General features: G+C 40.7%; 108 protein-coding genes, 2 tRNA genes, 2 other RNA genes, 2 pseudogenes and 1 other annotated feature (2 of these 115 cut by a window edge). Of the genes and pseudogenes, 89 read left to right on the forward strand and 25 right to left on the reverse strand.

Annotated features, from left to right (window positions below):
- The 5 genes from N4627_RS01840 to N4627_RS01860 form a co-directional block, all read left to right on the forward strand.
- Positions 1-195, forward strand: partial view of an NAD(P)H-dependent glycerol-3-phosphate dehydrogenase gene (locus tag N4627_RS01840; protein WP_003717586.1) — the 3' portion only. Its footprint begins 822 nt before the window's first position; only the last 195 of its 1,017 coding nucleotides appear in the window; its start codon lies beyond the left edge, outside the window; its stop codon occupies positions 193-195.
- 65 nt (positions 196-260) lie between these two features.
- A complete protein-coding gene (gene galU / locus N4627_RS01845; RefSeq protein WP_003717587.1) occupies positions 261-1,163 on the forward strand; it encodes a UTP--glucose-1-phosphate uridylyltransferase GalU in 903 nt (300 codons plus the stop codon).
- Between the two features lie 227 nt (positions 1,164-1,390).
- Positions 1,391-2,329, forward strand: a complete 939-nt coding sequence (gene trxB / locus N4627_RS01850; protein WP_003717588.1) for a thioredoxin-disulfide reductase — start codon at positions 1,391-1,393, stop codon at positions 2,327-2,329.
- A 121-nt stretch (positions 2,330-2,450) separates the two neighbouring features.
- On the forward strand, positions 2,451-3,647 hold the full coding sequence (locus N4627_RS01855) for a glycosyltransferase (protein ID WP_158227468.1): 1,197 nt from the start codon (positions 2,451-2,453) through the stop codon (positions 3,645-3,647).
- Between the two features lie 100 nt (positions 3,648-3,747).
- The gene (locus N4627_RS01860) at positions 3,748-5,475 is read left to right on the forward strand and encodes a phospho-sugar mutase (protein WP_098045254.1); all 1,728 of its coding nucleotides are present in this window, start codon (positions 3,748-3,750) and stop codon (positions 5,473-5,475) included.
- Between the two features lie 62 nt (positions 5,476-5,537).
- On the opposite strand, the gene N4627_RS01865 is transcribed toward N4627_RS01860, so the two are convergent.
- Positions 5,538-8,462, reverse strand: a complete 2,925-nt coding sequence (locus N4627_RS01865; protein ID WP_260964880.1) for an alkaline phosphatase family protein — start codon at positions 8,460-8,462, stop codon at positions 5,538-5,540.
- A 263-nt stretch (positions 8,463-8,725) separates the two neighbouring features.
- On the opposite strand from N4627_RS01865, the gene uvrB reads away from it, so the two are divergent.
- The 5 genes from uvrB to whiA all read left to right on the forward strand — a co-directional run bounded on the left by uvrB (position 8,726) and on the right by whiA (position 16,681).
- Positions 8,726-10,774: an excinuclease ABC subunit UvrB gene (gene uvrB / locus N4627_RS01870; RefSeq protein WP_260964881.1), complete on the forward strand. Its 2,049-nt coding sequence runs from the start codon at positions 8,726-8,728 to the stop codon at positions 10,772-10,774.
- Between the two features lie 17 nt (positions 10,775-10,791).
- On the forward strand, positions 10,792-13,644 hold the full coding sequence (uvrA, locus tag N4627_RS01875; protein ID WP_260964882.1) for an excinuclease ABC subunit UvrA: 2,853 nt from the start codon (positions 10,792-10,794) through the stop codon (positions 13,642-13,644).
- A gap of 205 nt (positions 13,645-13,849) precedes the next feature.
- Positions 13,850-14,719, forward strand: coding sequence for an RNase adapter RapZ (rapZ, locus tag N4627_RS01880; RefSeq protein ID WP_098045250.1), 870 nt, complete (start codon positions 13,850-13,852; stop codon positions 14,717-14,719).
- Positions 14,720-14,739: 20 nt separating this feature from the next.
- Entirely contained in the window at positions 14,740-15,726 is a 987-nt protein-coding gene (locus N4627_RS01885) for a gluconeogenesis factor YvcK family protein (protein WP_260964883.1), read from the forward strand.
- 13 nt (positions 15,727-15,739) lie between these two features.
- Entirely contained in the window at positions 15,740-16,681 is a 942-nt protein-coding gene (gene whiA / locus N4627_RS01890; RefSeq protein WP_003717597.1) for a DNA-binding protein WhiA, read from the forward strand.
- A 61-nt stretch (positions 16,682-16,742) separates the two neighbouring features.
- Here whiA and clpP read toward each other — a convergent pair whose 3' ends face one another.
- Positions 16,743-17,336, reverse strand: coding sequence for an ATP-dependent Clp endopeptidase proteolytic subunit ClpP (clpP, locus tag N4627_RS01895; protein WP_003717598.1), 594 nt, complete (start codon positions 17,334-17,336; stop codon positions 16,743-16,745).
- 637 nt (positions 17,337-17,973) lie between these two features.
- Here clpP and N4627_RS01900 point away from each other — a divergent pair.
- The 11 genes from N4627_RS01900 to smpB all read left to right on the forward strand — a co-directional run bounded on the left by N4627_RS01900 (position 17,974) and on the right by smpB (position 30,576).
- Positions 17,974-18,105 carry a hypothetical protein gene (locus N4627_RS01900; protein WP_255372237.1) on the forward strand — a complete coding sequence of 44 codons (132 nt, stop codon included), beginning with the start codon at positions 17,974-17,976 and terminating at the stop codon, positions 18,103-18,105.
- A gap of 616 nt (positions 18,106-18,721) precedes the next feature.
- Positions 18,722-19,735 (forward strand): type I glyceraldehyde-3-phosphate dehydrogenase, encoded by a 1,014-nt coding sequence (gap, locus tag N4627_RS01905; protein ID WP_003717600.1) that lies wholly within the window; start codon positions 18,722-18,724, stop codon positions 19,733-19,735.
- A 92-nt stretch (positions 19,736-19,827) separates the two neighbouring features.
- Positions 19,828-21,039, forward strand: a complete 1,212-nt coding sequence (locus N4627_RS01910) for a phosphoglycerate kinase (protein ID WP_003717601.1) — start codon at positions 19,828-19,830, stop codon at positions 21,037-21,039.
- 67 nt (positions 21,040-21,106) lie between these two features.
- Positions 21,107-21,856: a triose-phosphate isomerase gene (gene tpiA / locus N4627_RS01915; protein WP_260964884.1), complete on the forward strand. Its 750-nt coding sequence runs from the start codon at positions 21,107-21,109 to the stop codon at positions 21,854-21,856.
- An 88-nt stretch (positions 21,857-21,944) separates the two neighbouring features.
- Positions 21,945-23,267, forward strand: coding sequence for a phosphopyruvate hydratase (gene eno, locus N4627_RS01920; protein WP_003717603.1), 1,323 nt, complete (start codon positions 21,945-21,947; stop codon positions 23,265-23,267).
- A gap of 248 nt (positions 23,268-23,515) precedes the next feature.
- Positions 23,516-24,901: an amino acid permease gene (locus N4627_RS01925; protein ID WP_040531598.1), complete on the forward strand. Its 1,386-nt coding sequence runs from the start codon at positions 23,516-23,518 to the stop codon at positions 24,899-24,901.
- A gap of 106 nt (positions 24,902-25,007) precedes the next feature.
- Positions 25,008-26,552 (forward strand): ClC family H(+)/Cl(-) exchange transporter, encoded by a 1,545-nt coding sequence (locus N4627_RS01930; RefSeq protein ID WP_098045248.1) that lies wholly within the window; start codon positions 25,008-25,010, stop codon positions 26,550-26,552.
- Positions 26,553-26,617: 65 nt separating this feature from the next.
- Positions 26,618-26,857: a preprotein translocase subunit SecG gene (gene secG, locus N4627_RS01935; protein WP_040531604.1), complete on the forward strand. Its 240-nt coding sequence runs from the start codon at positions 26,618-26,620 to the stop codon at positions 26,855-26,857.
- 63 nt (positions 26,858-26,920) lie between these two features.
- The gene (locus N4627_RS01940; RefSeq protein WP_003717607.1) at positions 26,921-27,676 is read left to right on the forward strand and encodes an alpha/beta hydrolase; all 756 of its coding nucleotides are present in this window, start codon (positions 26,921-26,923) and stop codon (positions 27,674-27,676) included.
- Position 27,677: 1 nt separating this feature from the next.
- Entirely contained in the window at positions 27,678-30,083 is a 2,406-nt protein-coding gene (gene rnr / locus N4627_RS01945; RefSeq protein ID WP_098045246.1) for a ribonuclease R, read from the forward strand.
- A 25-nt stretch (positions 30,084-30,108) separates the two neighbouring features.
- Positions 30,109-30,576: an SsrA-binding protein SmpB gene (gene smpB, locus N4627_RS01950; protein ID WP_003717609.1), complete on the forward strand. Its 468-nt coding sequence runs from the start codon at positions 30,109-30,111 to the stop codon at positions 30,574-30,576.
- Between the two features lie 372 nt (positions 30,577-30,948).
- On the opposite strand, the gene N4627_RS01955 is transcribed toward smpB, so the two are convergent.
- Positions 30,949-31,518 carry an LURP-one-related/scramblase family protein gene (locus N4627_RS01955; protein ID WP_040531607.1) on the reverse strand — a complete coding sequence of 190 codons (570 nt, stop codon included), beginning with the start codon at positions 31,516-31,518 and terminating at the stop codon, positions 30,949-30,951.
- Between the two features lie 142 nt (positions 31,519-31,660).
- Here N4627_RS01955 and N4627_RS01960 point away from each other — a divergent pair, with 142 nt between their 5' ends.
- From N4627_RS01960 to tnpA, 5 genes and pseudogenes are all read left to right on the forward strand, one after another.
- Positions 31,661-32,359: a uracil-DNA glycosylase gene (locus N4627_RS01960; protein ID WP_003717611.1), complete on the forward strand. Its 699-nt coding sequence runs from the start codon at positions 31,661-31,663 to the stop codon at positions 32,357-32,359.
- A gap of 24 nt (positions 32,360-32,383) precedes the next feature.
- Complete coding sequence (gene pta, locus N4627_RS01965) at positions 32,384-33,358, forward strand: phosphate acetyltransferase (protein ID WP_003717612.1); 975 nt, start codon at positions 32,384-32,386, stop codon at positions 33,356-33,358.
- Positions 33,359-33,499: 141 nt separating this feature from the next.
- A complete protein-coding gene (gene tsaE, locus N4627_RS01970; protein ID WP_003717613.1) occupies positions 33,500-33,952 on the forward strand; it encodes a tRNA (adenosine(37)-N6)-threonylcarbamoyltransferase complex ATPase subunit type 1 TsaE in 453 nt (150 codons plus the stop codon).
- A gap of 2 nt (positions 33,953-33,954) precedes the next feature.
- Positions 33,955-34,443, forward strand: coding sequence for a GNAT family N-acetyltransferase (locus N4627_RS01975; RefSeq protein ID WP_003717614.1), 489 nt, complete (start codon positions 33,955-33,957; stop codon positions 34,441-34,443).
- A gap of 214 nt (positions 34,444-34,657) precedes the next feature.
- A pseudogene (gene tnpA / locus N4627_RS01980) lies at positions 34,658-35,121 on the forward strand (IS200/IS605 family transposase).
- 140 nt (positions 35,122-35,261) lie between these two features.
- Here tnpA and N4627_RS01985 read toward each other — a convergent pair.
- Both N4627_RS01985 and N4627_RS01990 read right to left on the reverse strand, forming a co-directional pair.
- Positions 35,262-35,693 (reverse strand): PAS domain-containing protein, encoded by a 432-nt coding sequence (locus N4627_RS01985; protein WP_003717615.1) that lies wholly within the window; start codon positions 35,691-35,693, stop codon positions 35,262-35,264.
- Between the two features lie 15 nt (positions 35,694-35,708).
- A complete protein-coding gene (locus tag N4627_RS01990) occupies positions 35,709-36,245 on the reverse strand; it encodes a 3'-5' exonuclease (RefSeq protein WP_098045405.1) in 537 nt (178 codons plus the stop codon).
- A 134-nt stretch (positions 36,246-36,379) separates the two neighbouring features.
- Between N4627_RS01990 and murB the strand changes: the two genes are divergently transcribed.
- The gene (gene murB / locus N4627_RS01995) at positions 36,380-37,276 is read left to right on the forward strand and encodes a UDP-N-acetylmuramate dehydrogenase (RefSeq protein ID WP_260964885.1); all 897 of its coding nucleotides are present in this window, start codon (positions 36,380-36,382) and stop codon (positions 37,274-37,276) included.
- Positions 37,277-37,529: 253 nt separating this feature from the next.
- Here the strand turns inward: murB and N4627_RS02000 are convergent, their stop codons facing one another.
- Positions 37,530-38,189 carry a DUF1361 domain-containing protein gene (locus N4627_RS02000; protein WP_003717618.1) on the reverse strand — a complete coding sequence of 220 codons (660 nt, stop codon included), beginning with the start codon at positions 38,187-38,189 and terminating at the stop codon, positions 37,530-37,532.
- A 145-nt stretch (positions 38,190-38,334) separates the two neighbouring features.
- Here N4627_RS02000 and cdaA point away from each other — a divergent pair, with 145 nt between their 5' ends.
- The 13 genes from cdaA to N4627_RS02065 all read left to right on the forward strand — a co-directional run bounded on the left by cdaA (position 38,335) and on the right by N4627_RS02065 (position 52,256).
- On the forward strand, positions 38,335-39,180 hold the full coding sequence (cdaA, locus tag N4627_RS02005; protein WP_003717619.1) for a diadenylate cyclase CdaA: 846 nt from the start codon (positions 38,335-38,337) through the stop codon (positions 39,178-39,180).
- Positions 39,173-40,015 (forward strand): CdaR family protein, encoded by an 843-nt coding sequence (locus N4627_RS02010; protein ID WP_003717620.1) that lies wholly within the window; start codon positions 39,173-39,175, stop codon positions 40,013-40,015. Before cdaA ends, N4627_RS02010 begins: the two co-directional genes overlap by 8 nt.
- Before the next feature lie 24 nt (positions 40,016-40,039).
- Positions 40,040-41,395 carry a phosphoglucosamine mutase gene (gene glmM / locus N4627_RS02015; RefSeq protein WP_260964886.1) on the forward strand — a complete coding sequence of 452 codons (1,356 nt, stop codon included), beginning with the start codon at positions 40,040-40,042 and terminating at the stop codon, positions 41,393-41,395.
- 185 nt (positions 41,396-41,580) lie between these two features.
- Positions 41,581-43,401 (forward strand): glutamine--fructose-6-phosphate transaminase (isomerizing), encoded by a 1,821-nt coding sequence (gene glmS / locus N4627_RS02020; protein ID WP_260964887.1) that lies wholly within the window; start codon positions 41,581-41,583, stop codon positions 43,399-43,401.
- Between the two features lie 274 nt (positions 43,402-43,675).
- Complete coding sequence (locus N4627_RS02025) at positions 43,676-43,987, forward strand: hypothetical protein (protein WP_040531613.1); 312 nt, start codon at positions 43,676-43,678, stop codon at positions 43,985-43,987.
- Between the two features lie 105 nt (positions 43,988-44,092).
- Positions 44,093-45,946: an acyltransferase family protein gene (locus N4627_RS02030; RefSeq protein WP_260964888.1), complete on the forward strand. Its 1,854-nt coding sequence runs from the start codon at positions 44,093-44,095 to the stop codon at positions 45,944-45,946.
- A 3-nt stretch (positions 45,947-45,949) separates the two neighbouring features.
- Positions 45,950-46,408 (forward strand): MarR family winged helix-turn-helix transcriptional regulator, encoded by a 459-nt coding sequence (locus tag N4627_RS02035; RefSeq protein ID WP_003717625.1) that lies wholly within the window; start codon positions 45,950-45,952, stop codon positions 46,406-46,408.
- Complete coding sequence (locus tag N4627_RS02040; RefSeq protein ID WP_003717626.1) at positions 46,405-47,211, forward strand: Cof-type HAD-IIB family hydrolase; 807 nt, start codon at positions 46,405-46,407, stop codon at positions 47,209-47,211. Before N4627_RS02035 ends, N4627_RS02040 begins: the two co-directional genes overlap by 4 nt.
- 315 nt (positions 47,212-47,526) lie before the next feature.
- Positions 47,527-48,087 (forward strand): aggregation-promoting factor, encoded by a 561-nt coding sequence (gene apf, locus N4627_RS02045; protein WP_260964889.1) that lies wholly within the window; start codon positions 47,527-47,529, stop codon positions 48,085-48,087.
- Between the two features lie 453 nt (positions 48,088-48,540).
- Positions 48,541-48,914: a transfer-messenger RNA gene (gene ssrA, locus N4627_RS02050) on the forward strand.
- 135 nt (positions 48,915-49,049) lie between these two features.
- A complete protein-coding gene (locus N4627_RS02055) occupies positions 49,050-49,766 on the forward strand; it encodes a response regulator transcription factor (RefSeq protein ID WP_003717628.1) in 717 nt (238 codons plus the stop codon).
- Entirely contained in the window at positions 49,766-51,226 is a 1,461-nt protein-coding gene (locus N4627_RS02060) for a sensor histidine kinase (RefSeq protein ID WP_003717629.1), read from the forward strand. Before N4627_RS02055 ends, N4627_RS02060 begins: the two co-directional genes overlap by 1 nt.
- A gap of 169 nt (positions 51,227-51,395) precedes the next feature.
- A complete protein-coding gene (locus tag N4627_RS02065) occupies positions 51,396-52,256 on the forward strand; it encodes a GRP family sugar transporter (RefSeq protein ID WP_003717630.1) in 861 nt (286 codons plus the stop codon).
- 191 nt (positions 52,257-52,447) lie between these two features.
- Here N4627_RS02065 and N4627_RS02070 read toward each other — a convergent pair whose 3' ends face one another.
- A complete protein-coding gene (locus tag N4627_RS02070; protein WP_098045411.1) occupies positions 52,448-53,224 on the reverse strand; it encodes a LytR/AlgR family response regulator transcription factor in 777 nt (258 codons plus the stop codon).
- Between the two features lie 369 nt (positions 53,225-53,593).
- Here N4627_RS02070 and N4627_RS02075 point away from each other — a divergent pair, with 369 nt between their 5' ends.
- Complete coding sequence (locus N4627_RS02075) at positions 53,594-54,340, forward strand: hypothetical protein (protein WP_098045543.1); 747 nt, start codon at positions 53,594-53,596, stop codon at positions 54,338-54,340.
- Here N4627_RS02075 and N4627_RS02080 read toward each other — a convergent pair.
- On the reverse strand, positions 54,289-55,254 hold the full coding sequence (locus N4627_RS02080) for an Rpn family recombination-promoting nuclease/putative transposase (RefSeq protein ID WP_260964890.1): 966 nt from the start codon (positions 55,252-55,254) through the stop codon (positions 54,289-54,291). The two genes, N4627_RS02075 and N4627_RS02080, sit on opposite strands and share 52 nt — an antisense overlap.
- A gap of 167 nt (positions 55,255-55,421) precedes the next feature.
- Here N4627_RS02080 and N4627_RS02085 point away from each other — a divergent pair, with 167 nt between their 5' ends.
- Both N4627_RS02085 and N4627_RS02090 read left to right on the forward strand, forming a co-directional pair.
- Positions 55,422-56,780: a glucose-6-phosphate isomerase gene (locus N4627_RS02085; RefSeq protein ID WP_152378510.1), complete on the forward strand. Its 1,359-nt coding sequence runs from the start codon at positions 55,422-55,424 to the stop codon at positions 56,778-56,780.
- The gene (locus N4627_RS02090; protein ID WP_143469733.1) at positions 56,780-56,983 is read left to right on the forward strand and encodes a hypothetical protein; all 204 of its coding nucleotides are present in this window, start codon (positions 56,780-56,782) and stop codon (positions 56,981-56,983) included. Before N4627_RS02085 ends, N4627_RS02090 begins: the two co-directional genes overlap by 1 nt.
- Before the next feature lie 46 nt (positions 56,984-57,029).
- Here the strand turns inward: N4627_RS02090 and N4627_RS02095 are convergent, their stop codons facing one another.
- Entirely contained in the window at positions 57,030-57,872 is an 843-nt protein-coding gene (locus N4627_RS02095) for a DNA-binding domain-containing protein (protein WP_003717635.1), read from the reverse strand.
- 301 nt (positions 57,873-58,173) lie between these two features.
- Here N4627_RS02095 and argF point away from each other — a divergent pair, with 301 nt between their 5' ends.
- The gene (gene argF / locus N4627_RS02100; protein WP_260964891.1) at positions 58,174-59,181 is read left to right on the forward strand and encodes an ornithine carbamoyltransferase; all 1,008 of its coding nucleotides are present in this window, start codon (positions 58,174-58,176) and stop codon (positions 59,179-59,181) included.
- Between the two features lie 14 nt (positions 59,182-59,195).
- Positions 59,196-60,128, forward strand: a complete 933-nt coding sequence (gene arcC / locus N4627_RS02105) for a carbamate kinase (RefSeq protein ID WP_003717637.1) — start codon at positions 59,196-59,198, stop codon at positions 60,126-60,128.
- Positions 60,129-60,240: 112 nt separating this feature from the next.
- Here the strand turns inward: arcC and N4627_RS02110 are convergent, their stop codons facing one another.
- The 3 genes from N4627_RS02110 to N4627_RS02120 all read right to left on the reverse strand — a co-directional run bounded on the left by N4627_RS02110 (position 60,241) and on the right by N4627_RS02120 (position 62,344).
- A complete protein-coding gene (locus tag N4627_RS02110) occupies positions 60,241-60,594 on the reverse strand; it encodes a hypothetical protein (RefSeq protein ID WP_003717638.1) in 354 nt (117 codons plus the stop codon).
- 18 nt (positions 60,595-60,612) lie between these two features.
- Positions 60,613-61,527 carry an EamA family transporter gene (locus N4627_RS02115; RefSeq protein WP_040531618.1) on the reverse strand — a complete coding sequence of 305 codons (915 nt, stop codon included), beginning with the start codon at positions 61,525-61,527 and terminating at the stop codon, positions 60,613-60,615.
- A gap of 82 nt (positions 61,528-61,609) precedes the next feature.
- Positions 61,610-62,344: a matrixin family metalloprotease gene (locus N4627_RS02120; protein WP_224758359.1), complete on the reverse strand. Its 735-nt coding sequence runs from the start codon at positions 62,342-62,344 to the stop codon at positions 61,610-61,612.
- Positions 62,345-62,490: 146 nt separating this feature from the next.
- On the opposite strand from N4627_RS02120, the gene N4627_RS02125 reads away from it, so the two are divergent.
- From N4627_RS02125 to N4627_RS02185, 13 genes are all read left to right on the forward strand, one after another.
- On the forward strand, positions 62,491-62,946 hold the full coding sequence (locus N4627_RS02125) for a DUF7679 family protein (RefSeq protein WP_191337073.1): 456 nt from the start codon (positions 62,491-62,493) through the stop codon (positions 62,944-62,946).
- Between the two features lie 78 nt (positions 62,947-63,024).
- A tRNA-Gln gene (locus tag N4627_RS02130) sits at positions 63,025-63,097 on the forward strand.
- 100 nt (positions 63,098-63,197) lie between these two features.
- Positions 63,198-63,527, forward strand: a complete 330-nt coding sequence (locus N4627_RS02135; protein WP_124031549.1) for a hypothetical protein — start codon at positions 63,198-63,200, stop codon at positions 63,525-63,527.
- A gap of 89 nt (positions 63,528-63,616) precedes the next feature.
- Positions 63,617-63,689 (forward strand) — tRNA-Glu (locus N4627_RS02140).
- 215 nt (positions 63,690-63,904) lie between these two features.
- Positions 63,905-64,729 (forward strand): hypothetical protein, encoded by an 825-nt coding sequence (locus N4627_RS02145; RefSeq protein WP_240410672.1) that lies wholly within the window; start codon positions 63,905-63,907, stop codon positions 64,727-64,729.
- Positions 64,730-64,897: 168 nt separating this feature from the next.
- A complete protein-coding gene (locus N4627_RS02150) occupies positions 64,898-65,380 on the forward strand; it encodes a MarR family winged helix-turn-helix transcriptional regulator (protein WP_313957847.1) in 483 nt (160 codons plus the stop codon).
- Positions 65,364-67,106: an ABC transporter ATP-binding protein gene (locus N4627_RS02155; RefSeq protein WP_040531723.1), complete on the forward strand. Its 1,743-nt coding sequence runs from the start codon at positions 65,364-65,366 to the stop codon at positions 67,104-67,106. The genes N4627_RS02150 and N4627_RS02155 overlap by 17 nt, the downstream gene beginning before the upstream one ends.
- On the forward strand, positions 67,099-68,928 hold the full coding sequence (locus tag N4627_RS02160) for an ABC transporter ATP-binding protein (RefSeq protein ID WP_260964892.1): 1,830 nt from the start codon (positions 67,099-67,101) through the stop codon (positions 68,926-68,928). The genes N4627_RS02155 and N4627_RS02160 overlap by 8 nt, the downstream gene beginning before the upstream one ends.
- Positions 68,929-69,029: 101 nt before the next feature.
- Positions 69,030-70,052: a serine hydrolase domain-containing protein gene (locus N4627_RS02165; protein ID WP_260964893.1), complete on the forward strand. Its 1,023-nt coding sequence runs from the start codon at positions 69,030-69,032 to the stop codon at positions 70,050-70,052.
- Between the two features lie 231 nt (positions 70,053-70,283).
- Positions 70,284-71,513 (forward strand): arginine deiminase, encoded by a 1,230-nt coding sequence (gene arcA, locus N4627_RS02170; RefSeq protein WP_260964894.1) that lies wholly within the window; start codon positions 70,284-70,286, stop codon positions 71,511-71,513.
- A gap of 134 nt (positions 71,514-71,647) precedes the next feature.
- Positions 71,648-72,118: an arginine repressor gene (locus N4627_RS02175; protein ID WP_003717649.1), complete on the forward strand. Its 471-nt coding sequence runs from the start codon at positions 71,648-71,650 to the stop codon at positions 72,116-72,118.
- 13 nt (positions 72,119-72,131) lie between these two features.
- Positions 72,132-73,553, forward strand: a complete 1,422-nt coding sequence (locus N4627_RS02180; protein WP_260964895.1) for a basic amino acid/polyamine antiporter — start codon at positions 72,132-72,134, stop codon at positions 73,551-73,553.
- Between the two features lie 42 nt (positions 73,554-73,595).
- Positions 73,596-74,990 carry an amino acid permease gene (locus N4627_RS02185; RefSeq protein WP_225415968.1) on the forward strand — a complete coding sequence of 465 codons (1,395 nt, stop codon included), beginning with the start codon at positions 73,596-73,598 and terminating at the stop codon, positions 74,988-74,990.
- 54 nt (positions 74,991-75,044) lie between these two features.
- On the opposite strand, the gene N4627_RS02190 is transcribed toward N4627_RS02185, so the two are convergent.
- Positions 75,045-75,752, reverse strand: coding sequence for a type 1 glutamine amidotransferase (locus N4627_RS02190; protein ID WP_003717652.1), 708 nt, complete (start codon positions 75,750-75,752; stop codon positions 75,045-75,047).
- Positions 75,752-77,089 (reverse strand): Mur ligase family protein, encoded by a 1,338-nt coding sequence (locus N4627_RS02195; protein ID WP_003717653.1) that lies wholly within the window; start codon positions 77,087-77,089, stop codon positions 75,752-75,754. The genes N4627_RS02190 and N4627_RS02195 overlap by 1 nt, the downstream gene beginning before the upstream one ends.
- A gap of 175 nt (positions 77,090-77,264) precedes the next feature.
- Between N4627_RS02195 and N4627_RS02200 the strand changes: the two genes are divergently transcribed.
- From N4627_RS02200 to N4627_RS02330, 27 genes are all read left to right on the forward strand, one after another.
- On the forward strand, positions 77,265-77,852 hold the full coding sequence (locus tag N4627_RS02200; protein WP_040531627.1) for a thymidine kinase: 588 nt from the start codon (positions 77,265-77,267) through the stop codon (positions 77,850-77,852).
- A 9-nt stretch (positions 77,853-77,861) separates the two neighbouring features.
- Complete coding sequence (gene prfA / locus N4627_RS02205) at positions 77,862-78,944, forward strand: peptide chain release factor 1 (RefSeq protein WP_178696161.1); 1,083 nt, start codon at positions 77,862-77,864, stop codon at positions 78,942-78,944.
- Positions 78,937-79,797 (forward strand): peptide chain release factor N(5)-glutamine methyltransferase, encoded by an 861-nt coding sequence (gene prmC / locus N4627_RS02210; protein WP_260964896.1) that lies wholly within the window; start codon positions 78,937-78,939, stop codon positions 79,795-79,797. The genes prfA and prmC overlap by 8 nt, the downstream gene beginning before the upstream one ends.
- A 5-nt stretch (positions 79,798-79,802) precedes the next feature.
- Positions 79,803-80,822 (forward strand): L-threonylcarbamoyladenylate synthase, encoded by a 1,020-nt coding sequence (locus N4627_RS02215; RefSeq protein ID WP_040531629.1) that lies wholly within the window; start codon positions 79,803-79,805, stop codon positions 80,820-80,822.
- Between the two features lie 78 nt (positions 80,823-80,900).
- Positions 80,901-81,536, forward strand: coding sequence for a uracil phosphoribosyltransferase (gene upp / locus N4627_RS02220; RefSeq protein WP_003717658.1), 636 nt, complete (start codon positions 80,901-80,903; stop codon positions 81,534-81,536).
- A gap of 191 nt (positions 81,537-81,727) precedes the next feature.
- The gene (gene ptsP, locus N4627_RS02225; protein WP_003717659.1) at positions 81,728-83,455 is read left to right on the forward strand and encodes a phosphoenolpyruvate--protein phosphotransferase; all 1,728 of its coding nucleotides are present in this window, start codon (positions 81,728-81,730) and stop codon (positions 83,453-83,455) included.
- 108 nt (positions 83,456-83,563) lie between these two features.
- Positions 83,564-84,676, forward strand: coding sequence for a YibE/F family protein (locus N4627_RS02230; RefSeq protein ID WP_040531726.1), 1,113 nt, complete (start codon positions 83,564-83,566; stop codon positions 84,674-84,676).
- On the forward strand, positions 84,676-85,449 hold the full coding sequence (locus tag N4627_RS02235) for a YibE/F family protein (RefSeq protein WP_098044681.1): 774 nt from the start codon (positions 84,676-84,678) through the stop codon (positions 85,447-85,449). The genes N4627_RS02230 and N4627_RS02235 overlap by 1 nt, the downstream gene beginning before the upstream one ends.
- A gap of 148 nt (positions 85,450-85,597) precedes the next feature.
- Entirely contained in the window at positions 85,598-86,899 is a 1,302-nt protein-coding gene (locus N4627_RS02240) for a solute carrier family 23 protein (RefSeq protein WP_040531632.1), read from the forward strand.
- A 287-nt stretch (positions 86,900-87,186) separates the two neighbouring features.
- Entirely contained in the window at positions 87,187-87,894 is a 708-nt protein-coding gene (atpB, locus tag N4627_RS02245) for a F0F1 ATP synthase subunit A (RefSeq protein ID WP_003717663.1), read from the forward strand.
- 29 nt (positions 87,895-87,923) lie between these two features.
- Positions 87,924-88,142 carry a F0F1 ATP synthase subunit C gene (gene atpE / locus N4627_RS02250; RefSeq protein ID WP_003666561.1) on the forward strand — a complete coding sequence of 73 codons (219 nt, stop codon included), beginning with the start codon at positions 87,924-87,926 and terminating at the stop codon, positions 88,140-88,142.
- A 49-nt stretch (positions 88,143-88,191) separates the two neighbouring features.
- Positions 88,192-88,710, forward strand: a complete 519-nt coding sequence (gene atpF / locus N4627_RS02255; protein ID WP_003717664.1) for a F0F1 ATP synthase subunit B — start codon at positions 88,192-88,194, stop codon at positions 88,708-88,710.
- On the forward strand, positions 88,700-89,242 hold the full coding sequence (gene atpH / locus N4627_RS02260; protein WP_260964897.1) for an ATP synthase F1 subunit delta: 543 nt from the start codon (positions 88,700-88,702) through the stop codon (positions 89,240-89,242). Before atpF ends, atpH begins: the two co-directional genes overlap by 11 nt.
- Before the next feature lie 30 nt (positions 89,243-89,272).
- Complete coding sequence (atpA, locus tag N4627_RS02265; protein ID WP_124031556.1) at positions 89,273-90,808, forward strand: F0F1 ATP synthase subunit alpha; 1,536 nt, start codon at positions 89,273-89,275, stop codon at positions 90,806-90,808.
- Between the two features lie 31 nt (positions 90,809-90,839).
- A complete protein-coding gene (locus N4627_RS02270) occupies positions 90,840-91,766 on the forward strand; it encodes a F0F1 ATP synthase subunit gamma (RefSeq protein WP_098044682.1) in 927 nt (308 codons plus the stop codon).
- Between the two features lie 23 nt (positions 91,767-91,789).
- On the forward strand, positions 91,790-93,214 hold the full coding sequence (gene atpD / locus N4627_RS02275; RefSeq protein WP_003717668.1) for a F0F1 ATP synthase subunit beta: 1,425 nt from the start codon (positions 91,790-91,792) through the stop codon (positions 93,212-93,214).
- An 11-nt stretch (positions 93,215-93,225) separates the two neighbouring features.
- The gene (locus N4627_RS02280; protein ID WP_003717669.1) at positions 93,226-93,654 is read left to right on the forward strand and encodes a F0F1 ATP synthase subunit epsilon; all 429 of its coding nucleotides are present in this window, start codon (positions 93,226-93,228) and stop codon (positions 93,652-93,654) included.
- A 200-nt stretch (positions 93,655-93,854) separates the two neighbouring features.
- Entirely contained in the window at positions 93,855-94,034 is a 180-nt protein-coding gene (locus N4627_RS02285; RefSeq protein ID WP_191337215.1) for a DUF1146 domain-containing protein, read from the forward strand.
- An 18-nt stretch (positions 94,035-94,052) separates the two neighbouring features.
- A complete protein-coding gene (gene murA / locus N4627_RS02290; protein WP_003717671.1) occupies positions 94,053-95,369 on the forward strand; it encodes a UDP-N-acetylglucosamine 1-carboxyvinyltransferase in 1,317 nt (438 codons plus the stop codon).
- Positions 95,370-95,438: 69 nt separating this feature from the next.
- Positions 95,439-96,443 carry a rod shape-determining protein gene (gene mreB / locus N4627_RS02295; protein ID WP_003717672.1) on the forward strand — a complete coding sequence of 335 codons (1,005 nt, stop codon included), beginning with the start codon at positions 95,439-95,441 and terminating at the stop codon, positions 96,441-96,443.
- Complete coding sequence (yidD, locus tag N4627_RS02300) at positions 96,443-96,682, forward strand: membrane protein insertion efficiency factor YidD (protein WP_081446195.1); 240 nt, start codon at positions 96,443-96,445, stop codon at positions 96,680-96,682. Before mreB ends, yidD begins: the two co-directional genes overlap by 1 nt.
- A 13-nt stretch (positions 96,683-96,695) precedes the next feature.
- Positions 96,696-96,920, forward strand: a complete 225-nt coding sequence (locus tag N4627_RS02305) for a DUF2969 domain-containing protein (RefSeq protein ID WP_003717674.1) — start codon at positions 96,696-96,698, stop codon at positions 96,918-96,920.
- Positions 96,921-96,966: 46 nt separating this feature from the next.
- Positions 96,967-98,163: an FtsW/RodA/SpoVE family cell cycle protein gene (locus N4627_RS02310; protein WP_003717675.1), complete on the forward strand. Its 1,197-nt coding sequence runs from the start codon at positions 96,967-96,969 to the stop codon at positions 98,161-98,163.
- A 17-nt stretch (positions 98,164-98,180) separates the two neighbouring features.
- Positions 98,181-98,480: a glycine cleavage system protein H gene (locus N4627_RS02315; RefSeq protein ID WP_003717676.1), complete on the forward strand. Its 300-nt coding sequence runs from the start codon at positions 98,181-98,183 to the stop codon at positions 98,478-98,480.
- Between the two features lie 121 nt (positions 98,481-98,601).
- Positions 98,602-98,845: a binding site (T-box leader), on the forward strand.
- A gap of 56 nt (positions 98,846-98,901) precedes the next feature.
- The gene (locus N4627_RS02320) at positions 98,902-99,954 is read left to right on the forward strand and encodes a methionine ABC transporter ATP-binding protein (RefSeq protein ID WP_003717677.1); all 1,053 of its coding nucleotides are present in this window, start codon (positions 98,902-98,904) and stop codon (positions 99,952-99,954) included.
- Positions 99,955-100,000: 46 nt separating this feature from the next.
- On the forward strand, positions 100,001-100,630 hold the full coding sequence (locus N4627_RS02325; RefSeq protein WP_152378560.1) for a methionine ABC transporter permease: 630 nt from the start codon (positions 100,001-100,003) through the stop codon (positions 100,628-100,630).
- 22 nt (positions 100,631-100,652) lie between these two features.
- A complete protein-coding gene (locus tag N4627_RS02330) occupies positions 100,653-101,474 on the forward strand; it encodes a MetQ/NlpA family ABC transporter substrate-binding protein (RefSeq protein WP_003717679.1) in 822 nt (273 codons plus the stop codon).
- A gap of 80 nt (positions 101,475-101,554) precedes the next feature.
- On the opposite strand, the gene N4627_RS02335 is transcribed toward N4627_RS02330, so the two are convergent.
- Positions 101,555-102,760, reverse strand: coding sequence for an MFS transporter (locus tag N4627_RS02335; protein ID WP_260964898.1), 1,206 nt, complete (start codon positions 102,758-102,760; stop codon positions 101,555-101,557).
- 180 nt (positions 102,761-102,940) lie between these two features.
- On the opposite strand from N4627_RS02335, the gene N4627_RS02340 reads away from it, so the two are divergent.
- The 3 genes and pseudogenes from N4627_RS02340 (at position 102,941) to ltrA (ending at position 107,058) form a co-directional block, all read left to right on the forward strand.
- Positions 102,941-104,077 (forward strand): D-alanine--D-alanine ligase family protein, encoded by a 1,137-nt coding sequence (locus tag N4627_RS02340; RefSeq protein WP_040531638.1) that lies wholly within the window; start codon positions 102,941-102,943, stop codon positions 104,075-104,077.
- 259 nt (positions 104,078-104,336) lie between these two features.
- Positions 104,337-105,179, forward strand: a complete 843-nt coding sequence (locus tag N4627_RS02345; protein WP_098044685.1) for a helix-turn-helix domain-containing protein — start codon at positions 104,337-104,339, stop codon at positions 105,177-105,179.
- A 489-nt stretch (positions 105,180-105,668) separates the two neighbouring features.
- Positions 105,669-107,058 (forward strand): annotated as a pseudogene (gene ltrA / locus N4627_RS02350) (group II intron reverse transcriptase/maturase).
- Positions 107,059-107,142: 84 nt separating this feature from the next.
- On the opposite strand, the gene N4627_RS02355 reads toward ltrA, so the two are convergent.
- The 8 genes from N4627_RS02355 to N4627_RS02390 form a co-directional block, all read right to left on the reverse strand.
- Complete coding sequence (locus N4627_RS02355; protein WP_098044686.1) at positions 107,143-107,982, reverse strand: aldo/keto reductase; 840 nt, start codon at positions 107,980-107,982, stop codon at positions 107,143-107,145.
- 1 nt (position 107,983) lies between these two features.
- The gene (locus N4627_RS02360; protein ID WP_260964899.1) at positions 107,984-109,072 is read right to left on the reverse strand and encodes a GntR family transcriptional regulator; all 1,089 of its coding nucleotides are present in this window, start codon (positions 109,070-109,072) and stop codon (positions 107,984-107,986) included.
- 89 nt (positions 109,073-109,161) lie between these two features.
- Complete coding sequence (locus N4627_RS02365) at positions 109,162-109,650, reverse strand: universal stress protein (RefSeq protein ID WP_003717687.1); 489 nt, start codon at positions 109,648-109,650, stop codon at positions 109,162-109,164.
- A 71-nt stretch (positions 109,651-109,721) separates the two neighbouring features.
- Positions 109,722-110,021, reverse strand: coding sequence for a hypothetical protein (locus tag N4627_RS02370; RefSeq protein ID WP_003717688.1), 300 nt, complete (start codon positions 110,019-110,021; stop codon positions 109,722-109,724).
- 87 nt (positions 110,022-110,108) lie between these two features.
- Positions 110,109-110,296: non-coding RNA, 6S RNA (ssrS, locus tag N4627_RS02375), on the reverse strand.
- A gap of 41 nt (positions 110,297-110,337) precedes the next feature.
- Positions 110,338-111,615, reverse strand: a complete 1,278-nt coding sequence (locus tag N4627_RS02380; RefSeq protein ID WP_240411628.1) for a replication-associated recombination protein A — start codon at positions 111,613-111,615, stop codon at positions 110,338-110,340.
- 23 nt (positions 111,616-111,638) lie between these two features.
- Positions 111,639-112,112 carry a YueI family protein gene (locus tag N4627_RS02385; protein ID WP_124031445.1) on the reverse strand — a complete coding sequence of 158 codons (474 nt, stop codon included), beginning with the start codon at positions 112,110-112,112 and terminating at the stop codon, positions 111,639-111,641.
- 189 nt (positions 112,113-112,301) lie between these two features.
- Entirely contained in the window at positions 112,302-113,042 is a 741-nt protein-coding gene (locus N4627_RS02390; protein ID WP_250647898.1) for a fructose permease, read from the reverse strand.
- 234 nt (positions 113,043-113,276) lie between these two features.
- Here N4627_RS02390 and yaaA point away from each other — a divergent pair, with 234 nt between their 5' ends.
- Positions 113,277-114,035, forward strand: coding sequence for a peroxide stress protein YaaA (gene yaaA, locus N4627_RS02395; RefSeq protein ID WP_260964900.1), 759 nt, complete (start codon positions 113,277-113,279; stop codon positions 114,033-114,035).
- Positions 114,036-114,123: 88 nt separating this feature from the next.
- On the opposite strand, the gene rpsD is transcribed toward yaaA, so the two are convergent.
- Positions 114,124-114,729 (reverse strand): 30S ribosomal protein S4, encoded by a 606-nt coding sequence (gene rpsD / locus N4627_RS02400; RefSeq protein ID WP_040531641.1) that lies wholly within the window; start codon positions 114,727-114,729, stop codon positions 114,124-114,126.
- Positions 114,730-114,923: 194 nt separating this feature from the next.
- A protein-coding gene (locus tag N4627_RS02405) for a GAF domain-containing protein (protein ID WP_003717694.1) crosses the window boundary here: on the reverse strand, positions 114,924-115,343 show its 3' portion. 39 nt of this gene lie beyond the right edge of the window; 420 of the gene's 459 nt are visible here — the last part of the coding sequence; its start codon lies beyond the right edge, outside the window — the gene reads right to left on this strand; its stop codon occupies positions 114,924-114,926.

Consider the following 115,343-nt stretch of genomic DNA (forward strand, 5'->3'; position numbering starts at 1 on the left):
GATGATGTAATTGAACATATGGGAATGGTAATTGAAGGGGTATATACTACCAAAGCGGCTCACGAACTAAGTCTCAAGCGTCAGGTTAAGATGCCAATTACTGATGCCCTATACCGGGTTCTGTATGAGGGCGAGGACATTAAAAACGCAATTTCCCAGCTGATGAGCCGAGATCTTACTTCAGAAATTGAATAAGTATGGTAAAATGCATACAGTAGAGATTGAGAATTAAAATAATCTCATGGAAAGGGTTTATTATTATGAAACGCGTACGTAAAGCAATTATTCCTGCTGCTGGTTTGGGGACTCGTTTTCTTCCAGCAACAAAAGCTTTAGCAAAGGAAATGCTACCAATCGTTGATAAGCCAACGATTCAATTTATTGTTGAGGAAGCTCGGAAGTCTGGGATTGAAGATATTGTTGTTGTTGATGGCAAGAACAAGCGCTCAATTGAAGATCACTTTGATTCTAACCCAGAACTTGAAGATAATTTACGGGCTAAGCACAAGAATGAAATGTTGAAGTTAGTTGAAGAAACAACTGACATTAACATTTACTTCATTCGTCAATCACACCCACGTGGCCTTGGGGATGCTGTCTTAACAGCTCGTGATTTTATTGGTGATGAACCATTTGTTGTAATGTTAGGTGATGACTTGAACAACATTAACAATGATGGTGAACCATTAACTAAGCAATTGATCGAAAGTTATGAACAAACTGGCGCATCAACCCTTGCTGTTATGCGGGTACCACATGAAGATACTGCTAAATATGGTGTTATTAATCCAAGCAAGGAAGTTACACCAGGCCTCTTTAACGTTACTAGCTTTGTTGAAAAGCCAGATCCAAAGAAGGCGCCAAGTGACCTAGCAATCATTGGTCGGTATGTCTTTACCCCAGAAATCTTTGATGTTTTAGCAAAGACTAAGCCTGGTAAGGGTGGCGAAATTCAATTAACTGATGCAATTGATACCCTTAACCAAACTCAACGGGTCTTCGCTCGTGAATACATGGGTGACCGTTATGATGTTGGTAACAAGTTCGGCTGGGTTAAGACTAACATCGAATATGGTCTGAAGCACCCACAAGTTAAGGATGAACTTCGTCAATACATCAAAGAACTCGGCACCAAATTCGAGGCTGAGGATAAGAAAAAGTAGAACGTGAGCAGGTTTAAAAGAGCCTGTAAGACATAGTAGCAGGTGAACGTCTTTAGTCACGGCTGCAGTAGAAAGGATGCTTAAATTCCGGTAATTGGATTTAAGTATCTTTTTTTGCTTAAAGCACGCCTTACTACTTATAAAAAGTAAGCATAATGATAGACAATAACAGTGAAACAAGTTATTATGAATAATAATTAAATTGTGGATTAAGGAGGAGCTTTAAAATGGCTAACAAGGACCGTTATGACGTAGTAGTAATCGGTGCTGGTCCCGGTGGAATGACTGCAGCAATGTATGCTTCCCGGGCTAACTTATCCGTCTTAATGCTCGATCGGGGAATTTATGGCGGTAATTTGAATAATACGGCAACGATCGAAAACTATACTGGTTTTAAGAGTATTAAAGGACCAGAGCTTGCTCAACAGATGTACGATGGTTCGATTCAATTTGGTGCTGAATATGCCTATGGAACTGTGACTAACGTTGAAGTAAATGCTGATGGGACTAAAACGGTTTCCACTGATATGGATGAGCAATTTGTTGCTAAGGCAATTGTAATTGCAACGGGATCTGAGCAGCGTCACTTAGGAGTTCCTGGTGAAGAAGAATTTAGCGGTCGTGGTGTTTCATATTGTGCTGTTTGTGATGGTGCATTCTTTAAGGATAAGCCACTGATCGTTGTCGGCGGTGGTGATTCTGCTGTTGAAGAGGGAATGTACCTTGCTAATTTAGCATCCCAAGTAACGGTTTTAGTCCGTAGCGATAAACTTCGCGCACAACCAATGCTCCAGGACGAAGCAATGAAAAACGATAAGATGAAGTTTATCTTTAATACTAGTGTAACTGAGATTGTCGGTAATGATACAAAGGTTACCGGTGTCAAAACTCACAACAACCAAACTGGTGAAGATGGTACTATGGATGCAGACGGAATCTTTATTTATGTTGGTAACGTGCCGATGACAAAGCAGTTTGCATCATTAGGCATTCTTGACGATGCTGGCTGGGTTAAAACTGATAACACAATGAAGACAGCGGTTCCCGGGATCTTTGCTGTTGGTGATGTTCGTGAAACACCATTACGGCAGATCGCAACAGCTGTTGGTGATGGTTCAATTGCTGGACAACAGGTCTACCAATATATTCAATCATTAGAAAAGTAAATAAGTTAATCACGGGGGGAACGTGGCAGAAGCCGAGTAAGACTTATGTCACCCCTCTTTTTTATTTTCTTTTTAAAGCTAAAAGGGTATAGTTATGTTGAATAAAAGGAGGAGCACTAAGATGTCAGCACCAGTAATCGCAATGCAATGTAACTATGCGTATCTTGATAAATTATTTACTAGTTTGAAATCACTTCTTTACCATAATAACGGTTTGAAAATTTATATTTTGAATCCTGATATTCCTCAGGAGTGGTTTAAAAATGTTAATCAGCAATTGAGTTCAATTGGCGATAATATAATTGACTTGAAAGTGGATCAGTCGGGTTTCGGTGATAGCCAAATTTCATTTAGTAATCGTTTAAACACGATGACGTTTAATAAGTTATTGTTGCCAAGGCTTTTGCCGGAAGAAAAGGTGCTGTACTTAGATAGTGATGTAATTATTAACCATTCAATAACGGCTTTACTTAATCTTGATTTCTCTGAACCATTAGCTGCGGTTAAGGATCTTAATTCTCCAGACAGTGAAATTAATGCTGGAGTGGTGTATTTTAATAATCCGGTAATTAATCAGCACCCGAAAATTGTTGATCAATTATTACCTGCTAGCAAACAACCTGGATTAAAGAATGCTGATCAATCAGTTTTGAGTAACTTCTTTTACCACCAGGCTAAATTTTTGCCCCGCACCTATAATTATGAAGTTGGGGTAGAAGGCTATGCGGTCTATCATCACATTGACCGTATAATTAGTGAACTAGCGCGAATCAGCGATCCGGCAATTATTCACTTCGATTCTGACGACAAGCCTTGGAATTTACTCTCGACAGTTCGCTACCGTGAATTGTGGTGGTACTATAACGGGATGAGTATTCGGGATATTATTGATCACGTTACTTTAGGGACAAATAAGCCACGATGGTCAAAACTCCGTGGTCCACTATTTTGCTTAACGAATAGCCAAGACTTTAGCCATTTGACCGAACTGGTGACTACTTTATCAGATTACCAATTTGAAATTGCTGCGCGAACTTCAATGGGACCTAAGCTAGTGTCACTCTTAAAGTACCCTAATGTTCGTTTATATCAGGGAATCCTTCCACAGGTAATGGCAGATCGTCTTAATTGTGCGAAAGCCTATCTTGATGTTAATCAGGGGATGAAGGACACCAAAGTAATTAGACAGTTTCTTGAAAGCGGGAAACCGGTTCTTGCATTTAATAATACGATGAGTATGGCCGGAAACGACCAGTACTTAGTCTTTGCTGATGATCAAGTAAAAAAGATGGCAGACTGGATTCGGACGATCGATTAGGTGGAGTAAAACTTTAGTAAAACAATGAAGTAAACGAACACAGCTGCCTGATAATGAGTTATACTGATAGCAGATTATGAGAAACAAAGGAGCAATTTTGATGAGCTGGAAAGATACTTACCAAGTTTGGAAAGACCGGACTGATCTTGAACCAAAATTAAAGAAAGAATTAGCTGCAATGCATGATGATAAGGAAATTGAAGATGCATTTTACGCACCAATGTCTTTCGGTACTGCCGGGATGCGGGGATTGATGGGCCCTGGAATTAACCGGATGAATGTTTATACCGTTCGTCAAGCAACTGAAGGTTTGGCAACGTTGATGGATTCCTTGGGGGATGAAATCAAGAAGCGTGGGGTTGCAATTAGCTATGATTCTCGTCATAATTCACGCCAGTTTGCTCACGATTCAGCACGAGTACTAGGTGCTCACGGAATTAAAGTTTACATTTACGATAATTTACGGCCAACACCAGAATTGTCATTTGCTGTTCGTCATTTACATACTTATGCTGGGATCATGATTACGGCTAGTCACAATCCTAAAGAATACAATGGCTACAAAATTTATGGTGAAGATGGTGGTCAAATGCCACCAAAGGAATCTGACATGATGACTGGCTATATCCGGAAGATTACCGATATTTTTGGCATCAAATTAGCTGATGAACAAGAATTATTGGACAACGGAACGGAAACAATTATTGGTGAAGATGTGGATGCTGCATACTTGGCCGATGCAAAGAGCGTTACCGTTAATCCGGATTTGGCAAAGGAATATGGTAAGGACATGAAGTTTGTCTTTACGCCATTATGCGGTACCGGTCGGATGCTTGGTGAACGAGCATTACGTCAAGCTGGCTTTACTAACTTCACAATCGAACCAACCGAAGCACAACCAAATGGTGATTTCCCTGGTTTGGAACACCCTAATCCAGAATTCCCAGAAGCATTTGTTCGTTCCATTAAGTTAGGTAAAGAAATTGATGCAGATGTTCTAATTGCTACTGATCCTGATGCGGATCGTCTTGGCTGTGCAGTTCGTCAACCAAATGGCGAATACCAATTGCTGACTGGTAACCAAATTGCCTCAATCATGTTGGCTTACATTCTTGAAGCCCACAAACAAGCAGGTACCTTGCCAAAGAATGCTGCTGCTGTAAAATCAATTGTTTCAACTAACTTTGCTGCTAAGATTGCCGAAAGTTACGGTGTTGAAATGATTAATGTTTTAACCGGCTTTAAGTGGATTGCTGACCAAATTCACCAATATGAAACGGGGAAGGCTGACCACACGTTCATGTTCGGCTTTGAAGAAAGTTACGGTTACCTCATTAAGCCATTTGTCCGTGATAAGGATGCTATTCAATCATTAACCTTACTGGCTGAAGTTGCCGCTTATTACAGAAGCCGGAAGATGACATTGTATGATGGCCTTCAAGAATTGTTCAAGAAGTATGGTTACTTCCGTGAAAAGACAGTTGCTAACATGTACCCAGGCGTTGATGGCCCAGCTAAGATTCAAGGCCTGATGAAGAAGTTCCGTGAAGAAGCACCAACCGACTTCGCTGGACACAAGGTAATGGTAACTGAAGACTTCTCTAAGGGAACAAAGACAACTGCTGACGGCCAAGTTAGTGAACTTGGAATTCCTGAATCAAATGTTCTTCGTTACATTCTTGATGACGAGACCTGGATTGCTATTCGGCCATCAGGTACTGAACCAAAATTGAAGTTCTATATCGGTACTAGTGCCCCATCACTTGATGAAGCTAACTCTAAGCTAGCTGCTTTTGAAAAGGCATTGAAGGAGTTTGCCGAAGAATAGTTTTAGTGATATAGGAAATTAAAGAGAAAAAGTCGCCCCAAATTTGGGACGGCTTTTTCTCTTTATTTTGCGATTTGTTTTAAGAATGAGTCCTTTAGCAGGTAATGGTGACCAGCAGTAAAGTCATACTGAACTAGTTGATAGTCGTGAAAGAGTTTCTTTTGCTGTGGAGTAAGCTTAACGTGCTTTCCACGAGCATTAACAAAATCGGTTCCTCCTTGATGAGCTGAATTGTTTTTCGCGGTCCCGTTGGTTGGTAATGAGGTTGCCGGAATATCTTCAGCAACTTTCGTTAGCAGAGCGTAGTAGGGCGAAACTTTAACATCCATTTGTGCAAGTGCCATTGCAGCAAAATTGTTTGGCCCAACAAGCCGGTGCTGCCAAGTAAGCCGATTTTGGTTAGTTTTTCGTGCGGCTGCATTACTATAAATAAAGTAATCAGTTTCGTGGAGCTGAGTGCCATACTTTCCCATTGGTAAGCCATGATAAATTCCGGGGAGGTGATCACCGTACCAAACAACAGTGGTTGGCTGTTTAAGCTTATCCAGTTGATTAATCCACTTCTTTAATGCTTGATCAGTATAGTGAATTCCCTGAATGTAGGTTTCAATTTGTGCTTTTTGATCGGCCGTCTTAAAGCCCTTTCCGGAAACATGGTAATTATTTTTGGCGTAGTAGGTTGGTTCATATGGCATGTGGTTTTGCATCGTCGCTAATTGAACAAACTTACCGTGGGGTTGACGCTTAAGGTTTAATGTTACTTCCTTATAGGCAGAATCATCACTAACACGGGGACTCCGTTGAATTTTTTGAGTATAGGTAATTTTGTCACCACCATCGAAGTGATAGAACTTATTAAAGCCAAACTTTTTGTAAACCGTTTTTCTACTATAAAGGTTTGCGGAAAATGGGTGGATCCCAATACTGTAATTAAACAGATTGTTAATGGTAAAGGTTCGCTTTTGGTAAGGAACTAGCTGTGAATACGGTGTTGGTAATGTTGGTGAGAAGTTTGCAATCGAAAGACCAGTTAGGGCCTGGTATTCCATATTAGCTGTTCCGCCACCATACCCAGAGCTAAGCATTAATCCGCTAGTTGAATGCTTTTTTAGCTGGTGAAGGTAGGCAATCGGGTTGCCACTGACTTTCATTCCTGGAACCCGGGATGGATCGGAATAGCTTTCACTAAGGACAAACACCAGATTCTGTTTTCCAACACTATTATGGGTACGATTTTGATTGATTTTTGCTCCTAACTTAGAGTAGCGTTTAGCTAAATCTTTCATCGTAGCAGCCGAATATCCTTTAGGCTTGTTCATTACGTGGACATCAATGTTATTGGCAAACTGGAGAAGAGTACCGTTCATTTTGGCACCCCGTAATTGAGAGTAAAAGTATGGAGTGTCGTCGATGTTTTGCAACTGCTTATAGACGATCGAATTACTATGGTTTGCAAAGCTAAAGCTAAAAAGATAGGCACAGGAAAGAACCGCAATTGCAATCCGGACAATTGGGTTAAACCGGCATGACTTGCCAACATGCTTTTCTAGTTGCCAGCAAATCGCAATAATAATGATGGCGCCAATTAAAGTAAAAATAATTACCCACTTATTAACCATTCCCAGCATTTCACTAGGAGCGGTTAATGTTGAGATATCAGTAGGGATAATTGGCTCATTTCTGGCTGCAATTTTAAGGATCGAAGCGCCTAACCAGCCTAAGTAGAAAAGAATTGTTATCCCTGAGCTTACCCACCAACGGTTAGTAATCGCCATTAGGATCAAAGTAATTGCAAAAATAATAAGAACGTTTACCGTAATGATCTTTGGTCGTTCGGTTAGCATCCACTGAACCATTGTAAATTTACCACCCCAAAGGATCGCAAACGAACCGAGAGTGATCAGCCAGAGAATAAGAAAGGTTAGGAGGACTGGCCAGAAATTTTGGCAAATTTGTTTGAGGCGGTTAAAAAGGTTGCGATAATTTAACTGCCAAGTTATTTTATTTCCCAGAAAATTAATGAGCGTTAAAATTCCAGCAAAAGCGGCAGCAATTATAACACCAATTAGAAGTGAAAGTTGCCAGTTAACGTGTGGTAAGAGCAAGGGAGTAAAGATCATCGGTAATCCGAGCAAGTTAAGAAGCAGGATCCCGGTAATAGGTAAAAGGTGCTCTTTTGGTTTCTTATTCCTTTCCCGTAAGAACCATGCAGTCATTAGTAAGCAAGTAAGGAGAAGGAATGGCTGGTATGGGTTAATCCCTAATAAATAGTGAGTGTTGGGCGTGAGATCACTATGCGGACTATAATCAACATGGTTCATATTGAGCCAGGTAATTAGTGATGAAAACAGTAAACTGATAATTGTTAATCCAGCATAGCGCCTGTTTGACCAGTTTTTCAGCCAGCGTTGATCGCTTGCTAGCCAGTCACCAAGGGCAAATAGATAGCTGAACCAGATCAAGCTTGTTCCACGGTGAAAGCCAAATGCGTCATAACCGCTGATAAGGTTGATAAGAAAGAAAATAAATGAAAAGCTAATCAACCAGTGACGGCGCGTTATTGTTGACCAACGATGACACAGCTTTTGTAATGGGTGAGCAAAGAGATATAGCCCGCTGCAGACGAGCCAAGTGATAAATACCTGTTGAACAACATAGAGCTCGGGAGACGGCTGGGCGGTTGTGGTTACCGGTTGGGTAGTAAACTTTGCCCAGGTGAAAGTAATAATTCCGATAATCCACAGGGTAAGGACAACTATCTGGCGATTAAATTGCCGTTGCTGTTGATTAGCACCAATAGCGATCGGTACCCATAGGACAACCGTGCTAACAAATGTTTTGAGAATCCACCAAAGAATAAAGGGCCAGGTAGCTTCTTGAAGGTGGGTAAGAAGCTGACTTGCGGTTCCTAAAAAGCAAATAATTGTTAAGACAACAAATAAAGTCCCCAATTGTTGCCCGCGCTTTTGCTTTAAACTACTAAACATCGATCTCCAACTTTCCTTTTATGAAATTTAAACATTACTATTATATGTACAAGCAAAGTCGTGATTCAATAGGGGAGAAAAATGATTAAGGTAAAGTTAATTTACGGATGTTGATTGTTTTATAGTAAGACAATTTAGAATTTCTATATTGATAGACGAATGCATGTTCTGATGATAAACTAAAAGAGATAATTATGGTAAGACGGAAGGTAACGAAGAACGAATTGTTGCCTTCCATTTTCGAGTGCTGAGGAGGATTAATCGTGATATATCGTCAACCTCATAAAAATTTTGAACTAGTTTCGGACTATAAACCGACTGGTGATCAGCCAGAGGCAATTAAGAAATTGACTACTGGAATTGAAAAGGGAGAAAAAGCACAGATCCTATTAGGGGCAACCGGAACGGGGAAAACTTTTACGATTTCAAATGTGATTGCGAAGGTTAATAAACCAACATTAATTCTATCCCATAACAAAACACTGGCTGGGCAATTGTACAGTGAAATGAAAAAGTTCTTCCCGCATAATGCGGTTGAATATTTTGTTTCCTATTATGATTATTATCAACCAGAAGCATATGTTCCTTCTAGCGATACATACATTGAAAAGGACGCATCAATTAACGATGAGATTGATGAATTGCGCCATTCAGCAACTAGTTCATTAATGGAACGAGACGATGTTATTGTTGTGGCATCCGTTTCCAGTATTTTTGGTCTTGGTGATCCAAGCGAATACCATAACCATGTCGTTTCACTACGGGTTGGTCAAGAAATTGAACGGGATCGGTTACTCCGCGAGCTGGTTAATATTCAGTTTGAACGGAACGATATTGACTTTCAACGGGGGCGGTTCAGAGTTCACGGGGATGTTGTTGAAGTCTTCCCCGCATCACGTGAAGATAAGGCGCTGCGGATTGAATTTTTTGGTGATGAAATTGATCGGATTCGTGAAGTTGATGCCCTTACTGGCGAAGTAATTGGTGATCGGGAGCACATTTCAATCTTCCCGGCAACTCACTTCTTAACGAGTGAAGAGATTATGGATCGGGCCCTTCCACAGATCGAAAATGACATGAAAAAACAGGTCAAAAAGTTTACTGATGATGGAAAACTCCTTGAGGCAGAACGAATTCAGCAACGGACAACTTATGATATCGAAATGCTTCGTGAAATGGGGTATTGTAACGGAATTGAAAATTACTCACGGTATATGGATGGTCGAAAACCTGGAGAGCCGCCATATACCCTACTGGATTTTTTCCCCAAAGACTTCTTATTAGTAGTTGATGAATCACACCAAACAATGCCTCAAGTTCGGGGAATGTACAATGGTGATCGTGCACGGAAGCAGATGCTAATTGACTATGGCTTCCGCTTGCCAAGTGCGCTTGATAACCGACCATTAAAACTAGCAGAGTTTGAAAAGCACGTTAACCAAGTCGTTTATATGTCGGCTACTCCTGGTCCATATGAAATGGCCCAAACAGATCACGTTGTTCAGCAAATTATTCGACCAACTGGCTTACTAGACCCAACGATTGAAGTTCGACCGGTAATGGGACAGATTGATGATTTGGTTGGTGAAATTAATAAGCGGATTGAGAAGCATGAACGGGTCTTTGTCACAACACTGACTAAGAAAATGTCAGAGGATCTTACTGACTACCTTAAAGATCTTGGATTAAAGGTTAAATATCTTCATAGCGACATCAAGACACTAGAACGAACACAAATCATTCGTGACCTGCGTTTAGGCAAGTTCGATGTGCTTGTGGGAATTAACCTTCTTCGTGAAGGATTGGATGTTCCGGAAGTATCCTTAGTCGCAATTCTTGATGCGGATAAGGAAGGCTTTTTGCGGAATGAACGTTCATTAATTCAGACGATTGGTCGGGCAGCACGGAATGCAAATGGTTCCGTAATTATGTATGCTGATACGGTTACTGATTCAATGCAAAAGGCAATTGACGAAACGAAACGGCGACGGGAAATTCAGATAGCTTACAATAGAAAGCACGGGATCACTCCTAAGACCATCATTAAGCCAATTCAAGAAGCTATTTCCTCAACCACGAAGACTGAGGATAGCGGAAAAGAAGCCGACAGTACGGAATTTACTACTAAGGATTTTGCCAAGCTAAACCGTGATGATCAGACAAAGATGGTTGAAGAATTAACTGAACAAATGCGGACAGCAGCTAAGCGGTTAGACTTTGAACAAGCCGCAACGCTTCGTGATACGATAATGGAATTAAAGGCACAGATGACAGGAAAGAAAACTAAAAGAATGAAGCATAGTAAAAAATAAGGGGGAGTGAATTATTCGTGGCAAACGATAAGATTATTATTCATGGCGCACGTGCACATAATTTAAAGAATATTGACGTAAAAATCCCCAAGAATAAGCTAGTTGTAATTACCGGCTTATCCGGATCGGGAAAAAGTTCGCTAGCATTTGACACCTTATACGCAGAGGGACAACGTCGTTATGTGGAAAGCTTATCTGCATATGCCCGTCAGTTCTTAGGGCAAATGGATAAGCCGGATGTTGATTCAATTGATGGCCTCTCGCCCGCAATCTCGATTGACCAGAAGACCACATCCCATAACCCCCGTTCCACAGTAGGGACCGTTACGGAAATTAACGACTTCCTGCGGTTATTATGGGCACGGGTAGGAACACCAATTTGTCCCAATGATCATATCCCGATTAGCAGTCAATCGCCTGACCAGATGGTTGACCTGGTACTGGAACTCCCTGAACGAACTCGGCTTCAGATCCTTTCCCCAGTTGTTCGTGATAAGCGTGGAACACAAAAGAAAGTCTTTGAAAAGATCAAAAAGGAAGGGTTTGTGCGGGTTCAAGTAGATGGTGAAACCTATGAATTGGATGAAGTTCCGGAGCTTGATAAGAATAAGAAACATACGGTTAACGTTGTCATTGACCGGATTATTATCAAGGATGGGATTCGTTCTCGTTTATTTGATTCATTCGAAGCTGCTCTGCGATTAAGCGATGGTTACGCAATTGCAGACGTGATTGGTGGAGACCCAATTCCGTTTTCTGAAAAATATGCTTGTCCAATTTGTGGATTTACTGTAGGAGAGCTTGAACCGCGACTATTCTCTTTCAACGCTCCAATTGGCGCTTGTCCTGAATGTGAGGGCTTGGGTTCAAAACTTGAGGTTGACGTGGATCTAGTGGTTCCTGACCGAACTAAAACACTTCGGGAAGGAGCAATGATTCCGTGGAATCCGATTTCTTCACAATACTATCCACAGTTACTGGAACAATTCTGTAAAGCTGCCGGAATTAATATGGATACGCCATTTAATAAACTTTCCAAAAAGCAACAACAGCAGGTTCTGTATGGTAACGGCGATCAGACATTCCATTTCCATTACGAGAATGACTTTGGTGGAGTTAGGGATGTTGATGTGCCATTTGAGGGAGTTATTAATAATATTAAGCGTCGGTATAAGGAAACCAATTCTGACTTTACTCGAGAGCAAATGCGAAAGTATATGACAGAACTGCCTTGTCCGGCTTGTCACGGTTATCGGCTTAACCAACGGGCGTTAGCAGTTAAAATTAACGGTCAAAATATTGGTGAAGTTTCCGAATTGCCAATTAGTAAGGCCATTACGTTCTTTGAAGGAGTTCAATTCTCCGAACAGCAAGAAAAGATCGCCCGGCCAATTTTGAAAGAGATTTTAGATCGACTGACTTTTATGAAAAATGTCGGTGTTGAATACCTGACATTGAGCCGCTCTGCACGAACACTCTCTGGGGGAGAAGCTCAACGAATCCGTTTGGCAACCCAAATTGGTTCAAATCTTTCTGGGGTAATGTATGTCCTTGATGAACCTTCAATTGGATTACACCAGCGGGATAACGATCGGTTAATTTCTTCCCTTAAGGCAATGCGTGATCTTGGTAATACCTTGATTGTGGTTGAACACGATGAAGACACCATGCGGGCTGCGGACTATATTGTTGATATTGGTCCGGGAGCAGGAGCTAATGGTGGAAGGGTAATGGCCGCTGGAACGCCAAAACAAATCATGCGTTCCAGAAAATCACTAACGGGTCAGTATCTTTCTGGTAAAAAGATGATTGAGGTGCCTAAAGAGCGTCGAGAAGGTAATGGGAAACACATTATTCTTAAAGGGGCTGCTGAGAATAACTTAAAAAACATTAATGTTGATTTTCCTCTTGGCAAGTTTATCTGTGTAACTGGTGTTTCCGGTTCTGGAAAATCCACCTTAGTCAACGTAATTTTGAAGCGGATTCTGGCGCAGAAATTGAATAATAATTCGGCTAAGCCTGGTAAGTATAAATCAATTAGTGGAATTAAAAATATCGAGAAAGTAATTAATATCGATCAGTCACCAATTGGACGGACACCACGGAGTAATCCTGCTACATACACTGGTGTCTTTGATGATATTCGTGAACTCTTTGCGCAAACAAACCAGGCCAAGATGCGTGGCTATAATAAAGGACGCTTTAGTTTTAATGTAAAGGGTGGCCGTTGTGAAGCCTGCCATGGTGATGGAATTATTAAGATCGAGATGAACTTCTTGCCAGATGTTTACGTTCCGTGTGAGGTTTGTCACGGAACACGTTATAATTCGGAAACGCTTGAAGTTGAGTATAAGGGAAAGAATATTTCACAAGTCCTTAACATGACTGTTTCTGAAGCATTGAAGTTCTTTAGCGCAATTCCGAAAATCAAGCGAAAGCTACAGACAATTGAAGATGTTGGTTTAGGTTACGTAACTTTAGGTCAACCAGCTACCACGCTCTCAGGTGGTGAAGCCCAGAGAATGAAGCTTGCTGCTGAACTCCACCGTCAATCACGAGGTAAAAGCTTTTATATTCTTGATGAGCCTACTACTGGGCTACACATGGATGATATTAAACGCTTGTTGGCGGTTTTACAGCGACTAGTTGATGCTGGGAATACAGTCTTGGTGATTGAGCATGATCTTGATGTTGTCAAATCAGCTGACTGGCTAATTGATCTTGGCCCTGAAGGAGGAGAAGCAGGTGGTTATATAGTTGCTACCGGGACTCCTGAAGAGGTGGCAAAGGTTAAGGAAAGCTATACCGGTCAATATCTGAAGAAGATGTTAAAACGGGATCAGGAGCTTGAGGAGAAAAAACAACATTAAGTTTTCTGATTAATCTTGAAAATACACAAACAGGAGGCTTCAGAGTTCGACATTGGCGAGCTTTGAAGCTCTTTTGCATCTTTTAAGTATTAACTAGTATTTTCTGAAAAACGACAAGACTTGCCTTAGTTCTAGTTATTAAAAGACACGCCCGGATTGTTGTGATACAATAATTAGGTATAAGTGTAGAAAAGAGGGAGAGAACATGGTGGAAAAGATGCGAGTGGTAATTATTACCGGAATGAGCGGTGCCGGGAAAACCGTTGCTGTTCATAGTCTTGAAGACTTAGGCTACTTCGTGTTCGATAATATGCTGCCTAACTTGGCGGAAAAATTTGTCGATGTGATGGAGAAAGCAAGTCAGTTTAATAAGGTGGCCATGGTGATGGATTCTCGTTCTCAGGGATTTTATGATCAAGTACTGCCAAGTATTCAACAATTGAAAAAGCGTGAAGATCTTGAGGTTAGTTTACTTTTTCTCGATGCTGCTGATGATAAATTGATTTCTCGTTATAAAGAAACGCGTCGTTCACACCCGCTGTCACCTCATGGTCGGTTATTAAACGGAGTGACGGCTGAGCGAAAATTGCTGAATAACCTCAAGAGTGAGGCGGATATTCGGATTGACACTACTTCCTTGACGCCACGGAACCTCAAATTAAGGCTCAATAAGATCTTTGGTCATGGCGAGGGGAGCAATTTCTATATTGAAGTAATGTCGTTCGGCTTCAAGTATGGATTGCCGTTAGATGCTGATATTGTACTTGACGTTCGTTTTCTCTCTAACCCCTTTTACGTCCCAGAGCTTAAACATTTGACGGGTAATGATGCTGCTGTTCAGGAATACGTGATGAAAAGTCCGTTAGCAAAGAAATTTTATGCTCATTTAAAGTCATTGTTAGAAACGGCGATGCCAGGCTATATTCATGAAGGAAAAAGTAGCCTAACAATTGCAATCGGCTGTACTGGCGGGCAACACCGTTCCGTTACCATTGCGAATAGGGTTGCGGCTGATTTAAAAGCTGATGGTTATCAAGTTAATATTCACCATCGGGACGTTGATAAGGCAAAATAAAAAAGTAGAGGAAGGATTATATGTTTCATAAGCCAAAGATCGTTGTGATCGGGGGCGGGACTGGCCTGCCAGTTGTCCTTCGGGGGTTACGCGATCAAAATGCTGATATTACAGCGATAGTTACCGTTGCTGATGATGGTGGTTCGTCGGGGATTCTTCGAGATTATATTAATGTGGTACCGCCTGGTGATATTCGAAATGTTCTGGTTGCTCTCTCTGAATTACCAAAGTTACAGAAAGAGATCTTCCAGTATCGGTTTAAGACAACTGACCAATTTTTGGCGGGTCATGCCATTGGTAACCTTATTATTTCCGCTCTTTCGGAAATGCAGGGTGATATTTTTGATGCAGTCCAGGAGCTTTCAGAGATGATGAAGATTCGGGGACATGTTTTTCCCGTTTCTAATGAACCATTAACGTTAAATGCTGAATTTATGGATGGTTCGACTCTTAGTGGTGAGTCAGAAATCACTAAAGCCCATAAGCAGATTAAACATGTCTGGGTAACGCCATCAAATGATGATGACGGTCACAAAGCCAAAGCAGTTCCTGAGGTTGTTAAAGCAATTGAAAATGCAGATCAAATTGTTTTGGGACCCGGTAGTCTGTTTACAAGTATTCTGCCTAATTTGATGATTCGTGATGTTGCTCAGGCCGTATGCAGGAGTAAGGCAGAAGTAGTCTATATTTGTAACATTATGACGCAAAAGGGAGAAACCGATCATTTTACTGATGCTGATCATGTTCGGGTACTTAACCGTCACCTTGGGAAAGACTTTATTGATACCGTATTAGTTAATATTCAGCCAGTTCCCGATAACTATATTGACTTTAAGGAATGGAACGAAATTTCCCAGCCTGTGGGACATGATTTTCAGGGGCTCCGGAAGCAGGGATGCCGAGTTATTAGTTCCAACTTCTTACAGTTAAAGGATAATGGAGCATTTCATGACCGTGATAAGGTTGTTAATGAGTTAATGAATCGCCTCCATGAAGTTCATGATTAGGAGGTGACTAGCATTGTCCTATGCTAGCGAAGTAAAAAAGGAGCTAACAGCAATTAAGGTTCACCGTGATAATGCTAAAGCTGAGCTAATGGCCTTAATTAGGATGAATGGCTCAATCGGAATCAGTAATCACCACCTCGTATTGAATATTCAAACTGAAAATCCCGCCATTGCCCGGCGGATATATTCGTTGCTGAAAGATTTTTATCACGTCGAAAGTGAAATTGTTGTCCGGCGGAAGATGAAACTAAAGAAAAATAACCAGTATATTGTTCGTTTACGTTATTCTGCAGAACGTGTTCTGGATGATTTACAAATCTTACAAGGGATGCAGATCAAGGAACAGGTTCCTGTTGAATTACTAAAGGACGAATGGATGGTTCGCTCATATTTGCGTGGTGCCTTTTTGGCCGGTGGTTCTGTAAACAACCCTGAAACTTCTCGTTACCATTTGGAAATCTATTCCCTCTATGAAGAGCATAATGAGATGATTGCCCGGATGATGAATAAGTTTGGCTTAAATGCTCAAACAACTGCTCGACGAAGCGGGTATATTGTTTACCTTAAGGAAGCTGAGAAAATTGCTAACTTCATGTCGCTAATCGGTGCAACTAATTCGATGCTGCAATTTGAAAATATTCGGATTGTCCGTGATATGCGTAATTCAGTTAACCGTCTCGTTAACTGTGAGAATGCGAATATGAACAAGATTGCTAATGCTTCAACTAAGCAAATCGAAAATATTAAGCTCATTGAAGCAAGTGTCGGCTTAGAAAGTTTGCCGGATAAGTTACGCGAGATTGCTGAAACGCGGCTTGCTCACCAGGAAGTCAGTTTGAAAGAACTAGGAGAACTAGTTCCCGGTGGTCCAATTTCAAAGTCTGGCGTTAATCATCGCTTGCGAAAGCTGAATGCGTATGCAGATGAACTCCGCAATCGAGCACTGGCTAAATAAGTAAGTTTAAACAAAAATAAGCTGAAGGAAATTTTCCTTCAGCTTATTTTTTGATCATTGATTACTTCAGCTTAGAATTGTTTTCCATAATTCCGTCAAGCAAACCATAATCAACAGCTTCTTGAGCAGTTAAGTAGTGATCACGTTCGGTATCACGGTTAATCTTTTCGATTGGCTGTCCTGAATTCTTGGCCAGAATTTCATTAATCATCTTTCGTGTCTTCAAAATTTCAGTAGCAGCAATTTCAATTTCGGTTTGTTGACCTTGAGCACCACCAGATGGTTGGTGAATCAAAACTTGTGAGTGTGGTAAACCAAAACGCTTACCCTTAGCACCTGAAGATACTAAGACGCTGGCCATAGAAGCAGCCATCCCGATAACAATAGTTTGAACATCAGATTTGATGAAGTTCATAGTATCGTAAATTGCCATTCCAGATGTAACCACACCACCTGGAGAATTAATGTAAAGGTAAATGTCTTTTGTTGAATCTTGCGCATCTAGGAAAAGAAGTTGCGCAACGATTGAATTAGCCATATCGTCTTCAATTGGGCCAGATAACATAATGATCCGATCCTTTAGAAGCCGTGAATAAATGTCATAAGCACGTTCACCACGAGATGATTGCTCAATGACAGTAGGAACTAAATTCATAGTTGATTAGCCTCCCTTATTTTTAGCACTTGTTAGCATCAATTGCTAACTTATGTGAATACTATACTCGTTTGGTCAAAAAAGGTCAAATAATTTGTCATGAAAAATAAAAATGAGGCCGGGAGTTTAACGGCCTCATTATTTTGTTATGGTCAATTCGTGGTGTTTATACGGCTAGGCATCATTAATGATAGGGGGAGAGGAAATAATGAGCCGCATGGTTAGTATTAGTTTAGTGGAGATCCTTAGCAATCAAACTGAGTTCAGTAGCAGCTGATTCCTTATCAAGACTTGTCCAGTCAGTTTTGTTAAATTTAACAAATGCTTTGAATGTATCTTTAGTCATAATAAATTACCTCGTTTTCATATAATAGGCGTTTTAATTAGCCCTTGTTTGTTTACGACTATATAGTATCTCGTATTGGTATACTTTGCGAGACCTTTTGCCTATTAATTTTGTTAAAGATATTGTTAAATTGGTCTAGTTTAATTTGAGAAAAATTTTTTCTTCAAGTAAATGCTGCTATAATAATCCTGACGAGAGATAGCCTTTTATGAAGGGTTGCTTTTTAAATCCATGCCCGGTATAATTGGAGCGTTAATTAATTTACGTTTAATATATAAGGAGGCATTTGCTATGCGTAAAGCACACCCATACGGCGTTCAAGGTCGTCGGCCAATTGCTCCTAAGTACAAGCGAGCATTAAAGGAAAAGAAGATTGAAGCTATTCGTAAATGGGCTAAGGAAAAGCCAGCTGAAGAAAAGTAATTTTAATATTATAAGTGGTTGACCGAATTTATTTAGTCAGCCTTTTTTATTTAATAAGAGAAAAGGGAGCGGCTTCCAACATGGTGCCGGTCCTTTTTTGGCTTTATTTATCATAGAACTAAATTGTGAATTGATTGAGGAAATTGTAAATCAACCCTTTTAAGAACCTATTTGGATTTCTACGATTAGATTCAGTAAGGCCGAAAACTACTGATAAATAGAAAGAGGCAAGAAAAGCATTTCGCCTTTCCTGCCTCTTATAAAAATGCGCCCCCCGAGAGTCGAACTCGGATCTCGAGAACCGGAATCTCACGTGCGATCCATTACACTAAGGGCGCGTCAACAAATATTATATTATCTTACTTTAGCCATAATTGCAACAATAAATTTTTATTTCAAGAATGATAACGTTTTCACAAGAAAAATCAAACTTTTCAGGTCAATTAGATAGACAAGTTAGTGAAATGTGAGTATTATTAATACCGTAAGGTTGTAATTGCTAAATCATGATCTGGTATAGATGCTTAACACTACTTAAGTGTGGTTAGTATCGTATAAATGTGATTGAATTAGCAAAGACACTAATTATGTTTTTCCTAAAGGAGGAAATTGCAGTATGACTGTAAAGATTGGTATTAATGGTTTCGGCCGTATTGGTCGTTTGGCATTCCGTCGTATTCACGAACTCAACACTGATGACATTGAAGTTGTTGCTATCAACGACTTGACTTCACCAGAAATGTTGGCTTACTTACTTAAGTACGATTCAACTCAAGGTCGTTTTGATGGCGAAGTTTCATCAACTGACAAGGGTATCGTTGTTGATGGTAAGGAATACCCTGTATACGCAGAACGTGACGCACGTAACATTCCCTGGGTAAAGAACGACGGTGTTGACTTTGTCCTTGAATGTACTGGTTTCTACACTTCTGCAGAAAAGTCACAAGCTCACTTGGATGCCGGCGCAAAGCGTGTTCTTGTTTCTGCACCTGCTGGTAACGTTCCAACTGTTGTTCCTGGTGTTAACTTGGATACTTTGAAGCCTGAAGACAAGATTGTTTCAGCTGGTTCATGCACAACTAGTTGTCTTGCACCAATGGCTTACTGGTTGAACAAGAACTTCGGTATCAAGGTTGGTACTATGACTACTGTTCACGCTTACACTGGTAGTCAAGCTGTTCTTGACCAACCACGTAGTAAGAAGTTCCGTAACAACCGTGCTGCTGCTGTTAACACTATTCCTCACTCAAGTGGTGCTGCTAAGGCTATCGGTCTTGTTATTCCTGAATTGAACGGTAAGCTTTCAGGTCACGCACAACGTGTTGCTGTTCCTACTGGTTCATTAACTGAACTTGTTGCTATCTTGAACAAGAAGGTTTCAGTTGATGAAGTTAACAGTGCAATGAAGAAGGCTGCTGAAAACAACCCTGCTTACGGTTACACTGAAGACCCAATTGTTTCAAGCGATATCATTGGTTCTACTTTCGGTTCAGTATTTGACCCATCACAAACCGAAATCATGGAAGGCGAAGATGGTACTCAATTAGTTAAGACTGTTGCTTGGTACGACAACGAAAATGGTTTCACTTGCAACATGATCCGGACTTTGCTTCACTTTGCTGAACTTTAATCCGAAACGCTGAAATATTAGCGGTATAAAAAGGTGGGAGGAGGAGACTCCGACCACCCTTTTTCTTAACAGAGAAGGAGGAAACATAATTTATGGCAAAATTAACTGTTGAAGATTTACCATTAAGTGGTAAAAAAGTTTTAATGCGGGTCGACTTTAACGTTCCAATTAGTGACGACGGTACTAAGGTTGAAGATGACAACCGGATCGTTGCTGCTTTACCAACTATTAAGTACGTTATTGAACATGGCGGTAAGGCTATTCTGTTCTCACACCTTGGCCGGATTAAGAAGGAAGAAGACAAGCCTGCTAAGTCTTTGAAGGCTGTTGCTGAACGTCTTTCTGAATTACTCGACAAGCCCGTTAAGTTTGTTCCAGTTACTGAAGGTAAGGAACTAGAAGATGCTATTAACGAACTTAAGGACGGCGAAGTATTGCTTGTTCAAAACACCCGTTATGAAGATGTTAAGGACGGCGAATACGTAAAGCGCGAATCTGGTAATGATCCTGAATTAGGTAAGTACTGGGCTTCATTAGGTGACGTTTACGTTAACGATGCATTCGGTACAGCTCACCGGAAGCACGCTTCTAATGTTGGTATTGCTACTAACATGCCAGGTAAGGCTGCTGCCGGCTTCTTGATGGAAAAGGAAATCAAGTTCTTAGGTGACGCCGTTGATAATCCACAACGTCCATTTGTTGCTATTCTTGGTGGTGCTAAGGTATCAGACAAGATTGGTGTTATTGATAACCTTCTTGACAAGGCTGACAAGATTATCATTGGTGGTGGAATGGCTTACACATTCTACGCTGCTAAGGGTATTAAGACTGGTGACTCACTTGTTGAAAAAGACAAGATTGATGTTGCCAAGAAGATCCTTGATAAGGCTGGCGATAAGATCGTTCTCCCAATTGACAATGTTGTAGCTGACAAGTTTGATAACGATGCCAACACTAAGGTTGTTGAAGGCGACATTGACGATGGCTGGATGGCTCTTGATATTGGCCCTAAGTCTGTTGAAGAATTCAAGAATGTTTTGAAGGATGCTAAGACAGTTGTTTGGAATGGACCAATGGGTGTCTTTGAAAAGCCTAACTTTGCTAAGGGAACCCTTGAAGTAGGTAAGTTCCTTGGTACTTTGAACGATGCAACCACAATTGTTGGTGGTGGTGACTCTACTGCCGCTGTTAAGCAATTAGGTGTTGCTGATCAACTTACCCACATTTCTACTGGTGGTGGGGCTTCATTAACCTACCTTGAAGGTAAGACTTTGCCAGGAATTGCTGCAATTTCTGAAAAGTAATATATAATAAAGCGGAATGGTTGAAACGGGACCATTCTGCTTTTTGCGGTTTAAAGGAGTGATTTTGATGAGGGTGCCAATTATCGCTGGCAATTGGAAAATGCATAAAACGGTAGCTGAATCAGTTGATTTTGTTAAAAAAATAAAGGATCAGCTACCACCAGCAGAACAGTTGGAAACTGCACTAGCCGGGCCAACATTATCGTTAGTTTCAATGAAAGAAGCTGCTGCAGGCTCTCCACTGAAAATTGCTGCTGAGAACTGCTACTATAAAAATGAGGGTGCATATACCGGTGAGACAAGTCCATACGCCCTTTACCAAGCAGGAATTCACCATGTGATTCTTGGACATTCGGAGCGTCGGAAGTATTTTCATGAAACTGACGAAATCGTCAACAAAAAAATTAAAGCAGCGTTAGCAGACCATCTTTGTCCCATCGTTTGCTGTGATGACACAATGGGACGACGAACAGCAGGGAAAAAAGTTCATTGGGTTGTAAACCAAATTCTTTACGATGCCAAGGGACTTTCAAGCGACGAAATTAGGCACGTTACAATTGCTTATGAGCCAAGTTGGGCAATTGGAACTGGTCAGAGCGCTGACCCTGATGAAGCTGAAGAGGGGTGTTACCTAATTCGGCAGACGGTAGCTTATATGTATGGGAATGACGTTGCTAATGATGTTCGAATCCTTTATGGAGGAAGCGTAACAACTAGTAATATCAATGCTTTAATGTCAAGTCAGGATATTGATAGGGTTCTTGTAGGTGGTGCGAGCCTGGATCCTGAAACATTTTTAAAATTAGTTAACCACTAAATGCTTGTTTTTGGTTGCACAAAATAATACAATATTAATGAAATAGCGCGATTGCTATCGAATTTAAGACAGAGGAGAGATTCATCAAATGTCACTTATTACAGATATTTATGCACGTGAAGTTCTTGATTCACGTGGTAACCCTACAGTTGAAGCTGAAGTATATACTGAAGCTGGTGGTGTTGGCCGTGGAATCGTACCTTCAGGTGCCTCAACTGGTGAACACGAAGCCGTTGAATTACGTGACGGTGATAAGAACCGTTTTGGCGGTAAGGGAGTATTAAAGGCCGTTGCTAATGTTAACGACGTTATTGCTAAGGAAATTGTTGGTATGGAAGTTACCGACCAAATTGCAATTGACAAGGCAATGATTAAGTTAGACGGTACTCCAAACAAGGGTAAGTTAGGTGCTAACGCTATTTTGGCCGTTTCACTTGCTGCTGCCCGTGCTGCTGCTGACGAATTACAAGTTCCTCTTTACAACTACCTTGGTGGTTTCAATGCTCACGTATTGCCAACACCAATGATGAACGTTATCAACGGTGGTGCTCACTCTGATAACAAGGTTGACTTCCAAGAATTCATGATCATGCCAGTTGGTGCACCAACTGTTCGTGAAGCAATTCGTTGGGGTTCAGAAACTTTCCACGCTTTGAAGAAGGAATTGGAAGCAGCTGGTAAGGTAACTTCTGTTGGTGACGAAGGTGGATTTGCTCCTGACTTTGCTAACAACGAAGAACCATTCGAATACTTGATCAAGGCTATCAAGGATGCCGGTTACAAGCCAGGTAAGGACATTGCAATTGCCTTTGACGTTGCCGCTTCAGAATTGTGGAACGACGAAGACAAGAAGTACAAGCTTCGTTGGTCAACTGGTGAAGAATTTACCACTGACGAATTCATTGATTACCTTTCAGGAATCATTGAAAAGTACCCAGTCGTATCTGTTGAAGACCCAATTGATGAAAACAACTGGGATGACTGGGTAACTCTTACTAACAAGCTTGGTAAGAAGGTTCAACTTGTTGGTGATGACTTCTTTGTAACTAACACTGACTACCTTAAGAAGGGTATTAAGATGGGTGCTGCTAACTCAATCTTAATCAAGCTTAACCAAATTGGTACTTTGACTGAAACTGTTGAAGCTATCGAAATGGCTAAGGAAGCTGGTTACACTGCTATCGTTTCACACCGTTCAGGTGAAACTGAAGATACTACCATCGCTGACTTAGTTGTTGCTACTAATGCTGGACAAATCAAGACTGGTTCTATGAGCCGGACTGACCGTCTTGCTAAGTACAACCAATTAATGCGGATTGAAGACCAACTTGGTGACGTTGCTCAATACAAGGGTATCCACTCCTTCTACAACTTGAGTGAACAAGCTCGTCAAGACATCGAAAACCGTTAATTAGTTTAACGTTAAAGAATAATAGACTTTTCATAGTCAATCTTAGTTGGCTGTGGAAGGTCTATTTTTTGTTCAACTGGCCATTTTAGTTGTTTTTATTACGTTAGTGGCCTTTCTTTCTTAATTAAGTTAATTATTATTTGCTTAACTAGTTAATAATGAGAGAATGATTAGAAAAGTTCTTGGCAATCAGTGATTCATATAATATAATTTGAAAAGTTATAATTTGAGAAAGGGATTTGATACTAATGAAAAATTCTGCGCCAAAGTTACGGCGATCAATGACCGCTGGCCAAATGGAAATGATTTCCTTAGGTGGGGCAATTGGTGTCGGTTTATTTATGGGTTCAACGTCAACAATTAAGTGGACCGGGCCATCGGTACTCTTGGCTTATGCATTTGTTGGCTTAATCCTCTACATTGTTATGCGGGCTCTCGGAGAAATGATCTACATTAATCCAGGTACGGGATCGTTTGCGGATTACGCAACTGAATATGTTCATCCGCTTGCAGGATACCTTGCTAAATGGGCTAATGTTTTTGAATATATTGTTGTTGGTATGTCAGAAGTTGTGGCGGCAACTGAATATCTGAAATTTTGGTGGCCGCACATGCATACCTGGATTGCCGGAATCGTGATCATTATCTTCTTGGTATTAGCAAACCTTGCTAGTGCTAAAGCGTATGGCTCGCTAGAATTTTGGTTTGCGATGATCAAGGTTATTACAATTATCTTCATGATTTTTCTGGGCTTCATGGTAATCCTCTTTGGTTTTGGTAATGGTGGTCACCCAACTGGCTTTAGTAATCTTTGGGCCCATGGTGGTTTCTTTACGGGTGGAATTAGCGGTTTCTTCTTCTCAATGTCAATCATCGTTGGTTCATATGAAGGAATTGAATTGCTAGGAATTTCTGCTGGTGAAGTCGCTGATCCGCAAGAAGCAATTATTAAGTCCGTTAAGTCGGTTCTTTTCCGGATTCTGATTTTCTATGTTGGGGCAATCTTTGTTATCGTAACGATTTACCCATGGAACAAGTTAAGCAGTGTTGGCTCACCATTCGTATCAACTTTTGCCAAGGTGGGGATTACTGCCGCGGCATCAATTATTAACTTTGTGGTACTGACTGCAGCCCTTTCCGGTGCTAACTCTGGAATTTACAGTTCAAGCCGGATGCTGTTTAAGCTCTCTCACGAAGGGGATGCACCAAAGATTTTTGGTCGTCTTTCTAAGCGAATTGTCCCTGATGCAGCAATTCTTGGAATCTCTGGGGGAATTTTAATTGGGTTTATCATTGATATGATTTCCTCGATTTATAATCACTCAACTTCCGATATGTTTGTGGTTGTCTTTAGTTCGTCCGTTTTACCGGGGATGATTCCGTGGTTTGTTATTCTGCTTGCTGAGTTGCGTTTCCGGAAAAATAACCCAGACTTAATGACGGATCACCCATTCAAATTACCCCTTTACCCATTTTCTAACTATTTTGCGTTTATTATGCTGATCGTGATTGTGATCTTTATGTTCATTAATCCGGACACCCGAATTTCTGTTATTGTCGGGGCAGTTGTCCTGATCGTTGCAACAATTGTTTACCTGATTCGTCATGGCTTAAAGAGAACAACAGCTGAATAAGATCTTAACTAGCAGGTTTTGGACTAATCACTATCCATTACCTGCTTTTTCTTTGGAGATGTAGTACAATACTGGGGTGAATCTTAGGGGAAAGTTAGGAGAAATAATGAATAAGGAAGCAATTGTTAACCAGGATAACCAATTTAAGCAAATGATTCGTGCCGCTATTATTGGCTTGTTGACTGGGTTAGTGGTTAGTACGTTTCGGTTAATCATTCAACATTTTTTGGAATTCGTTAGTGTGAGTTTTGCGTATTTTCATCATCATCCAACGGGACTAATTTATTGGGCAATTGGCTCGGTAATTCTCGCCTTAATTTTGGGACAGCTTGCACAACGGTATCCAAATATTAAAGGATCCGGGATTCCCCAGGTCGAAGGTCAGTTAAAGTGCCAATTTGACGAAAAATGGTGGCCAGTTTTATGGCGGAAGTATCTTGGCGGAATTTTTGCCATCGGTTCTGGCCTGTTTCTTGGCCGTGAAGGACCGTCAATCCAGTTAGGTGCAACGATTGGTCAGGGGGTTGCCGAAACGGCCCATGTTGATTCGCTTAACCGTCGTGTCGGAATTGCTAGTGGTGCGGCTGCTGGATTAGCGGCAGCGTTTAATGCACCGATTGCAAGTACCATTTTTATTCTGGAGGAAGTTTATCATAATTTTTCGCCATTAATTTGGTTGGCAACCTTTATTAGTTCCCTTTGTTCAAATATGGTTTCCATGACCATCTTTGGCCTCAAGCCAGTGTTAAATGTTCCATATCAATATGAATTGCCGGTTGGCTTATATTGGCATTTAATTATTTTAGGAATTGCCCTTGGTTTTCTTGGCCGGCTTTATCAAATCGTTATCTTGCGACTTGATCATTGGTCAGGGAAGTTAACATGGCTTAAACCTTCAGCATATCCAGTTATCCCATTTCTTTTAGTTATCCCGGTTGCTTGGTATCTTCCTTATACTCTTGGTGGTGGGAACCAGTTAATTGCTGAGTTAAGATTACTGCCTTTCTCCCTAACTCTTTTTATCGGCTTGTTTGTTCTTCGTTTTGTCTTTTCAATGATTAGCTACGGAAGTCAATTGCCTGGAGGAATCTTCCTGCCGATTTTGACTTTAGGAGCGGTTTTGGGAGCAGTCTACTGTACATTAATGGTTAAAGTGGGAATTCTCCCCGCGCGATACCTCCCCAATTTCATTATTTACGCAATGGCCGGTTACTTTGCTTGCATTAGTAAGGCTCCGTTTACCGCGATCCTGCTTATTACAGAAATGGTGGGTTCGTTAGCACACCTGATGCCGTTAGCGATGGTTTCAATTATTGCCTATCTCGTGGTTGACGCTTTACATGGTAGACCTGTTTATACCGCAATGTTTGAAAACTTTATCGGACTACGCACTGATAAAAAGCCACTCCACCAAGAGACGCTTTCGGTAACAATTTATCCGGGATCAGAACTTGATGGATGCCAAATAGCGGATTATTCATGGCCAGCTGATTGTATTGTTTCCCTTATTTATCGTGGAGAAGATAAAATTATTCCAAATGGAAAAACAGTTCTTCTGGCTGGTGATACCTTGCTCATCCAAGCAAATATTTCCGACAAAAATAAACTTCAGGAAATTTTGGAACGGTCATCTCATGCACCAAAAATGTAGAAATTAGGCAAAGAGTATGGTATTCTGTACTAGATATAGTGGGCAATTATTAGGAGGAAAAATCCTTGTATAACACATTAATGACTTTATTTTTAATAGATTGTGTAGTTCTGATTGCATGTGTAATGATGCAACCAGCTAAGAACGATAATGATGCAATGTCTGCTTTAACAGGTGGAGCTGGAGATTTATTCTCACGGCGCAAGGCTCGTGGATTTGAAGCCGTTATGCAGGTTGTTACTACGATTTGCGGGGCGATCTTTTTTATCCTAGCTTTGGCCTTGGTTTTTGTTTCATCACACTAAAGCGGCACTGCCTCCTGTATCATGCATTCAGGAGGCCTTTTTTATTTTAAGGAGTAAGAAATAATGGAAGTTAGTTCGGGGAAGCCCTTTTTATTTCCGCACGGTCGTTTTGGGGTTATTCTATTACATTCATATACGAGTAGTAGTGCTGATATGCGGATGCTCGCACGGCACCTGGAACGGCAGAATTATACGATTTATGCTCCAGTGTTTACTGGACATGGGAGCGATCCACTGACTGTCTTAGAAAAAAGCGGTCCAGAAGATTGGTGGACTGATACGCAATTTGCGATTCGGCGATTAAAGGATATGGGAATGGAGAAGATAGCGATCCTCGGTTTGTCATTAGGGGGATTACTAGCTACCAAGGCATTAGAGAATGATTCAACCCTAGTAGGCGGGGGAGTTTTTGCGTCTCCCGTTACTACTTGGGGACAATCAAATGTTCCGCAATTTTTCCCACAATTAGCAACTGCTTATTATAAGAAAGCAGGATTAAGTTCCCAAGAAATTAACGAACGGATTGTAAAAATTAATCAATTGTTGCCGAAACAATTAACTGCTATTAGCGAAATGACCCGGGAAATAGATCAGCACCTGGAGCAAATTCACCAGCCATTTTTTATTGGTCAAGGTGGTCGGGATGAAATGATTAATCCTCATTCTGGAAAAGAATTAGCAGAAAAGTTATTAGCCCAAGGAACTCCAGTTGATTATCATTACTATCCACAGGCTGGTCATGTCCTTACCGTTAACAATGCCCACCGACAGTTATTCGCTGACGTTACTGACTTCCTACAAAAAACATTCGAGGTGTAATATGACAACAAAAACGAAATTAAAAGATCAGATATTAGATTACCTAAAGGAAAATGCCAATGTTAGTTTTTCGGCTGAAAAACTAGGACGGGCATTAAAGATGGCTGATGCTGATTCCTTTACGCCAATTGTTCAAGCATTAGCCGAACTTGAACGTGAGAAGAAAGTGACAGTGACTGATCGCGGAGAATTTAAGGCTGTGATTAAGCCCCAAGCAATTGTCGGGACTTTCCATGCTAATGATAAGGGCTTTGGCTTTGTTGACTATGATCCTGACTTACCGGACATGTACATTAATCCTGATCATACAATGCACGCTTTAAATGGGGATCAGGTTGAAGTAAAAATTCTTCGTCCCGCTAAGCCAGGGAGTGACCAGGGTCCTGAAGGCCAAGTGGTTAAAATTGTTGAACATAACTACGATCAGATCGTTGGTGAATTTAAGCAGGAAACTGTCGGTGATTATATTGGTGAAATTCTTCTAAAGGATAAAAAGTTATCTAACTACCGGTTCTTCGTCAATGATCAGGGATTAAAACCGATGGATGGCCAAGTAGTTACCGCAACTGTTGCTACCTATCCTGATGATGAGGCACCGCAAGTAATGACTGGTGCGGTTAACGAAGTGATTGGTGATAAGGATGAGCCGGGGATTGATATTCTTTCGGTGATCTATGCCCACGACGTTCCTCATGAATTCCCTCAAGAGGTAATGGATGAAGCTAATAAAATTCCATTGAAAGTCCTTCCTGAAGAAAAGAAGGGTCGGGTAGACATTACCGATCAGCCATTAGTAACAATTGATGCAATTGAGTCCAAGGATCTGGACGATGCGGTTGTTGCGTGGAAGATGGATAACGGTCACTATCATCTTGGAGTTCATATTGCTGATGTCAGTCACTATGTTAAGCCTGGATCCGCCCTTGATAAGGAAGCATTTAAGCGGGGGACTTCAGTTTACTTAACTGACCGGGTAGTACCAATGCTTCCTAAACGGCTTTCTAATGGTATTTGTTCACTTAATCCAGGTGAGGAACGGCTTTCAATGAGCTGTGAAATGGAGATTGATGAGCAAGGACGGATTATTAAGCACCGGATTTTTCCAAGTGTAATGCGTTCCCACGCGCGAATGACCTACAAGGCAGTTAATCGGATCCTAGAATCCCATGACGCTAAGACAATGGCTGAGTACAAGGATTTAGTTCCGATGTTTGAAACCATGCGGGACATTCACAAGATCCTGTTAAATGCACGGAAACGCCGGGGTGCAATTGACTTTGAGGCACCGGAAGCAAAGATCATTGTCGATGATCAGGGGCACCCAATTGATATTCAACTTCGGGAACGGGGATTAGCAGAGCGGATGATCGAATCATTTATGCTTGCTGCTAACGAAACCGTTGCTGAACATTATTACAAGGAGCATGTTCCGTTCCTTTATCGGATCCACGAACAACCTGATAATGAGAAGATAAAGTCCTTCTTTGAATTTTTGAGCGTCTTCGGAATCAATGCTCATGGTGACATTAATAATGTTAAGCCAAAAATGCTTCAAAATGTTTTGAAACAGGTTGCCGGAAAGCCGGAAGAACAGATGGTTCAAGTAATGATGTTACGGAGTATGCAACAGGCAAAGTATGCTGATGAAGAAGTTGGTCACTTTGGTCTGGGTGCAAAATACTACACACACTTTACGTCACCAATTCGGCGGTACCCTGATGATACGGTTCACCGTTTAATCAAGTGGTATGAAAAGCATGGTAAAGGTGAGGACGCAAAGGCTGCCTGGCGTGACCGTCTGCCAGAGATTGCTGAGCATACGTCATTTACAGAACGCCGGGGAATTGATACTGAACGTGATGTTGACAGCATGAAGAAGGCCGAATACATGGAGGACCATGTTGGGGAAACCTTTGATGCAGTTGTTAGTTCAGTTATGAAGTTCGGCCTGTTTGTTGAATTAGAGAATACTGTTGAAGGACTCGTCCACATCAGTGTTATGAATGATGATTACTATGAATATTCGGAAAAGCACTTGGCTTTAATTGGTCGTAGCCACCACCGAATTTTCCAAATTGGTCAGCCAATCAAGGTTAAACTAGTTCGGGTTGACAAGGATCTACGTGAAGTTGATTTCCAATTAGTTAACCCTGAAGAAGCACCAACAACCAAGATTCGGGTTCCCCATAATGATGATCGTCGTGGCGGTCGTCGGGGAAATAATCGGCACGGTCACGGTAATGGTGGTCATAAGCGAAATGATGGTCACTTCCGGAATACACAAGGAAAGTGGAAACACGATGGTCACGAAAACGGTAATCGAAATAACCGACAAATAAATCGTGGACAGACTCGTCACCACAACAATTCTCGTGATATTGAAGGACATCATCGACGTCGACACTAATATTTTGACCTGATGGGGGGATTCCATGGCCAAAAAACATGAAAATAACGATAATTTAATTGCTCAAAATAAAAAGGCCCGTCATGATTATTTTGTAACTGACACTTATGAAGCAGGTCTGGTTTTAACGGGGACGGAGATTAAATCTGTACGAGCACACCGGGTTAACCTAAAAGATGGCTTTGCTCAGATTCGTAATGGCGAAGCATGGTTAATGAACGTTCATATTAGTGAATATGATAATGGAACCTTTTTCAATCAGGATCCACTTCGTAATCGCAAACTGCTTCTCCACAAAAAAGAGATTCATAAATTGACCGGTGCTCTTCAGGATAAGGGAGTTACCCTTATTCCGTTAAAAATGTACATTAAACACGGCTATGCAAAGGTCCTTCTCGGTCTTGCTAAAGGAAAGCACGAATACGATAAACGTGAATCCATCAAGCGCCGCGAAGCCAACCGCGAGATGGAACGAGTGATGAAGCATTATTAGAGAAAGAGTGCGAAGCCGTAAAAAGCTCCCGGATGATAACGATTTCTCTCGACGAAGACGACTCGCGCCTAGGAGAGAGGTCGTTATCTTGAGGGAGATCAGGCTGAGCACGTTTAATAGAGTGCGAGCCAGCAAAGAACTTGCGGAAAGCCAGCAATTTCTCCTGACGAAGGCGTTTCGCGCCTAGGAAGGAGGTTACTGGCTCTAGCGAGTTCCTGGCGAGCAGTTCTTGACTATGTTGCCTAGAACCCTAGGCGGAGGTTGCGGTCACGGCAAACACGTTTCATCTACATCCGCCTATACAACCATATAAACAAAACAAGAGACTAGCAATTCTGTCAGTCTCTTGTTTTGCTTATGCAGATCTAATCGTTATTTTTGTTTTTTAAATTGGGATGGTTCAATTTGATACCCAAGACAAGCGTCGTTACCTGTAGCAACGCTTCCCCAATGGACGCGGAGTGGGGATGATTGTTTGCGACGAGCCCAATGTTGGAGAACGCTAGCAACAAGAATCGCAAGCGGTTCATCTTCTTCATTTTTCACTTTTAATTCGTGATAATAATCGCCGGTAAAGGCAACGGGTTGGATTGAGAAGACAAGGTGATTCTTTTTAAAAACGCGGTACTTTCCCGAGAATGGCGAGCCAACGACAACCCAGTTGAGTCCTTTAATATAAATAACCTCACGAACGAAACCAAGGGACTTACTAACCGTTCCTACTTTTTGGCGATCCCTAAATAAGGCAAACTTTGGAATTATTCCAAAGCTGAGCTGCTTTACCTCGGCAAGTAAGTCGCCAGAAATTGAATATAAAGATAAAACGTCATGAAGTGCGCCCCATTTACCCACCAAGAGATATAACGATCGTCCTTGATAGTTACGAATAACAGTAGTTCCGTGGAGATCCGTATCATGATCGCGTAAATAAAGTTGCCGCATCCAATCACCGCTCCTTAAAGACAGATTAATTACCATTATTGTACCAGTTTGCTTATAAAAATGATAACTTTACAAAGCGGTTTCATTTTTCATTTCCGCCCATCGCCACTTATGCTAAAATATTAGTTGAGGTGCTAGAATCGTGAAACAACTTATTCATAATGATTGGTGGGACGTTTTAAAACCCCAATTTGAAAGTGCATATTATGCGCAGCTACATAATTTCTTAAAAGAAGAGTACAGCCACCGGACAATCTATCCGGAGATGCACCATATTTTTGAGGCTTTTGAATGGACGCCCTTTAGTAAAGTCAAAGTTGTCATTTTAGGTCAAGATCCGTACCATGGTCCTCACCAGGCTCATGGATGCAGCTTTTCGGTTTTACCAGGAATCCCTGTTCCGCCATCATTGCAAAATATTTATAAGGAACTGCAAAGTGATGTCGGTTGTCACCCGGTTCAACATGGTTACCTAAAAAAATGGGCTGATCAAGGTGTTTTGCTTTTGAATTCGGTCTTAACGGTTCGTGCAGGCCAAGCCTTTTCTCACAAGGGGCATGGTTGGGAACAATTGACGGACGCTGCAATTCATGCATTGTCCGAACGCCCTCAACCAGTTGTCTTTATTCTCTGGGGAAGAGCGGCACGGGATAAGAAAAAGCTGATTAATCTCAAGACAAATATTATCTTGGAATCAGCGCACCCAAGTCCGCTTTCAGCTAACCGTGGATTCTTCGGTTCAAAACCATTTTCAAAGACAAATGAAGCACTTCGCGCAATGGGAGAGGAGCCAATTGATTGGCAATTACCGGACCAACCGATAGTTGACGGTAAAGCTTGATAACCAATAAGGAGGTTCTTGTAGATGGATTTATTTGATGAAATTGCTGCAAAGGTAAAGGGGCAAGACAAAACCATTGTCTTCCCTGAAGGTGCTGACAAACGAATTTTAGGTGCTGCCGTTCGTTTAAAGAATGATGACTTAGTAGAACCAATTTTACTTGGCTCAAAGAGTGAAATTGAAGCAACAGCTAATGAAAATAATTTTGATATTACTGGTTTGCAAATTATTGATCCAGCAGCTTATCCAGAAGCAGACAAGAAGGCCATGTTTGATGCACTTTTGGAACGGCGGAAGGGAAAGAATACCCCTGAACAAGTTGAAAAGATGCTGGAAGACGTTAGTTACTTTGGTACCATGCTTGTATACATGGGCAAGGCCGATGGAATGGTTTCCGGTGCGGTTCACTCAACCGGTTCGACCGTTCGTCCAGCATTACAAATCATTAAGACAAAGCCAAATGCTCACCGAATTAGCGGGGCTTTCTTGATGCAAAAAGGCGATCAGCGGTACATTTTTGCTGATTGCGCAATCAATATTGAGTTAGATGCGGACACCATGGCTGAAGTTGCTGTTCAAAGTGCCGAAACTGCCAAGCTATTTGGAATTGATCCTAAGGTTGCTCTCCTTAGCTTCTCTACTAAGGGATCCGCTAAGGGAGACATGGTTACCAAGGTTGCCGAAGCTACAGAAAAGGTTCACGAAATGGAACCAGAACTTCCTGCCGACGGTGAAATGCAATTCGATGCTGCTGTTGTTCCTTCAGTTGGTGAGTTAAAGGCTCCAGGTTCTAAGGTTGCCGGCCATGCAAATGTCTTTATTTTTCCAAGCCTTGAAGCCGGAAATATTGGTTACAAGATTGCTCAACGTTTTGGCGGCTTTACGGCTGTGGGCCCAATTCTTCAAGGCCTGAATGCTCCAATTGCTGACCTTTCACGGGGATGCAGTGAGGATGATGCATACAAGGTGGCCATTATTACAGCAGCCCAAGCATTATAATTAAATACAGTAAATTTAAAAATTACGAAAAAAAGAGAAAAGATTGAAAAACGTTTTGATTTTCTAGTCTTTTCTCTTTTATTGCTTTTAAACTTGGGTATCGGCTACAATAGCTGTAGAAAAACTGAGGAGCGGAGTCGGATGAAAGAAGTAAAGTTAACGGATCGAAAAAAAACGATTGAGCTTGGTGAAAAGGTAGGACAGTTGTTAAAAGCTGGAGATGTTTTGGTCTTGGATGGCGACCTTGGTGCTGGGAAGACAACTTTTACTAAGGGGTTAGCTAAAGGATTAGACATTCCAGACTTAATTAAGAGCCCAACCTTTACCATTATTCGTGAGTACCATGATGGTCGCTTGCCGCTTTACCATATGGATGCGTACCGTCTTGAAAATGGTGGAGCAGAAGACTTGGGATTAGAAGAATACTTTGATAGTGACGGCGTGAGTGTTGTGGAGTGGGCCCAATTTGTTGAAGATGAGTTACCTGCTGACTTTTTGGCAATTCACTTCAAGCGGACGGATGATGAAAATACCCGCCTTCTTCAATTTGAACCGCACGGTCGTCACTTTGAGCAGGTAGTTACGGAGCTGTAATAATGTCAGAGACTGTTGAAATCAAGTTAGCTGAACCCGAGAATGCAGCAGCTATTCTCAACTTCCTTCGACAGGCAGCAACGGAAAGTGATGCGGTTACAATTCCACATCTAGAAAAAGTAACTGCGAAGGAAGAATTCAAAAATATTCAAATAATTAACGATGTAGACGATTGTATAATATTGTTGGCAGTGTTTGAAAAAGAAATTGTGGGGATGGTAACAATAATGCGGTTACCTAATGAACCTCAAGTGGGCGAGTTAGGAGTCATTGTTGCTAAAAAATACTGGCACCAAGGAATTGGCCAATTATTAGTTGATGAGGCTGAATATTGGTTTGTTAATTATAGTAGCTTGGTGCGACTGACCTTAGATGTTTTTGAGGATAATGTTCCGGCAATTAACCTATATCGTAAGATGAACTTTGTTGTTCGTGAACACCGATTAGTTTCAGGACGAAAGGCACTCCAGATGGATTATCGGCAAGAATAAAAGGCTCTTGGCATTCAGAGTTGCGAATGTCGGGAGCCTTTGTTGATTAATGTCTTTAGACCTAGTTGAGCACGGGAGCGTAGCGAGTGTGCGAAACAAAAAACCACCTGCTTTGCGGGTGGGGGGATAAAAATTATATAAATAAAGACCTCTTTTGCCTTAAGATGTAGGTGTTCAAGCCAAAATCAAATAAGGGAAAAGAGGTTTTATAAATATGGCTAATAAACTAAATAGCTTAGCCCATACGAAGTGGTTATGTAAGTATCACATCGTATTCATTCCAAAGTATAGACGGAAAATAATTTACAATCAATATCGGAAAGACTTACGCGATTACATCAAATTATTATGTCAGTATAAAGGTGTAAGGATTATTGAAGGTCACTTAATGCCTGACCATGTACATTTGTTAGTAAGTATTCCACCGAAGCTAAGCGTTTCGCAATTCATGGGATATTTAAAAGGCAAAAGCGCTTTGATGATGTTTGATCATCATGCTAATTTAAAATATAAATTTGGTAATCGTCATTTTGGGCAGAAGGATATTATGTCAGTACAGTGGGATTGAACGAATCCACCATTAAGAAATATATCTGAGACCAAGAAAAACATGATATGGTGGTAGATAAGTTAACCACTGTTGAATACTCCGACCATTTTAAGGGTAAGGTGAAGTAATACGAACACTGCTTAAAGCAGTAGCGAAGTAGTCAGAGCATTTTGGCTTGGACGAAGGAAAAGCCAGCGCCTTGAGACGCTGGCTTATCTTATCGGCTTTTAGCCGAAGAGCAAACCACCCGTTTCACGGGTGGTTATGATTATTTATGTTTGAATAATACTTGTTTAATGTTATGTAACCAGGCGCCCTTTTCTTGGTGCCCTGAAACATCTTGTGTTACTTCAACACAGCCGATATATTTACCGCTATCGTCATGAAGCGAGTAGAAGGCAATGTTAATTGGCTTACCGTGGTAGTGAATGATTAGGCTTAAAACACCGCGCTTGCCATCGTGCATTTGCTGTAAGACTTGTTTCACCCGTTCTTGGCTATGGCCAGGGTGAACCTCTAGGACGTGCTTGCCGAGATCGTCGTCAGTCCGCTTGAAGAGGCGGTGCTTATTTGCCGAAGACCAGCGAACAATGTCGTGTTCATCAATAAAGTCAAATTCTTCGGGAATGGTTTGAAAAATAGCATTTAATTGGGTTAAGGTTAAACTACCACCTAGTAGCTTGACTGTTTCGTTATCCATAGATTGAGTACTCCTTTAATTATAAAAATTAATAAATGGGCGAAGCTGTTCTCCACCAAAATGCTGGGCTTCATATAAAAGAATATTGGCACAGGCTTGAGCATCATCAAGAGCATTGTGGTGGTGATGCAGATCAATTTGCAAGGCATCGCAAACGGTGTTTAGCCGGTAATTATCAAGCCCAGGGATTAGTCGACGACTGCTTTTTACGGTATCAAGCGTTTGGAAAGTCGGTGGCTGAATACCATAATGGAGAAGGGTATTCTTTAGGACGCTATTATCAAAACTATTATTATGAGCAATTACAAGTTGTTCAGGCCGGTAGAATTGTTTAATGTGTTGCCAAACCTCGGGAAAAGTTGGCGCATCTTGAACATCTTCTTCATGAATTCCATGGATCTGCACGTTTCGCCAGAAGAAGTCAGTTTGGGGATTAATTAAAGTGTAAAATTCATCAGCAATTTTGCTATCCCGAACAATTGTCAGTGCTAGAGAACAGGCACTGTATCGTTTACCGTTTGCTGTTTCAAAGTCCATCGCAACAAAGTTCATGAAGCGAGATCTCCTTTCGTCAGGCTTGGTTTAATGCTCTATTCAATTTTACCAGTAATTCGTTTTCTACGCCAAAAGATTAGTGATTAAACATGGTACAATAATACTAGATTAAAATAAAGGACGACAAGATTATGGTAGTTAATTTAATTAAAGAATTTCCCGAAATTAATATAAAAAAACAGGAACCACTATCTAAATATACTTTTACTCATACCGGAGGAGAAGCTGATTGGTTGGCTTTTCCAGAAACTGTTGAACAAGTTCAACAGTTAGTAAAGTTCGTTAAGAAAAATGACATTCCATTAACGGTGATTGGTAATGCCAGTAACTTAATTGTTCGTGACGGCGGAATTGCAGGGTTAGTATTAATTGTAACTGGCATGAACCAGATTAAGGTTGAAGGCAACAATGTGATAGCTCAAGCTGGGGCGACCTATATAAAGACGACCCAGGTTGCGCGGGATCATAGTTTAACTGGTTTGGAATTTGCTGCCGGAATTCCTGGGAGCATTGGTGGTGCTGTCTTTATGAATGCCGGTGCATATGGCGGGGAAACCAAATTTGCGGTTAAATCGGCTACCATTATGTTACCAACCGGTAAAATTAAGGAATTAAGTAATGAAGAACTTGATTTCGGCTACCGTCATAGTAGTGTTCAGGATAATCATGGGATTGTTCTCGAAGCAACATTCGAATTAAAACCTGGTGACAAGGAAAAGATTACCGCCCAAATGGATGAACTGAATGCTCGGCGTGCCGCTAAGCAACCATTAGAGCTGCCATCTTGTGGAAGTGTCTTCAAGCGGCCAACAGGATATTTTGCTGGAAAATTAATTCATGACGCAGGGTTGCAGGGATATACTTCTGGTGGTGCACAAGTATCAAAGAAACACGCTGGCTTTATCGTTAATATTGATAACGGAACGGCCACTGATTACCTAAATGTTATTCATCACGTTCAAGCGGTTGTTAAAGATAAATTTGGTGTTTCATTGGAGACCGAAGTGCGGATTATTGGTCGGAATTAATTTATTAGGTTAGAAGTGAAGCTGGGAATTAACCCATTTAAGAGCCTGGTGGGCTAACCTAGAACGATGAATGATGATGAAATTATCAGAGTCGTTCGTAGCCACATAGGCTTGCTACGCTGCCTTAGACTCGAAGGCTCGGGTTAATTTCCGCAATTAGACTCAGTAAATTCAGAAATTACCGGTAATAGTAAGAGTCTGGGAAAAAACATTTGTTTTTTCCCAGACTCATTACTTTTTATATAACCACCTATTATCCCTTATATTTGGTGTTTTGGACTGTCTTAAGGATCCAGTAGGAAAGAATTTGTAAACAGGTAAGGATTAGAGTGAATTTAAGCATGTTGATGGACCAGATGGATAATAGCTGACGGAAAAACCAACTTGGGGTAAAGAAAAGGTAAATGGAGTGGAGACGAAGAAAACGGCCAATGTAGATGCCGATGCTTGAGACGAATGAAAAGAAAATGATCCACCAAAATTTAATTTTTGGATGATGCGGGCAAACTAATTCAGTAAGTTGGTGACTAACCTGATCCAATGATAAAAGGCCGAAAAAGAGACAGCTGATCGCGCAAAGAATCATTATGGCAAAAATTAACCAAATATGGGGATCGGATTTTAGGAGGCCGTTGATACTAGTATGGGGACTAAGCCAGGAGAGGTGAAAAAGGTCTGTCATGACGTAAGGGGTATTTGGGTAAAACAATAGCCAAATAATGAGGCATGTCCAGAAAGCCAATGCCCGTCGATCGTTAAAGCGGGGGAGCTGAAAACCAATTTCAACCGGAATATAAGCCAAGAAAACGTTAAAAGCCATGAAGTTAAACGGTTTTGGCATAAAAATTTTCAGGAGAATAATTGCAATCCAGAAGAAAAAACGAATTTGCCATTGCTTAGTTAATTTAAACATCTGATTGGGTTCCTTCCGTAAATAAGTATTTCATAGTTCAGAATAACAGACTTTATCGCAGATACCAGAAATTTAATGAAGTACAGTTCTTTCCGGGATAAAATGATATAATGTTATGGTAATTTAGAGGATGGTGAGATAAGTTATGCAGTTTATTTCGGCGCTGTTTACTTGGCAAAACCTGATCCATCTAATTGATATCTTAGTAATTTGGTTTTTAATCTACGAATTATTATTATTAATTCGTGGTACTCGGGCTGTTCAATTATTCCGGGGAATTCTGATTATCATTCTGGTTAAGGTAGTCAGTTGGTACATTGGATTAAGTACGGTTTCTTGGGTAATGGATCAGATCATTAATTGGGGTGTGATCGCCATTGTGATCATTTTCCAGCCAGAAATTCGTCGGGGACTGGAACACCTAGGACGAGGGACGTTCTTTACCCACAATCAAACGGCTAACGAAACCGAAGAAGAGACGATTAAGCAATTAGATCAGGCAATCCAATACATGTCAAAACGACGGATCGGTGCTCTGATTAGTATTGAAATGAAGACGGGATTGGAAGAATACATTGAAACCGGGATTCCGCTAGATGCAGACATTTCAGGCGCATTGCTAATTAACACGTTCATTCCTAATACGCCGCTTCATGATGGTGCGGTAATCATTAAAAATAATCGGATCTCAGTTGCGGCGGCATATTTACCCCTATCTGATAGTAAGTTGATTCCTAAAGAATTAGGAACCAGGCACCGGGCCGCTGTTGGGATCAGTGAAGTTACCGATGCACTAACAATCGTTATTTCTGAAGAAACTGGTGAGGTTTCAATTACGAAGGATAACGAGTTAATTCGTAATATGTCGCGAAATGATTACTTGAAGTTCTTGCGGGCCCAACTATATAGCCAAGCAATCAAGAAGAATAATAACTTCTTTACTAAGCTATTTTCCTTCTTCGGTCGTCAGGGAGGTGGCAGCAATGAATAACTGGGAATTCTTTAATAATAAGTGGTTCTTGCGGATCACTTCTCTTGTTCTGGCTCTCTTCCTCTTTTTCTACGTTAATAATGGTAGTAATGGCTTTTTAAGACAAAATACCAGGCAGCATGACCAGACGAGTGCCCTGATGTCTAACAAAACCGCGGTTATCAAGATGCCACTTGACATTACGACCGATAATAATTACGTTGTTAGCGGCTACCCCAAAACTGTCCGCGTAACCGTAAATGGTCCTTCAGCGTTGGTAACAACAACTTCAAATACGCAAAACTTTAAGGCTTATATTGACCTGACTAACGTTGGAGTAGGAAAGCACCGGGTGAAAGTTAAAACTAGCGGCTTGAATTCCGAACTTCACGCAACAGTAAAGCCACAGTATGTAACGGTTAATGTCCAGCCACGGAAGACAGTTACTAAAAAAATTACTGTTCGGTTAAGTTCCCATTCACTAAGTAATAATTATCAGGTGGGAACGCCACGGACTGATGTTGATCATGTTCAAATATCTGGATCCCGCGAAGAAGTCAATAAGGTTGACCGGGTTCTTGCCTTTGTCGCAGTGCCAACTAAGGCAACGTCCGATATTCACCGGTTAGTAACTCTACAAGCGGTGGATAAAAATGGTCAAACCCTTAACGTGGTAATCGAGCCAAACACAACTAACGTAACGATTCCAATTCATGGTGAGGGCGATAATACTAGTAGTTCAGCAAGCGATAATGATAATGCACAGTCAAGCTCAAGCAGTAGTCACGCTAGTCGTGCAAGTTCAAGTGAAAGCAGTTCATCGAGCAGTAGCTCACAAGCAAGTTCAAATGAGTAGATTTTAGTTAAGAGGAGAAAAATAATGAAGTTAAAATATTTTGGTACTGATGGTGTTCGTGGTGTTGCAAACCAAGATTTAAGTCCTGAATTAGCCTTTCAGGTTGGCCGTGCTGGTGGATACGTTCTTACTCGGCACTCTGAACGAAAGCAGCCGCAAGTTCTTGTTTCACGCGATACTCGGATCTCTGGTCAAATGTTAGAGAATGCGTTGGTTGCTGGCTTACTTTCAGTCGGAATTGAAGTTTTACGATTAGGGGTTGTTACTACTCCGGGGGTTGCCTATCTTGTTCGTGCCCAAGAAGCCGATGCTGGTGTAATGATTACCGCAAGTCATAATCCAATTAAGTATAACGGTATTAAATATTTTGGTGGAGACGGCTTCAAGCTATCAGATGACTTGGAATATGAAATTGAACAGCTATTAGATGCCGAGCAAGATACGTTGCCACGACCATCTGATGAGGGATTAGGAACAGTTGCTGACTATCATGAAGGTGCCTTGAAGTATACTTCATTCCTTGAACAAACAGTTTCAACCGATCTTTCAGGGTTAAAGGTAGTTGTTGATGCTGCTAATGGTGCAACTTCAGGCTTTGTTTCCAACCTATTTGCTGATATGAACGTTGACTTTATTCCAATTAACGCTCAACCAAATGGTCTGAACACTAATCTTAAATGCGGTTCAACTCATCCTGAAGGGTTACAAAAAGCTGTTGTTGAAAATAAGGCTGATCTTGGGATTGCCTTCGATGGTGATGGAGACCGTTGTATTGCTGTTGATAATGAAGGAAACATTGTTAATGGTGACAAGATTATGTATATTTGCGGAAAATACATGGATGATAACGGCTTATTAAAGAAGGATACAATTGTCACTACCGTAATGAGCAACTTGGGGATGTACAAGGCACTTGAAAGTCATAATATGACCAGCGTGAAGACAAAGGTCGGTGACCGGTATGTTGTTGAAGAAATGTTAAAGAACGGCTATAACCTGGGTGGTGAACAGTCGGGACATATTATCTTCTTGGACTATAATACGACTGGTGATGGAATGCTGACTGCTTTACAGCTCCTTTCAGTAATTAAGGAAACAGGCAAATCACTGAAGGAGTTAGCTAGCGACGTTACAAACTATCCACAAGAGCTTGTTAACATCAAGGTGGCTGATAAGGCTGCTGCAATGAAGAATGAAAAGCTTCGGGCGATTATTGAAGAAGTCGAAGGTGAAATGAATGGTGATGGACGAGTTCTTGTTCGTCCGAGCGGAACAGAACCATTGCTTCGGATCATGGCAGAAGCAGCTACACCAGAATTAGTTCATCAATATGTAGAACGAATTGCTGATGTTGCCCGTAAGGAATTAGAAGTTAAATAATAATTAAAAAGAACTAGGAAAATTTCCTGGTTCTTTTTTCATCAGTTTACTAGACATCTTACCTAGACCAATTAAAGTCACTTAGTTTGACAATGCTAGTTAAAAACATTATCATACTAAGTGTATTCAATGGACTGGACATGCTATATATGTCTATACCAATTTTAAAAAGGATGGTATTAAATATGTGTGGAATTGTTGGAGTGACTGGGAGTCAAGACAGTCTATCAATTTTAATTAATGGTTTAAAGCGGCTTGAATACCGTGGCTATGATTCAGCTGGGGTTTACGTTAACGATAATAAGGGTCATGACTACCTGGTTAAGCGTGCTGGCCGGATTAGCAACCTTGAAGATGCATTGACCGACGATGTTCATGGAATGTCAGGAATTGGTCATACTCGGTGGGCTACCCATGGTGAACCAAATGAAGCCAATGCTCACCCTCAATATTCAAATGACGAACGCTTCTATCTTGTTCACAACGGGGTAATTGAAAACTATGCCCAATTGAAGGCAAATTATCTGGCAGACGTTGACTTTAAGAGCCAAACCGATACAGAAGTAATTGTTCAATTAGTGGATAAGTTTGTTGTTGAAGATCACCTTTCAACTAAGGATGCATTATTAAAGGTTTTGAAGCTAATCAGTTCTGATTCATCATATGCATTTGTATTAATGGATAAGGAAGAGCCAGATACTCTTTATGTTGCTAAGAATAAGAGTCCATTACTAGTTGGAATCGCTGATGGCTACAACATGGTCGGCTCAGACGCTACCTCAATGTTGAAGCAAACTAACCAATTTATGGAATTGGATGATCATGAATTAGTTATTGTTAAGCCGGACTCAGTTGAAATCGAAGACTTTGACGGTAACGAAAAGCACCGTGATACTTTCACTGTTGATATGGATCCAAACGCAGCAGACAAGGGTGCTTACCCATTCTACATGTTAAAAGAAGTTGATGAACAACCAGCCGTAATGCGGAAGTTAGTTCAAAAGTACTTTGATGAAGATAGCAAGCCAACAATTGATGAAGAACTATTAAAGTCAATGTCTGAAGCCGATCACCTTTACATTGTTGGGGCTGGGACTAGTTACCATGCTGGGTTGATTGGTGCTCGGATCTTTGAAAAGTTGGTTGGTATTCCAACTTCTGTTCACATTTCATCAGAATTTGCTTACGAACAACCATTGCTCTCCAAGAAGCCATTCTTTATCTTCTTGAGTCAAAGTGGTGAAACAGCTGATAGTCGTGAAGTATTGGTTAACGTTAACAAGAATAATTGGCCAAGTCTTACAATTACTAACGTAGATAAGTCAACTCTTTCTCGGGAAGCAACCTTTACCGAATTGCTTTATGCTGGTCCAGAAATTGCCGTTGCCTCAACTAAGGCTTACACAGCGCAAATTGCCGTTGAAGCAATCTTAGCTAAGGCACTTGGTGAATACATGAATAAGCCAGTTGCTGGTGCCTTCGATGTTAAGCACCAATTAGGTTTGGTTGCCAACGGGATGCAATCAATTACTGATAGTAAGAGCATTTTGAAGGATCTTTCAGACAAGTACCTTTCAAAGCCACGGAATGCTTTCTACATTGGTCGGGGAATTGACTGGTCGGTTTCTCTTGAAGCAGCCCTTAAGCTAAAGGAAATTTCATATGTTCAAGCTGAAGGATTTGCTTCAGGTGAATTAAAGCACGGAACAATTGCCTTGATTGAAAAGGGAACACCAGTTATTGGAATTATTACTCAAGACCGGACCGCTGGATTAACACGGAGTAATCTGGAAGAAACTGAAGCGCGGGGTGCTAATACTCTGACAATCGTATCTCGTCACTTGGCAAAGGATGGCGATAACATTATCCTACCCGATGTTGATGAATTACTTAGTCCGCTTCTGAGTGTTGTTCCAGCACAATTATTGGCATACTACACTAGTCTTGGTAAGGGATTGGATGTTGATAAACCACGGAACTTGGCAAAGTCTGTTACCGTTCAATAATTAATCAAAAATCGTCAGTTGCGCATAAAAGACGTTAGCAACTGGCGATTTTTTGTGTATTAGAGAAGAAATACTTTGACACTTTTTAGTAAAATTACTAAAAAGTTGTTGACAGTGATATATGAAACCGCTATCATAATAAATGTAAGGTATTTAAGTAATTACCTTCTAATCAATTCTCTTTCTCTCTTATGCCAATCATCGCCAATTTCGACGATGATTTTTTTTGTGCTTCTCGTTATAATAATTGGAGAGTATGAAGGGAGTTAGGATTGTGGAAGAACAACATGAAGTTTTGGATTTGATTGAACAAATTACACGGAATGATGGGACCAGCTACTATGAAATTGGTAATATGGTCCAAAATGGACGGGCTGAATTAGCTGCTGAACGTGGCTTTATTAAGGAAGTCCGGATCCTGCAGTTAAATATTCCTCATTCCCAAAACGTAATTAAGTATGAACACTTCATTAACACTCATTACAAAATGCAGGACGAGTCAATGGATCACTGGGACGAGTGGAAACGGACCCCGGAAGCAGATAAAATTGTTCATGATATTTTGGAAGAAAACCATATTGGCTAAAAAGTTAAAAGTAATATTATTTAATAAATTTTCTTTTAAAAGAGTCTATACAGCAATTTGCCAAGACCTTATAATTAGAAAAGATATTTCTTGGGGGTTCTGTTAATGAACAAAAAGGAAGGCCTAGTAATCAATCGGGCTCAGCCGCATCACGTCACAGGAATTGACGGCTTACGAACAATTGCAGTGCTGGGAGTAATTATTTACCACCTGCTGCCAACCCAATTAAAGGGTGGCTTTCTTGGTGTCCCGCTATTCTTATTAATCTCAGGCTATTTTATTACTTACCAGTTCAGTAAAAAGATTGAACGTGGTGATCGACTTGGATTAAAGCATTTTTATGCTAAGCGCTTTTACCGTCTTTATCCAGTTTTAATTACGATGTTAGTGTTAACAATTGCGTACATTACGCTGTTTGCTCATGAGCTTTTGCATGACATTCGGCAAATCTTTGTTACTAATATCTTGTGGGTTTACAATTGGTGGGAGATTTATCATGGACAATCATACTTTGATCAATTCGCTAACCAGTCACCATTTACTCACCTTTGGACATTGGGGGTTGAAGCACAATTCTATGTTCTTTGGCCGATTATTATATTTCTCTTGTTTAAGGTGTTCAAGAAGCGTTCAATTGTTCAATACCTTGTTTTGGGGTTGGCGATCTTGTCCGCAATTGAAATAGCTGTCTTGTACCATCCTGAGACGCTTAACCGAGTTTACTATGGAACTGATACGCGGGCTTTTTCTCTCTTGCTTGGCTCATGGCTTGGCTTAGTCTGGCCGCTTGATCGGCTAAGTACAAAGGTTACGGTAACTGCTTCACGGATATTAGATGGTTTAGGAGTCATCGCTTTAATTATTACTCTATTTGGCTTTATAACCTTAGATGGGCAATCCTCATTCACGTACCATGGGGGAATGTTCTTTTATAGTGTAATTGGGACCGTCTTACTAGCAACGATCTTTCACCCGGGAAGCCACATGAATCGGTGGTTAACCAACCCGTTCTTTAGTTGGTGTGGTCAGCGATCATACGGAATTTACGTCTATCAGTATCCTGTTCTTGTATTTTATGAACGGGCAATTGATGTTGGTATCCACCCAGTTATTAGTGGGATTGAAGAATTAGCATTAATTGTTATTATCAGTGAAGTTTCATATCGGTTGATTGAACAACCGCTTGCTAAGCGTCGGTTAAGTGATTTCCATTGGCAAAAGATTAAGTTTAATAATTGGAAACAGGCAGCAACCGCAATCATTGTTTTGCTAATTGCCGGTACAGCAGGCTATGGTCTCTGTCAACCTAATGTTCAACCAAAGAAGACAACTGTTCAGAAGCAAATTGAAAAGAACGATCAATTAACTGAAAAACATAATAAGCAACTTAGTAAGGGCAAAAATGTTGAAACAACTAAGATTAGCACCGTTCAAAAAGAGTACCAGCTAAGCAAGACTGAAATTAAGCAGGCGCAAAAACTGAAGGTTACTGCAGTTGGCGATTCAGTAATGCTTGACGCTTCTAGTAGCCTTCAACAATTGATGCCACATGCTTACGTTGACGCTAAGGTGGGACGGCAGGGCTCACAAACGCCGAAAGTCCTTAGTCAGTTAAAGGAGAGTGGTCACCTTAACCAGATCGTTATTTTAAATTTAGGGAATAATGGTGCCATGGATCAGAAAACAATCGATGATATCCTCAAGACTATTGGGAAAGATCGGCAAGTTTACTGGGTAACTCCGCACATTCCATCAAAGAGTTGGCAACAACAGGTTAATAACCAGATCCAGGAAATTGCGAAGGAACATCATAACGTTCACCTAGTTGATTGGTATGCCGCAAGTAATGGTCAATCCGGCTGGTTTGCAAAAGATGGCGTTCACATGAACAAGCAGGGGAATAACCATTATGCAAAATTGATTACGAAAACTATTTTGAAGGATCAACGGGGTGAATAGTTAATGAATGATAATGAAAAATTACTAGATAAGGCGATCGATCTATATTTGACCGGTTTAAAAGGCCTCGATTCGTTTATTTCGGAGCCTTCTGCAGAATATTCCCTTTCCTTTGAACAGTACCTGATTTTAAAAAAGATTGTTCATAATCCCAAGATAAAATTAATGGACATTGCTGATGAACGCGGCGTAACCAGAAGTGCCATTTCACGACAGCTTCGGCCCCTCTTGAATCATAATTACATCCAACAAGAAGCCGATCCTGAAGATCGCCGGCGGTTGTTCTTAATCAGTACTATTAGAGGGAAGCAGGTTGAGCAGCACATTGGTTCACTTGTGTTGAAGCGTTTTTCAAACTGGCTTGATGTTTACGGGAAGGATCGGGGTGCTGAGCTGTTAGATCTTTTGGAAGATTTTAATAAAGAAATTGTTCAGGCAAATTATAGCGAGGAGAAAAAATGATTAAGGTAATTGCGTTAGACTTAGATAATACCCTGTTAAACAGTAATAAGGAAATTAGTGCTCGAAATGAACGAGTCCTAAAGAAACTTCATTCTCAAGGTATTCACGTTGTTTTGTGTACTGGTCGACCAATTAATGCCATTTGGCCACTGATTGAACAGCTTGGGCTGACAAAACCAGATGATTATACAATTACTTTTAATGGCGGATTAGTGATTAACAATGTCTCTAAGGAACACCTTTTTGAATTAGGAATGACTAGGGATGACCTTCAACCACTGTTAAAGTTTGTTAAGCAGGAAAATATCCCTCTTGATATATTGGACTACGATCGAGTTTATGAGTTAAGCGATCAACCGCGTTCAATCTATAAGACAGTCTTAAAGAACATTGAATTCCGTGATACTAAGAGTACCGAACTTAGGGAAACAACTTATAGCAAGGCAGTTATGGCGATTCCCGCTGAGAAATTAACCCCGATCATTCAGAACCTTCCCGCTGAACTTAAGCAGAAGTATCATGCGGTTCAATCACAATCAATGATTATGGAATTTTTGCCTCCAAAGGTTAATAAGATGGTTGGTTTACAGGCGCTTTTGCAACACTTTAATTTGGACTTCAGTAACTTGATGAGCTTTGGCGACGCTGATAATGATCTGGAAATGATTCAAGCAGCTGCTCAAGGGATTGTCATGGCAAACGGTCTTCCTGAGGTTAAGAAGGCGGCTACAGCAATCACGGATTCAAATGATGAAGATGGGGTTGCAAGCTACTGTGAGCGGTATTTTGCAACACTGTTGTAATAAAAAACAGAAAATTAGTTAATAAAGTTGTTGAATTAGACGATTTTAGTGAAAATCGCCCTTGATTCAACAACTTTTTTCATTATCACACGAAGAAGTTAGGACAACCAAAGAAATCATTAAATCCCATTATGACGGCCTTTAACAAGCTAAATTTTATAAATGTGTGATCGTTTACAATCAATATTTCAGTAGCTTTACAAACGCTTCGCAATAATTAGTTAAACGATAAATCGCTGTTATCTAGTAGTAATATTCATCGTGTAATATAAGAACTGTTGAATCGGAATAATAAAAAAGGATGGTATTGAATTTATGGTTTCTAAGAAAAAACTCGCAAAATTAACTGCTTCTGTTGGTGCAATTATCTTCGGTGTTGCAGCTACTCAAGCTGTTGTTAATGCTAATACAGTTTACACCGTTAAGAGTGGTGATACACTTTCAAGCATTTCTTACAAGTTTAATAAGAACAACAGCCTTGTTAATGAAATTGCTCAAAAGAACAGCATTAAGGATATTAACAAGATTTACGTTGGCCAACGCTTAATTATTAAGAGCGATGGTGAAATCCAACCAGCATCATCTCAAACAACTACCCAAAATAGTAATAATACTAATGACAGCCAACAGGTATCAACAAGTACTGTAAGTGGTTCAGAAGCAGCTGCTAAGGCCTGGATTGCTAACCGCGAATCTGGTGGAAATTATGGTGCTACTAACGGCCAATATATCGGAAAGTACCAACTTTCAGCATCATACCTCAATGGTGATTACTCAGCTGCTAACCAAGAACGGGTTGCAGATCAATATGTAGCTAGTCGTTACGGTTCTTGGACCGCCGCCCAACAACACTGGATGGCGAATGGTTGGTATTAAGAATAAGAGTGTGAACCCGTAAAGAATTCACGGTTGATAACGATTTCTCCCGGCAGTGGTGTTTTACACCGCTGTCGGGAGTTCGTTATCTCGAGTGAATTTAGGGTGAGCGCGTTTAGACTATGATGCATTAGAACAGCTCTAGCAAGCTCCTGCCAAACAGAACTCAACTATATAGCCTAGACTAAATCGATTTCTCCCGGCAGTGGTGTTTTACACCGCTGTCGGGAGTTCGTTATCTCGAGTGAATTTAGGGTGAGCGCGTTTAGACTATGATGCATTAGAACAGCTCTAGCAAGCTCCTGCCAAACAGAACTCAACTATATAGCCTAGACTAAATCGATTTCTCCCGGCAGTGGTGATTAATACCATTACCGGGATTGTTATTTAGGAAAAATAATGCATAAATGATGCATTGCCGCTTTATCAATGTTACAATTAATACTGTATTTTGGGGATGTTTTTGGATTCGACAGGTATAGGTCGAGTTTCAATTGCGTTTCGAAGGTTGCGTCTTCGTAAAAACGCTCAGTTTTAAATTATAACTGCAAACAATAATTCAAACTCTTACGCATACGCTGCCTAACAAGTAGTGCGCGTAAATCCATCCTGGGTTCGTCCATGATGCAGTGATGGGTTTCATATCTTAGTGGACTACGCTTAATACTCACGCTTGAAGTATTAAGAAGAAATTACCAAGCTAGTTAGTCATGGTTGCCCTGATCAACGGCGTTTTGATTAATGAAACCTAAATAGTTGAGATATGAACGTAGAGGTTGAAATGGCGATATGCCTGGACACGGGTTCGACTCCCGTCATCTCCATTGCAGAAGGGAGGCTGAGAAAAAGCATTTGTTTTTCTCAGCCTTTTTATTTGCTAATCTTATTAAGATAGGGTGAAGAAAGTTATTTCCCGGGAAATAGTGAATTGATTTTGGTAGTTAGTGAGGGAGAATTGTAGAATGAAAATTTTGATGATTGAAGACAACCACTCAGTATGCGAAATGATGGCAATGTTCTTCAAAAAAGAAGGCTGGCAGTATGAGTTCGCCTATGACGGGGTTGAAGCAGAAGAAAAGTTTAGTGCTGCTCCGCATGAGTGGGATGTTATTCTCTTAGATTTGAATTTACCGAAGAAGGATGGTATGCAGGTGGCAGCGGATATTCGCCGGATTTCAACCACGGTACCATTGATTATGTTGACTGCGCGTGATTCTGAAAGCGATCAAGTGCTCGGATTGGAAATTGGGGCGGATGATTACGTAACTAAGCCGTTTAGTCCGATCACGTTAATTGCTCGAATCAAGGCTCTCCAACGACGCTCTCAATTAAGCGCAACGCAAGGAGCCCAACATTCTAACCAGGATCGTTTTGATATTAAAACTAAGCATTTTAAGATGGATACTAAGACCCGTGAAGTATATATGTATGGTAAGCCAGTGAAGGATCTAACTCCAAAGGAATTTGATCTATTAAAGACGCTGGCTAGCAAACCTCGCCAGGTATTCACCCGGTCTCAATTACTCCAGCTGGTTTGGGACTATGAATACTATGGTGATGAGCGAACGGTTGACGCCCATATTAAAAAGCTTCGTCAAAAGCTTGAAGCTGTTGGTCCACAAGTAATTCAAACGGTCTGGGGCGTTGGTTACAAGTTTGATGATGAAGGAAATGAATAATGAAGTTACTATATCGATTAATGATTGCCTTCTTTACGGTAATTATTACGCTGATGACGGTTTTAAGCCTGGCTTTCATTAATGTTACTAATGAGACGATGTATCGAAATACCTGGAATCAGTTAAAAACTTACTCTGATAGCTTGGTTCAGGATGCAATTCGTTATGATACAGTTGACCATACTTTTAAGGGCTTTGAGAATCAGGCCTTGTTGAGTAATGCGGCACTGCTTTCTAACCAGCATGTCCATTTTGCAATTTTTGATATGACGCAGCGGCAGACGTTTGCTAGCAATGGTTTTGCACCTCAAATAAGTAAAAATGATTGGAAAAAACTAAAAAAGGGCAAAACAATTTACTTACGGCTTACTCGGCCACAGATTAATAATCAAAAAGCTCACCAGTCAGCAATGACAGAGGTAATTCGCCCGTACTTCTACCACAAGAAAATGATTGCGGTCGTTTCAATTGCTACCTTTGTTTCGGTGGTAGAAGAAAATATGCATCAGCTGAAAATAAACCTAGCAATTGCCTTTCTTATTGCTACCTTAGCAGCACTTCTAATTAGTTATCTTCTCGCTCGGTCAATTACTAAAAAGATTGATCAGCTTCGGACTGCTACCCGGCAGGTTGCTAAGGGAAATTACCATGTAAAGGTACCAGTTAACGGTAAGGATGAGGTTGATGATCTTGCCCGAAGCTTCAACCAGATGACAACTGCCCTTCGTGAGTCCGATCAGGAAATTCGGCGACAGGAAGAACGGCGACGGAAGTTCTTGGCTGATGCCGCTCACGAAATGCGGACCCCGTTAACGACAATTAATGGATTGTTAGAGGGACTTCGGTATGATGCTATTCCCAAAGAAGACTGGAACCATAGTATTGAATTAATGCAGAACGATACTCAGCGGTTGATTCGGTTGGTTAACGATAATTTAGATTATGAGAAGATCCGTACTAATCAGATTTCAATGGACCGTAAACTATTTGATTGTTCTGCTGTTTTGACTAATCTTAAGGAACAGTTGAATAAACGTGCAGCGGAGAAAGAAGATCGGATTCAATTAGACGTTCCTGCTGGCCTGTTGGTGTACGCTGACTACGATCGTTTTGTTCAAATTATGTTCAACGTTATTCAGAATGCCATTCAGTTTACCAGTAATGGCTTAATTAAAATTTCGGCGCGTCGTGTTGAACGGGGATGCAAATTTAAGATTAGTGATAATGGAATTGGGATGACAAATGATCAAGTAAAGAACATTTGGGAGCGATTCTATAAGGCTGATCAGTCACGGAGTAATCAATATGGCGAATCGGGACTTGGCCTGCCAATCGTTCATGAACTAGTAAACCTTCATGGCGGGAAAGTAACGGTTGAAAGCAAGCCGAAAAAGGGAACAACCTTTACTATTTTTCTCCCGGATCCTCAACATGCACCACACAGGAATAGTCAGAATTAGCATTTCACATTTATACCAATAATTTATTAAACGCTTTCTTATAGATAATATAAGTTTTTCTTATATTTATACCATCTATTTATTTTGTGAAAATACTTGTGTAAACGTTTGCAACCGTTTATAATACTATCTCGTAATCAATTATTCATTTGATAGGAGAGAAATAAAGATGGTTTATTTACTTGCATTAATTCCAGCACTTGGTTGGGGGCTTATGCCATTAATCACTGGTAAGATTGGTGGTTCTGCTGTTAACCAGATGTTCGGTATCGGTGCTGGTGCCACAATCATTGGGTTAGTTGCTTATGCGGTTACTCAGCCGACTGTTAGCACGACTGCTTTCTGGTTTTCTGTATTATGTGGTGCTTTATGGACGATTGGTCAGGTTGGGCAATTCGTTTCTTTTAAACGGATGGGTGTCTCAAATACCATGCCGCTTTCCACCGTTTTACAATTAGTTGGTAATTCACTAATTGGGGTTATTATCTTTGGTGAATGGCATAGTGCTCGGGCGCTTACAATCGGTTTTGTTGCATTGGCAATCGTTATTGTTGGTGCTTTGATGACATCAGTTTCTGATAGTAATTCGGATAAGAAGGTTACTGCTAGTAACTTTATCTTCTTGTTGGTAACTACTATTGGTTACTGGGTATATTCAGCATTTCCAAAGATTCCAATCGTTGCCAATGAAAGCGCCCAAGGGATCTTCCTTCCAGAAATGCTCGGAATCTTACTTGGCTCTGTAATTTATGCTCTTTGTTCCGGTAATGCTTCTTCATTCAAGCAAAAGGAACAGTACTTAAATATCCTTGGTGGTTTATCATGGGGAATTGCCGCCTTTGCTTATATCTTTTCTGCTAAGGCCCTTGGTGTTACCGAAGCGTTCATCTTCACCCAATTAAACGTTATTATTGCAACCTTTGGTGGAATTTGGATCCTTCACGAACACAAGAGTCATCGTGAAATGGCCTACACTATTTGGGGAATTGTTTTGATTGTTGTTGGTAGTATTGCTACTGCTTTTGCATAGAATAAAGCAGTTAACTGAAAAAATATCTAATAGAGGAACGGCAAAGAATATGTGTCGTTCTTTTTTCTTTTAAATACGAGAATGTTGAAATGAAGACGTGTAAGAAAAATAAAATTGTGATATAAAATGGCTCCAGTGCTCGATAAAACCGAACATTGGAGCCTTATTTATAATTCCATACTTTCCTAAGTTTAGCCGCGTTCTTGTTGAGGCATCTTTTCATCAGCAGGGTGTTTATATTGACGAACTAAGGCAAAGAAACTTTTAGCTTTGCGACGAGCAATCGGACAGGTCATACCATTGTAAAATTCAATTTGGCGATGATAGAAGTCCACGTTTTTCACGGTATGGGGATTTACCAGATAACTCCGGTGGACCCGAATAAACCGAGAGTCATTGTTGGCAATCGTGGTGAGGTTCTGATGAATCTCGATTGCTCGATTGTCATTGGTGAAAATGGTGGCCGAATGGGTATTATCCTTGTTGGACTTAAAGAAGCAAATATCATCGAGCAAAATGGTCCGGTCCTGATTATAGCTGGTGTAGTGAAAAAGATTTTCTGCCTTTTTTTGGTGCTGGCGAGTAATCAGACGAAAGTCCTTCATTAATTCTTGCTCAATATTATCTTGATCTTTTGAAATAAAATCCAGTGCCTGAACCCGGTATTTATACGTGGTATAAAGCAATTCATCGTGAACGGTAATGAAAATAATGGAAGCTTCTGGATCTCTTTGCCGGATTAATTGACTTAACTGTAGTCCTGCGCGCTTATTATGATTGATTTGTAGATCAAGGATAAAAACGTTATCTGCACTTGGTTCTGGTAGTGCCTTATTTAAGCTGGTCGTAGAACTGAACGGTAATACTAACGAGTCAGTTACCTGTAATTTTAAAAGAATAGTTTTCACAACAGCTTGCAAGTTGTTAAGTTGTTGTAAATTATCCTCCATAATGAATACCTTTAGCATTAATAACCCCTCTCCAGATTACATACTTAATATAAATTAAGTGGGGGGGGGAGATTCCAGCGTTCTATTTGATTTTTCATTAAGAAGTAAAAGAATCCTGAAAAAAGAATAGAAGTTTTTTCAGGGTTAGGAATTAACTAGTTTTTGTATTCTTAAGTTAAGGTGAAAAATTTATTGGCAATTAGTTAGCTTTTTCACTTTTTGGTAGTTACTTTTCAGTGAAGACTTAGGTAAAAAGATTTTATTAAGAATCTTCCTTTCTCTTTTAATCGGATTGACGTAACTTAATGGTTGTACAAACAAAAAAGTATTAATTCGGATCACAATGATAGAATTAATGATTTAGTTACGAGGGGGAAATATTACATTATGAGTAAGAAAAAGGTTTTACAAGCGGTGGCTACTATCGGTGCCGTTACCGCAACCGGTGCGATCGCTACCACGGCCCATGCTGACACAACGCCAGCCACTAGTAATGCTGCTGTTAGCCAAACACCATCAGCTGATCAACAATTGTCTAGCCTGCAAGCTAGTCAAGCAAAAGCCGAACAGAGCTTAGCTGACCAAAATCAGGCTGCATTAAATTCACAAACAGCAACTATCGAGCAACAAGCCAGTGAAGCAGCAAATAAGGAAAATGCTGCTTATAGTTCAGCAGTAGCTAGTCAAAGCGCTGCTAACCAAAAAGAACTCGCTAATGCTGCCCAACACATTGTGACACCCGCACAAAAGGCTCAACAAGAATCCGCAGCCAAGAGCGCTTACGATAAGAGCAAAGCTGACTTGGATGCTCAACATTCAGCCAAGAGTAATCAAATTAAGACTGATTACGATGCTGCAGTAAAGAAGACTACCGATGAGGTCAAGGCAAACCAAACTACTGCTGAACAACAACACACCCAAGAAGTTCAAAATGCTACTAAGGCGGTTAGCGATGCCCAAATCAAGGTCAACAACTTAACCCAACTCAACCAGCAGAAGCAAACGGAATTAACAAATGCGAAGAGTCAACTGGATCAAGCGAAGGAGAACAGTAAAAACACCGACTCTTTTGATAACAGTACTTATGATAATGCTAGTGATCCTCTTATCTTTTTATCCAGTGCTTCCTGGTAGTCCTTTGCGGCTTCTGCAGGATCAATTTGGCGAATATTGATTAAGAAGTTTTCAACTTGTTCCTTAGTTTGGCCGCTTTTGATTAAGTCGGTTATTAAGGAGAGACGCTCTTTAACTAATCCTTGCTCAATACCTTCTTCAATGCCTTCTTCACGTCCTTGCTCAATGCCTTGTTTGAGTCCTTCTTCATGCCCTTGCTTTAGACCTTCTTCGTGTCCTTGTTTTAGGCCTTCTTTTAGTTTGTTTTCGATATCCATTTCGTATAATGTCCGTAGCATATATTCTCTCCTCCATTCCTGGTTCTGTTTTACAAACGATATTCTTTTCTTTAATTTTATAATGAAGTCGTCTTCTTCATCAAGCTTTCGATTAGCTATTAGGTCCAGTACGTTTTGCAACTTTGGGCCAACCGTTTTTCGGTGACTAGTAATATCGAAAAAAACTGATTTTTCGTGATCTTGGTATGTATAGTTAGGATAATTCTCAATAATCCGCTTAACATCGTATCGCTGTTCACCGAGGCCAAAGGGATCAAAGCAACAGAAAAAGATCACAAATGATTTATTAGCTTTGATGTAGTTTTTCACTTTTGTATACGCAGCTGTTGCGAGACTTGATTGGTAAAAGCGGGCCCGTTGTGGCAAATTATGATTATTTTCGACTTGTATTTCTAAATCATAGTGACGGTTATCATAATCTTTGACATAAATATCAAAACGGGAACTTTTGGCATCATGGGTGGTTTTGATTTCCTGTTGGCTATTGAGAATCTTAATTCCTTTAATTGTCATTGTTGGAAAGATTCGCCGTAATAACTCTAATGTGATTTTGGGATCGAGAAAGGTCTTACTAAAGATGAAATCATCAGTCAGACTAGCCTCTTCCCAGCTTTTCCTTGAACCTGTTTGTTCCATTTTCTATTCCTTTTATATGAATTTTGAGAAGACCTCTCAAATTAATAGAACGAAGAATAATGGAAAAATCACTAAATTATTTTTGTTGTTTCTTCTAATTGAAAACGGCTTCATGGTTCGGTATGATTAGGGGTGTAAATATTAATAATAAGAAAGAAGTTCTGGAAATGACACATATTTCATTTGATCGAACAGGCTTAAAGAAATTCGTTAACGATAACGAATTAGGCGAAATGCAAGCAATGGTGAATGCAGCGGATGATGAATTACGCAACGGTACTGGTGCCGGGGCAGACTTCCGTGACTGGCTCCACTTGCCAACTGATTACGACAAGGAAGAGTTTGCGCGGATTAAGGCCGCTGCCAAGAAGATCCAATCAGATTCAGACATCTTAGTGGTCATCGGGATTGGTGGTTCTTACCTTGGTGCCCGGATGGCAGTTGACTTCTTGCACAACACATTCTACCAAGCTCAAAAGGCTGCAGACCGGAAGTACCCATTAGTACTCTTTGCCGGAAATTCCTTAAGCTCAACTTATGTTCATGACTTGATTGAATTGATTGGTGACAAGGACTTCTCCGTTAACGTTGTTTCTAAGTCCGGGACCACAACGGAACCATCAATTGCTTTCCGGATCTTCAAGAACCTCTTGATTAAGAAGTATGGCGAGGATGAAGCTAACAAGCGGATCTACGCTACCACTGATAAGGCTAAGGGTGCTTTGAAGACTGAAGCTGACGCCCACGGCTACGAAAGCTTTGTCATTCAAGACGGTATCGGTGGTCGTTACTCCGTTCTTTCCCCAGTTGGCCTCTTACCAATCGCTGTTTCTGGCGGCGACATTGACCAGTTAATGGCTGGTGCCGCTCAAGCGGAAAAGGACTACACGGATCCAAAGTTAGAAAATAACGAAGCTTACCAATACGCTGCTTACCGGAACATCTTGTACCGGAAGGGCTATGAAACTGAATTGCTTGAAAACTACGAACCAAACATGACGATGTTTGCTGAATGGTGGAAGCAATTAGCTGGTGAATCTGAAGGGAAAGATCACAAGGGCATTTATCCATCTAGTGCTAACTTCACGACTGACCTGCACTCCCTTGGTCAATACATCCAAGAAGGTCGGCGCTTCTTGATGGAAACCGTTGTTAAGTTAGACCAGCCAAATCACGATATGGAAATCCCCAGCGAACCGGATAACCTGGATGGCTTAGGCTACTTGGAAGGCAAGACGATGGACTTCGCTAACACCAAGGCTTATGAAGCCGTTGTCGCTGCTCATACGGCTGGTGGAGTACCGGTAATGACCGTTCACATTCCAAAGGAAGACGAATACACCCTTGGCTACCTGATCTACTTCTTTGAAGTGGCTATGGGAATCTCCGGTTACCTCAATGGGATCAACCCATTCAACCAACCAGGCGTTGAAGCTTACAAGGTTAACATGTTTGGCCTGTTAGGCAAGCCAGGTTACGAAGAGATCGGCAAGAAGCTGCGGGCTGAAATGGGCGAAAACAAGTAATGAATCGTCAGCAACTCAATAAGCAACGTCATCAGCTTCAGATACGAATTGCTGTTTGGTGTGTTTTGACAATTTGCTTTACGATTTTGAATATGTTCAAATTAATCTCATTCTTGCAGTGGGTCATGTGGATTGCCACACTATATACCGTTATTTTGATTGTCATTTGGGTTTATTTAACGATCCAGCTGATAAAAAAGTAAGAGAAAGCCATTCAGGAACTAGCAAAGTTTCTGAATGGCTTTCCTTTTACTTTTGAGCACTTTCTTGAACTAGACCGTTGAAAAAGTGCTTGACTGAGACCTGGCCGCCACGTGAGGCAGTACCATTAATAATTTTCATTTCATTATGAACATTCTTGTATTCAAAAAGGTTATTAGCATATTCCAAAATAATATCATTTTCTGGATAATCAATGCACATATGGGCAAGGTTATTTAGACCAGTCTTGAGGTCACGACGAATCCGTTGAAGAATAATCTTTTTACCATGATCGTCACACCGAAAAATTTCATGAAAGTTAATATTGTCAAACGTGATTCCCTGCTCAATCATAACATTGATAATTCGGGTAATGTCCTGGGCGCCAGAACCGTTTGTGATCCCGAGAAAACGAAGAATTGACTTCACGTTCTCTTTTTCCTTACTCTTGAAGTTAATATTAGTCGTGTTCTGATTGGCAGCTCCACTGACCAGATCAAGTATCTGCAACATTCGGTTTGACATATTAATGTTTTCACCAATTAATTTAATAACAGTTTTCACTTCAGCAACGTTCAAGGGCTTTTCGATACAGAAGTCAACTCCGGCTCGGTAGGCGTTTGTTCTTCCTGCAGGATCGAATGCCTGACTAACCATTATGAAGTGAGGGTGATGGTTGCTTTGTTGAATTCGCTTAATTAGCTCAATCCCGTTAATCTGTGACAGGGACGGGTTAACAAACATAACATCAATACTCAAGCGAATAACATCTTCAAATGCTTGTTCAGCATTGAAGGTTGTACCAACAACTGAATTATTAAAGTCGTTCTCAATAATATCTTTAAGAAGAGATGTAGCGTTGTTATCATTATCAACAATGTAGAAGTTCATTTTAATACCTCGAATCAATTTGAGTCATTTTGAGTTTATTTGAAGCTGGAGCGAAAGTCAATAATAATTCATTAGATATTGAATATTAAGCATACTGATTAATAAAATGCTTGTGAAATGTATATTATTGGGTTGAATAATGTATGAATAGTGATGGATCCGCTTTCTTTAAATGCATATTTTTGATCATTGTGAAAATAAATTTAAACTTTTTGATGAATCATTTTGAAGCAAAATGATTTTTTTTGAAAGTGCTTACTATTATATAAACCGTAAAGAATTTCAAGGAGGAAATTTAATTATGGCATTCAATTTACGTAATCGTAGTTTTTTGACACTTTCAGACTTTAACAAGCGTGAAATGGAATACATGCTTGACCTTGCTGAAGACTTAAAGAAGGCTAAGTACGCTGGTACTGAAGGTAAGAACCTTGAAGGCAAGAACATTGCCTTAATCTTCGAAAAGAGTTCAACCCGTACTCGTTGCTCATTCGAAGTTGGTGCTAAGGATGAAGGTGCTCACGTAACTTACCTTGGCCCATCAGGCTCACACATTGGTCACAAGGAATCTGTTAAGGATACTGCCCGTGTTCTTGGTGGTATGTTTGATGGTATTGAATACCGTGGTTTCTCACAACGGAATGTTGAAACTTTGGCTAAGTACTCAGGTGTTCCAGTTTGGAACGGTTTAACTGATGAAGACCACCCAACACAAGTATTGGCTGACTTCTTAACTGCTCATGAAGTATTGAAGAAGCCTTACGAACAAATCAAGTTCGCCTTTGTTGGTGACGGTCAAGATAACGTATCTAACGCTTTGATGTTAGGTGCTGCTGTTATGGGTATGGAATACCACGTTGTAACTCCTAAGGAATTGAACCCAACTAAGGAAGTTCTTGACAAGGCTAACGCTATTGCTGCCGAAACTGGCGCTAAGATCGTTGTTTCTAACGACGTTAAGGAAGGCGTTAAGGGCATGGATGTTATCTACGCCGATGTTTGGGTATCAATGGGTGAATCAGATGACATGTGGGAAAAGCGGATCAAGCTTCTCAAGCCTTACCAAGTTACTAAGGAAGTTATGGACGCTACTGAAAACCCTAAGGCTATCTTCGAACACTGTCTTCCAGCATTCCACAACCTTGACACTGAAGTAGGTAAGGAAATCTACAAGAAGTTCGGTCTTAAGGAAATGGAAGTTACTGATGAAGTCTTCGAAAGCAAGAGCTCAGTTGTATTCCGTGAAGCTGAAAACCGGATGCACACCATCAAGGCTGTTATGGTTGCAACTTTAGGTGAACACAACTAAGGAGGACTCTCTAGATGGCTAAAGTAGTTGTTGCCTTGGGTGGTAACGCCCTTGGTAAGTCCCCCGAAGAACAATTAAAGCTGGTTAAGAATACTGCTTCTTCTTTAATTGGTTTAATTGATGCTGGTAACCAAGTAGTAATCAGCCACGGTAATGGTCCACAAGTTGGTGCTATTAACCTTGGAATGAACTTTGCTGCTGAAAACGGTAAGACTGCTGCCTTCCCATTCCCAGAATGTGGGGCAATGAGTCAAGGTTATATTGGTTACCACTTACAACAAAGTCTTCAAAATGAATTGCACCGTCGTTGGATGAACAAGAACGTAGCAACTGTTGTTACTCAAATTGCTGTTGATCCTAAAGACCCTGCATTCCAGAATCCTTCCAAGCCTGTTGGTGACTTCTACACTAAAGAACAAGCTGAACAGATTGAAAAGGAAAAGGGCTACACCTTCAAAGAAGACGCTGGCCGTGGCTATCGTCAAGTTGTTCCTTCTCCACTTCCACAGAAGATTATGGAATTGAACAGTATCAAGACTTTGATTGAAGCTGGCGATCTTGTTATCGCTGGTGGTGGTGGCGGTGTTCCCGTTATCATGACTGACGATGGCTTAGAAGGTGTTCCAGCAGTTATCGACAAGGATCGTTCTAGCGCATTACTTGCTGATAAGATTGATGCTGATACTTTAATCATCTTAACTGCTGTTGATTACGTATTTGTAAATTACGGTAAGCCAGATGAAAAGGCTTTGAAGACATTAAACGTTGCCGAAGCCCAAAAGTACATGGATGAAAAGCAATTTGCTGCTGGTAGTATGCTTCCTAAGATTGAAGCCTGCTTATCCTTCGTTGAAGGCCACCCAGAGCGGAAAGCTTTGATTACTTCACTTAACGGCTTAGACGATGCCCTTGCCGGTAAGGTTGGTACTGTTATTAGTGATAACTAATCATAGATGAATCAAGAAAAGAGTCATTTGGAATAATTCCAGATGGCCCTTTTTGAATTATATAGAAGAAAAGAAGTTGAGAAGAATATTTTTCTCAGCTTCTTTTGACTAACTATTCCTTATCCTGGGCTTCACTATCAGGACTAATTGTTTGATTATTAGCCTGATCCTCGTTATACCTTGCGAGAAGGATTTGCTGGTCTTTATCTTTAATGAGGTTTTTAATATCCTCATCAGATTTCAACTCAGGCTTTTCCTTAACAATTTTATCCAATACTTCATCAGAGAACTTAAACTCGGGTTGGACCTTAGTATCACCATTAAGAACATCAATTGTTTCATCGTAAGAAAGAACCTTTAGCTTCCAGCTTGTCCGATCAGCGTCGGGCTGGTGAAGAACATTGGGATCATTCTTAAGATCCTCACGAAAGCCATCTTCATCATATTTATAACCATCTTCTGTCATATTATATCCTCCTTCTTATTAGTCACTAGCATTCTTGCGGTGTGGACGAATGTTGATTGCACATACCGCAACGATAACCAGAATGGATCCAAGAATATCAGCTCCGGTTAGGTAAAGGTGGAAAATTAAAACGGAACCGATAGTTGCCGAAAGTGGTTCAAAGGCATCCATTAGACTAAATGTTGTTGCATCAATGTATCTGAGTGAGGTATTTGCCAAGTAGAACGGAATGATTGTTCCAATAATTAAGATGCTTGCACAGTCGATCCAAACACTGGGAACGTTTGGAATTGCCGGTTGCTGAGGGTGAATTGCTAAAAGAACGATGCCAGCAAACAGAAGTCCCCATGCAGTAACGTCTAGCGATGGTACACGCCCAGTTTGTAACATTTTCTGGGGGATCAAAGTATTGGTGGCAACACCAACCGCTGAGATAAAGCCCCAAAAGAGGACCGCTGGTGTGACAGCTAAGTGGTTGAATCGACCATGAGTGGCAATGATGAAGACACCGAGGAAGGCGATGATTGCACAAATGATTTCAATTCTTCGTGGTGGCTCATGTCGAAAAACGGCCAGATAAGCGATAATGAAGAAGGGGCCAACAAATTGAAGAATAGTGGCAATGGAAGCATTTCCTTCTTGAACTGCCATAAAGTAAGCAAACTGGACAGGTACCAGACCAATTACACCATAGGCAAAGATAACCCAGGTATCGTGTAAATTATGGAAAATTGCAAATGGATGGTTGCCCATTAGTTTGCTAATAACAATCATAATCACACCACCAAAAATTAACCGCCACTGGGTTAGCCATAGTGAAGTGATGGACGGACTAATGTTAAAAAGGGCCTTGGCAAACAGACCGGAAATTCCCCAAAAAGTGGTTGCGGTGATTACCATTGCAAGACCGAGAGCTTTTTTATTTGAATTCATTGAAACGATAACCTTTCTTAAAAATACACACGGTGTCATTTTATCATGAATCAGCTGGTGGATTTTAAATTTAAGAGGGAATCTAGTTATTATTAGTAGTATTAGTTTGAGACTGAGATGAAGTTGATGCAGTGTTTTTCCGTGAATAGAGGAGCTTAACGTTTTGAATATCTGTTGATTGAATTGGGTAATTAGAACCGGTTGGCTGCATTACTGAAATGTTATCTGTATGGTGAAGACCAATGGCGTGACCAAGTTCATGCTCGGCTGTATTGATAATCCGTCGTTGTGAATAACCGTAAACCGGATTTAGCAGATATGCAGAGTTGAGTTCGACCCTTACGTAGATGAAGTTGCCATTGCCAGAATTAATATTTGCTTCTGTTAAACCAGCCGCTCCATCCTTATCATCATCAATCGTTGTGAAAAGAATATTTGCATCTTTTTGCTTCTTAACCACGTGAAAAGTAAAGGAGCCAGTATCATTCCATGCTTTGATCGCTGATTTAGCAGCACTTCGTAAGACCGGATCTTTGATATTAATAAAAATAGTGGCAGAATTTGTCGGCCATTTACCGACAGGCTTCGAGTAAGTGGCCTTTTTTTCTGTCCTTTGCGAGTTATCTTTTGTTAATTTCGGTTTTTGTTTCTTTTTTCCCGTAACCTGGTTAATAATATTTTGAGTGTGAATCTGGACTTCATGAATGAAGATGTTAGTGTTTGAGTTTACTGTTTCAATATTCTGATAGGACCAGATCGCGGTGATAAAAATCAAGCTATAGATTAGCGGGAGAAATAATTTCGAATACTTCTTCATTAAAAAGCTACCCCCATAAAGTGCATTCTAGTGAACTTCTTAGAGCTTGTCTATTATTTAGAATGGATTTTTCCCTATGTGAACCGCTACAGGGAAAAGATTTGCGGTAAAATAGTAATAACAAGGTTGCGAGGGGGAAATCTATCATGGTTGCGGCATTTAAACTCCATGTTGTACTTAGTTGGGGCGAAGAGAGAAATTACCTATTAGCAAACGATGTTGAGCCGGGATTAGAGCATCGTTATCAAACACGAGAGAATTGGCAAGAGGTAATGAAGGGTGCCTTGATTAACGTCCCGGTTGGCCCATATATTAAGGATAATCGGGTAATTCCGCCAATTGCGACTGCTAAAGTATTAGGTGTCACCGCGGTAGACCAAGTCGATCCAAAGTTACAACGGACCCGAAGCCAGTTTATAATGGCTGCTATTTGGGAAAGCCAGTCTGAGGTGCAAGATTATAACTTTATGCACCATGATTACTCTCGGTGGTCACAACGGCAAATTAAAGCAGATGTTGACTATTGGAATAATGGGACTAGGCATCCGTGGATTAATATGGTAACGCAGTGGCGGATTTGGTTACAAAAACATCGTCATTAGTGAATTTGATTAAGATGAATCCGAAGAAAATGGTTGACTAATTAAAATTCACCGTGTATATTATTATTGTTATCTTATTGGGCATTCGCCAAACTGGTAAGGCAGTGGACTCTGAATCCATAATTTACTGGTTCGAGACCAGTATGCCCAATTAGTTAGGGTTCCGTATTATTCGGAGCCCTTTTTTGTTGAAATTTTACGTGTGATTTGTTTCTTGGTAAAATACCTTTAGACATTGAGGAGAAGAGAAAATGGCAAGTAATTCTGATTCAATTTATTACGTATTAACCAAGATTAAGCATCATCCAGAACTAATAGTGAGTGAAAAAGTACAGTATACCAATACAATTTCCGTTTTTATTAAGGACTCATTGAAAATTGCAGATGCTGCTTTCTATTTTCCGGATGATCGCTTAATGGTAAATCGACTATCAAATGACTTTGTGGCTAAAAATGGTGATTTGCTAGAAAGCTTTTTTGTTAAGACGCATCAAGAAAAGAAGAATTATCACGATGTTTGGGCGACAACTGCTCACGTCAAGAAGATGAGGATTTATTTACTAGAACTATCGTTTGAATGAGTTTGTCTTTATTAATTGATCTAAATAGTAAATTAATTAATGTTTGACAATATATGAGAAAATCTGTATACTTCTCTTGTATTGTTTATTGCCCGCTGGTCAAATTGGTTAAGACGTCGCCCTCTCAAGGCGGAGTTACGGGTTCGATCCCCGTGCGGGTGATTTTTTAGTTTTAAATCATTAGTAATAGATAGATAATATAACACTCTTAACAGAGTAACTATAAGGAAGCGCAAAGGAGATAGGCTAACTACTTCTCTTAGCGCTTTTTTGAATTTAACAATTATTTTAATGAAAATGATTAAGAATAATAGTGAAACGTGTTACACTAAGATAGTGTTATTTTTAAATTTGCAAAAATAAATGGTGTTTTAATTATGAATTTAAAAAATGTACTTATAATTGTTGGGGTAATTGCACTAATCTTGTTAATTATCCAGTATGTTGGGCAAGTTAGACGAATGCGCCAAGGCGACAACTTTGTTAGCCGCGGGCGAGCATTTGTTAACTGGTTGTTGTTATTCATTATTATTGGGAGTATCGGTGGTACTGTCTATGCTGATCACCACTCAAAGTCGGATTCTGATATAACAGAAACCAAGGCAATAACCAATGATGATGACGAGGAAGCTGACCAAGTCTATATTAACTTCGATAAGAAGAAGGCACGGTTGAATAGTGATGGCGTAGCACCAATGAAGATTATTGTTTCACCAAATACAAAGGTGAAGATCGTTGGTCATGATACCGGTAAAGTTTACAAGACCTTCAAGGCAGAAAAGAGTGATGGTCCTGTAACGATTAAGTATAACTTTGAATATGCCGCTAAGTACGATATTATCGCAACTCGTGGTGATAAGAAGGTTAAGAAGACCATTACAATCAAGGAACAAAAGAATGATTCATCATCTTCTTCATCCTCATCCGTTACAAGCAGTTCTAGTTCTTCTAGTTCATCCTCTAGTCATAGCTCATCCCATTCTTCAAACAGTAATTCCAATAACAGTGGGAACAGTAATGCTGGCGGAAGCAATAACTCTGGAGCATCTTATAATGGCGGTGGTAGCAGTTACCGTGGTAATACAGGCGGTGGCGGCTACACCCCATCCCATTCCTATAACGGTGGTGGCCATACTGGTGGCGGTAGTACCATTAGTAACCAACCAACGATCAGTACTCAACCGACTATTGGTAACCAATAATTACGTTTTTCGTTAAAATTACTAAAAACTCAGGTACTTCACTTTAGGTGAAACCTGAGTTTTTATTTTTAAAATTCGTTCATGATCATTGCTTTTTACAGAAAACGTGGTTATTATGTAATAGTTATGTACCTAACAATTATGCACCTAACGATAGAAGATGGAAGAATGATCACCGATGATGAAGTATTTCCCCGATTATTTAGTTTAATCAGGCAAATGCATAATCTCTCCAAAAGGAACGTTAAGCATTCGGGAATGTTCCTTGGACGGGGCCGAATAATTCATATCTTGGCAATGCGGGATCAACCGTTATCGCAACGAGAATTAGCTGATATGGCAAATATTAAGCCGGGTTCCTTAACGGAAGTCCTTGAGCGCTTAGAACGTGACGATCTTATAAAACGGGAACGGCTCGCAAGTGATCGCCGGGTAATTCTCGTCCGGTTAACAGCAAAGGGGCGCAAGGCTTACCAAAAGCTTGTAGAAGAGCGGCATGAATTTGGTAACCACCTTTTAGAAGAAATTGATCAGGAAGACCTAGCGCGCTTTGTTAAGGTAGTCAATATGATGGACAAGAACCTTCACCGTTATTATGGTGATCGGTTACCAAAAGAAAGGAAAGGTGAACGGTTTGATCAAAATTGCTAGAGAAAATCTTGTTAAATGGGCGACAACCTTAGCCGTGCTGTTCCTATTAGTTCAAGTCGCCTGTGATTTATACTTGCCGACAATCACATCCGATTTAGTAAATAACGGGATTGTGAAGCAAGATTTAGGCTACATTTGGCATGCCGGCGGGTTAATGCTAATTGTCGCTGGAATTGGTGTCGTGGCAGCGGCAGGGAATGTTTATTTTGCAGCTACTCAATCAATGCAAGTGGGTGAGAAGCTGCGTAAACAGGTGTTTAGTCATGTGATGAAGTTTTCCAGTCGCGATATGAGTAAGTTTGGCGACTCATCACTAATTACCCGGTCGACTAACGATATTGTGCAAATTCAGAATGTTATGATGCAGGTCTTGCGAATGATGTTACAATCACCGATTATGCTGGTGGCGGCTTGTGTTTTAGCCTATATTCGTGAGCCACGATTGACTAAGGTGTTTTTAATTAGTTTACCGATTTTGGCAATCGTTGTTGGTATTGTGATGTACTTTGCGGTCCCGCTGTTTAAGAGTATTCAGTTTAAGACTGACCGAATTAACTTGATTTTCCGAGAAGGACTAACCGGCGTACGGGTAATTCGGGCATTCCGTCAGGATCGACGTGAACAAAAACGGTTCAAAGAGGCTAATACAGATTACACAGATACTGCAATTAAGGCGTACACACTAGTTTCATTCTTGTTCCCCGTAATGACTTTGATCCTAAGCTTGACGAATGTTGGGATTATTCTTTTAGGAAGTCATTTGATCGCAAATATGACGATGCAAGTCGGGAACCTAATTGCATTTATGACCTACGCTACGCAGATCATGATTAGTTTCATGATGCTATCAATGGTCTTTGTTTTTGTTCCTCGGGCATCTGCTTCAGCGGCGCGGGTTAATGCTGTCCTTGAACATCAGCCAAGTGTTGAGGATCTTCCTGTAAAAGATCGGGAACACCTTGCAGAAGATGCTTCAGCTTCATTAAGCTTTGATCACGTTAATTTTCGGTACACGGGTGCTGAACGCCTAGCATTAGAAAACCTTAATTTTAAGGTAACAGCTGGTCAGACGCTGGCGATTATCGGTGGGACCGGTTCTGGGAAGTCAACCCTTGTTAATTTAATTCCCCGGCTCTTTAATATTGAGAGTGGTGAAATCAAGGTTGACGGTGTCCCGGTTGATAAATTAAGCCAGCAAGAACTGCACTCGGTTATTTCAATTACCCAGCAAAAGGCGGTTCTCTTTACAGGGACGATTCGTTCAAATCTTCAATTTGGAAACCCGAATGCAACGGAGAACGAAATGTGGTCAGCCTTAAGAGTCGCTAAAGCTGCTGACTTTGTTAAAGAAGCTGGTGGCCTGGATGCTAAGGTTGAGCAGTCAGGAAGCAACTTCTCCGGTGGTCAGCGGCAACGATTAGCGATTGCACGGACGATTATTAAGCCAGCTTCAATTTACATTTTTGATGATTCATTTTCTGCTCTTGATTTCAAGACGGATGCCGAATTGCGGCAAGCGCTTAAGCAAGATTCGCAATTACAGAATGCTGTTAGTGTAATTGTCGCTCAGCGGGTATCAACAGTCGCTAATGCAGACCTAATTATTGTTTTAGACGATGGTAAAGTCGTCGGTCAGGGAACCCACGAGCAATTAATGAAGGATAATCCGGTATACCAAGAAATTGTCTACTCACAAATAGCAAAGGGGGATGACCAGAATGCATAATGGACCACGTGGACGGGTGAAAAAGGCACAACACTTTTGGCCCACGACGAAGCGACTGTTCGCTTACCTTAAGCCGTGGCGATTTGGCGTAATTATTTCAATAATATTGGCGATCATCTCCGTTGTTTTATCAATCTTAGCACCAAAAATTCTTGGGGAGGCAACCACCATTATTTATAATGGGGTAATGCGTGGCTATGCAGAAATGAAGCAGGGAGTCCACCTTACTAGTCTGCCAATTGATTTTCACCGGATCTTTCAGATTGGTTTAACCGTAATCTTGCTGTATGTTTTCTCGGGATTATTTAGTTTCGCGCAACAGATTATTATGACGAAAATTTCCCAGAAGGTTGTCTTTAATCTTCGTGGGGATTTGAAGGAGAAGATGGAACGGGTTCCAGTTAAATTTTACGATACCCATAGTAACGGTGACATCATGAGCCGGATGGTCAATGATATGGATAACATTGCGGGAACTCTTCAGCAAAGTCTGATTCAGATCGTTATAAGTGTGATTACCTTTGTCGGGGTTTTGGCGTTGATGATTACAATTAGCTGGAAACTAACATTAGTGGCACTGATTACATTACCGCTGAGTGCATTAATTGTTGCTTTTGTAGCACCGACTGCCCAACGACTTTTTAGTAACCAGCAGGCAGAACTTGGTAAAATTAATGGTCAGGTTGAAGAAACCTATGCTGGACACACAATTGTTAAGACCTTTAATAAGGAAAAAGATGAAGAGAAAGCATTTGCTAAGGAAAACCACCGCTATTATCAGGCTGCCTGGAAGTCTCAATTCTTCTCAATTCTGATTTTCCCGTTAATGAATTTTGTTCGGAATCTTGGCTACTTAATGGTTGCTGTGGTTGGGGCAATTGGGGTTATTCATGGACAGATCACGTTAGGTAATGTTCAGGCTTTCCTTCAGTATACGAATCAGTTTTCTCAACCAATCACCCAAATCGCTAACTTAAGTAGCACAATTCAGCAAACAATTGCTTCTGCAGAACGAATTTTTGAAGTACTTGATGCGCCAGAGATGGTTCCTTCAGACGCGGACCCAACGTTAATTGAAGAAAAGCCATTGCCAAAGATCGAGTTCGCTAATGTAGACTTTAGTTATAATGATGAACCATTAATCGAAAACTTTAACCTTAAGGCAATGCCAAACGAAATGGTTGCAATTGTTGGACCAACTGGTGCAGGAAAGACCACTATTATTAACCTTTTAGAGCGGTTTTATGAGGTTAAGGGCGGTAAAATCTATCTTGATGGGCAAAATACAAGGTCAATGTCCCGTGACGAATTACGGAGTCATATTGCAATGGTTCTTCAAGATACTTGGTTATTTACTGGAACCATATTTGATAACATTAAGTATGGACGGGAAGATGCAAGCGCTGATGAAGTGTACCAGGCTGCCCGACTAGCACACGCGGATAACTTTATTCGTGAACTTCCAGACGGGTATGACACCATATTGGACGAGTCAGCATCTAATATTTCACAGGGGCAACGTCAACTATTAACGATTGCCCGGGCGTTCTTAGCAAACCCAGAAGTGTTGATTCTGGATGAAGCGACAAGTTCTGTTGATACGCGGACAGAGGAATTAATTCAAAAGGCAATGAATGAATTACAAAGGGGAAGAACAAGCTTTGTTGTTGCCCACCGTTTGTCAACAATTCGGAATGCAGATAAGATTATTGTGTTGAATCATGGTCATATTCTTGAAACGGGGAACCATAAGTCCTTGATGAAGAAGAATGGCTTTTATGCTGACCTTTACAATAGTCAGTTTGTTGGCAATAACCTTTAATGAAACAATCTAAGATTAGTTTAGAAGCTGGGAAGATTTCCCGGCTTTTTTATTTGCGCTACAATAGTGTGGACTGAATGGAACGGATGGGGGAAACAGGAATGAAAAAGCAATATCGAGAAACAATTGCTGGACTGAATAGGTTGGTTGAACAAGGGATTGTCCCTGGAATCAGCTACGCACTTTTTGATCACGGAATAGAATATCGAGAAGTGAAAGGCTATGCAGAAATACAGCCGAAGAAAGAACCGTTACGGGCAAAAATGCAATATGATTTAGCCTCGTTAACGAAAGTGATTGGTACTGTTCCGGTGATTGCAATTGCGATTCAAGCGGGGAAACTCAAGCTGACCGATCCAGTGCAAAAGTATTTACCTGAATTCAAGGATTCTCGACCGACTATCCAGAACCTCTTAACACATACTTCGGGAATTTGCGGGTATATTCCGCATCGTGATGAGTTAACGGCAAAGGAGCTGAAACAGGCATACTTAACACAACAACACGTTGATTCCAGCCTAAATCGCCAAATTAGGTATGCTGATGTTAATTTCCTTTACCTTGGTTGGATTGCGGAAAAAATTTATGGACAGTCAATTCAGTCGCTAATCCAAAGCCAGGTATTAGATCCGCTAAGAATGAAAGAAACAACATTTGAGCCGCTTGCCGCAAATAGTGTCCCAACTGAAGTGCAGGCAAAACGAGGGCTAATTCGCGGAACTGCTCATGATCCGAAGGCATATGTTTTGGGAGCTGAATGTGGGTGTGCTGGGATGTTTTCAACTTTGGATGACTTGCTGCTTTATAGTCACGCGTTGATCGAGACTAACCTTAATGGCCTATTGGATGATTGGATGGTTGACCAACTCTTTAAGGACCAGACGTTGATCCCGGGAGAACACAGCCGTTCGTTAGGGTGGAAGCTTCTTCACGCGGTTAATGATCGTCATTGCATTATTAGCCATACCGGCTTTACGGGAACTTGGTTAATCCTTGACCGAGAAGAAGATCAGGGGATGATTGTTTTAACAAATCGAGTTCATCCTACTGCTCAAAATAATGCTTACTTGCAGGCTCGTGACCAACTTTATGCTACTTATCTTCACGAAAAGGAAAATGCATAATCAAGTATGTAAAAAACTTTGTGAAATTATTATTCAATTTTATGCAAAATTAACGAACGGAATATTCATTTTCACTGTCTCAACTGTATATAAAATTGTATAATTTTGACTAAAATTCATCTAATAGTAAAATTGCACAAATCTGCGTAAAAACGGGATTTGACAACGGTTTCAAAACTGGTTATTATATACACGTAATCAAATGAAAGCACACAAAAGGAGTGAGTGTATATGCAAAGCCCAATTCACGTAACATCTGAAATTGGTAAGCTTAAGACAGTTATGCTTCATCGACCCGGTCATGAAATTGAAAATGTCTACCCAGACATTCTTCACCGGATGCTTGTTGATGACATTCCATACCTGCCAATCGCACAAGAAGAACATGATTACTTTGCTAAGACTTTAAAGGACCAAGGAATCGAAGTACTTTACTTCGCTAAGTTGGCAGCTGAAGCTTTAGCAGATGATCAAGTAAAGAATGAATTCCTTGAAAAAATGTTAGCAGAATCTGGCCACGCTGCTGGTGCTGTTCATGACGCTTTGAAGGAATACTTGCTTAGCATGGATACTCAAGCAATGGTTGATAAGATTATTGCTGGGGTACGGAAGGATGAGATCCACACTAAGTTCGTTTCACTTGCTGAAATGGCTGAAGATGCAGATTACCCATTCTTCATGGATCCAATGCCAAACGCATACTTCACTCGTGACCCACAAGCCTCAATTGGTGATGGTATTACTATTAACCACATGACATTTAAGGCTCGTCAACGTGAATCACTGTTCACTGAATACATTATTAAGCACAACCCTCGGTTCGCTAACAAGGGTGTTCATGTATGGCGTGACCGTTACCATGGCACTCGGATCGAAGGTGGGGATGAATTAGTTCTTTCCGACCACGTATTTGCTATTGGTATTTCTCAACGTACTTCAGCAGATGCAATCATGGACATCGCACGGAACTTATTCAAGGATTCTAACTACGACACTGTTGTTGCTATCCACATTCCACACAACCATGCTATGATGCACCTTGACACAGTCTTCACAATGATTAATTACGATCAATTTACTGTTCATCCGCAAATCTTGGATGGTGGTAAGATTGATACTTACATTCTCCACCCAGGTAAGGATGGCGAAATTGAAATCCAACACCGCACAGACCTTCAAAAGGTTCTTGAAGAAGTATTGGACAAGCCTGAAATTGACTTGATCCCTACTGGTAACGGTGATCCAATCGTTGCTCCACGTGAACAATGGAACGATGGTTCTAACACGTTAACAATTGCACCAGGTGAGGTTGTTACTTACGACCGTAACTATGTATCTAATGATTTGCTGCGGAAGCACGGAATTCTCGTTCATGAGGTTCGTTCAAGTGAATTGTCTCGTGGTCGTGGTGGTCCACGTTGCATGTCCTGCCCAATTGTACGTGAAGATCTTAAAAACTAGTTAGTTTGAAAGCAGCAAATACACTTGGATGCTGAATAATGATTCAGTTAGCGGTGTTTCTTGCTGCTTTTATTGTACTGAAACGACATTGTTGTATAATTATTTTGTTAAATTGTGATTAGGGGTGAACGTGAATGAATCGTAAGGCGCGACGAAAGGTGATCGAACAGTTAGTCAGTGATCACAAAATCGAAACCCAGGATGAATTGTTGGATTTATTAACCCAACAGGGGATCGAAACCACCCAAGCGACGATTTCTCGTGATATTCATGCGCTCAATATTGTTAAGGCTAATGATGGTGAAGGTCATACCTACTATGTCCAGCTACAATTAACGCCGGAGCATGATTTCAGTAGATTGTATACGGGAATTCGTGAGAACGTTCGAACGATTGAAACCGTGCAATTTATTAATGTTGTAAAAACGGCCTTGAATTCTAGTTACGCAACGATCCTCGGTGGGATGTTTGACGAACTGGATATTCCTGAAGTTGTTGGAACAATTGCGGGGAATGATACGTTAATTATTATTAGTAAAAATAATAATGATGCGCGTGCAATTTACAATTTAATAATGAAGCACATTAGCTCACATTTAGACTAAAAGGGGTGTAAAGATGGAAAATGAAAAGAAAGGGATCGGTAAAGGCGAATTAATTGCCCTTATTGTTAGTTCCTGTATTGGTACTGGTATCTTCGGTATTACCAGTGACGTTGCTGCTGCTGCCGCTCCAGGCCCTGCTCTATTAGCATGGATCTTCGTTGGTATTGGATTCTTAATGCTTGTTCTCTCATTGAACAACTTATCTGAAAAGCGTCCTGACTTAACTGCTGGGATCTTCTCATACGCTGGTGCTGGTTTCGGACCAATGGGTGAATTTATTTCCGGTTGGTCATACTGGTTATCTGCATGGCTTGGTAACATTGCCTTCGCGACAATGTTGATGAGTTCAATTGGTACTTTCTTCCCAATCTTTAAGGGTGGTCAAAACCTACCATCAATTATTGTTGCAATTGTTTTCTGCTGGCTTTTGACAATCCTTGTTAACAATGGTGTGGAAAGTGCGTCCTTCGTAAACATGATTGGGACAATCTGCAAGGTCTTACCACTTGTTATCTTCATCGTTATTATGGTTGTTTGCTTCAAGGCTGGAATGTTTACTGCAGACTTCTGGGGCCGTGTTGCTAACAATGCTTCAAAGGGAACTACTACTGGTTCTGTTTGGTCACAAATGCAAGGAACATTGATGACTCTGATTTGGGTATTTATCGGTGTTGAAGGTGCTTCTGTTATGGCCCACCGTGCTAAGTCACGTTCTGCTGCTCAACAAGCATCAATCATTGCTTTTGTAACCTTAGTTGTTATCTATGTTTTGATTTCTATTTTGCCTTATGGTGCTTTGACTCGTGCACAATTGGCTTCAATGGGTCAACCTGCTATTGGTCACGTTCTTCAAGCAACTGTTGGTACTTGGGGTTCAATTCTGATTAACGTTGGTTTGATTATTTCAACCATTGTTTCATGGTTATCATGGACGATGCTTCCAGCCGAAACTACAATGCTGGTTGCTGAAGATAAGGCAATGCCAAAGGTTTGGGGAAAGGTTAACTCAAAGAACGCACCTACTGCTTCCTTGATGATTACTGCCGTATTGCAAACCATCTTCCTCTTCTCATTGCTTTTCACTGATAAGGCATATGAATTTGCTTACTCACTTTGTTCTGCTGCTATCCTGTTCTCATACTTATTCGTTGGTCTTTACCAAATGAAGTACAGTTCAGAACATAAAGAATGGGGTCAATTCACCATTGGTTTACTTTCAGCCGCATTCATGTTTGCATGCATGTTCTTGGCTGGTTGGCAAGAAGTTTTACTTGTTTCCATCAGTTTCATCCCTGGATTCATCATCTACTACCTTGCCTGCCGTGAAAACGACCACAAGATGAGCGCTGCTGAAAAGTGGGTTATGGTATTAATTCTTGTACTTAGTGTTGTTGCTATTTGGCTTGTTGCTAATGGTACAATCACTGTGGGTTAATGTGGTATAATAATTGAATAAAAAACAAGCGAGGTGATTAAGGTGAAGGAAAAGAAGTTAAATCTGTTCCTCTTAATCACCTTAATTGTTGGTACAATAATCGGCGGTGGAATTTTTAATAGTCCCACCGACCTTATTTTAAAAGCAAATCCGTTGACAGCGCTAATTGCGTGGTTAATTGGTGGCTTTGGGATTTTAATGTTAGCGCTAGTCTTCTATAAGCTAGCACTTGTTAAGCCTGAACTTGATGGTGGAATTTATACATACGCTAAGGAAGGCTTTGGAAATTACGTTGGTTTTAACTCGTTTTGGGGTTATTGGTTGGGATCAATTTTTGGCAATATTGCCTTTATCTCATTGTTCTTTAAGACCTTAAATAGTATGTTGCCGCATCCGCTATCGCCATTTGGCTGCTTTATCGGCGGCTCTGTCATTTTGTGGATCTATACGTGGATAGGTTGGCGTGGTGTTCGCGAAGTTAGTATTCTGAACGCGGTTATTACAATTGCTAAATTATTACCGTTAATTTTAGTAATTGTTATTGGAATTACTTTATTTCAACCACATGTATTTAGTGTTGCCCAATGGACACACGTCTTAGCATCAAATCACCACTCAACCAATATTTCTCAACAAATAGGACAGGCAATGAGTACGATTGTCTGGTGCTTCGTTGGAATTGAGGCTGCCGTTTCAATGTCGCGACGGGCAAAGAAGCATTCTGAAGTTGGCTTGGCAACGGTGATTAGTTTTGTAATTGTTTGGAGCTTATATGTTCTAATATCACTACTGCCAATGGGAATCATTCCAGCGAACGAGTTAGGAAGTTCTTCAGTCCCATTAGCAACCGTATTGAGTAAGAGTGTAATTGGTAATTGGGGAGCGTTAATTATCAAGGTTGGGCTACTGATTTCTCTATTGGGAGCTCTCCTAAGCTGGTTTATGATTGGTCCGGAAATTGCCTACGTTACTAGTATGGACCACGCCATGCCAAAACCTTTCAAACTTATTAACCGGCATAACGTTCCCGGGTTTGCCTTAATTGTTTATACGTTAATTATGCAATTGATCTTGGTGGTGCTTCTTTTGCCACAGCTACAGACGGCTTATACAATTGCATATACGCTTGCAGCAACGACTACACTAGTGGCATACCTGTTATCGGCTCTATATGGTCTTAAGCTAGCAATTAAGGAATCTTACGGTTTCGGTTTTAAACTGATTGCAATTATCGCTTCTGCCTATGCAATCTACACATTGTTTGCTACCGGAATTGAATATGCTTTTGCAAGTGCAATTATCTTTGCACTCGGGATCCCGCTCTATTTGTCGGCAGCACCGAAGATGAAGCGGTTTGAAAAAGTAATTGCATTGGTAATTGGGGTAGCAGGAATTTTAGCTCTGGTAATGATTGTTCGTGGTGGAATTAGTTTCTAACGTAAAAAACAGGTCTTACAGACGATTTTCATCTGCAAGGCCTGTTTTTTTGTATTAAAACGTTGGTTTAATTACTAACTGTTCTTGTTTACTAAAATCTTCATTTGGGTATTTCTTATGAAGAGCAGCTAATAAGAGGTGCTTAGCAATTTCACCGTTCCGGGTAAGAATTGGTCCGTGGAAGTAAGAACAATAAACTTCTTTGTAAATTGCTCCTTCAGTTTTGTCCTGACCATTATTTCCGTGACCAGAGATTACTTTACCGAGTGGTCGTTCGCCATCGCCTAAGAAGGTCATTCCGTTATGGTTTTCAAAACCATGGTATTCGTCACCTGTTTGTTCGTTTTTAATAGTGATATTACCAATAAAACGGTTGTGATCCTGACTAAGAGTGTAGTGGGGGAGAATATTCAATCCCGGAATTTTTTCTCCATTGGCACCAATATAATATTGGCCCAGCAGTTGGTAGCCACCACAGATTGCAAGTAATGGTTTTTGATCGTCAATAAATTGTTTAATCCCGGCCTTTTTATTTGGCAGATCCTTTGAAACAACGAATTGTTCATAGTCTTGACCGCCTCCAAAAAGGGCAAGGTCAAACTTTGCTGGATCAAACTCTTGACCAATACTGATAACCTGAACTGTAATGTCAGCGTCCATCTGCTTAGCATAGTACCGCAAAGCAATAATGTTACCGACGTCGCTATAAGTGTTTAGCAGGTTTCCGTACAGGTGTGCAAGATTAAGATGATATTTTGTCATTAATCCATTCCTCCCTTAATGTAGCCTTTTTCTGCCAGTTGCTTTCGTAATTGCAGGACTGCAGTGTAAGTAGCTAGGATATAGACATGCTTCGTCGGCATTTCTTTAATCTTAGCAATTACGTGAGTTAGATCAGGCTCATGCCACATGTTATCGACACCGGCCATCGTAAGTCGGGTGGTGATATCTTTATAACGCTCACCACCGGTCATATATTGAGGAATATTATGCTGAACCAGCTTTTCAAAATTGCCATCCCAAATCCAACTAGTATCAATCCCGTCAGCATAGTTAGCATTTAAGAGGAAGGCAAAGCTAAAAGGCTGGGGATCAGTTTCAATCATATCAAGAACCTGGTTTAGCCCGACCGGATTCTTAACAAGAATTAACGTAACCTCTTTACCATCAACATTAATGACTTCTTGACGACCAAAGACGCGTTCATCAGATTCAAAGGCATCCTTAATTTGGTCTTGGCTAACTCCAAGAAACCTTCCTAGCGCATAGGCAGCTAAGGCATTATAAATATTATAGAGACCGCCAATTCCAATTTTGTATTTCTCACCGTCAAGCTCAAAGGTTGAACTGGTTGGTGTCAGCTGATCGATTTTTGTGACAGCATAAGTCAGCTTTGGTCGTTTGAAGCCACAATGAGGACAGAAATAGTCACCGAGGTTAGCGTAAGTTCGCATTCGGTATTTTAGAATGTGCTGACACTTGGGACAGAGAAGGCCATCTGTGTTAGCAGGTGCATCGAATGGTTCCCGTTGTTCATGGTTAAACCCATAGTAAATAATGGGATTGGGTAAATCATGAGAATTAAATAACTGTTCATCACCATTAGCAATAATTGTTGCTTTTGGTGCTAATTTAACCCCGTTAAGAATCTTTTGGTAGGTAGTGTAGATTTCCCCATATCGATCCATTTGATCACGGAAAATGTTAGTAAAGATAAAAGCAATTGGTGTGATATACTTAGTAACCTTTACCACGTTTGCTTCATCAACCTCAAGCACTGCCAATCCCTTTTTCTTTGGCCGTGGTGCCGTAATGAAGGTAGTAACGATTCCTTGTTCCATGTTTGAACCGGTTGGGTTGGTTAATACTTGGTCGTATTTTTCACGGAGAACCCGGACGCTTAAAGATGTGGTTAGGGTTTTCCCGTTAGTACCAGTAACAATTACTAAATCATACTTTTTACTGAATGCTTGCAGAATATTAGGGTCAAGCTTTAATGTTAATTTCCCGGGTAATGAACTCCCACCATTCATAAAAGTGTGGAGGAACCAGTAGCTTGAACGACCGGCTGCTTCAGCAAATGAACTGCGTAATGACATGTATTAAAAATCCTTTCACCGAAATTAGATTACGACTAATTTTAATCTTTAATTGATTAAAAGAAAAGTGTTTCGGATTAATATTACGAAACCATTACTCACTAGCTAAGTATTTAAATGAAAAATGCTTTCAGATATAATAGATTTATCTATGTGTATAAAAGGAGTGCGAATTGTGGCGCAACTATTTTTTAAGTATGGCGCAATGAATTCCGGAAAGTCTATTGATATCCTGAAGGTTGCTCATAACTATGAGGAACAAGGTAAAAAGGTAGTCTTGTTAACCAGCGGGGTTGATGACCGTTCCGGAAGAGGTGTAATTGCAAGTCGAATTGGTCTTTCACGGAAAGTTCAACCTGTAATGGCTGACACGGATATTTATGACTATGTTTGTCAAATGAACGAAAAAATTTATTGCGTTTTGATTGATGAGGCACAATTCTTAAAGAAGAGACATGTTCTTCAGTTAATCAAAATTGTTGACGAGCTTCACATTCCGGTAATGACGTTTGGCTTAAAGAATGATTTTAAAAATGAATTATTCGAGGGGTCGAAGTACTTACTAATTTATGCCGACAAAATTGAAGAAATGAAAACAATTTGTTGGTTCTGCGGAAAAAAGGCAACGATGAATTTACGGGTTCATAATGGACAACCAGTTTATGAAGGCGAGCAGGTTCAAATTGGTGGTAATGAGTCGTATTACCCAGTTTGTCGTTACCATTATTTCCATCCAAAAATACAGGGAAAAGGAGAAAAGTAACCTATGGAAATGGCTGAAATTTTCGATAAGCTGCAAGCTGTAGCTGATCGATATGACGAATTAAATGAGTTGATTAGTGATCCTGAAGTGATCGCTGATTCACAGCGGTTTATGAAGCTCTCTAAGGAAGAAGGGAGCTTACGGGAGACTGTTGAAAAGTATAATGAATATAAAAAGGTAACACAGACAATCAGTGATGATGAGGAACTATTACGTGAGAGTGATGATCCTGACCTGACTGAATTAACAAAAGATGAATTAAGTAGCGCTAAGGATCAACAGGCCAAATTGGAAAAAGAATTAGAGATCCTCTTGATTCCAAAGGATCCAAATGATGATAAAAACATTATTATGGAAATCCGTGGTGCTGCTGGTGGGGATGAAGCAAGCCTATTTGCGGCTGATCTTTACAACATGTACCTCCACTATGCTGAAAACCAGGGATGGAAGGTTGAAGTTGTTGATAAGAGCGAAACGGAAGTCGGTGGCTTTAAGGAAATTGCTTTGATGATTACCGGTGATAAGGTTTACTCAAAGTTAAAATTTGAAAACGGGGCGCACCGGGTTCAACGGGTACCAGTGACTGAATCTGCCGGACGGGTCCATACTTCTACCGCTACTGTTGGAGTAATGCCAGAAGCAGAAGACGTTGACGTTGATATTGATCCAAAAGACATTCGGGTTGATGTTTATCGTTCGAGTGGTGCAGGTGGTCAGCACGTTAACAAGACTTCATCAGCTGTGCGGATGACTCACTTGCCAACTGGAATCGTTGTTGCCATGCAGGATGAGCGGTCACAGCAGCAAAACCGGGCCAAGGCTATGCGGATTTTGAAATCCCGGGTTTACGACTACTACCAACAAAAAGAGCAAAGTGCGTATGATGCTAAGCGAAAAGACGCAATCGGAACGGGTGATCGTTCTGAACGAATTCGGACGTATAATTATCCACAAAACCGGGTTACGGACCACCGAATCGGTTTGACCTTAAACAAGCTTGATAAAATTATGTCAGGTGATCTTGATGAGATTATCGAGGCATTAATCGTTGCTGACCAAACGAAGAAATTGGAACAACTACGGAATGAATAATCAAACTTATTTTGCTGCGCAACGCTGGGCAAAGGAACAGTTAAGCGGGCACCCTATTGATCCTGGCTCACCCCAATTTCTTTTAAAAGAGCGTCACGGTTGGGATGATACCCACCTGCTGGTTCACAATCGCGAATTGATGCCAAGTGATGAATGGCAATGGTTTCAAGGGGCAATTAAGCGCTTGCTAAATGAGGAGCCTGCCCAGTATATTGTTGGGAGTGCCCCGTTTTACGGAAGAACATTCATGGTTAATCATGATGTCCTGATTCCGGAAGCTGAGACTGCTGAGTTAGTTGACTGGGTTTTAAAGGAAAATACATCTACACCATTAAAAGTTCTTGATTTAGGAACCGGAAGCGGGGTAATTGGAATTACCTTGGCTCTGGAGCGTCCACAGTGGAATGTTACGTTAAGTGATGTTTCACCTGCTGCTTTGATGGTTGCACAAAAAAATATGCAGCGGTTCAACCTTAATTTAAGGCTGGTGCAAAGCGACCTTTTTGCTAACCTGACTAATGAAAAGTATGATTTGATTGTTACTAACCCGCCATACATTTCTCATGATGCTACTGCGTTGATGGATAGGTCAGTTTTGAAGTATGAACCTGAATTAGCACTCTTTGCCGATGAGAACGGGCTAGGCTTTTATCATCGTTTGTTCTCAACGATTGCTAGTCATTTGACTTTGCAAGGACAGCTATTTGGTGAAACCGGTTTTGATCAGGAACAAGTAATTCAAGAATTATTGCATCGGGTAGATAGAACTGCCCAGATTGAACCACGGCATGATGTTGCTGGGAAGATGAGGATGATACACGTATGGGATTTTTCAAATGTAGGAGGAAATTAGAAAGAATGGATACGAGGATTTTTCATTTAGATGAAATTAATCAAGCAGCTAAAGCCATTCAAGACGGTAAACTAGTTGCATTTCCTACCGAAACTGTTTATGGACTAGGAGCAGATGCAACTAACGAAGCGGCAGTCAAAAATGTCTATCTGGCAAAGGGACGACCAAGCGATAACCCGCTAATCGTTCATGTTGCCTCAGTTGAAATGGTAGAGAGATATGCAAGTGTGATTCCGGATAATGCCCGAAAATTAATGAAAAAATTTTGGCCGGGCTCACTTACAATTATCCTAAATATTAAAAAGGGAGTTCTCTCAAAGACCGTTACTGGTGGTCTTTCAACGGTTGCTTTTCGTTTTCCAGATTGTCAACCAACACTTGATTTGATTAAGAAGGCCGGAGTACCGATTGTTGGTCCGTCAGCTAATACTTCTGGGAAGCCTAGTCCAACAACTGCTCAACACGTTTATCATGATCTTCATGGGAAAATTGCGGGAATCATTGATAATGGCCCTACTCGGGTGGGTGTTGAGTCAACAGTTCTTGATATGTCAACTGATCATCCTGTTATTTTGCGTCCCGGAGCGGTCACAAAGCATCAGATTGAAGAGGTAATTGGTTCAATTGATTTGAATCACCACCATGTTGGTAAAAATGAAACCCCAAAGGCGCCAGGAATGAAGTATAAGCACTACGCTCCTAACGCTCAGGTTTACATTGTTGATGAGGGAACCGACTGGAAACAAGTTGTTGATTGGATTAAGCAACAGCCGTTTGACGTTGGAATGATGGCAGAAGAAAAGATTTTGCAACAGGCAACCCTGCCAATGAATGCAATTCAATTTTCATTGGGGAAGAACGTTGCTGATGCGAGTGCGCGCCTATTTGATGGTCTGCGACAGTTTGATGATCAACCGAATGTTAAGGCAATTGTTACCCAAGCATTCCCGGCAAAGGATCTTGGTCGGGCATACATGAACCGGTTAAATAAATCAGCTGGTGGCGAACATTTTGCAACAAAATAAAAAAAGTTGCCTATTTGTTTATCAAATAGGCATTTTTTTTGGTAAAATAGGGAAGAAATTCAAAGGAGTGTATTAGGCATGGGTAAATTTGAAGTGATGGATCACCCATTGATTCAACACAAATTGACAATGATTCGGGATAAGAACGTTGGAACAAAGTTTTTCCGTGAAACGGTAAAGGAAATTTCAACATTGATGGCATATGAAGTTGCTCGTGATATGCCGCTAAAGGATGTTGAAGTTGAAACGCCAATCGCCAAGACAACTAAGAAGGAATTAGCAGGGAAGAAAGTAGCAATTATCCCAATTCTTCGTGCTGGCTTAGGAATGGTTGACGGAATGACTGATTTGATTCCAGCTGCCAAGATTGGCTTTATCGGGATGTACCGTGACGAAGAGACATTAAAGCCACACGAATACTTTGTAAAGCTACCAAATGACATTACTGAACGGCAATTATTCATTGTTGACCCAATGTTAGCAACTGGTGGTTCAGCAATGATGGCAATTGAAGCATTGAAGAAGCGTGGCTGTTCTGAAAAGAACATGAAGTTTGCATGTTTAGTTGCTGCTCCAGAAGGGGTTAAAGCTGTTCGTGAAACTTATCCAGACGTAGATATCTACGCTGCCGGGCTTGATGATCACTTAAATAAGGACGGTTACATTGTTCCAGGTTTAGGTGATGCTGGTGACCGTCTCTTTGGTACTAAGTAAATTTGATTAGACTCGGTAAGTTAGAGACTATTGATTATGGGAAGAGATCGAGAAAAGCAAAGTAGTTTTTTCTTGGTCTCTTTTTGTTTCTTCTTCAAATTTAAATGGGCATTTATTGAACTGGTCATTAAGAAAAGATTCTCCTATAATAGATGTAAACCGGTTTCTTTAAAGAGGGTAAGCAGATAGAAATGACTTTAAAAATGACAGGGACAGCGGCTAGTAATGGTGTCGGAATTGCGCCAGCATACATTGTAGATAAACCAGATCTGAGTTTTGAAAAGCGTCGGATTAGTGATCCATTTGCGGAAATTCAGCGCTTTAAAGATGCTTTGCTTGCAATTAGTAATGATCTTAGAGCACTAAAAAAAGCAGCCACGAAAAAGTTATCAAAAGATGAGCTTGCGATCTTTGATGTTCATATTGAAATCCTAGATGATCCAGAAATGTTTAATCAGGTGGTTACTCGGATTCGAAGTCAGCGGATTAACGCGGAAACGGCTTTTGAAGAAGTAATTACGCGGGTTATTCACGAATTTGAATCAATGACGGGAAATAAGTACATGCAGGAGCGGGCAACGGATTTTGCTAGTATTCGGGATCAGGTATTGGCAAAGCTTGAAGGAAAACAACTTCCTAACCTGCAAACGCTTGACCATCCAGTAATCGTGGTTGCTCACATGATTGGACCATCAGATACTTCCCAAATGAATGCTAAGTATGTTAAAGGGATTGTTACTGAAGTTGGCGGTCGGACCAGCCATGCTGCAATAATGGCTCGTTCATTGCAAATTCCGGCAATTGTTGGTTGTAAAAAGGTTGCTCATCAGGTAAAAAATGGTGAGCGACTGGTTGTTGATGGTTTTTCGGGAACAGCGATTGTTGAACCCACTACTCAGCAGGTAGCGCATTATCAGCAACTAGCAAGTCAGTATGCAGCGGAAAAGCTTCAGTGGGCGAAGTTAGTCAATAGTCCTTCAGTTACTAAGGATGGTCAACAGTTAACCATCTCCGCTAATATTGGGTCGTCAAATGACATTCCGGCAGCCGTTAATAATGGGGCAGATGAAATTGGCCTTTTCCGGACTGAATTTCTTTACATGAAGAGCGAACACTTACCGACTGAAGAGGAGCAGTTTCGCGCATATCGGGATGCGGTTGAAAGTCTTGGGGGCAAGACACTAGTAGTAAGAACTCTGGATATTGGTGGTGATAAACCGCTGACCTTTATGCCGCTCCCTCATGAATTGAACCCGTTTTTAGGCTATCGAGCAATTCGAATTTCATTAGATCGACCACAAATGTTTCGTACCCAGTTACGAGCATTGATTCGTGCTTCACAGTTTGGTCAAGTTAATATTATGTTTCCAATGATTACGACTTTGGAAGAGCTCCAGGCAGCCAAGAAGATTTACTATGAAGAACGAGAAAAATTGCGCCAAGATTATCCACATATTGGGGCAAACATTAAATTAGGAATTATGATTGAGGTTCCACTGGCTGCATTATATGCAGAGCGATTAGCTAAGGAGGTTGACTTCTTTAGCATCGGAACTAACGATCTGATTCAATACTGTTTTGCGGCTGATCGGGGGAATGCATCAGTTTCCTACCTTTATCAACCACTGAATCCACCATTTTTAAGATTAATTGAGCACATTATTAAATCAGGTCACCAGCATAATACAACGGTGGCAATGTGTGGTGAAATGGCTGGCGATCGTCTTGCTTTGCCTCTTTTAATGGGAATGGGATTGGACGAATATTCGATGAGCGCAACATCGATCTTACGTACTCGCTCAATGATGAGAAACCTTGACATTAATGAATGCCAAAAGTTATACCATGAAGCAGTGACAAAGTGCGAAACCGCCAACCAAGTTCACGATTTAGTTGAAGAATGGCTAAAAAACGAATAGGTAACTAATAGTGAAGAGCTTACGATAAAGATAAGATTTTTATCAGCTCTTTTTTTGTTTTAAATGAATAGTAAAATATTGGGTGATTGTAAAAAAGAGGAAGTGAAAATCGTGACAATTCAGTGGTCACGCCAGAAAACATTCTTATTAATTGGGATGATTATTTGTGGCCTTGCAGCAATGCTTTTTGTTACTCATAATCAGCGCCTTTACCAACAGCCAATTGCTCGGGTTGTGCGAGTAACTAATGAAAAGCCTCAGCGAACTGAAGACCAGTTTAAAAATGTTGATCACCAAACTAATCAGGAACTTACAACAATCCTGATGAACGGGAAAAGACGTGGGGATAAAGTTAAGGTTCAAAACACATTTAGTGATTCGCAACCAATGGATCAGCAATATAAGGTTGGCGATCAGTTATTTCTTTCTCAGTTAAAAGCTAGCCATGGGAAATTATCAGCTAATCCAGCGGGGCCAAAACGGGATACAGTAGTTGTCTTTTTAAGCTGGCTTGTTATTACCGTTTTACTGCTAACGATGGGGAGAGCGGGGACATTTGCGCTTATTAGTGTAGTAATTAATACTATTTTATTCTTACTTGCAGTTTCACTAGACCTTCATAACCAGGGGAATCATGTCCTGCTGATTTTTTCAACGTTAGCTTTAATTTTTACCGTTATTAGTCTTTTACTTGTTCTTGGCCCAACTAAAAAAATGCTCGCTACGTTAGGCGCAACAGTTATCGGAACAACAGTTGCAATTTTAATTGGTGTCCTGGTTCTTCACCTTACCCATAATCGGGGGGTCTACTATGAATCTATGCAGTACGTGACTCAAGTACCGCGACCGTTATTCATTGCGGAAATTTTACTGGGATCATTAGGTGCAGTTATGGATGAATCAAGTGATATTGTAGCAACATTATTTGAGTTAAAACGGATTGATCCGACCGTCACACGGTTGCAGCTATTTATGTCTGGAAGGAGTGTCGGTAAATCGATCATGGGCCCGTTAGTAAATGTCCTCTTTCTGATCTTTATGGCAGATACCTTTACGAATAGCTTACTTTACTTGAAGAACGGTAATTCATGGGGGTATACGTTCAGCATGAATATGAGTTTAGGAATGGTGCAAAGCTTGGTTAGCGGAATTGGAATTGTGTTGGCAGTTCCGGTAGTTAGTATCCTCGGCGCTTTACTGCTAGGAAGGAGGAACCGATAGTGAGTGCAATTTATGCATTAGGAATAGTGTTACTGTGTTCGATGGTTCTCGTTGGCGGTAAGCAGGGATGGCGATCCTTTCTTAGTCTATTGTTGAATTTTGGCTTCTTGTTTTTTGCCATTGTCTTGATTGAGTTTCACGTCCCACCAATGTTTGTTACTGCGACTACAGGAATCACGATTTTAGCAATCACGATTTTTATGGGGGAAGATGATTTGAAAACGACAGTGACAGCCTTTTATGCCTCATTGATTGTTTTAGCAATTCTGATTTTACTTATTCTGTTTGTCAGTCATTGGGCGATGGCTCAGGGCTTTGGTACTGAAGATAGTGATGATCTTGAGGGAATGTCGATCCTAATTGGAATTAGTTATTTAAAAGTTTCGGTTACCGCAATCGTTATTAGTACATTAGGAGCGATTGCTGAAGCAGCGATGGCAATTTCCGCAGGGTTGACGGAAATTCTGGAAACTCATCCTCAAATTAGTAATCCACGATTAGTTGAGGGAGGAATGGAAATCGGCCGTCAAATTATTGGAACGACATTGAACACCCTTTTCTTTGGCTTTTTTGGTGGCTTCCTTTCTCTTTTTATTTGGTTTGCAGGGTTACATTATTCATTTGGAATGATTTTTAACAATAAGATCTTTATTGCCGAGTTGATTGAAATCTTAATCTCGTTTCTCGGTGTCCTGCTAACTGTTCCAATCACTTCGTTAGTAATGGTTAAACGGCGAAAGCGGGTCATTGACAAACCGGTAGAAACGAAGTAAGATATTTTTTGAAATTAAAACCTTTAAAAGAGGTCCCGTGAGGCCTCAAAGGTGCGGTGAAATAACACTACATGGTTGTAGCATATTTACTAAAGCAGCTTTGGGGCTTCACTCAAAGCTGCTTTATTTTTTAGGGAGGGAAATATTCATGGCTCATCGTGACGATGTCGTTTTAGACGTTAATGAAAAGCCAAAAACTGGTCAATGGATTGGGCTTTCACTCCAACACATGTTTTCCATGTTTGGTTCCACTGTTCTGGTGCCAATTCTTGTTGGGTTGAACCCGGGCATTGCACTTTTTAGTTCCGGTGTTGGTACGTTAATGTACCTTCTAATTACGAAACACAAGATCCCGGCATATATGGGTTCCAGTTTCTCGTTTGTTGTCCCAATGATGGCATTAATGAAGTCGACTGGTTATCCAGGAATTGCACAAGGGACAGTTGCCGTTGGGTGTGTTTACCTGATTGTTTCAATAATCGTTAGTTTAATTGGTTCGGATTGGATTGATAAGATCTTGCCGCCAATTATCGTTGGACCTGTAGTTGTTGTTATTGGACTTTCATTAGCTAGTACAGCAGCCAAGGATGCAACAATTAATTCAGTAACGGGAAAGTACGATCTTAAATTCTTTGCAGTTGCAATGATTACAATGCTACTGACAATTGCTTTCAATATGTACTTTAAAGGGTTCATGGGATTGATCCCAATTTTGATGGGGATTGTCTTTGGCTACATTGTTGCATGTTTGTTTGGGATCGTTGATTTTACACCAGTAGAGAAAGCTCACTGGTTCAGTCTGCCTGCGTTCCAAGTTCCGTTTATCGACTACCACCCACAATTTTATTGGGGAGCAATTTTAAGTATGGCGCCAATCGCGTTTGTAACTATGACGGAACACTTGGGTCATATTATGGTATTAAACGAATTGACAGAACGGAACTTCTTTAAGGATCCGGGATTAAACCACACCTTAGCAGGGGATGGGACTGCATCAATTATCGCTGGATTCGTTGGTGGTCCTCCAGTTACCAGTTATGGTGAAAACATTGGTGTTATCGCTATTACTAAGGTCCAATCTGTCTATGTTATTGCTGGTGCCGCAGCGTTTGCAATCTTCTTCAGTTTTATTGGCAAGTTAAGTGCCTTAATTGAAACGATTCCGATGCCAGTTATTGGTGGGATTTCCTTCCTTCTCTTTGGGGTGATTGCATCCAGTGGTCTACGAGTAATGATTGAAGACCAAATTGATTTCAACAAGAAGCGTAACCTCATGATCGCTTCAGCAATTCTGGTTATCGGAATTGGAAATGCCTACTTAAAATTAGGACAATACCAATTCTCTGGCTTAGCAGTTGCTGCTGTTTTGGGAATTGCATTAAACCTCATCCTTCCACAAGAAGCGCGGAGCGAAAAAGAAATTTCCGAAAAAGTTAATAAAACTAAATAATTAGATTAATGGGTCGAGAAGCAAGAAAAAATATTTTCTTTGTCTCTTGGCTTTTTAATTAAAAGATGATTAAAGGATCACGATTAGAAATGAATCTGTAAGGAGGAAATCTAATTAGGACGGTCTTTGTTAACGGTTTATTTCTTAAAAAAGCAAGAAATATTTTTGAATGTTGCTTCAAATGATGATATATTAATACTCGTATATTGGGCTAGTTCGTATTAGTATACGACGTTCATCCAATTTACAGCCAAATTATTGTTATTAAGGAAAGAGGTGAAATATGAATGGGCGGTGATGCTTTTACTTTTAAGTTTCTTGGCTTAACGTTTAACGCAACCAACATCATTTCAGGCCTTGTTATTTATGCAATCGTATTCTTTGTATTATTTGGCATGTCCCGAAAGATTCAAATGAAGCCAAAGGGTGCACAAAATGTTTTGGAATGGCTAATCGACTTCACGAACGGAATTGTTCGCAGTCAGATGCCAAATGAGGAGACAGGTCATTATAGTTTTTTGGCCTTTGTTCTTTTTATTTTCATCTTCTTTGCCAACCAGTTCGGCTTAATTTTCAATCTTAGTTGGAATAACCAAGAAATCCTTAGAAGTCCAACGGCGGATCCAGTTGTTACTTTAACATTCTCGCTGATGGTAATTACACTGGCTCACTTTGCAGGAATTGCAAATAAGGGTCTTGGCGGTTACTTGAAGGGGTATGTAAAGCCATTTGCATTGATGTTGCCAGTCAATATCATTGAAGAATTGGCTAACTTCTTAACTTTGGGTTTGCGGATCTTTGGTAACATTTTTGCTGGTGAATTGCTATTAAAGCTGGTTGCTGGGGTTGCCTTCTCACACGGTGCTTTAACAATCATTCCAGGATTCTTACTTGAGTTGCTTTGGCAAGGATTCTCAGTATTTATCGGTTCAATTCAGGCATATGTTTTTGTAACATTAACGACAGTTTATATTTCTCGGAAGGTTTCCGAATAATAATCTATCTCTTAAGGAGGAATTTAAAAATGGCATTAGGAGCAATTGCTGCAGGACTCGCGGCTATGGGTGCCGCTATCGGTGGTGGTATTGGTGATGGTATCTTAATCGGACATACTGTTGACAGTATCGCACGTCAACCAGAATTACAAAGTAGATTACAAGCAACGATGTTCATTGGTGTTGGTTTGATTGAAGCCATGCCTATCATCGCTATTGTTATCGGCTTCCTTGTTATGAACAAGTAATTATTTTGATTAATAATTTTTATTTTAGAGAACAAGGAGGTGTCAATAGATGTTTGTGAACAGTGTTTTAGCTGAATCTAATAGCTTATACGTTGGTGATTTGGTATTCTACATCGTTACCTTCATCATCCTGATGTTGCTTATCAAGCACTTTGCTTGGAAGCCAGTTACGGATATGATGAAAAAGCGTGCAGATAAGATTGCTAGTGATATTGACAATGCTGCTAAATCACGTGAAAACGCTGAAAAGATGGCTGCTAAACGACAAGCTGAGTTACAAAACTCTCACCAAGAAGCTGCTGACATTGTTAATAATGCCAAGAAGTCTGGTGAAGCTCAACGTACTCAAATTGTTGAAGCTGCACAAAATGACGCTCAAGCACTTAAGCAACGCGCACAAGAAGATGCTAAGCAAGCTCGTCGTGATGCGTTGAATGGTGCAAAGGATGACGTTGCAAACTTATCTATTGAGATTGCTTCCAAACTCATCCACAAAGAATTAAATGCGGACGATCAAAAGGAATTGATCGATTCGTACATTGAAGGGTTGGTAGATCATGAGTCTTGATAAGCAAACAGTTGCAAATCGTTATGCGAAAGCACTGTTCGAGTTGGTCGATGAAGACAATACACTCGATCAAACTTATCAAGAATTGACTGCTCTACGTCAAGTCTTTGAGGACAACGCTGCACTGGCTTCTGTCTTATCAGGAGCTCAATTATCACTCAGTGAAAAGAAGTCCCTTATTGATGATTTGAAGAAAGGTTTTTCTCAACCAGTTTCAAATTTAATTCAAATGACTTTTGATTATGGCCGGATTAACGATCTAGTTGCAATCATTGATGAGTTTGAGCGACGGTATGACGCTAAGATGAAACGCGTTCATGCTGACGTTGTTACAGCGATCCAACTTGATAAACAACAACGTGATCAACTTAAGGCTAACCTAGCTCAACGATTTGGAGCTAAGGAAGTTGTTCTTCACGAACAAGTTGATCCCGAAATTTTGGGCGGAGTTATTGTTCATCTTAACAATAAGACATTGGATGGTAGCTTAAGTTCAAAGATTAAGCAGATTCGTCGTTTACTAGTTAGATAAATTATCTTATTTCGAAGAGGTGAGACCTTTATGAGCATTAAAACTGAGGAAATCAGTTCACTCATCAAGAAACAACTTGCCAACTACCAAGACAAAGTATCTGTCGAGGAAACGGGTACTGTTACCTACGTTGGTGATGGTGTTGCTCGTGCCGACGGCTTGGAAAATGCCATGGCTGGTGAGTTGCTCGAATTTAGTAACGGTGTTTACGGAATGGCACAAAACCTCGAAAGTAACGATGTTGGTATCGTTATTTTGGGAGACTTTTCTGGCATCCGTGAAGGTGATACCGTTAAGCGGACGGGTCGAATCATGGAAGTTCCCGTCGGTGACGCATTGTTAGGACGGGTAGTAGATTCATTAGGTCGACCAATTGATGGACTTGGTGAAATCAAGACTGACAAGACACGTCCAATTGAAAAGAAGGCTCCAGGTGTTATGGAGCGAAAGAGTGTTAGTGAACCATTGCAAACAGGTATTAAGGTTATTGATGCCTTGGTACCAATTGGTCGTGGTCAGCGTGAGTTGATCATTGGTGACCGGAAGACCGGTAAGACTGCCATTGCATTGGACACCATCATTAACCAAAAGGACAAGGACGTAATTTGTATTTACGTTGCTATTGGACAAAAGGAATCAACTGTTCGTGCAAACGTTGAAACCTTGCGGCGTTACGGTGCATTAGACTACACAATTATTGTTTCAGCTAGTGCTTCTAACCCTGCACCAATGCTTTACATTGCCCCTTATGCTGGTGCTGCAATGGGTGAAGAGTTCATGTACGGTGGCAAAGATGTTTTGATTGTTTATGATGACCTTTCAAAGCAGGCCGATGCTTACCGTGAACTTTCATTGATTCTTCGTCGGCCTCCTGGTCGTGAAGCTTACCCTGGTGATATTTTCTATACTCACTCACGGTTACTGGAACGTGCTGCACGGTTATCTGATGACCTTGGTGGTGGGTCAATGACTGCATTACCAATTATTCAAACCCAAGCCGGTGATGTTTCTGCCTACATTCCAACCAACGTTATTTCAATTACTGATGGACAGATCTTCTTGAACTCTGATGAATTCTATGCAGGTCAACGTCCAGCCATTGATGCTGGTACATCAGTTTCTCGTGTTGGTGGTGATGCCCAGGTTAAGGCGATGAAGAAGGTTGCCGGGACATTGCGTTTGGATATTGCATCATATAATGAATTAGCTTCATTTGCCCAATTCGGTTCTGATTTGGATGAAGCAACTCAAGCCAAGTTATCACGTGGTAAGCACACTATGGAACTTCTGAAGCAAGGATTGCACCAACCACAACCTGTTGAACAACAAGTTGTAACGCTGTTTGCTTTGTCAAACGGTTTCGTTGATCAAATTCCAGTGGATGATGTTCCACGCTATGAAAGCGAACTTGCTTCATTTATGCATGCTAATCACCAAGACCTTTATGACACGATTAAGTCAACTGGTAAATTACCAGAAGGTGACGACTTAAAGAATGCTGTTGCTGAGTTTACAAAATCTTTCCAAACCAGTGATGACAAGAAAAAAGCCGCACAAAAGAATTAATAATGACTAGTCGAAAGGACGGTGAGATTTAGTGCCAGCTTCACTTGCTGCTGTTAAGCATAAGATTGAATCCACAAAGAGCACGCGCCAGATTACTTCTGCCATGCAAATGGTTTCAACTGCAAAATTGAATCAAATTCAACACCATACTCAGTCATATGAAGTATATGCTGAGAAGGTTAAGAAGATGTTGTCCGATCTGGTTAAATCTCACAACGCATCTGCAGCTAGCGCCAGTCATGACGCTTACGCTGCGTTGTTTGAGAAGCGTCCAGTTAAAAAGACTGGAATTTTAGTTATTACATCTGATCGTGGCTTGGTTGGTAGTTATAATAACAATATTATCAAGCAAACTTTACAGTTAATGAAGGACAAGAATTTAACTGCTGAAAATACAGTATTCTTAACTGTTGGTAAGACCGGGACTGAATTCTTTAAGAAACGTGGGATGAACGTCGTCTACGAGTATTCAGGAATTAGCGATGTACCAACATTCCGTGAAGTTCATCAAATTGTAAAGACTGCTGTTCAGATGTATGACGATGCCGTATTCGATGAAATGTACTTGGCATACAGCCATTACGTTAATCGGATTACGTCCCGAGTACGGGTTCATGATGTATTGCCAATTACGGCTGAATCATTGATGGAAGATGAGGAAAAGTCCGCAGAATCCGTTCAAGATGAGTCACCGATTACTGCTGAATACGAATTTGAACCTTCGGATACGGAAATTATTGCTGGACTTGTTTCACAATATGCTGAAAGCTTATTGTATGGAGCAATCCTTGATGCAAAGACGTCAGAACACTCATCAAGTGCGAACGCCATGCGGTCTGCCACTGATAATGCTGATGACATCATTTCATCATTAGAGCTGCAATATAACCGTGCTCGTCAAGCTGCTATTACTACCGAAATTACTGAAATTACCGGCGGTATGACAGCACAAGAATAAAATTTAACTGAGGAGGAAACAACATGAGTTCTGGTAAAGTTGTTCAAGTTGTCGGACCAGTTGTTGATATTGAGTTCCCCTTAGATGAAAAGCTACCAGAGATTAATGACGCGTTAAAGATTAAGGAAAGTGATGACAAAACCCTAACTACTGAAGTTGCCCTTGAATTGGGTGATGGAGTAGTACGGACAATTGCCATGGACGGTACCGATGGTCTTCAACGGGGAATGGAAGTCGAAAATACCGGAGCACCTATTAGTGTACCGGTTGGTGACGATACTCTGGGACGTGTTTTCAACGTTTTAGGTGAACCAGTTGATAACGGTCCTAAGTTTGGACCAGATGCAAAGCGGATGCCTATTCACCGTGATGCACCTAAGTATGATGAATTAAACAACAATACTGAAATCCTTGAAACTGGGATTAAGGTTATTGACTTGTTAGCCCCATATGTTCGTGGTGGTAAGATTGGGTTATTCGGTGGTGCCGGTGTTGGTAAGACCGTTTTGATTCAAGAATTGATCCACAACATTGCACAAGGGCATAATGGTATTTCTGTCTTTACGGGTGTTGGTGAACGGACCCGTGAAGGTAACGATATGTACTACGAAATGAAGGCTTCAGGAGTTCTTGAAAAGACAGCCATGGTTTATGGTCAGATGAACGAACCTCCTGGTGCCCGGATGCGGGTTGCCTTAACTGGACTTACCATTGCGGAATACTTCCGTGATGTAAAGGGTCAAGATGTTTTGCTATTCATTGATAACATCTTCCGGTTTACTCAGGCTGGTTCAGAAGTTTCTGCCCTGTTAGGACGGATTCCTTCTGCCGTTGGTTACCAGCCAACATTGGCTACTGAAATGGGTCAGTTACAGGAACGGATTACTTCTACTAAGAAGGGTTCAATTACCTCAATTCAGGCCGTTTATGTTCCAGCCGATGACTATACCGACCCTGCTCCAGCTACGACATTCGCTCACTTAGATGCCACTACTAACTTGGAACGGCGGCTGACTCAAATTGGTATTTACCCTGCCGTGGATCCATTAGCATCAACTTCAACAGCGTTAACTCCTGAAATTGTAGGTAAGGAACACTACGAAGTTGCTACTGAAGTTCAACATGTTTTGCAACGGTACCATGAATTGCAAGATATCATTTCTATCTTAGGGATGGATGAATTATCTGACGATGAAAAGGTAATTGTTGCTCGTGCTCGGCGGATTCAAAACTTCTTATCACAAAGTTTCAGTGTTGCCGAACAGTTTACCGGTACACCAGGTAAGTATGTTCCATTGAAGGATACCATTAAAGGATTTAAGGGTATCCTTGAAGGTAAGTATGATGACTTGCCAGAAGAAGCATTCCGGTTAGTTGGTACAATCGACGATGCTGTTGAAAAAGCTAAGAAAATGAAGGCTGATACTGCTGAAGAAACTGCAGAGTAGGAGGGATAATTATGGCTGATACTAAGTTTAAAGTCACCATTATCACTCCTGATGGTACGGTTTATGATAATGATAATGCCACGATGGTTATTATGAACACTTCTGGTGGTCAAATGGGGATCATGGCTAAACACGTACCTGTATTAGCGTCATTAACGATTAGCGAGTTACGAATTAAACATGATCAAGGCACCGATGAAATTGCCGCTGTTAACGGTGGAATCATGCAATTTGATGGAGAAACTGCCTTAATTACTGCAGATAGTGCTGAAATGCCCGAAAAGATCGACGTTGCCCGTGCTGAAGAAGCCAAGCAGCGTGCTGAAGAAGAAATTAAGAAGGCAAAGAAAGCACACCGTCAAAACGATCTTGCCCGCGCTGAAGTTCATTTGAAGCGTGCTGTTAACCGGCTTAAGGTTTCTAAGTTTAAGCAAAAGTAACCGTTTTTTAACGATGAAAAGGATATTTAATGGGTTTCCATTAAATATCCTTTTTTGATTATTAACTTAGTCTAAAGGTTGTTAATGATGACTGATCACTCATTAGTTGGTATGATAAGATTGTAGTTGGTTTTAAAGAGGGTGAAAAGGTGCAGATAACAGGAATTAAAGCTTTAGTAGAAATAGTTATCCAACTCGGAATGATCTGGCTAACCTTTACCGCAATTCAGGGATTTCGAATCGAGCGCTTTTTTCGTCATCCCCCGAAGACGCTACCTTTAGCGATTGTCTTATGTTCTACAGCGATCGGTTACTTGTGCGCTAGTTTTTTCATTGGATTCATTAATGCAGTGAGCCAACTACCCGGTTTATTGCGTTGATTTAATAAGGAGTTAATTATGGAAAAGATAATTATAAAGGGTGGTCACCGTTTATTTGGGCGTGTCGCCGTTGAGGGAGCAAAGAATGCCGTTTTGCCGCTTCAAGCAGCAGGGATTCTTGCCTCTACCGGAACTCTTCACTTAACTAATGTTCCAGTATTATCAGATGTCATAATGATGAATGAATTATTGAAATTCTTAAATATTCGGGTTCAATTTGATCGGGAGAATCACGTTATTGATTTAAATGCAGGTCAAAGAATTTCGTCAGAAGCACCTTTTCAATATGTAAGTAAAATGCGCGCTTCGATGGTAGTTATGGGCCCACTATTAGCAAGAACCGGCTATGCCAAGATTGCTCTTCCGGGTGGATGCGCAATTGGTTCCCGGCCAATTGATCTCCACCTTAAAGGACTCCGCCAGCTTGGAGCAGTTATTAAGCAGCATGATGGCTATATCGAAGCACGGGCTGATCGTCTAGTTGGAACGAATATCTACTTGGATTTCCCTAGTGTTGGTGCTACCCAGAATATTATGATGGCAGCAACATTGGCAGAAGGGATTACAACAATTGAAAACTGTGCTCGTGAACCAGAAATCGTTGATCTAGCAAACGCCTTAAACAAAATGGGCGCACGAGTTCATGGCGCCGGGACTGATGTTATTCGTATTCAGGGTGTTAACTTCCTGCACGGCTGTGACTACCGGGTAATGTCTGACCGAATCGAAGCGGGAACCTTTATGATTGCAGCAGCCGCAACTAATGGTGATGTCGTTATTGAAAATGCCGAAAGCAAGTATAACGAACCATTAATTGCAAAGTTGCAAGATATGGGTGTTACAGTAATCGACCAGGATGATGGAATTCGAGTATTAGGGACCTCGGTCTTGTTGCCGTCAACCGTCCAAACAGCGCCATACCCTGGCTTCCCAACGGACTTACAGCCACAAATGACAGTATTACAGCTATTAGCAAACGGAACAAGCACAATGAATGAAACCGTCTTTGAAAAACGGTTTATGCATCTTGAAGAATTGCGGCGAATGAATGCAGAGTACCAAATTAAAAACTCAACGGCCGTGTTAAGCGGTCCAACAAAATTTAGCGGTGCAGAAGTCGCTGCAACTGATTTACGTGCTGGGGCTGCTTTAGTCATCGCTGGCTTAGTTGCCCAGGGAATCACCCAGGTACGCAATTTGAAATACCTTGATCGGGGATACTACCACCTTCACCAAAAACTGGCACAGCTGGGTGCACAGATTGATCGGATTAACATTGATGATCAAATCGAGTTAGCATCTGCTAAAGAAGTTAACCATCCTGAACGTGGTTAGCATTTTCAATTATGTGGTATAATTACCAACGTTATTATATAGAATTGGCCGGAAGGAGAAATTACATAAATGGCAAAGGATATCGGAATCGATTTAGGAACTGCAAACGTTCTAATTTATGTTCAAGGCAAGGGAATTGTCCTGAATGAACCTTCAGTTGTCGCAATTGACACGCAAACCAACAAAGTATTAGCTGTGGGTTCAGAAGCATATCGAATGGTTGGACGGACACCAAGTAATATTCGTGCTATTCGTCCATTGAAGAATGGTGTTATTTCTGACTTCGATGTTACTCAAGAAATGCTTTCATACTTTATCGGCAAATTGAGTGTTAAGGGCTTTATGTCAAAGCCAGATATCATGATCTGTGCCCCAACAAATATTACTGAAATTGAACGAAAGGCAATTATCCAAGCAGCTGAGCAATCAGGCGGGGGTAAGGTTTACCTTGAATACGAGCCTAAGGTTGCTGCAATTGGTGCAGGTCTCGATATCTTTAAACCACGTGGTAGTATGGTCATTGATATGGGTGGTGGTACTAGTGATATTGCCATTCTTTCGTTAGGTGATATTGTTGCTAGTCAATCAATCCGGATGGCTGGTGATAAGTTAAACAGTGATATTACTGCTTACATTAAGGATCATCATGGTCTAGTTATTGGTGAGCACACTGCTGAACAAATTAAGATGGAGATCGGAACTGCCTTACCAGTTGACGAACCTAAGAAAATGGATGTTCGTGGTCGTGATGTTGCTACTGGGATGCCAAAGCAAATCACAACTGATGAGAATGAAATTGAAGAGGCAATTCATGGAACCCTTGACCAAATTGTTAAGGCAACGATTGGTGTCCTGGAAACCATTCCGCCTGAGCTAGCAAGTGATATTATTGATCGCGGAATTATGCTTACTGGGGGAACTTCGCTTCTTAAGGGAATCGATCAGCTCTTTAGTGATCAATTAAAGGTACCCGTTGTTGTTTCTCAGGATCCGCTTGATAATGTTGCTAAGGGTGCTGGTGAAATGCTAGAACGGATGCAAAAGACTGATAGTAACAAAAAAGGTAAAGACTAGTGAGTAAATTCGCGTGTCGGATGATTCGGTGGTATCAACGAAACATATCGGCAAAGCGATTATTTAGAGCTTGTCGGTACTACCCCTCTTGTTCTCAGTATACGTTGGAAGCAATTCAACGCTTTGGAATAAGGGGGATATTGCTTGGAATGGTTCGGATACTACGGTGTCAACCCTTTGCCCGTGGTGGTTATGATCCGGTTCCAACAAAATTTACTTTCCATCGAGTTATGAAATAATAAAGGTGAAAAAGTGGCAAAAAAAGATAAAAAAATTGAAGTTAATGTAAAGGATATTGAACGTCGTCATCAACCAGTTCAGCAAGTTTTCATTGGCAAGCGGCTGATTGGTGAAGTACTAGCGGATGGCAACCGCTTCAAAGCTTTGTTAACCGCTGACGAAAGCGAGTTTTATGTTCGTTCTCAAGAAGAGGGACTGGAAGTTGTCCTCCAACAATATCATTTACATCAAGGATAATGCGATGCAGTAGCGTTGCTAAAAATCTCAAAAAAGGAGCTCAAGAATGCAACGTTCTCAAAGTGATGATGAGAGTCGAATTGACTGGGGAATCATTTTCTGTGTTTTACTGTTAGCTTTAATCGGTTTAGCATCGATTTATGTTGCGGCTGTTCATGATACTGGTGGTTCAACTAGCGTGATGCGTCAAGTAGTTAGTCAGCTGGTTTGGTATATTATCGGGACAATCCTTGTAATTATAATCATGCAGTTTGATTCAGAACAGCTATGGAAGGTTGCCCCGTTAGTTTATTGGGTTGGGATATTTTTAATGTTTGCAATCCTCGTATTTTATAGTCGAGCATATTACGCCAATACGGGGGCCAAAAGTTGGTTTGCAATTGGACCGTTTACTTTCCAACCATCAGAAATTATGAAGCCGGCCTACATCTTGATGATGGGACGGGTGATTACAACTCATAATAACCACTACAATGTCCATACAGTTAAATCTGATTGGCGGTTAATCGGGACAATGTTCCTATGGCTATTGCCCATTTTAATTTCATTAAAGTTACAAAATGACTTTGGGACGGCACTGGTTTTCTTTGCAATCTTTTGTGGAATGGTTCTGGTTTCCGGAGTTACTTGGCGGATTATTGCGCCAACTGCAATTGGGCTAGTTGTTGTTGGTGGTTCAGCATTGGCAATGGTAACGAGTTCTGTCGGTCGGACGATTTTGGAACATATTGGTTTTCAAGCTTACCAGTTTGACCGGGTTGATACTTGGCTTCATCCAGAACAAGATACGAGTAACCAGGGCTATCAATTATGGCAAAGTATTAAAGCTGTTGGTTCGGGGGGAATTACTGGAACCGGCTTTGATAACTCTAAAGTGTACGTTCCTGTTCGTGAGTCAGATATGGTTTTCTCGGTTATTGGTGAGAACTTTGGCTTTATTGGAAGTGCCCTGTTAATTCTTCTCTACCTCCTATTAATTTACTTAATGATTCGGGTAACCTTTGATACCAGAAACGAATTCTATGCATATATTTCAACGGGTGTCATCATGATGATTTTATTCCACGTTTTTGAAAATATCGGAATGAACATTGGGTTGCTACCGTTGACTGGTATTCCATTGCCATTTATTAGTGCTGGTGGTTCTTCTCTGATTGGTAACCTGATCGGGATCGGGATGGTAATGTCGATGAGATATCACCATCACTCTTACATGTTTAGTAATAACAAAGAATTTAGATAGATGGGGTGTAGTGGAAGATGGCTACTGAAAGTTATTTTTGGACAGAAAAACAAGATAACGGTAACACACGTTTAGGTTTGAATGATAATGGTCGTGATGACCTTGGCCAAGTTAGTTTTATTGATGTTCCTGCTGTAGGGACAAAATTAACTAATGGTGGTAAGTTTGTTGCTGTTGAAGCCGAGAAGGCAGTAACTGATATTGATAGTCCAGTTGACGGTGAAATTGTTGCGGTAAACCAAAAAGTAATTGACCAACCAGAATTACTTGGTTCAAGTGACAAAAATGATAATTGGATTGTTGAGGTTAAGGCATAACATTCTAATGCCATATTAAGAGGGTTAGGGAAACCTAGCCTTTTTTCATTTTAAAATTAATTTGGATTAGGTATTGACAATAAAAAGTGAACTTAGTATTATAATATCAATCGAAATATTAGAATACTATTTGAAAAGATGAGTAGATACTAATTAATCACTCAGAGAGTTCTTGATTGGTGAAAGAGAATTGGTTGATGGTACCGAAGATGGTCTTTGATTAAAGCGTGTTAGTGAGTCTGATGATAAGCTAATATTGGTTACTGCCCATTATCGCAGGTGAGTGTTTTACTGACACTTATTGAGGTGATCATTGTGAGGTGATCATGAACTGCGGTGGTACCACGGAGCCTTTCGTCCGTTTAATAATTTGTTTATTGAACGAACGAAAGGTTTTTTTATTGAAAAGGAGGAAGAGTAATTGATTCGGTTTAAGGATGTCTCAAAAACATATGACGGCAAAGAAGGGCCGGTAAAAGCAATTAAAGACGTCAACCTGACAATCCCTGATGGAAAGATTTATGGTATTGTTGGTTATTCTGGTGCTGGGAAAAGTACTCTAATCCGAATGATTAATGGCTTAGAGACACCAACTACCGGCTCTGTGGCTGTAAATGGCCAAGAAATTAGTCAACTAAAAGGTGAAGCTCTCCGGGAAGCCAGATTAAAAATTGGGATGATTTTCCAACACTTCGACTTGTTATGGTCACGAACCGTTCGGGAAAATGTTGAATTTCCGTTAGAAATCTCTAAAAAGGGAAATAAGACGGAACGCCAGCAAAAGGCGGAAGAACTGATTAAACTGGTTGGTCTTCAAGGAAAAGAAAATGCCTATCCTTCAGAATTATCTGGAGGGCAAAAGCAACGGGTTGGGATCGCACGGGCCCTTGCTAACGACCCTAAAATTTTGTTGTCTGATGAAGCGACAAGTGCGTTGGATCCAAAGACAACGGATGAGGTTTTGGATCTCCTTGTTGATATTAACCGCCGTTTAGGATTAACAATTGTCGTAATTACTCATGAAATGCATGTCATTCGTAAAATTTGTGATCACGTTGCGGTACTGGACGCTGGAACAATTGTTGAAGAAGGGCCGGTTTTGGATGTCTTTAAGCACCCACAACAAGCAATTACGAAACGCTTTGTTAACCAAGAAACATCTACTGGTTCTGCCGATGATACCCAGGTTGTCGTTAAACAATTGTTGGAATCCCATCCTGATGGGGTAATCGTTAAATTGACGTTCCATGGTGACCAGGCAAAGTTGCCAATCGTTTCTGAAATGTTACGCCAATTCCCTGAAACAAACATGAGTATTATTGAAGGGAATATTCACCAAACACAGGAAGGCTCAATTGGTTCATTGTATATTCAATTAACCGTCGACAATGACAGCCAAGATCAAATTAAGGGCGCCTTAGATTATCTGAAAACAATGAGAGTAGAAACAGAGGTGATTAACCGTGAACAATAGTGGATTTGCTTCATTCTTTGAATTTAATAATGTTGATTGGACAAAAATGGGTCAAGCAACCTGGGAGACCGTTTGGATGACGGTTGTTTCAATGATTGCAGTAGCAATTTTCGGTATTATTCTTGGATTGATTTTGTTTGAAACTCAAAACAGTAACTCAATTGGTGCCAAGATTGTTAACTGGGTAGTTGCAGCGTTGGTAAATGTCTTCCGGTCAATCCCGTTCATTATCTTAATCGTTCTATTGCTACCAGCAACACAAGCACTGGTTGGAACGATTATGGGACCACGGGCGGCCCTACCGTCATTGATTATTTCAGCTGCTCCCTTTTATGCACGACTTGTTCAAATCGCCTTTGATGATTTGGATCATGGGGTAATTGAAGCAGCTAAGTCAATGGGCGCAACCCGCTGGCAAATTGTTACTAAGGTTTTGATTCCGGAAAGTTCACCAGCCCTAGTTTCAGGAATTACGGTTACTACCATTTCATTAATTGGTTACACCGCCATGGCCGGGGCAATTGGTGCTGGTGGTTTGGGGAACCTTGCTTACTTAGATGGTTTCCAGGCAAGTAACAATGCCGTTACAATGATGGCCACAATTATTATTGTCATAATTGTTTTTGTCTTCCAGTTCTTGGGTGACACAGTTGTTAAGAAAATTGATAAGCGTTAGTTAGAAAACGGAGGGAATACTTATGAAGAAAAAATGGTTAGCAGCAATTGCAACATTAGCATTAGGGGCACTAGTCCTTACTGGATGCGGAAAGCAAAAGGAAACAACTTTGACTGTTGGGGCTTCTTCAACCCCTCATGCTGAGATTTTGAAGCACGTTCAACCCCAATTAAAGAAGGAAGGGGTTAACCTTAAAATTAAGACGTTCCAAGATTATGTATTGCCAAACAAGGAATTAGCTAGTGGTGATTTGGATGCTAACTATTTCCAACACAAGCCATTCTTGGATAACTGGAACAAGAAGAATCATGGAACTCTAGTTAGTGCCGGAAATGTGCACTTGGAACCAATCGGCTTCTACTCCAAGAAGTACAAGAAGTTATCTGATTTGCCTAATGGGGCAACGATCCTAGTTTCAAATAACGTTGCAGACTATGGACGGGTTCTTCAAATCTTAAAGGATGCCGGTTTAATTACATTGAAGCCGGGAACTAAGATTGAATCCGCTAACTTTAATGACATTCAAACTAACAAGAAGAACCTGAAGTTTAAGACAGACCTTGAACCAAAGCTCATGACCCAATTCTACAAGCGTGGTGAAGGTGATGCAGTCGTTATCAACGCAAACTATGCCGTTCAAGCGGGCTTAAATCCAAAGAAGGATTCGATCGCCCTTGAAAAGAATAGTTCACCTTACGCTAACTTAATTGCAGTTCAAAAGAAGAACAAGAATAATCCAGCAATTAAGAAGTTGGTTAAGGCTCTTCAATCCAAGTCAACTCAACAATGGATTAATAAGCACTACAACGGTGGTGTCGTCGCAGTTTACCCTAATGGTAAATAAAAGAATAACCATTTCAATATAAATAAATAGCTCCAAGAATTCGGGTTTACCGAAAGCTTGGAGCTATTAGTATTTTAAATTTAGTCTAGTGAATTAACGACATTGAGTTTGAAGAGGAGAAGGTTAAGGGTAACAATTCCGGCTGTAATGATAAATACCATGCTGTAACTTGAAACCCCAGCGATAGTGGAGCCAAGTAATGGACCAAAAATATTTCCAATGTACATTGCACTTTGGTTCCAGGAAAAAATACGTCCAGTAATCATTGCAGGCGTGTTCTTGGTAAGAAGGGTTTGGACTTGTGGGAAAAGACATGCATCCGTAAAGCCAATCAGGAATCGTAGGATACCAAGTTCAAACGAGTTTTGGACAAAGGCGGTCAAGAAGAAGAGAATAATTGCACCAGTAAAACCGGCGATAATTACTTTTTGGGTACCAATACGGTCACCAATTGCACCAAACCGAGAAGCGGCAAGGAAAGTGGCAATTCCAGGAAGTGCTGCAATTACTCCAGAAACTAAGACAACGTTTCCCTGGTGGTGCATTAATTGACTAACGTAGAGGGAGACGATCGGGTTAATCGAATTATTGGCTGCTTGAATGATCAGGGTAGTTAGGAGAAGATCAAAGATCAATCGTGGATTCTTGAGTGTAGCAACCACACCACGTGAACTTTCAAGTTTCTTATTGGTTACTGGTTCAAAATCATCTTCATGAACAAAAAAGAGGGCTAAGAAGAAGGCGATCAAAAGCAAAAGACCGGTAATAAAGAAAGTAACCCGATAACTAAATAACGAAGCAAGGGCACCGCCGATAAAGGGGCCGAGAAGATTTCCGGCTGTAAACGAGGAAGCCATGGTTCCAAGCGCTTGACCTGATTTCTCTTTTGGTGTTTCTGTTGCAATTAGAGCGTTGGAGTTAGAAACAAAGCCGGCAAAGAAACCTTGAGTCATCCGGAGAATAAATAGTTGCCAAACATTAGTGACAAGTCCCATTGCTGCTAAGACGATTGCCATGCCAAGAGATGCACGAAGAATCATTAGTTTTCGTCCTTTTTGATCTGCCAATTTACCCCACCAAGGAGAGACAAAAGCAGAGACAAAATAAATTCCTGAAAAGACTAATCCGGCCCACATATTTAATTGTTGATGGGAAAAATGGCCCAGCGTGTTAATATAGAGTGGCAAGAATGGCATTACTTCTGAAAAAGCAATTCCGGCAATAAAGACGGCAATCGCGAGAACACGTAAATTTCGTTGCCAAATTGGAAGCCTCTTTTCTACCATACGATAACTCCTTTAATCTGAATTTGCGAAAAAGTGATGTTTATTATAACGCAAAGTATCGGGGATGTTAATTTAAGGCTTTCCTGTTCAAATCTAGTAAGAAAAACTAATTCATGGTATACTAAAGATTCTAGGAAAACGGTAATAAATAAAAATAAACTAAATAAGGTGGTACACGCAATGACTAAAAAGTTAAACATCGCATTGCTATTTGGTGGCAACTCATCTGAGCATGATGTTTCAAAACGTTCGGCACATAATATTTATGATGCCCTTGATAAAGATAAGTATAACGTTAGCTTATTTATGTTCACCAAAGACGGAATCCTTCTTGGCAATAGCGCATCACAGCGAATCTTTAATGGTGACGATGAAGATCAGGTTGTTCAAGAAGAATACCAAAAAATGAACCTGAACCAACCACTAGCACCAATTATGGCATTAAACGAGATGAAGGCTGTTGATCTCTTCTTCCCGGTAATTCATGGTAACCTTGGAGAAGATGGAACTGTTCAGGGGCTTTTTAAGCTCTTGAAGAAGCCGTATGTTGGTTCTAATATTGCGGCCAGTGCGATGGCCTTTGATAAGGACTTAACCAAGAAGATCCTCACAGAAGCCGGAATTCGGAATACTCCTTACGTAGTGGTTACACCAGAAAACCGGGCAGATTATCCATGGGCTAAGGTTGAAGAAAAAATTGGTGACTTGGCATTCGTAAAGCCGGCTAAGCAAGGTTCCTCTGTTGGGATCCATAAGGTAACGAATGCCGAAGAATACGAAAAGGCGTTGGATGATGCCTTTAAATATGACTACAAGATTCTTGTAGAACAAGGAATTGATCACCCGCAAGAAGTTGAAATCTCAATTCTTGGAAATGAGCATCCGGTAGCTTCTAAGCTTGGGGCTGTTCGTGTCCCTGAAGGTGATTCATTCTATAACTATGAAAATAAATTTGTGGATGCCAGTGGGGTTGTTTTTGAATTACCAGTAAAGTTGCCAGAATACTTAACTGAAGAAATTACTTCAATGGCTTTGAAAGCGTACAAGGTTCTCGGTATGAAGGGGATGGCACGGATTGATTTCTTGGTTGATTCGAATAATGTGCCATACCTTGGTGAACCAAATACCTTACCAGGATTCACTAATATTAGTTTGTATCCACAAATGTGGGAAGTTTCAGGAATTGGTTATTCCGATTTGATTGATCGATTAATTCAGCTCGGCTTAGAAGAATTTGATCGGAATAGTAAGATTAAATATGACTTCCGTAAACTTGGTGAAGAAAAAGTCGGCACTAAAAAATACAATGAAGATTAAGCAAATATGGGGTAAATTATAACGTTTTTATTTATATCCATATTCACAAAAATTGTCTATTAAGATAAATAAGGATCATGAAAAATGAGGGAACTGGCAAAAAATATAGGTTGCCGGTTCCTTTTTGCTCCGGATTTCTTCGCATAACATCATGATTAGTGCTATAATGCATAAGGATATTTTCAACTATGGTTTGTAGATCATTTGATCTTTCCAATAATTTTAGTCATATTATTAATAAGTTGAGGAAGGGAAGAAAATGAAACTCCGAGGAGACGTCTTAAAGAAAATTCGCCGCAAAAGAGGTTTATCACAGACAGCATTGGCAGAAGGTATCTGTACCCAGGCAACGATTAGTTTAATGGAAAAGCAGAACCGGTTGCCTAAAATGAATATTCTGACTGCAATTTGTGAGCGGCTAAATATTCCCACAGAACGAATTGTGGAGAATAGCGGAAGTGGTATTAATGACCAATTCAACGCAATTGTAAACGAGCTGATTGCTGGTAAGTATGAGACCGCTGCGGAGGCATTAAACAAGATTCCAGTAAAGAAGCTAGAGAGTGATTTTGATAAGCAACGGTATTATTACCTATTAGGAATGGTTCAAGTCAAATCTAATAAGATTGATGAAGCAATCTTTAACTTTGAATTGGTATTAACCCAGTTTGCGACAACAAGCGCTAATATTTACCTTGCAATGACTACTGCGGGGATGGCGTTAGCATATTATAAACGTGATGATCCAGAGCGGGCAGCAAGGTTAACTGATCGAGCAGTTCGCTTGATTGACAATAAAAAGTTAATCGGAAGCCTACACCAGTGGGCATTAATTTATTGCCAACTTGGTGAGCTTTACAGCAACTTGGGCAGTTATAAGGACTCAAAAGACATTGTTGAACGTGGAATCGAACTTTGTCGTGAGCATGATTCGTTGTTCATTTTAGATGAACTGTACCTTATTCGGGGGAAAGACGAACTAGCATTGGGTGAGGATAAGCAAGCAAAAGAAACCTTGGAAATTGCCCGAAGTATTAGCATAGCGCGTCGTGAATCCTTCGTTAAGGATGAAATTGCTGCTGAATTAAAGAAATTAAAGTAAAAAGGAATCGCTAGTTACGGTAATTATCGTAGCTAGCGATTTTTTTAAGTGCGCCCGGATGGGTATTAGCTAGGTGGTGAAAGTCTACTATGGGCCGTAGTAGTCGGAACCATGAGCTGAGGACAAGGGTGTCCACTGTGAGGTGGAATCTGAAGGAAGTCTAAGGCAAAGTACTGCACCGATGAACAAGAAGTAGCTATAAGGCTGAGGGTAACTGGATAAGGTTGCTTAACAAACTGAAGTCCAATACTACTCGAAGTTACTCTCAGTAAAGCTGACGGTGACATGGTACGAAAGTTAATATTCTTACCCGGGGAGGTCTGGCCTACACGTTTCCGACAAGAGGAATGAGCGAAATTCCACAGAAACAAGCGGTGCAGTGATGTAGCGTTGAGTAAGTCAGAAGTCAGCTGAGGTCATAGTAGTCTGGCTATCTGGACGAAGGACCGAACGACAATAACTTGTAACTTATATCGGAGGTGTAATCAGGTGCGACAATCGCAGAAAACAGAACCACAAGCTGACCGCTTGTCGAGGATAGGTTTGAAAAACCGAAAGTACACAAGGGCGCGTAGTACCGATTATGGTGAAGGTAAAGGTATGAGTGTCACTATCCAAGATTTAGTCTTGGACCGCAATAACCTTAATCAGGCTTATTTGCGAGTTAAGAGAAATAAAGGAGCAGCGGGCATTGACGATATGACTGTCGATGACTTACTGTCGTACCTCAGGGAAAATAAAACGGAGTTAATTACCAGTTTACGTGAGGGCAATTATAAGCCAGCACCAGTTAAACGGGTGGAAATTCCGAAGCCCAATGGTGGAGTAAGAAAACTTGGAATACCAACAGTGGTGGACCGCATGGTCCAGCAGGCAGTTGTTCAGGTGCTTACGCCAATTTTTGAGCGCATTTTCTCTGACAATAGTTTTGACTTTCGCCCTCATCGTGGTGCCCAAGACGCAATCGCCAAGGTAGTTAAACTATATAATCATGGTTATCGACGAGTAGTCGATTTAGACCTTAAGGCCTATTTTGACAACGTCAACCATGATTTAATGATTAAATACCTCCAACAGTATATTGATGACCCATGGACATTAAGACTTATTCGTAAATTTCTAACGAGCGGGGTCTTAGACCATGGGCTTTTCGCTTTTCGCTAGGAGTGATAAAGGAACTCCGCAAGGAGGACCACTGTCACCATTACTGGCAAATATCTATTTAAATGAGCTGGACAAGGAGTTGACCAGACGTGGCCATCACTTTGTACGCTATGCGGACGATTGTAACATCTATGTTAAAAGTCAACGGGCCGGAGAACGAGTAATGCGCAGTATTACCCACTTCCTTGAGAAAAAGTTGAAGGTTAAAGTTAACCCAGATAAAACTAAAGTTGGTAGTCCCTTAAGATTGAAGTTTCTTGGATTTTCACTAGGTGTAGACCGGAACGGTGCCTATGCCCGGCCGGCCAATCAATCGCAACAACGAGTAAAACAAGCATTGAAGTTGTTAACCAAACGCAATCGAGGAGTTTCCCTGATTAAAATGTTTGAGGAAATCCATCAAAAGATGCGCGGCTGGCTTCAGTATTACTCAATTGGGAAATTAGCCAATTTTATTCATCGCCTTGACCAATGGTTAAGGGCGCGAATAAGGCAATATATCTGGAAGCAATGGAAGAAGTTTAAAACTAAGGTTACTAACTTACAGAAGTTAGGTCTGTCTTACCGTGATGCGTACGTCTTCGCTAGTACCCGTAAGGGTTACTGGCGGACTGCTCACAGTAAGACGCTGAATTATTCTCTAACTAACAGAAAACTGGAGCACCTTGGACTAATAAACCTGTCCAAGACGCTCCAGTCAATTCAAAGTGATTAAGTTGTCGAACCGCCGTATACGGAACCGTACGTACGGTGGTGTGAGAGGTCGATAATTGAACTAATCAATTATCTCCTACTCGATTTACCATTTTTGGTTATATTCATATACTAGTGCTGGCTCCTTACCGACACGGGTAAAGTCGTTTAAACCGTCAATTGCGGCCATTTCCTCAGCAGTAAGAGAGAAATTATAAATGTCAATATTCTGCTTTATCCGTGCTTCGTGAACTGACTTAGGGATGAAAGCTACTCCGCTTTGCAGGTGCCAACGAAGGACGATTTGGGCGGGTGATTTGCCGTGCTTTTTTGCAATTTTTTCCAAGATGGGGTTAGTAAGAATTGTCCCGCGACCAAGCGGACTCCACGCTTGAGTAACAATGCCATGTTGATGATCGTATTCAATTAGTGGCTTTTGATTTAATCGTGGATGACGTTCAACTTGGTTCACAACTGGCATCTCGTGGGCTTGAGTAGCAAGATATTGTAAATGAATTATTTGGTAGTTACTGACACCGATTGAACGAGTAAGTCCCTGCTTCTTTAATTCTTCAAGGGCAGCCCAAGTATCGAAAAATGCTCGTTCAATTGGCCAATGGATCAAGAGAAGGTTTACATAATCCAGCTTCAATTTATGAAGAGAATCCTTAACTGAGAGGATGGTTCTTTTAAAACCCTGATTTGGCTCAGCAACTTTAGTGGTAATGAAGAGCTTTTTTCGTGGCAGAGATAGCTCTTGGAGGGCAGCACCAACTTCAGCCTCGTTTTTGTATAGCTGGGCGGTATCAAAAAGCCGGTAACCAGCATTATATGCATTTCGGATTGAAGATGTAATTGTACTCTGATCAGTAATCTTGTAGAGACCGAATCCTTCTTGTGGCATTAATTGACCATCTGCTAATTTTAATAGGTTAACGTTCTCCATATTAATTCTCCTTTGATCTTACAAGAATTGCTGAATCACGTTTAATAATTTGTGGAGTATAGAACTTCGATGTGACTGATTTATCATTAATCATGTCGATGATCATTTCTCCGGCATCTTCGCCTAGCTGCCGTTTAGGGTGGTTGACTGTTGTTAGTTTCGGGGTAATCAGTTGGGCCATTTCATAGTTATCAAAACCAACAACAGAAATATCGTGAGGAACTTGAAGTCCTTGAGATTGAAGGTGACTGATGATCCGGGTAGCCAGCTCATCGTTATAACAGGCAATTGCGGTGATGTGCGGGTTGGCTTTAAGGATCGTATCAGCTTTATTCACGATATCCGTAAAGGCATCGTTTGATTGGTACATTACAATATTTGATTTAGTAATTGGAATGTTTTCTTCCTGATATGCTTGGACCATTCCACTCATCCGGTTAACACCCTGTTGATCATTAATTTGAAAGATTCCTAGAATGTTAGAATGTCCTAATTTGAATAAATATTTAGTTAGTTCTTTTTCGGCTTCAAGGTCTTTAGTAAGCAGGGTGGGGAAAGAGAAACCAGGGTAAGTAGAGTGAAAGAGGATAGTTGGAATGTGGTAATTTTGTAGCTGACGATAAAGATCGAGGTTTGAGTTAGGAAGAGCACTTTGGGTTGGCTCGATAATCAAGCCAGCGATCTTTAAGTCAAGCATGTTTAAAAGTGTCTGTCGTTCACGATCATGGTTATTTAATGTGTTTCCGACAATTAATGAGTAACCCTGATCAGTGACAACACTATCGATTCCCGAAATAATTGATGGAAAAATGTAGTCTGCCATATGGGTACTAATGACTCCAATGATCTTATTTTTTTCGGGAGTCGACCAATCACGTTGCCAATCTTGCACAAACATCCCCCCACCCTGAATGCGGTAGATGTAGTGTTCGTTTTCTAGGTCACCAACGGCACGACGAATCGTATAGCGCGAAACATCAAATCGCTTCATCAATTCGCTTTCGGTTGGTAGCTTCTCATTAATTTTGTATTTACCATCAATAATCTCATTCCGTAGGGTCTGCTTAACGGTTTCGTATTTCACTTTCAAAATGAGAACTCCTGTTCTTATAAGGAATAATTAAAAAACTCCATAACTAGTATTAATAATTATGGAGTTCTTGTTAGATTTAGTTAGGGTTACTTCTTTTTCTTCTTGTCAACTTCAATTGGCTTGTTATCTAAGTCAGTCCGAACAACTAATACATCACAGATTGCCATCCGAGTAACATATTCGGTAACAGAACCAATTAAGATCCGTTCAACAGCATTTAACCCTGTAGCACCGATCATAATTAGGTTAGCGTTCATTTCCTTTGGCACATCCCGGGCAATAATTGTCTTAGGTGCACCATATTCAATTGAGTAGTTGACATTCTTAACACCCTTGTCTTTAGCATAATCAATATACTTATCAAGAGTCTTCTTTGCGGTTTCGGTAACTTGTTCAACCATTGAACTATCGAAACTGGAAATGTTTTGGAATGCCCGGGTATCAACAACGTGTAATAACCGTAATTCTGTTTCTTCACCATTCCGCTTAGCAACAGCGACAGCCTTCTTGAAAGCTAATTCAGCTTCTTCAGAACCGTCAACTGGAACCAAAATATGTTTGTATTGTTGAGCCATATTGTGGTGCCTCCTTAATTATTTACTTCTATTATACACTGAAACAAAAATGACAGTAAAGACTCAAGCGTCTAGTTTTTTCGTTGTTCTGCCTGAAAATATCCCATTAATGAATAAGCCATTAAAGTTTCACAAACACAACCGATAACGACCATTGTAACGATAAACAAAATTGAGTTAGTCCAGGCTGATATTATTGCTAAGACACCGATGATTAATAGCAGGATTCCCCAGATAATCAATGCTTTGGAAAGGGGAGCCTGACGTTCAGGATGAAAGATTAGAAATGACTTATGAAGGTGGGTTAAGAAAAAGCAACCTTCAAACGCTGCAATTAAACCGAAGAGGGTCATTAAGATTGATAATAGCATAGATAAACCTCACATTATTATTTGAAAGATAAATTAAGGAGGCTGGAAAATGATGTTGCTTTCCAGCCTCCTTAATTGGTTATGTACGAAAACTCCGTTAGTGCCGTTAATTGTCATTCAGTGTTGACCTGTGTTTAAGACAGGTGGGACATGGCTGTTAGCTATTCAGTTACCAAGTGAAAAGGCATACTGGCCAACTAACGAAGCATTAGTCCCAATTTTATAAGACTGTAAGGCAAACCTGCGTTTAGACAACGCGTACACCACAGAATTTTCAACATATATATTAGCATGATCTGACTAAATTAGCAATTGGTTAAGGGTGTTGTGGATGGTGACGAAGACCGTTCCTTTGGGCATTTTTAAGTTGCCAATACTGGTTTCCAAGCGCTTGTTCGAAGCGGCCGTTCTTCTTTGGGTGGAAGTACTGAGCATTCTTGATCCTTTCTGGAAGGTATTGTTGGGCAACCCAATCTTGAGGGTAATCATGAGGAAATAAGTAATTAGTACCATGGCCTAACTTACTAGCACCCTTATAGTGGGCATCTTTCAGGTGGTCAGGAACTTCGCCTGTTCCACCGGCTCGGACTTGTTCTAGTGCACTGTCAACGGCACTAATTCCCGAATTGGATTTTGGCGAAAGACAAAGTTCAATGACGACATCAGCTAATGGAATCCGTGCTTCAGGGAAACCGATTTGCTGGGCAGCTTGAACTGCGGTTACGGCCCGTTGGACTGCAGGCATGTTAGCAAGGCCAATATCTTCGTAAGCAATGACAATCAATCGCCGACAAATGCTGATGAGGTCGCCGGCTTCAATTAGCCTAGCAAGGTAATGGAGAGCGGCATCGGTATCAGAACCCCGGATCGATTTTTGAAATGCGGAGATCACATCATAATGGGCATCTCCATCCCGATCACTAGCAATTGCTTTCTTTTGAACGCTTTCTTCAATTACGGGGAGAGTGAGGTGGATTATACCATCTTTATCTGGATCAGTTGATTTGGCTGCTAATTCAAGGCCATTCAATGCACTCCGAAGATCGCCATTAGTTGCCGTTAATAATTGTTCTTCGGCATCCTGATCTAGTTTGATTGGCATCTTACCCAAGCCGCGTTCCGAATCGGTTAGGGCGCGGTTAACTGCGACTTTCATATCTTCAATACTTAAAGGATGTACCGGGAAAATTTGGGTTCGGCTTCGAATTGCTGGGTTAATACTAATATAAGGATTTTCGGTTGTGGCACCAATAAGGATGATTCGACCATTCTCTAAGTGGGGAAGCAAAAAGTCCTGTTTGCTTTTATCTAAACGATGAATTTCATCAAGCAAGAGAATTACTGTTCCGCTCATTTTTGCTTCTTCAGCAACCACTTGAAGATCCTTTTTTGTATCCGTTGCAGCGTTTAATTTACGAAAAGCATACTTGGTTGAACCAGCAATGGCACTAGCGATACTTGTCTTTCCAGTACCAGGCGGTCCATAAAGAATTAGTGATGACAACATCCTTGCTTTGACCATTCGGGAAATAATTTTATTGGGACCGACGAGGTGTTGCTGACCAACGACTTCACTAAGGTTCCGTGGTCGCATTCGATATGCCAATGGTTGCAAGACTATTCGTCCTCCCTTTTAAATAACTTTTGCCAGAAATGTTTCTTTGGAGTCTCCTGTTTTGCTGACGGCTGAGATTCGACACTAGGATATCTTTTCTTGACATCAACTGGTGATTGATAAACAGCCGTTTTTGCAGCCACAACAACGGCTAACGATTCTGGATCAGTTCGAAATTCTGGCTCGGTTTTTAATGTAAAGTTAGCATTAGCTGCAGTGGCGCTTTTAATGTAATCGCGTAATTCAGCATGAGGAAGGTTACCGTTAAGAAAAACTTGGTTACCAATCCCGCGCTGTAATTCTTTAGAGATAGCAAATGACCAGTTTCGTTCTTGAAGCTCAGCAACGCTAATTGTGAGGCAGACACGTTCACGAAAAGTGCCAAGATATTTTCGTTGTTCGTCTGGTTTGATCTTCGGCGGACCATATATTGCGTTATCAATCCGTTGTTCCATTGCTGACTTATCTTCTGCCATGGCTTAACCTCCCGTTGATAATATATTTAATTATTATACCAATAATGATTAGTCGGTGGTAGAAAAGAGCATTTGGTAAAAGATGCGAAGCTTGATTCCCGCGATTAGACTTTGTATTTTCAGAAATTACTAGTAATAGTTAGAGGCTGAGAAAAAACATTTTTTTCTCAGCCTCTCTAATCGCGGAAATTAATTACCAATATCAAGAGCTTGGTGCTTTAGTTTAGGGAAAATCTTCTTATCGGCCCAACCAGTAATTGCTCCCTGGAAAGCAAGGGCAAATAAGGTTCCAAGACCGAAGTTGTAAATCCCGCCTTGCATAACGGCAGCAATGATTGCCATGATTGTCGGTGGAATGTATGATAACCACATCGCAATTGTAGCGTTTCCCTTGCAGTAACGGAAACGGATGATTTGGAAGAGGTCATCAGCCGGGTGCAGAACTAAGTTAGCCCGTTGATAAATTGAAATAGCTGTCCCAATAAAGGCAACTCCCAAGAAGTTAATGAATACGTAAAGAATAATCATTGGCAGGGTGGTTGCATCAGGCATAATTCGGTTGAAAATGTTTGAGAACCATTGGATAAACAGTGAGAATGGCAACATAAAGATAAAGTTACCGCCAATCCGCCGCCAATCCCATTTGTGCATCAAAATAGCATTAAGGACGGAGGTTAACATTCCTAGTACCATGAATGCCCAGAAAAGGGTAGTCGGCTTGTTTCCGAGAACAGCAATCCCAAGGTTGTTTTCGGCAGCTGTCCAATATGCTGAACCAAGAAATTGGGGATGAATGTGTGAACTAGTTACTAGTGTCAGAACGTTCCCCATTGAATTGATTACAATTGAGAAAGCAAAGAAAGCCCAGCTAGCGGCCAAAGAAATTGTCCGTTGCTGTACTTGTCCTTGTGTTGGAATATCATCGTTCATAATTATGCTCCTTTGATCTGTGAACTTGCAATCGTGAAAACATTCACGCTTATTACGGAAAATAAATTTACAACCTTCTGAAAGGGTTGTCAATAGCGGAATTGTGACATATTAATCCGTTATAAATAAATTTATTAAATTATATGTTAACCGGTTAACATATAAGTGATTTTAAAAACAAAAAAATTGCAAATAAAAAATTTTTCGGTTATTTTGATTAGGAGGAGGTAGACAATGAAAATTATTATTTCACCAGCACGAAAAATGAAGAGCGATCCCGATTCTTTACCGTATGATGCTCTCCCGCAATATTTGGAGCAGAGCCAAGAAATACTGAAGTGGTTAAACACATTAACATTTAAACAATTGCACCAGCTATGGTGGAATTGTAGTGAGCGACTTGCGCAGACTAACTATAGACGCGTTAAAGGAATGAACCTTACTGATAATCTCACGCCAGCAGTCTTGGCCTTCCAAGGACTTCAGTATCAGTACATTGGCGCTGGGGTAATGACTGAGCATCAATTAAGGTATCTTCAGGAACATTTGCGAATTTTATCAGGGCTTTACGGAATCCTTAAACCATTTGATGGGATCTCTCAATATCGCTTGGGGATGGGTGATCGAGCAACGGTTAATCATACTAAAAATTTATATGAGTTTTGGGGTGACCGCTTGTATCAGGAGCTGTTTCGGGATAATCAATTAGTGATTAATCTCGCTTCAAATGAATATTCAAAGGCAATTAAACCATTCTTGCGGCCACAGGATCGAATGATTACTTGTATCTTTGGCGAAAAAATTAACGGTAAGATTAAGCAAAAGGCGACCCTAGCAAAAATGGCTCGGGGGAATATGGTTCGTTTTTTAACAGAAATTAACGCAGCCAAATCAAGTGATTTAAAAGGCTTTTCCGTTGGTGGATATCAATTTCGAGCAGACCTTTCTACAACGGAAAAGTATTATTTTGAGCTTCAGAAACATAAGGGCTAGGAAAATTTTATTTTTCCTGGTCTTTTTAATTTAAACGAAAAAAGAGCCGGAAAATCCGACTCTTTTAACAACGTAGCAACCTTAAAGATTACTTGTTGTAGAATTCAACGATAAGTGATTCGTCGATATCAGCATCCATGTCTTCACGGGCAGGGATACGGTTTAACTTACCTTCAAGCTTGTCAGCATCGAAGTCAACGTATGATGGACGAGAAACAACTGCGTCAACAGCGTTCTTGATTACATCAAGGTTCTTTGACTTATCACGAACAGCGATAACTTGACCAACACTAACTTCGTATGAAGGAATGTCAACGCGCTTACCATCAACGGTAATGTGGCCATGGTTAACCAATTGACGAGCTTGACGACGAGTAGTAGCCAAACCAAGACGGTAAACCATGTTGTCAAGACGACGTTCAAGTAAGGCCATGAAGTTAGCACCGTGAGTACCTTCCTTGATCTTACCGGCACGTACGAATAGATTTGAGAATTGACGTTCAGTCATTCCGTACATGAAACGAAGCTTTTGCTTTTCCCGAAGTTGAGTACCGTATTCAGAAAGCTTACCGTGACGATCACGACCATGATCACCAGGAGCGTAAGCCCGACGAGCTAATTCCTTACCAGTACCTGAAAGTGAAACACCTAAGCGGCGTGAAAGACGCCAGCTAGGACCTGTATAACGTGACATAAATAAAATCCTCCAATATTTTTGTTGGAGTAAAATAATCCGATGTGAGATTGACATTCGTGCAGGCTGATCTGAATTGTTCACCCTTGCAGCTGGGTTACTAAAAACACCTTACGGCACCAGTCTGTTGACGAGCTTGCCCCTCACTGCTGCATTATTTTACACAAAGAATAATATACAACAATTATTCCTTACTAGTCAATAGTTGCCATGAGCCGATTAGCAAATTCTTCCATTTCGTTAGCAAATGATTGATTAAATCGCTTTAAGATTGGCGCGTCCAAATCAAGGACACCATAAAGTGAGCCGTTCTGTCTTAACATTGGGACAACAAGTTCTGACTTGGCAGCACTATCACAGGCAATGTATGAAGAAAACTTAGAAACATCGTCTACAATTTGTGTCTTTTTAGTTGAGGCGGCAACCCCGCATACTCCCTTGCCGAGCTCAATGTGCATGCAGGCAACCTTACCTTGAAATGGTCCAAGATCAAGCTGGTCATTTTTAGAGTTATAAAGATAAAAGCCAGCCCAATTTAGGTTATCTATACTTTCATTAATTAATGCGCTTGCGTTTGCTAAGTTAGCGATTGCTGAATGTTCGTTGGTTAATAA

This window comes from Limosilactobacillus vaginalis (genome assembly GCF_025311515.1).
GTDB classification, from domain to species: Bacteria; Bacillota; Bacilli; order Lactobacillales; family Lactobacillaceae; genus Limosilactobacillus; species Limosilactobacillus vaginalis.

Bases quoted from the DNA above. Each gene is read 5' to 3' on its own strand.
- N4627_RS02310 (WP_003717675.1), top strand. From the start codon at position 96,967: ATGCAACGTTCTCAAAGTGATGATGAGAGTCGAATTGACTGGGGAATC.
- N4627_RS02085 (WP_152378510.1), top strand. From the start codon at position 55,422: ATGACACATATTTCATTTGATCGAACAGGCTTAAAGAAATTCGTTAAC.
- murA (WP_003717671.1), top strand. From the start codon at position 94,053: ATGGAAAAGATAATTATAAAGGGTGGTCACCGTTTATTTGGGCGTGTC.
- N4627_RS01860 (WP_098045254.1), top strand. From the start codon at position 3,748: ATGAGCTGGAAAGATACTTACCAAGTTTGGAAAGACCGGACTGATCTT.
- rapZ (WP_098045250.1), top strand. From the start codon at position 13,850: ATGGTGGAAAAGATGCGAGTGGTAATTATTACCGGAATGAGCGGTGCC.
- arcC (WP_003717637.1), top strand. From the start codon at position 59,196: ATGGCTAAAGTAGTTGTTGCCTTGGGTGGTAACGCCCTTGGTAAGTCC.
- glmM (WP_260964886.1), top strand. From the start codon at position 40,040: ATGAAGTTAAAATATTTTGGTACTGATGGTGTTCGTGGTGTTGCAAAC.
- N4627_RS02240 (WP_040531632.1), top strand. From the start codon at position 85,598: ATGGCTCATCGTGACGATGTCGTTTTAGACGTTAATGAAAAGCCAAAA.
- N4627_RS02125 (WP_191337073.1), top strand. From the start codon at position 62,491: ATGGTTGCGGCATTTAAACTCCATGTTGTACTTAGTTGGGGCGAAGAG.
- N4627_RS02165 (WP_260964893.1), top strand. From the start codon at position 69,030: ATGAAAAAGCAATATCGAGAAACAATTGCTGGACTGAATAGGTTGGTT.
- atpD (WP_003717668.1), top strand. From the start codon at position 91,790: ATGAGTTCTGGTAAAGTTGTTCAAGTTGTCGGACCAGTTGTTGATATT.
- tsaE (WP_003717613.1), top strand. From the start codon at position 33,500: ATGAAAGAAGTAAAGTTAACGGATCGAAAAAAAACGATTGAGCTTGGT.
- rpsD (WP_040531641.1), bottom strand. From the start codon at position 114,729: ATGTCACGTTATACAGGTCCTAGCTGGCGTCTTTCACGCCGCTTAGGT.
- N4627_RS02345 (WP_098044685.1), top strand. From the start codon at position 104,337: ATGAAACTCCGAGGAGACGTCTTAAAGAAAATTCGCCGCAAAAGAGGT.
- N4627_RS02095 (WP_003717635.1), bottom strand. From the start codon at position 57,872: ATGAACTTCTACATTGTTGATAATGATAACAACGCTACATCTCTTCTT.
- ptsP (WP_003717659.1), top strand. From the start codon at position 81,728: ATGACTTTAAAAATGACAGGGACAGCGGCTAGTAATGGTGTCGGAATT.
- upp (WP_003717658.1), top strand. From the start codon at position 80,901: ATGGGTAAATTTGAAGTGATGGATCACCCATTGATTCAACACAAATTG.
- N4627_RS02390 (WP_250647898.1), bottom strand. From the start codon at position 113,042: ATGAACGATGATATTCCAACACAAGGACAAGTACAGCAACGGACAATT.
- N4627_RS01900 (WP_255372237.1), top strand. From the start codon at position 17,974: ATGCGTAAAGCACACCCATACGGCGTTCAAGGTCGTCGGCCAATTGCT.
- N4627_RS02065 (WP_003717630.1), top strand. From the start codon at position 51,396: ATGGTTTATTTACTTGCATTAATTCCAGCACTTGGTTGGGGGCTTATG.
- apf (WP_260964889.1), top strand. From the start codon at position 47,527: ATGGTTTCTAAGAAAAAACTCGCAAAATTAACTGCTTCTGTTGGTGCA.
- N4627_RS01955 (WP_040531607.1), bottom strand. From the start codon at position 31,518: ATGCGGCAACTTTATTTACGCGATCATGATACGGATCTCCACGGAACT.
- N4627_RS02135 (WP_124031549.1), top strand. From the start codon at position 63,198: ATGGCAAGTAATTCTGATTCAATTTATTACGTATTAACCAAGATTAAG.
- mreB (WP_003717672.1), top strand. From the start codon at position 95,439: ATGGCAAAGGATATCGGAATCGATTTAGGAACTGCAAACGTTCTAATT.
- N4627_RS02330 (WP_003717679.1), top strand. From the start codon at position 100,653: ATGAAGAAAAAATGGTTAGCAGCAATTGCAACATTAGCATTAGGGGCA.
- atpF (WP_003717664.1), top strand. From the start codon at position 88,192: ATGTTTGTGAACAGTGTTTTAGCTGAATCTAATAGCTTATACGTTGGT.
- N4627_RS02365 (WP_003717687.1), bottom strand. From the start codon at position 109,650: ATGGCTCAACAATACAAACATATTTTGGTTCCAGTTGACGGTTCTGAA.
- N4627_RS02370 (WP_003717688.1), bottom strand. From the start codon at position 110,021: ATGCTATTATCAATCTTAATGACCCTCTTCGGTTTAATTGCAGCGTTT.
- N4627_RS02035 (WP_003717625.1), top strand. From the start codon at position 45,950: ATGAATGATAATGAAAAATTACTAGATAAGGCGATCGATCTATATTTG.
- N4627_RS01985 (WP_003717615.1), bottom strand. From the start codon at position 35,693: ATGGATAACGAAACAGTCAAGCTACTAGGTGGTAGTTTAACCTTAACC.
- prmC (WP_260964896.1), top strand. From the start codon at position 78,937: ATGAATAATCAAACTTATTTTGCTGCGCAACGCTGGGCAAAGGAACAG.
- N4627_RS02080 (WP_260964890.1), bottom strand. From the start codon at position 55,254: ATGGAACAAACAGGTTCAAGGAAAAGCTGGGAAGAGGCTAGTCTGACT.
- N4627_RS02175 (WP_003717649.1), top strand. From the start codon at position 71,648: ATGAATCGTAAGGCGCGACGAAAGGTGATCGAACAGTTAGTCAGTGAT.
- N4627_RS02060 (WP_003717629.1), top strand. From the start codon at position 49,766: ATGAAGTTACTATATCGATTAATGATTGCCTTCTTTACGGTAATTATT.
- N4627_RS02380 (WP_240411628.1), bottom strand. From the start codon at position 111,615: ATGCGACCACGGAACCTTAGTGAAGTCGTTGGTCAGCAACACCTCGTC.
- N4627_RS01940 (WP_003717607.1), top strand. From the start codon at position 26,921: ATGGAAGTTAGTTCGGGGAAGCCCTTTTTATTTCCGCACGGTCGTTTT.
- eno (WP_003717603.1), top strand. From the start codon at position 21,945: ATGTCACTTATTACAGATATTTATGCACGTGAAGTTCTTGATTCACGT.
- atpB (WP_003717663.1), top strand. From the start codon at position 87,187: ATGGGCGGTGATGCTTTTACTTTTAAGTTTCTTGGCTTAACGTTTAAC.
- rnr (WP_098045246.1), top strand. From the start codon at position 27,678: ATGACAACAAAAACGAAATTAAAAGATCAGATATTAGATTACCTAAAG.
- N4627_RS02280 (WP_003717669.1), top strand. From the start codon at position 93,226: ATGGCTGATACTAAGTTTAAAGTCACCATTATCACTCCTGATGGTACG.
- smpB (WP_003717609.1), top strand. From the start codon at position 30,109: ATGGCCAAAAAACATGAAAATAACGATAATTTAATTGCTCAAAATAAA.
- N4627_RS02190 (WP_003717652.1), bottom strand. From the start codon at position 75,752: ATGACAAAATATCATCTTAATCTTGCACACCTGTACGGAAACCTGCTA.
- N4627_RS01885 (WP_260964883.1), top strand. From the start codon at position 14,740: ATGTTTCATAAGCCAAAGATCGTTGTGATCGGGGGCGGGACTGGCCTG.
- N4627_RS02090 (WP_143469733.1), top strand. From the start codon at position 56,780: ATGAATCGTCAGCAACTCAATAAGCAACGTCATCAGCTTCAGATACGA.
- N4627_RS02030 (WP_260964888.1), top strand. From the start codon at position 44,093: ATGAACAAAAAGGAAGGCCTAGTAATCAATCGGGCTCAGCCGCATCAC.
- N4627_RS01925 (WP_040531598.1), top strand. From the start codon at position 23,516: ATGAAAAATTCTGCGCCAAAGTTACGGCGATCAATGACCGCTGGCCAA.
- N4627_RS02075 (WP_098045543.1), top strand. From the start codon at position 53,594: ATGAGTAAGAAAAAGGTTTTACAAGCGGTGGCTACTATCGGTGCCGTT.
- N4627_RS02055 (WP_003717628.1), top strand. From the start codon at position 49,050: ATGAAAATTTTGATGATTGAAGACAACCACTCAGTATGCGAAATGATG.
- N4627_RS02315 (WP_003717676.1), top strand. From the start codon at position 98,181: ATGGCTACTGAAAGTTATTTTTGGACAGAAAAACAAGATAACGGTAAC.
- N4627_RS02285 (WP_191337215.1), top strand. From the start codon at position 93,855: ATGATCTGGCTAACCTTTACCGCAATTCAGGGATTTCGAATCGAGCGC.
- galU (WP_003717587.1), top strand. From the start codon at position 261: ATGAAACGCGTACGTAAAGCAATTATTCCTGCTGCTGGTTTGGGGACT.
- cdaA (WP_003717619.1), top strand. From the start codon at position 38,335: ATGCAGTTTATTTCGGCGCTGTTTACTTGGCAAAACCTGATCCATCTA.
- gap (WP_003717600.1), top strand. From the start codon at position 18,722: ATGACTGTAAAGATTGGTATTAATGGTTTCGGCCGTATTGGTCGTTTG.
- N4627_RS02180 (WP_260964895.1), top strand. From the start codon at position 72,132: ATGGAAAATGAAAAGAAAGGGATCGGTAAAGGCGAATTAATTGCCCTT.
- atpE (WP_003666561.1), top strand. From the start codon at position 87,924: ATGGCATTAGGAGCAATTGCTGCAGGACTCGCGGCTATGGGTGCCGCT.
- murB (WP_260964885.1), top strand. From the start codon at position 36,380: ATGGTAGTTAATTTAATTAAAGAATTTCCCGAAATTAATATAAAAAAA.
- N4627_RS02120 (WP_224758359.1), bottom strand. From the start codon at position 62,344: ATGAAGAAGTATTCGAAATTATTTCTCCCGCTAATCTATAGCTTGATT.
- N4627_RS02385 (WP_124031445.1), bottom strand. From the start codon at position 112,112: ATGGCAGAAGATAAGTCAGCAATGGAACAACGGATTGATAACGCAATA.
- N4627_RS02340 (WP_040531638.1), top strand. From the start codon at position 102,941: ATGACTAAAAAGTTAAACATCGCATTGCTATTTGGTGGCAACTCATCT.
- N4627_RS01975 (WP_003717614.1), top strand. From the start codon at position 33,955: ATGTCAGAGACTGTTGAAATCAAGTTAGCTGAACCCGAGAATGCAGCA.
- N4627_RS01855 (WP_158227468.1), top strand. From the start codon at position 2,451: ATGTCAGCACCAGTAATCGCAATGCAATGTAACTATGCGTATCTTGAT.
- N4627_RS02335 (WP_260964898.1), bottom strand. From the start codon at position 102,760: ATGGTAGAAAAGAGGCTTCCAATTTGGCAACGAAATTTACGTGTTCTC.
- N4627_RS02150 (WP_313957847.1), top strand. From the start codon at position 64,898: ATGATCACCGATGATGAAGTATTTCCCCGATTATTTAGTTTAATCAGG.
- N4627_RS02215 (WP_040531629.1), top strand. From the start codon at position 79,803: ATGGATACGAGGATTTTTCATTTAGATGAAATTAATCAAGCAGCTAAA.
- N4627_RS01865 (WP_260964880.1), bottom strand. From the start codon at position 8,462: ATGTTTAGTAGTTTAAAGCAAAAGCGCGGGCAACAATTGGGGACTTTA.
- N4627_RS01930 (WP_098045248.1), top strand. From the start codon at position 25,008: ATGAATAAGGAAGCAATTGTTAACCAGGATAACCAATTTAAGCAAATG.
- trxB (WP_003717588.1), top strand. From the start codon at position 1,391: ATGGCTAACAAGGACCGTTATGACGTAGTAGTAATCGGTGCTGGTCCC.
- N4627_RS02040 (WP_003717626.1), top strand. From the start codon at position 46,405: ATGATTAAGGTAATTGCGTTAGACTTAGATAATACCCTGTTAAACAGT.
- N4627_RS02145 (WP_240410672.1), top strand. From the start codon at position 63,905: ATGAATTTAAAAAATGTACTTATAATTGTTGGGGTAATTGCACTAATC.
- clpP (WP_003717598.1), bottom strand. From the start codon at position 17,336: ATGAATTTAGTTCCTACTGTCATTGAGCAATCATCTCGTGGTGAACGT.
- N4627_RS02110 (WP_003717638.1), bottom strand. From the start codon at position 60,594: ATGACAGAAGATGGTTATAAATATGATGAAGATGGCTTTCGTGAGGAT.
- pta (WP_003717612.1), top strand. From the start codon at position 32,384: ATGGATTTATTTGATGAAATTGCTGCAAAGGTAAAGGGGCAAGACAAA.
- atpA (WP_124031556.1), top strand. From the start codon at position 89,273: ATGAGCATTAAAACTGAGGAAATCAGTTCACTCATCAAGAAACAACTT.
- N4627_RS02115 (WP_040531618.1), bottom strand. From the start codon at position 61,527: ATGAATTCAAATAAAAAAGCTCTCGGTCTTGCAATGGTAATCACCGCA.
- N4627_RS01910 (WP_003717601.1), top strand. From the start codon at position 19,828: ATGGCAAAATTAACTGTTGAAGATTTACCATTAAGTGGTAAAAAAGTT.
- prfA (WP_178696161.1), top strand. From the start codon at position 77,862: ATGGCTGAAATTTTCGATAAGCTGCAAGCTGTAGCTGATCGATATGAC.
- atpH (WP_260964897.1), top strand. From the start codon at position 88,700: ATGAGTCTTGATAAGCAAACAGTTGCAAATCGTTATGCGAAAGCACTG.
- N4627_RS01990 (WP_098045405.1), bottom strand. From the start codon at position 36,245: ATGAACTTTGTTGCGATGGACTTTGAAACAGCAAACGGTAAACGATAC.
- N4627_RS02195 (WP_003717653.1), bottom strand. From the start codon at position 77,089: ATGTCATTACGCAGTTCATTTGCTGAAGCAGCCGGTCGTTCAAGCTAC.
- yaaA (WP_260964900.1), top strand. From the start codon at position 113,277: ATGAAAATTATTATTTCACCAGCACGAAAAATGAAGAGCGATCCCGAT.
- glmS (WP_260964887.1), top strand. From the start codon at position 41,581: ATGTGTGGAATTGTTGGAGTGACTGGGAGTCAAGACAGTCTATCAATT.
- N4627_RS02325 (WP_152378560.1), top strand. From the start codon at position 100,001: ATGGGTCAAGCAACCTGGGAGACCGTTTGGATGACGGTTGTTTCAATG.
- argF (WP_260964891.1), top strand. From the start codon at position 58,174: ATGGCATTCAATTTACGTAATCGTAGTTTTTTGACACTTTCAGACTTT.
- N4627_RS02070 (WP_098045411.1), bottom strand. From the start codon at position 53,224: ATGCTAAAGGTATTCATTATGGAGGATAATTTACAACAACTTAACAAC.
- N4627_RS02010 (WP_003717620.1), top strand. From the start codon at position 39,173: ATGAATAACTGGGAATTCTTTAATAATAAGTGGTTCTTGCGGATCACT.
- N4627_RS02000 (WP_003717618.1), bottom strand. From the start codon at position 38,189: ATGTTTAAATTAACTAAGCAATGGCAAATTCGTTTTTTCTTCTGGATT.
- tpiA (WP_260964884.1), top strand. From the start codon at position 21,107: ATGAGGGTGCCAATTATCGCTGGCAATTGGAAAATGCATAAAACGGTA.
- N4627_RS02160 (WP_260964892.1), top strand. From the start codon at position 67,099: ATGCATAATGGACCACGTGGACGGGTGAAAAAGGCACAACACTTTTGG.
- arcA (WP_260964894.1), top strand. From the start codon at position 70,284: ATGCAAAGCCCAATTCACGTAACATCTGAAATTGGTAAGCTTAAGACA.
- N4627_RS02355 (WP_098044686.1), bottom strand. From the start codon at position 107,982: ATGGAGAACGTTAACCTATTAAAATTAGCAGATGGTCAATTAATGCCA.